The following is a 108698-nucleotide window of genomic DNA, read 5'->3' on the forward strand; positions in this document are numbered from 1 at the left end:
GATGGTTATAACTTCTTTGTTTTACATTCTTTCAATGAGGAAACATTAGAAGCAGAAGAGTTAGACATATTTGTTGGTCAAGACTATGTAGTGTCATTTCATTTCCATCCGATGCATGAAATGGAGCAAGCACGGGAGCGTATTAGACAAAATTCACAGGGCTGGGATAGAGGTGCTATCCATGCAACTTATAATATCATCGATAAAGTGGTGGATGCCTATTTTCCGATTGTCTATAAAATTGAAGGCTATTTAAATGCTGTAGAAGATAAGCTATCTTATGATATGCGCCATTTTTCTATGGATTCAGTGTTTGATCTTCGAGGAGATTTGTTACGTTTAAGACGTACAGTTATTCCTATGCGAGATTTACTTTATAGAATATTAAATTCAGAACGAATGAATTTACAGCAAACGGAACACACCTACTTTGCAGATATTTATGATCATTTAATACGACTGACGGAAATGATTGAATCTAATCGAGAGCTGACAGCTGATATACGTGATAGTCATATGTCGATAAACTCTAGTAGGATGAACCGTATCATGATGATCTTAACGATTGTATCAACTGTTTTTATACCCTTAACGTTCATTGTTGGAGTATACGGTATGAACTTTGCAAACATGCCTGAACTTGAGTGGAAATATAGTTATTTCGTAGTACTCGGTGCTATGGTCCTCATCGCTTTTTCTATGCTTAGTTGGTTCAAATACAAAGGGTGGTTTAATCTGTTTAAAGATTAATATAAGAGAATCCAGGTATAAAGGCGCCCGGTCCTTGAAGTGAAAACTGTTTCTTTCGTTTTCGAGGGACTTTGGACAAACGTCTTGCTATATGATTACCGATTGAATTTTTAGTGATATTGGTTGTGACTTGGTCACAACCAATATCACTTTTTTTCAGTAATCTTATGGCATTTATCTGCCCGTCGCCCTTCTACAACACTTAGAACTAGGTAAGTATGTTTAGAGAAAAGTATTACAGAGTAGTACCCCTAATTCAACAGACAATTTTATTACTATAATAGCTGCTTGTACTACTCATATCATCTAACCGAAAGGCTGCAATATCTTAAAGTTAAGTACTACACATTTGATTGCAGTCGAAGGTGGCAACGCCCGCGGAAAGCGGCCACCTGAAACGGAAATCAGCAGTATTATTCATTCTTTTAAGTCACCCTAACTCATTGTTCACGTTACATTTTTATATACTTCCTGGGCACATATTGAGTATAGAACATATATTTTCTTAAAAAAAAACGAGTAAATTCTAGATGAATTTGCTCGTTTTTATTGATTGGCTGTCCAATAGTAAAACAATGCAGTAAAAGTTAGTTTTTCTGTGTGCGTTAAATTATGCGCAAGGGAGACATGGACATTCATTGCTTGGACTTCAAATGCAGGATGCGTAGCATATGGAAAAATTCCAAACCGATATGCTGCTAATCTTTGACCACCTAAATCATCAACGTCAATGTCTCCATATACACTTTTCGCTTCCATTTGAAGTAGTTTTTCGTTATTTGCATCAAATATTATAGCTCTATTTTTTAAAGAAATTAGTGGCATAACAATAGTAGTTATGTGTAGACGACTATGATCTAGCACCTTTATTTTCATAAATCTAAGCTTATTGTAAATGGTAAACGTAGACACTACCTTCTCATCCATTGTTATCAATTGATAAGTAACTGGGAAGAACATTCCCATTTTGAAAATACTAAATGTGGATAGTTTCCTTCGAAAGGGCTGTTCTTCAGTAGGACTTATCTTATATAACCGTTCGCCTGTACCGGAGACTAAATAAGTCTGAGGAATTAACGAAACGTCTCGTTGGAAATTAAGTTCCTGAATCGGAAAACTAGCTGAGTAATAATTGCTATCCACTTTTTTCTCTTCAGGCAATTTTTCTGCAGCATGTTGAAACAAAAAAGAAGAGCTATATAAAACAAGTAATGTAAAGCCAACAGCAAGATGAGTTTCAAAGTCATGCCACATAACATCTTTGAAAACTATAAGCAAAACTATGTATATTCCTACTAAGCTTATAGATGCGAATTTTGTATATTGAGCAGATTTTTCATAAATATGTTTCAAGTTTCTCACCTCTAATAGTCTTTACGAAGAATTATCAAAATAGTTCCATCAAAATACTGAACAAAAAAACTGTAAACACACTGCTTTAAGCAATGCACTTACAGTTTTTCATTGTTTTTCCAACGCTCTTCCAAATAGCTTACCGATAAAATACCATAAAATATATATCCCAATTACTATACATACAAAGAACAGAGCACTCTCCATTTTTTCCGGAAGACCTATGGGCTCTAAGAATATTTGAATCGTTACTAACAGATAAATGATACTTGCAATACCTGCTAGTAATACGATACCGATAATAGATAGTTGCGAATAAGTTAGTTGTTTAATATGATGCCGATGCTTACTAAATTCCAAGAGGATTACGAGTATAATTGCCGTGAAAGTGATAGTAACTTCTTGAAGATAAATTGAATTGATCAAATATATGACAAGCAACATAACCATCAAATATTTGTAAAGGTCATCAATTTGTTTTAGCACTTGAGCCACTTCCTACTCTTTTAGTATTTCATTTCTAGGCGTTGCTTACGATGAGCGCGTCTAGCAGGTCCCGTTTCAAATAGACGTTTTTCCTCTTCTGTTTCTGGATGTATGCCCTTAACAGGTACAGGTTTCCCATTGTCGTCAACCGCAACCATTGTTACGTAAGATTCTGTTGTTAGTTTTTCTTCCCCTGTAAGTAGGTTCATGGACGTTACTTGAACATAAACTTCCATGGAAGAACGACCTGTAGAAGAAACAACTGCTTCTAGCTCTAATACATCCCCCACTTTAGCAGATGAAAGGAAGTCAACAGAATCTATAGAAGCTGTCACTACAGCTCCTTGTGCATGTTTCATAGAACATATCGCTGCAATTTCGTCGATAAAAGCAAGTACTCTTCCTCCAAAAATTGTTTCGTGGTGATTTGTATCTGGTGGCAATATTAAATGTGTTTGAATAGTTCTTGATTGACTCATTGGATTCGTGTTCATTATTTCTAACTCCTCTAATCTAAATAGTATATGTTTAGTATAGCATGTTCATCAATTTGAGCCAGAATCTGCTGCTGCAGCGCTTGTTGCTGCCATAGTCGAAATCATAATTGCTTGCTGTGCTTGTAAAATAAGCTCTAGAGAAGTTGCCATGGAAATTGCGGCACTTGCATAAGCTTCTTTAGAGCATCTTAAAGATAATCCGAAAGCAATGGGAAGAGCCGAGTCTTTGTACCATGAAAATAATTTCGTACTAGCAATGGATTCATAGGTTGTTACAACCTCGTTCAGTTGTTCTTCATCTAATTTTAAAGCTGCCATAAATCCAATAATCGGATATTGTGCTGCGGATGTTTTTATTTTGACGCTTTTCAAACCATTGCGGATAATAACTGCCCTATTCACCATATTTTCTTCATATTCAGGGTTAGAGTACGTGAGAACCTGTGACATCCATTGTAGTTCATTCCCTGTGTAGAATTTATGTTGCTTTAGTTCTTTATAATAGCGATTCATCGTTTCCGCTCGAACTGCAGTATCGCCTTCCATCTTCCCTAGAAACATTGCATAAGGGTAGTCATCTGTAGAGGTTAAAAAACGATGATACGTCTTCATATCATCCATTAACTTTTGTGCCATCTTCAATTCAAATGGCCACTGCTCTTTTTGATCTGACATCATAAGAGCAGCTAAATAAGTATAGCTATTCATTTTAATACCAAACTGTTTTAAAGCATCTGCTTTTTCCATATACAGATTTACTGCTTGTTCCGGATCTGCTCCTGATACATCTAGAGTTGCTACAAAAAGAGGATGTAAATGTGAGCGTAAAGCAGAAAAGATTCCAGCTCTTTTTTTCAAATGACTAGACACTTCTTTATATCTACTTTCATCAAATTCTTTTTCTAAAGTTACATAATACCCTGCAAGTGACAAAGTTATACGTTTATCTACAGTCCAACCTAATGTTTTTTTCAGTGCATTAAATGTTTGCTCTAATCTTTGTTCAACTGTCATACCAATCACTCCTTTTCTAATTTACGCTATTACTCTAATTTAGTTTCAACTTTTGTTATAATTAATGCATCAAGAAAAGTAGGTGTCTATAATGCGAATTAATAAATTTCTAAGTGAGGCAGGAATTACTTCTAGACGCGGTGCCGACAAGTGGATTACTGATGGAAGAGTAGTGATTAATGGAAAAACTGCAGAACTCGGTAGTAAGGTTGAAGCGGGCGATGATGTTCGAGTTGATGGCAAACAAATTGTTGTGGAGCAACCACTCGTTTATCTAGTATTAAATAAACCTGTAGGTATTACTAGCACTACAGAAACTCATATAAAAGGTAATATTGTCGACTTCGTTAATCATCCACTTCGTATTTTCCATATTGGGCGATTAGATAAAGATTCCGACGGTTTAATACTTCTTACAAATGATGGTGATATTGTAAATGAAATTCTACGTGCAGAAAACAGCCACGATAAAGAGTATATTGTGACAGTCAATGAAAAAATCACCGACACATTTATAGAAAAAATGGCTGCCGGTGTAAATATTCTAGGGACAACAACATTGCCATGTAAAGTAAAGAAAATTGGACCAAAAACCTTTAACATTATCTTGACCCAAGGCTTAAATCGTCAAATTCGTAGAATGTGTTCCGCATTAGGGTTTTCAGTGAAAAGATTACAACGAATACGAATCATGAACATATCTATTGAAGGTCTCCCTATCGGAGAATGGAGAGAACTTACACCTACTGAAAAAACAGAGCTCTTTCAGACGCTTAACTATTCACCAAAACGGTAATAGTGTGCAGCAGAGGGTTAACATGGCATATTGATTGGTAAATTTATACTCATGAAAAAAAGCAGCTCCAACAAAATGGAACTGCTTTTTTCATATTATGTGTTTCCCGCTACTCGTTTTTCGAGCGGTTGGAATAATTTCTTTTTATCGACATTCGGGCGAATAACTTCAAGTTGTTCAAGTGCAAGTTTTGCACCATAATCCATTCCTTGGCAACCTGCTAATAACAGTAAGTCCCCGTCCGTAACATCGTAAAGACCATGTTTAATAGCTTCAGGCAACTCTGCGTAAAGTTGAACTTTGATACCCGCTTCTTCCATAACTTCGAGGAATACTTCAAGCTCACTCTCCGAAACTACATCCTTTTGAGTCACATGGGAACGACTTAATGTCGCAATCACTTCATGTATACCTAGCTTTGGTGCCCATTTAGCAATGGTCTCTGCATTCTCTCTGTTCACTGTCACTCCACGATCTCCACGAATAGCATAAACAAGTTTGATACGTTCAAAGTCCATTTTTTCTAAAGTTCCCAGCGTGATGTCGATGTTTCCACTGTTTGCAAAGTGGTCATCAATAATTTTAAAATCATCTTCAAAAATAATTTCAAAACGACGCTCTACGCCTACAAATTCTGCCAAACTTTTTTGGATAGTAGCTACTGGCACTTCACATAATAGTGCGATCACAATACTGACCATTGAATTATATACAGAGTGAAAACCTGGAGTTGAAAGTTCAATAGTAAACTTTTGCTGAGGTATTACAAGATCCTGCGTTACTAGATCTTGTTGAATTTCCACCGTGAATTTGGCTCTTCCTGTTGATAGGTCTAAATTGGTACAGATGACATCTGCCGATTGATCTTCAACACCAATGGTAATAACTTTTGCTTTCGTTTTGTTCATAAGTGAAGCAGAATAAGAGTCATCCAAGTTTAAAATAGCTACTTTATCAGCACCAGCATTTCGAATAAGACCAGACTTATGATGAAAATAGTTTTCAAACGAAGAATGCAAGTCGATATGCTCACGACTAATATTATTCAATGTAACAATATCAAAGTCTACACAGCCTACACGATTTAATTCCAGTGCTGAGGAGGAAACTTCCATTGTTGCATGACTGACATTCTCCTCCACCATTTGTGCATAAAAACGTTGTAAATCAAGTGATTCTGGCGTTGTTAATTCAGAAGGCTCTGCATAATCCCCAATTTTCACTACGACTGTCCCCATAAGCCCCGTTTTAAAACCATGGTTTTCTAATATGGCATTTGTCATAAACGAAGTAGAAGTCTTCCCATTAGTCGCGGTAATCCCTATCGTCTTCAACTTCCGTGTAGGGTGATTATAGAAAGCATCTGCAAGTGTAGCTAGAGCCACACGTCCGTTTTCCACTTTATATTGCGGTAACTCAATTCCATCGATAAAGTCCTCTACTACTAGAGCAACGGCACCATTCTCAACAGCTTGTCCTGCAAATTGATGTCCATCTACTTTGAATCCTTTTATACATACAAATACTTGTCCTTTTTCCACTTTTCGTGAATTATAAGCAAGTCCTGTTACTTTTATTGGTCCAGCATTTTTAGTTTCTAAAACAGGTATATGCTTCAATAAATTTGTAATCTCCATCAAACAGCCACCTTTTATAGTAAATCTTCTCCATCAGTTTACCTCAATTTCGATAAGAATTAAACTCATACAACTATTATTAGTAGAATTCTATTTAAACAGGTGATTCAGAATAAGAATTAGTTACATCTCTGTTAACGTGTGGCAAAGGAATGAGAATATTTATTCCAGTTTATATAAAAGTAATACTATTTTTATTCACAAGTAACTGGAGACCAAAAGCCATCCTTCTCCACCACTACTAGTTCTACTTTATCAAAATTCTCAAAACACTTTTCTATAATCAGTTCATTTGCTTGATAATTTTTATGAATTTGATTAAACACTAAACCGCCAATCGTTAGTATAGCTAGACTTCCAACTATTGTGATCATGATTTGTAGTTGTTTTTCTTCAAGTGTACCTCCATTCACGATTGGTTTTTCCTACCAGTTTAAACAACAAACATTGAGAAAACAGGCTAAAAATAAAAACCAAGAAGCGATTTAATTCGCTTCTCGGTTTTTATTTACTGTTATAATGTTCTTTACAAAAAGCAAGAACGACTGCTTCTTCTTCGTCTTCTAAACCAAAGTCTAATACTTTACCGTTACTCCGATTTAAGAAATGGTATTGTACAATACGCGCTTCTGTTTCTTCTACGACTAGAATAACACGTAAGTCTAATGAATTATTTTCATCAAAAAGTTCATCGTCTTCAGGTACTTCTAATCCAAGTAAGAATTCATAACGATCGCCTGTTATAATTCCTGTTGGATCGTTTAACTTATCAACTTCGTAGGATGTTATTTTCAAAAAGTCCACCTCCGTACTTATAGTTTATCATTTTTTCTAGATAATAATCCATTTTCATTATTATTGATATAATAATGCTTAGTAACTACCAAGTTTAGGAGTGAAAAAATGCGTCTAAATCCAGAAAAATTTATTTATATTTTAGTTCCTTTATATCTTTTACTATTAATATTCGGTAGAAATATAAATGAAGTGCTGTATTCTATATTGTCTTTTGTCTTGGGAATTAGCATGCTTTACTTGGCTTATAAACTTTTAAAAAAACAACAAAATCGAAAAAAGAAATAAATCCAATATTATTTTAGAACGATTTTTCTAATTCTAGCATCATTGCATATGCTCCTTTAGATTTGTTGGAGCATATAGCTACAATAACGTTATTATGTGGGTAATAAGCCGAGTGAAAACTCACTCCTGGATCATATCCCATTACATGATACTTATGGATTTGATTTTCTTTTTTCTCTATCCAAATACCATACCCATAATAACTATTAGATTCCTCTTGAATATGTGGGGTCATTAATATTGCCTTATCATTCAATAATTTATCTTGTATTAGTGCTTCCCAAAATAACACCATATCATCAGCAGTGACAAATCCTCCACCATCTGATCCTCCTTGTATCGGAATAGAATACATATTCGTTTTCCATGTGCCGTCTTCGTGATCTATATAACCAATTGCTGTTTTAGTAGGTAATGCATCTAAGGCAAAATAACCGGAATTGCACATCCCTGCTTTGTCCATAATATTTCGTTGAACATAGTCTATGAAAAGCATTCCAGTCAATTTTTCTACTATTAAACCAAGTACTATATATCCCGCATTATTATAATAGAACTTTTCACCGGGTATAAATCTTTGCTTCTCGCTTTGAAAAAAGGGTAAAAAATCATGCAAACGGCGGATATGGTACATCGGAGTACTTATCCATAACTCTTCAAAGTCATCCATTATTTCCTCATCAAAATAGTCTGGAATACCTGAAGTATGCGTTAAAAGATGATGGACTGTTATGCCTTCATGAAAATGTGGAAAAGAAGTATCTAAGATTTCTTTTAATAGGCTATCAAATCTTAGTTTTCCAGCTTCTACAAGCTGAGCAATCGCAACTGCAGTAAATAATTTACAACCCGAAGCAATCCCAAAACGTGTATGCTTCTCATTTAGTACTGCATCTGTACGATTTGCATAGCCAAAACTTTCTTGAAGCTGTACCGAATCACCTTGTTTTACAACAATAGATCCTGAAAATTGGTTTTCTGTTTGCCTCTTTTTTAATTGGTCTGTTAAAATTTCCATAGTAAAACACCCCTATTTTGTATATTGATCAATCCAATTGGTTGTTGTACTTTCCATTAGAGCGTTTTGAACTTTATCTTTAAATATGCTCGGATCTATTAACCTCTCAAAATCATCTCCAAACCATTGCTCCACATTCTCTCTGGTCAACACATAGGATTGGTCTGAAAAACGCATATCTATTACTTCTAAATTTTTTATCAATACAAAAGCAGCTGTTGTATTATATATAACTGCTTTTTCGTCGCTACTCGTGTTGTAATTTATAGCGGCTGTGAATGTATCTGGCTCCAACTCTACCGTGTACTTATAATTAGAAAGTGGAAGTTTATTAAATAGGTTTGTAATGTTAGAGTTATTGCCCATATAATCATTTTCATATGCAAGTACTTTATTGAAATTATGAGTTTCTACAGACAGTTGTTTCACATCTTCCTTTTCGACTTGTTTCTGATTATTACTAAGTACATAAAATACTCCTATTAATAGTACTAAAGCGATTCCGACTACAAGCCCTATTGTCTTTTGCAATTATTTTCCCCCCTCTACTTTTTAAACAATTTAACCAACTCATTAATGATTAATGGCAGCAAGCTAAGTGCAATGACAATTAGCCAATCCATCGAACCCAATGATTGAACGCTAAACAATTTAGCTAATGGTCCAACCGAAACTATTAGGACTTGAATAATTACGCCAACTAGAATAGAAGCTAACAAGAACTTATTTTTGAATATACCTACTTTAAATACAGATTGGTTCATAGATCTAAAGTTCAGCGAATGGATTAACTGTGAAAAACTAAGTGTAATAAATGCCATTGTCTGTGCATGCATTAATACATTCTCGGGAACACCCGATGTTACGCCATTTAAACCAATTATAAAAGCTACAAGGGTAATTATACCGATTAACAATCCGTTCAATATTAAAAATGGTAGCATTCCATGAAAAAGTCCCTCTTTTTGTCTCCTCGGTTTTTCCTTCATGACTCCTGGTTCCTCTGGATCTACACCAAGTGCCAATGCTGGGAATGTGTCTGTCACTAAGTTCACCCAAAGAATATGAATGGAACGGAGTGGGGTTGGCCATCCAGCCACAATAGCAAAAAACAGTGCAATAATTTCACCTAAATTACAGGAGATTAAAAAGATAACCGACTTTTTTATATTTTTATATATATTTCTACCTTCCTCTACTGCTTTCACGATAGAGGCAAAGTTATCATCGGTCAATATCATATCTGACGCACCTTTTGCTACATCAGTTCCTGTTATTCCCATTGCAACTCCAATGTCTGCTTCTTTAAGGGACGGCGCATCATTCACACCATCTCCTGTCATTGAAACAGTATGACCGGCAGACTTTAATGCTTGCACAATTTTCACCTTATGTTCAGGTGATACTCTTGCAAAAACGTTTGTTTTATTACATGCAGTCTTTATTTCTTCCTCTGTTATATTATCCAGCTCAATACCTTCCATTACTTCTGATTCTTGCTTGGCAATACCTAACTCACGAGCAATGGCAAAAGCAGTATCTCTATGGTCTCCAGTTATCATCACTGTTCGAATACCAGCTTTTTTACACACTTCAATAGATTCCTTCACTTCTAATCTCGGTGGGTCCATCATTCCCACAAAACCTACAAATATTAAATCCTCTTCAGACCCTACTAGTCCTTTATGTCCCTCCACTTGGTAGGCCGCAGCTAATACACGAAGTGCAGACTGTGACATGGTATGTGAAGCAGAGATAATTTCTGCCTTTATTTTCTCGGTTAAGGGCATGACACCTTCTTCAGTCATTATTTGATTACAATGATTTAATAATCGATCTATTGCACCCTTTGTCATACGGTAATATTCATTTTCATGTATATGCACTGTAGTCATTAACTTCCGGTTCGAGTCGAATGGAATTTCATGAATACGTGGGTACTCTTTTTCTAGTAAATCTTTATCTAGATTATTTTGAGCTGCTGCTGCCACTAATGCTATTTCAGTGGGATCACCAGTTTCTGTATCTTTTGTATATGTAGCATCATTACATAATACAAAGATTTTCATCAATAGATTTTGTATATCGTTTTCTAACTGAAAATCTTTTAGGGCATGTATTTGACCGTCGGCATAGAATTTCGTTACTGTCATTTTGTTCTGGGTGAGTGTTCCGGTTTTGTCGGAGCAAATTACATTTACTGAACCCAATGCTTCGACAGCTGGTAATTTTCTAATAATGACATGTTGTTTAATCATCCTCTGTACACCGATTGCAAGAACAATAGATACAATGGCAGGCATCCCTTCAGGAATAGCAGCAACCGCCAAACTTACAGCAATCATGAACATTTCTAGAAAATCTCGCCCCTGTAAAATTCCTATTAAAAACATGACCAGTGAAATAATCAAAGCCCCTATACCTAGGTATTTCCCTACTTGTGCCAGGCTTTTTTGTAATGGTGTTTGCTCATCTACAGTAGTATTTAACATACCGGCTATTTTACCAATTTGAGTATCCATCCCTGTAGCTACAGCTATTCCTGTTCCTCGTCCGACTGTTACAAGCGTAGACATAAATAGCATGTTTAGCTGATCGCCAAGTGGAATATCCTGTTCGTCCTTTTCTAACAGAGCAAATGCATCTTTATCAACAGGAACTGACTCTCCCGTAAGTGTTGCTTCTTCTACCTTCAAATTAGCAGACTCTATTAGACGAATATCACATGGGATATAAGAACCTGCCCCTACCACCACAAAATCTCCAGGCACAACCTCTGCTGAGTCTATTTCTTTCATTTCTCCATCTCTTTGCACAATCGCTTTTGGGGTAGCCATATTTTTTAGTGCTTCCAGTGCATCTTCTGCTTTGGATTCTTGAATAACTCCCACAACAGCGTTAATTATTACGACCAGTCCTATAATAAGTGCATCTGCAATCTCGCCAACAAAAGCAGAAACGACAGCAGCAACTATCAAAACATAAATGAGAACATTGTTAATCTGTGAAAATATTCTCTCTACCCAAGTTTTCTTGCGATTAGTAGCTAATCGATTGTGGCCGTATTGCTGCAATCGTTTTTGTGCTTCTAGCTCCGTGATCCCTTTGTCGTTTTTAACATGAAGTTCCTGGAACACTTCTTCTTTAGATTTTTTATACCATATCATCTCGGTTTCATCTTTCCTTTCTAGTAATTGTTTAAATTACGATATTTTGTTCCACCTAAGTGGAATAATTTGTTCAGTACCCTTACAATAATATTAATATTAGAAAGATTGAAGGAGATAGATGAAATGAGTCATCTAAACAAAGAATTATTTGATTTTATCATGACCAATAAATCGGAAATAACAGATGCATGGTTAACTCAACAGTCAAAAGATAATCCAACCTACTCCCTACCACAAAACAATACATACTTGAGAGATGAAAATGGAGCTTTAATAGAAGCTATATCTTCTGTCTATATCCGTGATCAATATGAATATCTTGAATATATCAACACCCGTTCTGCAGTAGTCGCAGAAAAGAGAGCAAAAGAAAAATTCCCTTTGTATGAAAGCATCCGAAGTTTTCGTAATGTCCGGATTGCCTATTGGGCTTTCGTTCAAAAATTTATCCAACAGTCTACAACTCCTGTAACTGGAAAGCAGGTTGCGGAATGGTCTAATTTGATGAATACTGCATTTGACCACATCATTGAAAACTTTGCAAAGTATCATCATATATATACAGCAAATCTTCTCGCTACCCAACAAGCTCTGATTACAGAGTTAAGTAGTCCTGTTATTCCTATTAAAGAAGGGATAGGAGTTTTACCTTTAGTAGGAAATATCGATACCGAACGTGCATCCATTATTTTAGAAACCACCTTGGAACAGAGTTTTGCTAAAAAGCTTAGTACCCTTTTTATAGATTTATCGGCAGTACCAGTATTAGACACGATGGTTGCCCAACAATTGTATCAGCTGCATTCTGCACTAAAACTTATTGGTGTGCATGCTATTTTCTCTGGAATTCGACCTGAACTTGCTCAAACGGCAGTTTCACTAGGTATTAACTTTGCAGATATGCAGTCCTATTCCACATTAATGTACGCTTTGAAGGCTAATTCTTAAGTTATTCACAGTGTATCCACAGTACACAAATTTCCAGAGAGTTACCCACATGTTAATAACTTTCCAAAAGAAAAGCGACAATTATTCCACTGTGGATAATTAGTCGCTCTCTTTTATTGAATCGTTATTTTTCCTTCTCTATTTACTAGAATTTCTTTTCCAGTCTCCAGAACTATTTCTAATGGAGAAGTTTTACTCATATTTTTAGAAAAATACCATTTTCTCTGTGGGGGAACTAATAAAATAAACGTATCTTTTTTTCCTAGAAAGTTTAATTCATCCGGTTCAATTTGGACATGCCCGGAAATAGGAATACCAATACTTTGCAGCTTTTCTCCTGATTCCTCTACAAAGGGAGTAGTAATACTTACCTCACTTAGATTTAAAAATGACTCAATGCTGAAATCACTCCATTTGTCTACATTTCTCCTTGCTATTAACTCAATCACATTACCCGTTGGATCTTCAAAGTAGAAAGCATCTGCTTCAAACCGAGCATAATAGATTTCATCTACAGATGCTTCTCTATTTAGTAACACTCTCTCTTTTGCCCAATGTTTTGCAAGGGTGAATTGGTTACCTGGTATATTAATGGCAAAATGATAGGAAGTCTGTAAATCGGAATGTCGAAAAATGAGCGTCGAAGTTCCAATTGATAGTTGGAAATATTCGTCTGTAGATTGTTCTATAGGAAGCTCTAAAACATTCCCATAGAAGCCTCGTAATTGTTTTAATTGATTTGTATATAGCGTTACTGTCTTAAACATATTCTCTCCTCCATTACTTAACGTCTATAAGTTCAAAACGCTCGCAAACTAGTAACATCTCTTCTGAAAACTCCCTATCTAATTCTTTTAACTCGTTTGTGAAAAATTCGATATGTACCTTACGCCAATGTTCATAGCTAAGATCCCCTTCTCCTTCTGCATAAGCAAAATCCAAAGGTACCTCTTTCATCGGCATTATTTTCACGTCCGATGTCCGAATTATACAAACTGGTTCATCCTTACTATTAAGTACAATACTATAATCGTTTACCATAGGAAGTGGCTCATTCTCTAACTCATAATGTAAATGCAATGAGCAGGTAGCAGATTTTACTCCATCCTTTACTAGCTGAGCCAATTCATCTGGAATACCACCAAACTGCCATGCAGTGACTGAAAGCGGCTTTTCTTTTCCAACAAAATACGTATCCCAATACTTTTTAGCTAATGCATTCATCATGAAAACCTCATTCAATTTATTTTTTCTTTAAATTCAGTATATTAAACTACGTCTGTAATTACTATTGCAAAGGTAGATTTATTCTTACCTTACATACGTGTTAACATTAGCACTCCAACTTGTTTATAATTCTTGTATATTTGTTATAAGCATTTTGCTTTAAAAGCATGCTCAAAACTTTCCAATCCAAAGGAGCCATTTAAATGACTAATAAACTCTATTATGAAAATCCCAACATCCAATCCTTTCATGCAAAAGTAATTGAACAGCAGCAAGATTATGTTGTTCTTTCCAAGACTGCCTTTTACCCTACCGGTGGTGGTCAGCCGCATGATCTTGGGCTGTTAAACGACGTTGAAGTGACAAATGTAGAAATAGTTGATGGTGAAATTAGACATTTCATTAATAATCCTTTACCTGAAAATACTTTGGAGGTAAAGGGACAGCTTGACTGGAAGAGACGTTTTGATCATATGCAACAACATGCTGGTCAACATATCCTATCGGCAGCCTTTGAACAATTATTTGGATTCCAAACGGTTAGCTTCCATTTAGGAAAAGATACAGTGACGATTGACTTAAATGCAGCCGAAGTAACAGAAGCACAGTTAATAGAAGTAGAGCTACGTGCAAATCAAGTAATTCTAGAAAATCATCCTATTGAAACAAAGTGGATAACCGAAGAGGAATTATCAAACTTCCATTTACGAAAAGCGACATCAGTAAAAGAAAATATTCGACTCGTCATCATTCCTGACTACGATTACAATGCATGCGGGGGAACCCATCCATCCTCTACTGGGCAAGTAAGAGCTATTAAAATTCTTCAGACAGAAAAACAAAAGAAACTTGTACGAGTGGAGTTCATATGTGGGGAAAGAATTCTTACACATTTACATAGAAAACACCAGGTACTTGTAAATTTAGTTAGTACTTTAAGCACTCCCGAAGACAAAATTATTAATGCTGCCAAAAATCTTTTAGCACAAAATTCCGCATTAGAAAAGGAAATAAAAGATCTATCCAATTCTCTTTTAACATATAAAGCAAGAGAGTTAAGAGAAAACTCAGATGGAACTACGATTACTTGTATACTCGAAAATAGATCGATGCAAGAGCTTCAAAAACTAGCTAAATTAGTCATCCAAGACACCCCACAATCTATGTGTATTTTAGTCTCTCACAATGATGACATGCTACAAATTGTCGTTGCGAAAGGAAGTAATGTAGTTCAAAGTATGAAAGACCTCATTACACATATTTTGCCTTTTATCCATGGCAAAGGCGGGGGCAACGAGAACATGGCTCAAGGTGGTGGAGATAAAATAATAACAAGTGAACAATTAATCGAAATAGCTAAATCATATATCCATTAAGCACCGTTCCACAAATGTCCTCCTGACATATACTAAGTTGATTACTCTATGAAAGGAGGATTAAGCAATGAACAATCAATTTCCTTTTCCACAAGGTCCAGGCGGTCCCCAAGGATTTCCACCTATTGAAGGACAACAATTTAGAAATCCACAGTTTCCTGGAAGTATGATGCCACCATTTGGAAATCAACAATTTCCTGGGAACATCTTCCCTCCGTTTGGTCAACAACAAGGGCCATCATTCCCTCCTAGCTTTCCACCAGGGAGACCACCAGGGGGTCAACAAGGCGGTGGTCAACAAGGAGCTCCGACTAGCCCACCACCTTCTTTTGTTCCACAAAGACAAAGTGTCGGGGTATTTGCTGTAGATCCTGGTTCCATCCGAGGTTGTCTATTCCGCAATACGTATGTATGGCTGAATAACGGCAATTCTTTTTGGCTTTATCCTACGTTTGTCGGCAGAAGATCTGTATCAGGATTTAGATGGAACGGATTCATGTGGACTTACTACGGAACAGATTTGGAGAGAATTTCCTCTTTTCAATGTTTTTAACCTAGTAAATGTACCGAGCATATTGCTCGGTTTTTTTATTTCACTTAAATAGCATAACTATGTACTCTTTACAAATATTATTTTTCGCCGTAACATATATTTAGTTAGCTAAGTAATTTGGATTTACATAAAAGGAGAGTTTCACTCAATGAATCCACTTATTCACGAGCTTTTTCAAAAATATCGTTTTTTAAAACAGGAAGTTAATCATACTTTAAAAGAATTTAATTTATTCGCTTCGCAGTGGTCAGTTCTTTACTGTATCCAAAAGCATAATGAAATGACATTGACACAGATTTGGAAATACTTAAACGTAGAAGCACCCACTATTACAAGAACGGTTAATAGGTTAGCTGAGCTTGGTTGGATTGAAATCTCTTCTGGTAAAGATAGACGAGAAAAAATTGTAAAACTGTCTGAACATGCGCTACAACAGTTTCCAGTTATCAACGAAGCGATGAAGGAATTTGAGGAACGAGTTCTCAATGGCTTGTCCAAAGAAGAAGAACTTCTATTGTTTGAACTGCTACAAAAGGTAAAATAAAGAGATAAATTAAAGTTAGAAGGAAGCGATTGACCTAGACGAAGCCACATGTGGCATCTTCTAGGTTCTACTTCGTGCTTTGATGGGTTAGTATATCTCTGAACTCTTATGATGGTATGGACGCCAATGTAGGATTACTGGACTCCCTTTGGTCAGACCATAAATACGAGATATACAGGAGGATTATTATGTTAAAAACTAAAGAGCCTATATGGACGAAAGCATTTATAAGTTTGTTTACTACAAACTTTTCTATTTTTATAATTTTTTATGGACTTGTATCGGCACTTCCACTTTACGCTACAGATGTATTATCGCGCTCAGACGAGGATGCAGGTCTATTAATGACTATCTTTTTAGTTTCCGCAATTGTTACTCGTCCTTTTTCCGGGAAAATATTAGACCTAATTGGAAAGCGCAAGGTATTATGGCTTACTCTGTTCCTGTACTTAGTATGTACTGGCCTTTATTATTTTATTGAACCTTTTGAAGGCTTGTTAGTACTACGATTTGTACAAGGTATTTTCTTTAGTATTGCTACTACCGCTAGTGGTTCGATGGCTGCAGATAATATTCCTATTTCTAGACGTGGTGCTGGACTAGGCTATTTTACGATGTCTACGAATTTAGCAGTTGTAATCGGGCCGTTAATAGCTTTGACCCTTATGCAATCTTTCTCCTATGATGTCATGTTTTTATCTTTAACGATTTTGCTTCTAATTGGCTCCATCGCAGCATTACTAATACCTGAGGGTAAGAAAGTGGAAGTTACTTCCCCTAGATCGAAGTTAACGTGGAATGATCTTTTTGAGAAAAAGGCATTACCTGTTGCTTTAATAGCCAGTTTAGTTGCTTTTTCTTATGCTAGTGTACTTTCTTACCTATCTATTTACTCCCAAGAAAAAGGTGTACTTCACTTAACTAGTAGCTTTTTTGCTGTCTTTGCTATCGTGATGTTAGCGACACGACCATTTACAGGTCGAATCTTCGATGAAAAGGGACCAAAATATATTGTTATTCCAGGGCTTGTCTCGTTCATGATCGGACTTGCCTTACTTGCTTTTATGAACTCCCCATTCCTTTTCTTACTCTCTGGTGCATTTATCGGCCTAGGTTATGGTGCTGTAGTTCCGAGTTTTCAAACACTTGCAATTCAGTCCACGAAGCATGAACGTAGTGGATATGCTACGGCAACATTTTTTACGCTTTTTGATACTGGTCTAGCTATAGGTTCTTACATTTTAGGACTTATCGCCACTCGACTTGGTTATCAAAATTTATATCTCTTCTCTATTATTTCTCTCATTATTGCGCTGGTTCTGTTTATTGTAAGAGTAAAAAAAATACAACGTCCTGTATAGCATAGAGGGTGTACCCTTTATTAGTTAGTTTTTAATCCATGTATATAAAAGCCCTTATTTTGGTAATACTGGAACCATTAAAGTATTTCAAGGAGGACAATACATGAGAAAGCAAATCGTAATTCCATTACTAATAGCAGTCACGGCACTAGGAGGGTGTAATTTCCCTTCTGCAGACGCTGATCTAAAAGATGCAGTGCAGGTTTCATTATTGAATACAGAAGGTAAAGAAGTAGGGAAAGCCACTTTGTCCGAGCATTCCAAAGGAGTGCATATATTATTAAAAGCAGAGGGTCTTACTCCTGGCATTAAAGCAATTCATTTCCATGAAAAGGCAAGCTGCGAAAAACCTACTTTTGAATCCGCGGGTGCTCACTTTAATCCAACTGGAAAAGAGCACGGGTTTGAAAATGCAAAAGGCTATCATTTAGGTGACTTACCAAACATTGAAGTTGGAGAAGATGGTACAGTAGAGTTAGAAACTGTATCTCCGGCGGTTGTTTTGACTGCAGGAAAAAGTAACTCATTATTAGATGCGGATGGAAGTGCCCTTGTTATTCATGAAAATGCGGATGATTATAAAACGGATCCTTCCGGAAATTCTGGTGGAAGAATTGTATGCGGGGAAATTAGCAAGTAGTTTGGAGGTTTAACATGAGAAAAATAGGCTGGTTACTACTTTTTGTTATAGCGCTATTCTTTACTAGACCTTTATGGGAAGAGTACACAGTAGAATACGTTGATCTGGCATTCCTAAACCCCGTGGACGACTGGATTGATTCACTGGAAGTAGAACAATATTTGGATGAAGTAAAAGCATACTGGATGCAGGCAAAAGATGAACCAGCCTCTCATATTGCAGCATCAGATCAAAAAACTTTACCAGGTACTGGAATTGAGTTAGACGAAATAAAAATAGGGATGAAAAAAAGTGAGATTGAGAAAATTCATGGTAATGCTAAACGAGTTAGTCTAAATGAATATAGTTTAGTATGGCATACCTATCATGAAAACTATCAAAACTTTATGATGGTTTCCTATGATAGTAACAACCGGGTAAATGCCATGTTTACCAATCAGCCTTCTGAATCTTCTTTTTTAGGTCTACAAATGAATAGTACTAGGGAAGAAGTACTCTCACAATTGGATGAGCCTATTAAGAAACTAAAAAAAGGGAATATCATCTACCTCCTACCTGATGCAGGTGAATATGATTTGTTCTTAATTGATAATAACTATGTAACTTTTTTCTATGATCTCCATGAAGATAATACAATAACAGCCATTCAAGTAGTCGAAAAATCTGTAGAAAAAAATCATAAATCTACTTTTGGGGTACCATCGGACGAACTGAAAAAAGGATTTGAATTTCAGCTTTTTGATCTTACGAATGCTGCTCGAGTAGTTCATGGCCTTTCTGTTCTATCTTACGATGAGAGTGTGAGCAACACCGCTCGAAAACATAGTGAGGATATGGCAATTCATAACTATTTTAGTCATGAAAATCTAGAAGGGAAATCTCCATTTAATCGATTAGAGGAAGATGGACTGAGTTTCTCTTATGCTGGAGAAAATCTAGCATATGGACAAACTAGTAGTATTTTTGCTCATGAGGGATTGATGAATTCATTGGGACATCGGAAAAACATTTTAAGTGTTCATTATGAAAATCTTGGTGTCGGCACCGCTTTTGATAAAAAATCGACTCCTTACTACACAGAAAACTTTTTCACAAACTAAGAGGTTGTCTCTAAGTCAGTGTTCACTGATTTTTAGGGACAACCTCTTTTTGTTTACTCATTTAAAATGTTTTAACGCTTCTCTCTTACTTAAGGGAGCAAGTGTATGACTTCCAACAAATTCTTGCACTACTTGAGGACTTGTTTTAGCATATTCCCTCAATACCCAGCCAATGGATTTTTGAAGAAAGAATTCTTTTGATTCTGCATGACGTTGAATGGTCGCAAATAATAACTCTTCATTTGTTTTGTCCTTGTATTTTAACTGATGTAAAATAGATGCTCTATTCGTCCACCTATTCGAGGACTTGGCCCACTCGACCATCACGGCTTCTCCTTCCATTCTGTTTGTCAGGACAATATCCCCTACTATTTTAGGAGCGATAGAATCTACACTATCCCACCAAGACTTCATTTCAATGAGTTTTTGACAAAACAGTAGATCTTTTACAGCTAACTGTTTTTTATAATTGGATAATAATTCAATTGCTATGTAATGATATTCTCGTTCTTCTAACTGGAACAATCCCCATACTTCCTTTTCCATATCTTCATACGGTGGAAGTTCCATTTCATTAGTCATCGCTTTAAAAAGCAGTCGACGTTCTGGTGTTTTAATCCCAAGAAAGGGGAAATGATTTTTCATATACTTGGCCATGGGTAGTGCAATTTCATCATTTCGTTTAGGCTCCATATAACCTTTAACTTGCTCTATTGTCCACTCTTTTTTCACTTGAGAGTAAATCCTTTACTCGCCAAAAATTCTGCCATATGAGGTCTTCTAGGCGTCTCCAGGAATTCAGCCATCGACTTAGTCCAATTTGCTGTTTTCTGATTGGAGCCACGACTTTTATAATAGTCTTCCATTGTTTGATCATACTCAGGTAATAACACTTCATATTTGGCACTATTATATTTATTTTCATGTAATACTGCAGTCACTGGCAAACGAGGTTTGACCTCATTTTGCTGATCTGGAATACCAAGAGTTATAGCAAATAGAGGGAATACTCCCCTTGGCAATTCAAACAATTGACTAATTGCTGCTGGTTCGTTACGTACTCCTCCTATATAACAAATACCAAAACCTTTTGCTTCTGCTGCAATGACTAAATTTTGCGCAAAAAGAGCAACATCAACTGCTCCTACTAACACATTCTCAGTTGTATCTATAACAATATCTGTTTGCTGTAATTTACCTGCCACCTGTAAACGATGAAAATCAGCACATAATAATAATGCCGCTCCAGCAGTTTCAAATTGCGTGGGATTTTTAGATAATCTACCTAGTTCTGCTTTTTTCTGTTCATCACTTACCCAGATAACACTATATGCTTGCACGAAATGTGAACTAGCAGCATGCTGAGCAGTCTCCACAAGTTCGGATACTTCCTCTTTTGTTAATGTATAATCTTTGTACTTTCTGACAGACGAATGCTTTCTTAATAATTCTTGAACCAAAGTAAGAACCCTCTTTCATCATAAAATTACTTTTAGTATAACCGAAAATAGCGAAGTAGAGAGTTATACACTCTTTACTTCGCTTCATTCATACTTGTAATTGATTGTTTTCTTCTTGTGTAAATGCTCGAGATCTTGTTAAAAATCGTTTTCCCTCTACACCCTCCAAGGAGAACATTCCACCACGACCTACCACTACATCTATGATTAGCTGCGTATGCTTCCAATAGTCAAACTGACTTTTGTGCATATAAAATGGAACATCCCCTATTTTTCCAAGAAGTACATCTTGGTCACCTATGATTAGATCACCTTCCGGATAACACATAGGAGAAGAACCATCACAACAACCACCAGATTGATGAAACATCAAAGGTCCATGCTTAACTTTCAATAGATCAATGAGTTCTAGTGCAGCGTCAGTAGCAATTACGCGTTCAACCATCTACACTCACCCTTTCTACAGCATCAGAAGAAGCCTTGCTTGTTTTCACTATAACTTACAAGAAGGTTTTTCGTTTGTTGATAGTGATTAAGCATCATTAGATGATTTTCTCTACCAATACCCGACATTTTGTATCCACCAAATGCTGCATGTGCAGGATACTGATGATAACAATTTGTCCATACACGACCTGCTTGAATTTTACGTCCAAAACGATATGCAGTATTCATATCACGTGTCCAAATACCAGACCCTAAACCGTATAACGTATCATTAGCTATTTCTAGTGCCTCTTCTTTTGTTTTAAATGTCGTTACCGAAACAACAGGTCCAAAAATCTCTTCTTGGAAAATACGCATTTTATTATTTCCTTTAAAGACTGTCGGTTTTATATAGTAGCCTTCTGCTAGTTCTCCGTCTAATTTGTTTTGTTCTCCACCGATTAAACATTCTGCTCCTTCTTGCTTTCCAATATCTAAGTAAGAAAGGATTTTCTCCATTTGTTCAGTTGAAGCTTGTGCTCCCATCATGACAGATGGATCTAATGGATTTCCTATTTTGATAGCTTCCACGCGCGCTATGACGCGTTCAATGAATTTATCATAAATAGATTCTTGTATTAGAACACGCGAAGGACAAGTACATACCTCTCCTTGGTTCAAGGCGAACATAACAAACCCTTCTACCGCTTTATCCAAAAACGCATCATCTTCGTCCATAATATCTTCGAAGAATATGTTTGGTGATTTCCCACCAAGCTCTAACGTTACTGGTATTAAATTTTGCGATGCATATTGCATAATTAAACGTCCAGTCGTAGTTTCCCCAGTAAATGCAATCTTACTAATTCGTGGACTTGATGCTAAAGGCTTTCCAGCTTCTAATCCAAACCCATTGACAATATTTACTACTCCAGGCGGCAAAAGATCTCCAATTAGTTCCATCAACACTAGGATAGATGCTGGTGTTTGTTCTGCTGGTTTCAAGACCACACAGTTCCCGGCAGCAAGTGCCGGTGCTAGCTTCCATACAGCCATTAGAATAGGAAAATTCCAAGGAATAATTTGTCCTACCACTCCTAATGGTTCATGGAAATGATAAGCAACGGTATCATTATCAATTTGACTTAAACCACCCTCTTGTGCACGAATGGCACCAGCAAAATAGCGAAAATGGTCAATAGCTAGTGGGATATCCGCATTCAACGTTTCTCTAACTGCTTTCCCATTATCCCAAGTTTCAGCTACTGCTATCAATTCAAGGTTTTCTTCTATTCTATTTGCAATTTTATTTAAGATATTTGCTCTTTCCGCAACTGAAGTGGAGCCCCACGCTTCTTTAGCACCATGTGCTGCATCCAATGCTAGCTCAATATCTTCTGAAGTAGAACGGGCAACTTGTGTAAATACTTTACCTGTAATTGGTGTAACATTTTCAAAGTATTGTCCTTTAACAGGGGGTGTCCACTCGCCATTAATATAGTTTTCATACTTGTCCTTAAACGATACCTTCGAGCCTTCTGTATTCGGAAATGCATAAACCATTTTCTATTTCCTCCCCTTCATATCTATTTAGCACATTCCATATATTATGTAAGACGCAATCTATGTATGCGCTTTCAAAACTATTAAAATAAAAAAATAGTCTTACCGTCATTTTGACAGACTATATGGAATATTACAATAATAACGGTTTCATTAAATATTAAAATTGACTACAATGTCCCTTTTAGAAATAGAACTTTCAATATTACTATTCTCACTTCTTTTAGTAAGGTCAGTAATTCTTCCTTCCTATCTATAGATTTTTTCTATAAAATAAATATATGATTACTTTCAGGAAAGAGGAGATTAACGTTGAGTGATTTAACATGTGAAATCAAACCTATCAAAACTCCCCACCGAAGTACCCCTAAGAAAGTCGTATTTGTTCGCTTATTAATGATAGCAATAGGTGCTATCTTAATGTCTATTGGCTTAGAACTATTTTTAGTCCCTAACCAAATATTAGACGGTGGTGTTGTAGGGGTATCCATCATTATTTCCCACCTAACTGGAGTTCGTTTAGGTATTTTTATATTCATCCTGAACATCCCATTCTTTTTCCTCGGATATAAACAAATAGGAAAAACCTTTGCTTTATCCACATTATTTGGCATAACAATTCTATCGATATGTACTTCTTTCCTCCATAATATTGATGCTATTACACCTGATTTACTACTTGCTACTGTATTTGGAGGTATCGTTCTAGGAACAGGTGTTGGGCTAGTTATTCGTTATGGCGGCTCCCTTGATGGTTCCGAAATACTTGCTATTTTATTTAACAAGGCTACTCCATTTTCAGTTGGAGAAATCATCATGATTATAAATCTTGTCATCTTTGCAATTGCTGGTTTTGTTTTTACTTGGGAACAGGCTATGTATTCGTTTTTAGCATATTTTATTGCTTTTAAAACGATTGATATTGTAATTCAAGGATTAGATGAGTCAAAATCTGTCTATATCATTAGTGAAAATATAGAAGATATCGGTGATGCAATTATGGACCGGTTGGGTCGTGGATTAACTTATTTACACGGTGAAGGAGCATACACTGGGGATAATAAAAAAGTCATTTTCACCGTAATCACTCGATTAGAGGAAGCAAAACTAAAATCCATTGTGGAAGAAATAGACAGTCATGCCTTTTTAGCTGTTGGTAATATTGCTGAGGTTCGAGGAGGCCGCTTTAAAAAGAAAGATATTCATTAGACTGTAAGCTCCGACAAGCTTTATGCTGTAGCTGAAGAAAAAGCCGACTCAAATGAGTCGGCTTTTTTCTATATTAAAGCTTTTTCTTTACTGAGCATCGTTCCATTTTTCGCCAGATCTGTATGGAATGAAAATGCTTTTTCTAGGACATGCGGAGTTTGACCGCCTCTAGTTAATGCTTCTTCATAGTAATCTTGTAACTGCCTTTTGTACATCGGATGTACACAGTTATTAATGATTAACTCTGCACGTTCTCTTGGCGCTAAACCCCTAAGATCTGCATAGCCCTGCTCTGTTACGACTACATCTACATCATGTTCCGTGTGATCGACATGAGCCACGAAAGGTACAATACTGGATATGTTACCGCCTTTGGCAATAGATTTAGTTACAAAAATAGCTATTCTAGAGTTACGAGCGAAATCGCCTGAACCACCGATTCCGTTCATCATTTTGGTACCAGATACATGTGTAGAGTTAACATTTCCGTAAATATCGAACTCTAAAGCTGTATTAATAGAAATAAGCCCTAAACGACGAATGATTTCCGGATGGTTTGTAATTTCTTGTGGTCGTAACACTAATTTATCTCGATATTCCTCCAAGTTACCATACACTTTATCCATCATTTCTTGTGAAAGTGTTATTGAACATGCAGAAGCAAAATTAACTTTGCCAGCATCGATTAGCTCAAATACGGAGTCTTGAAGAACTTCCGAATATACTTGTAGATCTTCAAATTCCGAGTTAATCATGCCGCCAAGTACAGCATTGGCAACAGAACCTATACCCGCTTGAATTGGAGCTAACTTATTAGTTAATCTACCATTGCTCACTTCTTGACGCAAAAAACCGATTAAATGTTGGGCCATTTCCTCTGTTTCTTCATCGGGTGGGACAATAGGAGATGGTGAATCCAAATTGTTAGTAAACACGATTCCTCTTACTTTAGATGCATCAAAAGGAATTCCTATTTGACCAATACGATCCTCTACTTTTGATAAAGGAATTGGTAATCTACTTCCTGGATCTGCAGGTTCGTATATATCATGAAGGCCTTCTAACATTTCCGATTGTGCTACATTAATTTCTATAATTATATTTTTTGCTTGCGAGACAAAAGTTGTAGAGTTACCTACAGATGTGGTTGGAATAATCATTCCATCTGCAGTAATTGAAACCGCTTCCACAATTGCAAAGTCAATAATTGGCAATACACCCGAACGTATTAACTCCGCTGTGTGAGATAAGTGCTGATCCACAAACAAATGATCTCCTGTATTAATATGTTTGCGCATCGTTGCATCCGCTTGAAAAGGTAAGCGTTTATGCACAATTCCTGCTTCGGATAGTAATTTATCAATATCAGATCCTAAAGAAGCACCTGTAAATATATTCACTTTAAATGATTCATTGGCCGCTCTCTCTACTAGTGCAAATGGAACCGCTTTCGCATCTCCCGCACGTGTAAATCCACTTAACCCTAATGTCATCCCATGTTGAATCCATGAAGCAGCTTCTTCTGCTCCTACTACTAAATTATGTAAACTAATATCTTTAACACGATCCAAATTGTTAAACATAAAGTATCCCCCTCAAAAAGTGCATTTAAATTATTTTACCCCCTTTTGTCACAATTTTGTTGAAACTTGTCGAAGAAACATTTTATTTGTCCTAAACAGAATATATTCATACCAGAACAGAACAAATTTCCCTAGACAGTGATATTTAAGCGCTTTTTATAGAAATTAATAAAAAAAACGCTTGAATGTCAGAGTAATTACCCCTTATTCAAGCGCTTTGTATTAAAATCCCAACAATTTCCGGAAATAACTTGCATAAGATTGACTAACAGAAATTTTTTCTCCATTTGCCATAGCTAGTACAAAAGTTGAATGTGTATCCGGAAAAATCTCTTTAATTTGATGTACATTAACGATAAAAGAACGATGACAACGTATGAACATTTCTCTTGGCAATCTATACTCAAATTCTTGAAGTGAGTTAGTAAGATTTCCTTTGAAAGATGTAGTTACAATATGAGTTTTACGATCTTTTGCCTCTAAGTAAATTACATCGGAAAAAGGAGTTGGAATCCAACCGTCTTGTGTTTTGATAGTTATGACAGATTTCCCCTCTGTAAATGCCGGGTAAATAGCTAGCACACAACCTTCTAGTTCCCCTTTATGTAAGAAAGGAACGGCCATTCCATGATATGGGACACCAAAAACCTCACGATTGATAAATTCCGATACCTTTTGTCTACTTTGCAATGCTTTATAAGCTAAAGTTTCCTCCTTTAACAAATCTCCAGGAAGAATCTTTAAATCGATACGTTTACTAGGGCGATAATAAATATATTTTTCTGTATCAGTAACAGCAATAGACACTTCATCTGAAAATAGTTCACCAATTACATTTAATAAGGCAACTATGGATAAATCCTTCATCCTTCCATCCCCTTTTTTAGTTAATCTACTGACAAACGACTATTTCACGTGTAAATTGTTGTTTTTTCGTTATACACCGGTCTGTGATATGCAAACCTACAGTATTTAGTCGATCATCCATTGACTCAATCGTAACGATAACTACTTTTTTGGCAATTCTACGAGCGTGTTTTAAAATAGTAAACTGGTCTTCCCAAGAAGCATTTGTATATAAATTATACGGTAAATCTATTATTGCGACATCATACATCTCTTCGATGTCTTCAATTGCACTCTTTCGAACATCTCCAGTCAGTCCAAAGTATGCTATATTTTCCCTAGAACCTTCACATACAAGCGGGTTAATATCTCTTCCTACAATATCAATCCCCATAGATAATGCCTCTACTAGTACCGTACCAATACCGCAGCAAGGATCAATAGCTTGAATACCTTTCGGATGTGGAACTGCAATATTCGCTACTGCTCTGGCAACTCTTGTGCTTAGTGCAGTAGAATACTCTCGCGGTTTCTTCATATGATTAAACCAAATAGGTTCGCTTTTCGTGTATAACCCGAAATACCAACGACCTTCAAATGGCACTACAGCGAATAACTGATCCGGATTTTGTAGATCAAAGTTACCTTGCATATCACTTCCAATGGCTCTTTCTATACGAAGCCTCTCCGCATTCTCCACCTTATCTTTTCCTTGGCGGTCATTTATCTTTAAAAATATTACTTTATTCGTTTCTTTTTCTGAACCAAAATTGGGTGCTTGGGAGATAATTTCCTCCACTTTGTCCCCTTCAGCTAAAACCTCTAGTCTTCCTTTCATAAAAGGACTTCTACTAGGATCAATTTTTATGAAACTCTTTAAAATTTTTGTTTCGGTGTCTTTGTCAAAAAAAGAGCGCATCTCTAAATGACACAGAGAGCGTTCGGCCTCGTTATAAGCATATGTATATATAAATGCCGGTTGTCGGCTGTTGTTCATCAATATATTCCCTCCAATAGTGCCTCTATTATATCATGGGTCACCGTTCAAATCATTTTTACAACAGTGAATAGTAATTCATAATTTTATAGAATATAATAAAAATAAGTTTCAGAATTATTTGAAAATGAGGGATATGGATGGAATGGGATGTCATAGTAGTCGGTGCTGGACTAGCAGGACTTGTTGCTACCGCTGAACTTGCGGATGCAGGAAAGAAAGTTTTACTACTGGATCAAGAGCCTGAAGCATCATTTGGAGGTCAAGCCTGGTGGTCATTTGGAGGATTATTTTTAGTAGATTCCCCAGAACAAAAAAGATTAGGTATTCAGGACTCATATGAACTCGCATGGCAGGATTGGCTTGGAACAGCTGGGTTCGATCGGGAAGAGGATCAAGATTACTGGGCGTTGAAATGGGCGGAAGCTTATGTTCGGTTTGCAACCGAGGAAAAACGTAATTGGCTTCACTCACAGGGTGTTCGATTCTTCCCCGTAGTAGGTTGGGCGGAACGAGGAGGCTATCTTGCAGATGGACATGGAAACTCAGTACCAAGGTTTCATATCGTATGGGGTACCGGCCCTGGTATTGTGAAACCTTTTGAAACTCGTGTTCGAGCTGCCATGTCCAAAGGAAATGTAGAATATAAACCTCGACACCAGGTAGACGAACTGGTCATGGACAATGGAAAGGTCATTGGTGTGAGTGGTTCATTATTGACTCCTAGTTCTGCTGGTCGTGGAGAACCAAGCCCAAGAGATGTGGTTGGCCATTTTCAATATGTAGCTAAATACGTAATGGTAACGAGTGGTGGAATTGGCGCTAACCACGAACTGGTAAGAGAAAACTGGCCTTCACGGCTTGGGGAACCTCCTAAACGTATGATTTCTGGAGTGCCAGAACACGTGGATGGACGAATGCTTGCCATTACAGAGAAAGCTGGTGGTCGCTTAGTAAATAAGGATCGCATGTGGCATTATACAGAAGGTATTAAAAACTGGAATCCAATCTGGCCACTTCATGGAATACGTATATTGCCAGGCCCATCCTCGATCTGGTTAGATGCCACAGGACAACGATTCTCTGCTCCAAACTTCCCTGGTTTTGATACTTTAGGAACGTTAGAGGCTATCCAAAGAACTGGGTATGACTACTCTTGGTTTATACTTACCGAGAAAATTATTGAAAAAGAATTTGCCCTTTCAGGATCTGAGCAAAATCCAGATTTAACGGGGAAAAGTATCAAACAGGTTTTGAAGCGAATTTTACCAGGACCCACTGCTCCAGTGAAGGCCTTCATGGAAAATGGAGAAGATTTCATAGTATCTAACAATTTATCCGACCTAGTAGATGGGATGAATAAAATTACTGGCGATAATCTCTTAAACTTAGAACATATTGAGAACCAACTACTAGCCAGAGACCGTGAAATGGATAATAAATTTACAAAAGATCTTCAAGTAACGGCTCTTCGAGGAGCTCGAAACTATATAGGTGATAAATTAATACGTGTAGCATCTCCCCATAAATTATTAGATCCTAAAAATGGTCCTTTAATTGCTGTTCGGTTAAATATTGTGACTAGGAAAACACTTGGTGGATTGCAAACTGATCTCGACGGCCGGGTACTAAATAATAAAGGACTTGCCGTCCCTGGGCTTTATGCAGCCGGTGAAGTAACTGGCTTTGGTGGAGGAGGAGTTCATGGGTATCGCTCTTTAGAAGGGACATTTTTAGGTGGTTGTATCTTTACAGGAAGAGAAGCAGGAAGGGCCTTGGTTCGTAGCCTAAATCAAACTTAACTCGATTACTGAAGTTTCCTAATCTGAAATAGTTACGGACGACATGCGTTGTATATCCATGTCGTCTTTAACCAATTTACCGTAAGTATTTGTATATTTCTTCTCCAATTTGAGCAAGAATTCGTTTCGAAAGTAAATCATCTTCATCCTTTGATAAAACCGTTGCAATTAACTTTCGATTCCCTACATAAAAGATTCCAGCGTCGTGACGTGTTCCAGGAATCCATCCAGTCTTATTGGCTAACTCCCATGGCGTCATCCCATAATCAAAATTAGAGTATGGAGACGGTAACCTTTCAGGTAAACAATCACGTACCTGTTGTTTCTTCATCACTTCTACCATTTGACGGCTTGCTTTACCACTCACTAAATCTCCCATAGCCATCTTATGTAAAAGTATAGCTATATCCGCTGCTGCTATCCGATTAGCACCTTTGGGATTAGACTTACTCAACATGAGCTTGTTATAAAAAGTACTATATACCATTCCTGCTTCCTTCATAGAATTTTGGATATCGTCAACTCCTACAAGGTCGATTAGTAGATTAGTTGCCGTATTATCACTTTGAATAATCATCAGCATTATGATGTCTTGAAGGGGAAGAGATAATCCTGGAGTAAAATGTTGCAATACACCAGAACCTCCCACATACTCTTTTTCATTGAGGATGATTAAGTCCATTAAAGAAAAGTCTCCTCGATCCACTGCTCTATAAACTGAGGCCATGATTGGTACCTTAATGACACTTGCCGCATAAAAAAGCTCCTGTTCATTATGTTCCCATTTCTCCCCTGAATTTAAGTCCTCTAAGACGATTCCCCAAGTGCCTTTTGACTGTTCTACGAGTTTTTGTACCTCGCTCACAAGCTCTTCCAAAATTCTTCCCCCCTATAGAAAATCTATTTATTTTATTATAGACTAACACTTGTTTGAATATTACATTAATTATAAACTATAAAAAGCAAATAGATTTATAGATTTACAATAAAGCTCGGTTTTAACTTTCTATCAACTGAATATTAAATTTTTTATGTTATAGTAAAAGAACAATTGAATAATGTGTAGACTTAGGTGTTCGTTTACGAAAGTAAATGAACTTAAAAGGGAAGTCGGTGAAAAACCGACGCTGTCCCGCAACTGTAAATGGGAGCAATTCTACTATATCCACTGTATGTCATTATGGGAAGGATAGAAAAGCGATGACCATGAGCCAGGAGACCTGCCTATTTCAAGTACACACCAAAAACCTACGCGGATAGGGGGTGTTAAGTGCAGCTATGAACAAGCAAATGCTTGAAATTGCTGTCGTACGAAAAAGCGCAATGAAAACACTGGAGATATTGACTCTTTTCAGTGTGTATTTTGTTACGTTTCAAACGTCTCGACAACAACCAATCATATCCAACTAGCATCTTCTTTTAAAAGAGGATGCTTTTTTATGTTGAAGAAAGGAATGTTGAAATGACTATCGGCACGAAAGAAGATTATATAAATAGATTTAAAAATGTATTAATGACTAATAATATTGGAAGCTCATCCATTTCACTGGATTTGATATTTGAAGCCTTTGGAAAAGAAATTGATACTATCTCAGAAATACACGAACAAGACAAAACTAAATATGTACTCAATTTACAAAAAGCATATAAACAAATTAAAGGTGAGATTTCAGGAATGAAAGAAGATTAAATAAAAAAAGCGAACCGATTTTAATCGGTTCACTTTTTTATAGGTCTTGATAGTCTCTTTGAAATTTACCGCCGTCTTTTACTTCAGAATGATAAAGAGCTTTTAAAGCAAAGCTTTTCTCTAAATCATGCTCCTTCATAACCTCTTTTAAACGTTTGCTTAACTCTGGGCTATATTTCACTAGTTCTTCCATTTTCGATTTCGAATATTGCATGAATTGTACCTTCTTTCTACGTTGTTAGTCTATCTAGTATAGCACTGATACAGGTGTTTTCGCCCTAATTTGCTATAATTAAGTTCAGAGGTGAGTACATGCACAAAACTATTGGAATTCTTGCACATGTAGATGCTGGAAAAACTACTTTTTCAGAGCAACTGCTTTACCATACAAATACCATTAGACATAGAGGACGAGTGGACCATCAAGACTCGTTTCTTGATAGTCATACTATAGAGAAAAATAGAGGAATTACTATATTTGCCGATCAAGGAATCTTTACCTACAACAATTCTACCTACTATATTATCGATACTCCGGGACACGTCGATTTTTCTCCAGAAATGGAACGTGCTATCCAAGTGATGGACTATGCCATCATTATTATTAGTGCTGTAGACGGCATTGAAGGACATACGGAAACTGTTTGGCAATTACTGCGAAAACACCATGTCCCTACCTTTTTCTTTATCAATAAAACCGATTATGAAGGCACGGATCCAACAAGCGTTCTTGCTGAAATTCGCTCCACCTTATCAGAAAATGTGTGTGATATAACGACATCTTTTGACGAAGAACTAATTGAATTTCTTGCAGAGCGAGATGAAGTTCTCTTAGAAACTTATATGGACAGTGGATTCGATAAAGACTTATGGACACAAACGCTTAAACAAATGGTGAAAGAAAACAAAATCTTTCCTTGTGCTAGTGGTTCAGCATTGAAAGATATAGGTATTGTCGAATTTCTAGAAAAACTAGATTCGTTAACCACTACTTCCTATAAATCAGACGATGTATTTGCAGCACAGGTGTATAAGATAAGACATGATGAAAGTGGGAATCGTGTTACCTATTTGAAGTTAGTGAATGGGACATTGAAAGTACGCGACAGTGTAACTTACAATGAACAAACTGAAAAAATAACGCAAATCCGCCAATATAGCGGCAATAAATTTAAAACTACAGATCAGGCTATAGCAGGTGAACTAGTAGCTGTTACTGGCTTAACAAATGCCTCCATTGGGGATGGGCTCGGTGTATTCGCCCAGAAAACTGAATTTGATATGATTCCAACGTTAAAATCTAAAGTACTCTTTGATGCTTCTATACATGTAAAGGAAGTATTACGTTGCTTTAAATTATTAGATGCAGAAGACCCTTCTTTACGTATCTTTTGGGATGAGTACTTTCAAGAAATACACGTCCATGTAATGGGAGTTATTCAACTAGAAATACTCGAACAAATTGTTTTGGAGCGTTTTGGTTTCCACGTATCTTTTGGAGAGCCTAAAATTCTATACAAAGAAACTATTGGTAACTCCGTACATGGATATGGTCATTTTGAACCTTTAAGACACTATGCAGAAGTGCATTTACTAATCGAGTCTGCTGCAAGAAATAGCGGAATTACCTTTACAAATATATGTCATGCGAATGATCTATCGACAGGCAACCAAAACTTAGTGAAGCACCACCTTTTCGAAAGAGATCATCACGGTTTACTAACAGGCTCCACCTTAACTGATGTGAAAATTACTTTACTCACAGGACGCGGACATAATGAGCATACACACGGTGGAGACTTTCGAGAAGCAACCTACCGTGCACTTCGGCAAGGTCTGGAAAAAGCGGAAAATATACTTTTAGAGCCATTTTATGATTTTACGATTAAAGTAAATATGGACTTAATCGGTCGAATACTCTCTGATATCCAACAAGCAGCAGGAAGCTTTGAACCTCCAGAAAATAGTGGAGATAATGTTTTCATAAAAGGAAGAGTACCCGTAGCGACCTTTATGAATTACAGTACGACATTCGCATCTTTTACCCATGGCAAGGGATCTCTTAGCTTAGTTTATGGAGGTTACGATCGCTGTCATAATACTGAGGAGATAATCGATAGACTTGGTTATAACAAAGAAGCAGACCCTGAGTATACATCTACATCTATTTTCTGCGCTAAAGGAAAAGGATATCCTGTCTACTGGCATGAGGCGGAAGCAGCAATGCATTGCCTATAATCTTAAGAAGGAATAATTCATGATAGCAGAAAAAGAAAATAGGAACTATACCGCACAATACGAAAAACAGTTCGAACACCAGTAGAAACAGTATGGGACATACTAGCAGATAACGAGAAATTGCCAATGGTTTGAAGCTACAAAAACACTCCACTATAAGCGGAGTGTTTTATATTTAATCTAATCGGAAAACTAAAAACCGTTCATTATTATTTTCTTCATATAAACCAGGAAGGCGAATCTCCTTCCATAATTCAAATACTGTTTGAATTTCGAGAAAGTGACTATATTCTGAGGTTGGATAGTAGAGAATGACATCCACAGATCGAGGATGGTCTTCAACTGACCGTAGGATATTATCTATAACTTTTTGAAAAATTTGCAAAGAAAACGGATTAAAAAAGTAAAATCGATTATCTTCCTTTTCTATGTCATACCCTTCTGCAAATATATGTTCAAACTGAATCGAAGCTCTTGAACTTTTAGCACGCTCCATATATTTAGCTAAGTTCTCCATTGCCTCCTGATAGAGTTGGCCATTCATTTCTACCCCAACCACTGAAGCATGCAAATGGTGATAAACGTAAAATGGGAACCTCCCCTTGCCACATCCAAAATCTACAAAGCGATCTGTTGATTTCCACTCGTCATATTCGTCAAAAAGAATCTCCAATGCGGAATATGGGGTCGCTTCGTATCGATTATAATGAGACGATTGGTGCTGCCATTCTCTTACACCTTCTGTCTTAATACGTAGTAATCTGTCATGATCTTGTTCTTTCACACGTTCCCCCCTAACTCACTCTCCTCCAAACACATGCTGCTGCACCCATGCATTTGTTTTTCCTATTTCACTTTCAACATCTTTTAAAAAGTTAACCGTATAGGGCTCACCTTTTAAAACAGCCGTAGATATAAAGCTAGGATTTTCTAAAGTCATAATTTGTTTACCATTCACATTTTTCTTTAAAACTTCTATTTTAGCAATTCCACCAATATTAGTATACTCGTCTTTTTGACCAGAAAAAAAGTTTCCTAATGAATAAAACACATGTGTTTTATGACCATTTCCCGACAAAATTTGTTCATATGGTTGGATAACGTGGGGATGGTGACCGAATATAATATTTGCACCAGCGTCTGAAATAGACCTGGCTAGCCTTTTCTGTGTATCATTTGCATCTAAATTGTACTCCGCTCCCCAATGGATGCTAACTACAACAAAGTCTACCTTTGCTTTTAATTCCTTTATTTCTTTTATAATTCGAGTTTCCTCTATTCGGTTCACTAAATAGTCCTTACCAACTGGGGTTTCATGACTATTAGTTCCGTAGGTATAACCTAGAAGTCCAAATGATATATTTTCCACTTTGAATATCCGATCTGTCTGTTGGTCTACTTCTGATTTAAAAGCACCGATATATGGCATTTCAACCTTTTCCATCTGTTGAATTGCTTCTAAGAGTCCCTCTTCGCCTTGGTCAAGTGAATGATTATTAGCTATCGATAACACGTCTACACCAATATCTTTTAAATCACTTATAATATGAGGCGGACTAGAAAAGTTTGGGTATCCAGATACTCCAAATGTTCTTCCGGCCGGTAAGGATTCTTGATTTGCTATTAACAAATCTATGGATTCTAATTCCTGCTGTACAGGAGAAAAGGAAGGAGCAAAGTTTGTATAATTGTAAAGAGGTAAATGGAGTAATACATCTCCAATCATCCCGATTTCTATTTTTTCTTCCTCATATTCCATATAAAATGTCGAAAATTGTTTCCCGTGGAACTCTTCATTAAAATGAATAGGTTTCTCTATTTGTAGATTAAAATATAGCAAGATAGAAATAAGAATGACTAGAAAAGCTACTATGGTTTTAATATATACCACCTCCACCTTAATCATTCTCTACAATATCGTTACTTATACCGAAAAATCTTTATATATATTTATTAGGATATTAGCCGCTTTCTATTCTCAGCCCTTTCATAGTATACAAGACAGCCACTTTAATATATATATTTGTAGCTGAAAACTGTAAAGGAAGGTAGAAATGAACGCAGAAAATAGCAAATGGTACAAGTGGCTACCTAATAAAGATCGCCACTTAAGAGTACGAAAGAAAGGTTCAAATAGCTCAAAATCTAACGATAAAGTAGGCGTTGTGCTTCCTGTATACAACCAAGAAAGAGAGTACTTGTTTGAGTGTGTACAGGCTATCGAAAACCAAAAATACCGCAACTTTGAGTTAGTAATTGTTATCGATGGCGCAAACGCCCAAACGGTAAAAGCAGTATATGAAGCATCGAAGCTTCTAACGTGTAAATACACTATTATTCACCGCATCTTCAATAAAGGGATCGCACACTCCTTAAATGAGGGCTTTGAAAGACTATTAGATTGTGCCCTACTTACTTGGATATCTAGTGATAATATACAATGGCCAAACTTTCTTGAAAAGTTAGTAGCGACGATGAAGAATGCTACTCCCGATACAGTTTTAGTATACTCACTTTATCATCCTATCGATGAAAAACGAGTATCTCGAGATATAAATAACACTTGGTATCCTGCACTTACTGAAATGATGAAACGACCAAAAGAAGAAATAATGTTAACTTGTTTTATTGGTGCATCCTTTCTTTTCACTAGAGAAGCATATGAACAAGCCGATGGTTATGATCCTAAATATGGACTAGTTTCTGACTATGAGTTTTGGATAAGATTAATGCCTCTTGGTGAATTTCTATTTTTGCCAGAACCTCTTATGGATTATCGTTTAAACGGGAAATATTCATTAACAACAATAACAGCCTCTGAGGAGCTATTTCTCCAAAGTATGTCTGCAAGTATAGACCATAGAAGAAAAAACGGTGATATCCCGAAAGTTACTGTTATTATTACGGCCTGTAACCATGGGAATTATATAAAAAATTGTATACAAAGTGTACTAAATCAAACCTTTTCAAGCTTCCAGGTTGTTGCTATAGACGTTGGTTCTACCGATTCGACTCTAAGTGAAATATACTCTATTCACGATTCTCGAATCATCCCTATTCACATTAGTAAAAGAACCAAGGCGGAAGCTCTCAATATCGGATTACAATATGTTCTTGGTGAATATGTACTAGAGCTAGATGGCGATGATTGGCTTGATCCATCTTCGTTAGAGATTATGGTAGGTGAAATGCTCTCACTTCCACCGAATGTAGGTTTAGTCTATGCAAATAGACAAGTTTGGTTTGAAGAGAACGGTGGATTGCTTGAAGGGCCAATTTATAAAGGGATTTCTTATAAGGACAAATATGAAGTGTTGGAAAAATTTCAAACGCATTGTCCAAGATTGTATCGTTCTTCCACACTTAAAGAATTGAATGGGTGGATAACAACAATCCAAGGAGAGCCTCTGTTAGCAGATGATTTTGCAATGTTCCTTCGTATTGCTGAGGACTTCGAACTTCACTGGGTTGACAAAGACTTATATCATCAACGCAGACATAGTACCAATATAACTATAAAAGAAAAAGAAATATTAAATAACCAATTTCGTATGATTGCTCAAGAATCATTACTTCGCTGGGGGAATGTGTACGAGGCAAATTTTGAAGTAATTGACGGAACAATAACGAAAATCATGCTTGTTCCTACCGGAAAAGAGATGACTCAACGGTGAAGGTATTAATTATTTTTGGTACTCGACCAGAGGGGATAAAATTTGCTCCAATTATACAGGAACTGTTGAGCTCGAAAGAAATGGATTGCATCCTAGTAAATACAGGACAACATCGTGAAATACTCGATCAAGTATTATCATTATTCTCAATTAGACCGCATTACCAACTAAACCTTATGAAACCAAATCAAACACTGGAAGAAATAACAGCTGAAATGATCAAAAAAATTGGAGAAGTATATGAAAAGGAAAGCCCTGATTTAGTGTTGGTACTTGGTGATACTGTAACTACTTTTACAGGTGCCTATACAGCATTCTTACATCGCATTCCTGTTGGCCATGTTGAGGCAGGATTGCGTACATTTAATATGTATTCTCCTTTCCCAGAAGAAATGTACCGAAAACTTGTAACGAGTCTTAGTAGCTATCATTTTGCCCCTACGGAAAAGAGTAAAACAAACCTTTTACATGAGGGAATTCCAGAGAACAGCATTTTTGTAGTAGGTAACCCCGTAATAGACGCACTTTTAGATGTTTCAAGTAGACCATATATCTTCCCATCAAATATACAAAAAATAATAGATAACAAGAGACGTATTATTTTAGTTACGACCCATCGGCGCGAAAATTTCATAAAACTCGAGGGAATCTACCTCGCTTTCAAACAGTTATTAGTGGAATTTGAGGATATTGATATCATTTTCCCAGTTCACCCAAATCCGAATGTCAAAAAACAGGTCCAAGATCATTTGTTAACAAATAATATAAACTCCCGTATACACCTGATTGAGCCCTTAGACTATGAATGCTTTTCTCATCTTATGAAACTTTGCCACCTTGTAATTACAGATTCCGGAGGCATACAAGAAGAAGCACCTGCACTTAATGTTCCAGTGCTAGTCGTTAGAGAAAGTACAGAACGAATAGAGGGTATCGAAGCCGGAACCTTACAATTAGTTGGGACAGACAAGGAAAAAATTCTAGCCACAACAAGAAAGCTACTTGAATCTCCAAGTGAACACGCAAAAATAGCAAAAATCCCTAATCCTTATGGGGATGGTACCTCTGCAAAACAAATAATTGAATTACTAAAAAACATAGAAAAGAAGTTATGAGTATACCTACTCATACTTTTTTCTATTTACATATGGGATAACAGTGTAATCACAAAAACGAGGCTACATTTAAAAAAGTAGCCTCGTAATGATTAATGAATATTATTTAACTAATAACCCACCTTGTTGTTATATACAACAGTAGACAAGATGGAGGAACAGTCCAAAATTGGCCACCATTTGCAAAGAGCATTTGGTTTAACAACATTAATTCTTCTCTAATGTATTCAGTTATTTATATTCTCCTTTCAATAGCAATCTGATTCTAACTAACTAGTTTTTAAAAAAGGTTAATAATTTCTTGATACTTGTTTTATTAGTGACAATAAGTTTTCTTTTATTTACAATTTGATCTGAAAGAGTATAATGTGGGATGGTACAAAAGAACATTTACTGGGTATAATGGATTGCAGACAGGTGCTGCGAGTAGTATATAAACAAGCTTCACTTTATTTGAGAAAATGGGGTGGTATCAAAAATGAACCAAGAACAACAACTGACGCTTGTTGAACATTTAACAGAACTTAGAAAAAGACTTATCATTGTTACATCGACATTTATCCTCTCACTTGCCTTAGGGTTTTGGTTAGCTCCAAAAACGCTTACGTTTTTAAAACAGCAACCAACTGCTATGAATGTGGAGTGGAATGTTTTCGGTTATACAGATGGCTTAATGATCTACGTAAAATGCGCACTAATACTAGCCATCTTAATTACTCTACCAATTGCATTACATCAGATATGGTTATTCGTAAGACCAGGCTTAAATGAGAACGAGGCAAAAGGGACAGGCTATTTTATCCCTGTGTCATTCCTTCTTTTTTTACTCGGGATTAGTTTCAGTTATTACATTCTTTTCCCTTTAATGCTGAATTTCATGTCGAATATTAATGATTCCATTGGTGCTTTAGAGACATACGGGATGAAACAATACTTCACTTTTATGTTTAACTTAGTGATTCCCGTAGGCATAGTATTTGAATTACCGGTTATTATACTTTTTTTAACCAAATTGGGTATAATAACTCCAGATCGACTGAGAAAAATGAGAAAGATATCTTATTTTGTACTAGTTGTTGTAGGAGTTTCCATTACTCCACCAGACTTCATCTCAGATTTCATCATTGTTATTCCATTGCTGCTGCTATTTGAAGTTAGTATCCTTGTTTCCAGCTGGTCTTATAAAAAACAACTTGCGAGACAAGCGCTTGAGGATCAAATTTTAGACAAATAGTTTGAGACACAATAGCCATTGAAAATTTGTACATCACCATATTAGAGGAGGAACTTCCATGCCAAACATTGGAGTACCAGGATTAATCATCATTTTAATAATTGCTTTAATCGTCTTCGGACCATCAAAATTGCCTCAATTAGGTAAAGCAGTCGGTCAAACATTAAAAGAATTTAAAAATTCCACAAAAGACATCGTGGATGATGTAACACAAGAGTTTAAATTAGATGACAAAGATACGGACACTAAAAAGAAAGCATAAGTGTCTATAGAAAAAACCAACTATTCTTTCGAATAGTTGGTTTTTTTGATTTTATCAAGTTGTATTTAAATAGGAGCTGCAACGGGTTTTCCAAAATAATAACCTTGAAATAACTTATAGCCCGTTTCTTTCAGCCATTCAAAATCTTCTCTCTCCTCTATACCTTCTGCTAGAGGAATCGATCCCACTTCTACTGCCTTTTCTAAGAACTTTTGTGCAACTGCTTGTTTATTTAGATCATTGGAAATTCCTTGCACATATTTCATATCTAACTTCATATAATTTGGTTTTATATCTGCTAGCATTTCCATCGTACTATATCCTTCTCCTACATCATCTAGTGCATATTCAAAACCTTTTTCTTTATAAAATGCAAGAATTTTTTTTAAATGCTCTATGTCTTCTACTTTTTCCGTTTCTACCACTTCAAATACTAGTTGAACTGGATCTATACCTAATTCTTCTGCTAATGCAGTCGTAGATTTCAAACAAAATTCAGGTGAATAAATAGAGGTAGGTATAAAGTTAATAAATGCTTTCTTTCCTTTAAGACTTGTTGCATGTTTTACTGCGGTCATTCGACATGCTCGATCTAAAGAGTATAGCCTTCCTCTTGCCTTAGCAGCGGAAAATATTTCATTTGGATAAATCATAGAACCATCTTCCTTTGGAAATCTAGCTAGTAATTCATAAGCAAATACTTGCTCCTCTATATCTACGATTGGTTGATAATGACAAATCATAAGTTGTTTTTTGATAACTTCATCAATCCATTTAACGTCTAATACTTCATCTATTTTTTCCATAGGCTCCCATGGCTGTTTTGAAATTCTGTATGTAATTTGAGAGGCGTCCATATGATCGTGGCTGAAGTCTATAAAATCTCTCACATCTGATTCTTTAACAATAAACGTATTCCTTTTTGCATCTACTAAAATGTCCCGGCGTTTCAAATGCTCTAATACACCAGCTAGTAGGGGAATGTTTGTATCTCCTTCTACCTTGAACTCAATTTTCAACTCATTTACTTGGCAATTATTACACTCCAAATTTTACACTCCTTTTATGTTCTAATAGCTTAGAATTTTAAAAAATCCCCTGTTCAGCACTTTGCTTCACAAGGGATAAGCTACTTAGAAATTTTTGAAAAATACTCGTATAACATCTGCCCCACCTATAAATGTCCCAAGCGATCCAAATAAGTTAGTTAATACAACAACAAGTAATACCCTCGTAACTTTGTTTCTCCAAAACCCTTTGATCGTAAAGACATCTTCTGATAACTTTTCAAAATCAGCTATCGTTGGACGTTTGATATATGCTTGGGCAAGCCCAGAAAACCAACCTGACGCTAAGATAGGATGAAGCGCTGTAACTGGTGCTGTGACAAATGCAGCTAGAATTGCCAATGGGTGTCCTAACGCTACCGCTGCTCCTACTGCAGCCATAGAACCCGTCCATAGAATCCAACTGAGTGCTTGGTCAAAACCAGCAGAAGGATTTGTAAAGAATGTGATCACTATTAGCGCCACAATTAGAATTGGAATAGCCCAACCGATTATTTTAGGAACAATTGACTTAGGCGGAATAGCCGAAAGCTTTGCTAAATCTTGCTCCTTATGAATTTCCTTTGTAATACCAGGGACATGTGCAGCCCCTAAAACGGCTATAATTTTCTTACCTGGTGCTTCCTTAATTTTTTGAGCCAAGTACTGATCACGCTCATCGATTAAAGGTGTTTTTAACTTTGGAAAGGTTTCAGTAAACTCAGCTAGTACAGCATTTAACGTATCCTTTGATTTCATATTCTCCATTTCTTCTTCCGATATTGTATCCTTACTGAAAATACTAAAGAAAACCGAAGTAAGTAATTGAGATTTTCCAGTCCAGCCAAGATTATGCCATATACGTGAAAAAGTAGTTTGAATATTACGGTCCGCTAATACTATCTCAGCCCCGTTCTCATTTGCACTTGCAATACCTTGTATCATTTCTTGGCCAGGTTTAATATCAAACTGTTTAGCCATCCGATTTTGGAATGATGAAATCGCCAAGTTCATTAATAATAGAGTAGCTTTCTTATCCTTAATAACCTTAAAGATATCCGTCTGCCTCCACTTATTATTATCTATAATAGATTGGTATCTTTGCTCATCCAATTCAATACAAACAGAATCTGGTTGTTCTCTATCGATAACTTCCTTTACCTGTTCCGCACTCTGTCTTGATACATGTGCTGTACCGATTAATATAATTTCTTTATCGTTGACATATAAACGTGTAATATTATCCTCGGACATAAACTACTTCCTTCATCTAGTGTATTATCTCTTAGTCAGAACATTAGAGATTCTCTACCTTTCATAATGAAGTAGATTATCTTAAATTTCAACGATGATTCCATTTTATTTTAATATTTTTGAAAAAATCTTATTTGGTTAGGAAGATCTTCTTCTTGCTAAGCCCGTGAAAAACGTTTCTTCGCATAAACGTAAGTTGCTGCCAGCGCCAAAACTAATACTGTTCCTTTAATAATATCAAATGCATAGTAAGGCAAATTCAAAAGTGTTAGCCCGTTAAGTAGGATGCCAATTACCGCTGCTCCAAAAAAAGTGCCTAACGCATTAGGCTTCCCAATTCCTAATACCGAATAGCCCACGAAAACTGCAGCAACCGCCTCCATTAAAAGTGGGGTACCGGCATCAATTTGACCTGACCCGACCCTTGCAGTAAATAATACTCCAGCCAATGAAGCAAAAATACCAGAAATGATGTACGCAATGAACTTCACTTTGCGTGTGTTCACTCCTGACAATATTGCCGCTTCCTCATTGCCACCTGTCATATATAAAATACGACCCCACCGTGTATGATTGAGAACAATATAAGCTACTACAACGAGTATTAACATAATCCAAACAGGTACAGGTAAACCAAGTAATCTACCTTGACCAATCCAAAGAAATGCCTCTGAGAATTGCCCTGGAGCAGTTCCACCCGAAGTAAGGGGCATATTATTGTAAATAGAATAACCTTCTGTATAAGTTCGATGGAAGCCCGCAACGATATACATCGTACTTAATGTTGCTAGCAAATCAGGTATACCTATAATTACAATAAGGAAACTATTCAACAAACCCACTAATACTCCAACTACAATAGGTACAATCAATACAAGCCATAGAGGCATCTCGTACCAAACCATCAGAGAGGCTGTCACAACTGTAGATAGCGACATAGTTGAACCTACACTTAAATCAAAACCTCCTACTACAAGTGTGAAGGTAACTCCCAATGCTAATAGGGTAACGATTGAAATAGATCGCAGAATATCTGTGAAATTTGCATATGTAAAAAAGGCATCGCTTATTGAACTAAAATAAATAATAATACAAATAAGTAACGCAATAGCTCCAAACTTGAACAAAAAATTTGTACCTCGTTCTTGCAACTTATTCCTCTTTACCGCCGCTTGCATAAAGCAAAATCCTTTCCTGGGTCGCTTCTTTCCGTGATAGTTCCTTCACGATATGACCATCATACATAACTAAAATGCGATCAGAAATCCCTAGAACTTCATGAATTTCACTTGAAAAGTAAAGACAACCCTTCCCTTTTTCAGCAAACTCACGAATCATCCTATAAATATCAGTTTTTGCACCAATATCGACGCCTTTTGTTGGCTCGTCAAACAAATAAAGAGAGGAATCAAGCGAAGTCCATTTGCCGATAGCAACCTTTTGCTGATTTCCTCCGCTCAAATACACAAGTGGTGTCTCAGTACTACTTGTTTTAATTTGTAATCGTTTAATAATCTCTTTTGCAAAGGACTTTTCTTTCTTTTTATCCATAAATAAGAGACGAGAAAAATTTTGTAAATTAGGAAAAGACGCATTGGTTCGTAATGATTCTTGAACAAATAGCCCTTCTTTTCGTCTTTCTTCTGGAATAAGAACTAGACCGGCTTTTATCGCGTCTTTGGGATGCTTTATTTTTAAGGTGTTTCCTAGGATTTCCATACTTCCTTCTGTATATGGAGAATATCCGAATAACGTTTTAGCTAACTCTGTTTTCCCCGCCCCTACAAGACCGACAATCCCAACAATTTCTCCTTCAGACACTTGAAAAGAAATATCCCTTACCTTTTCTCCTCTTGATATATTTTTAACACGAAGTAATGTATTTCCTAATACATGTTTACGAGCAGGAAAATCTTTGCTATAAGAAGTTCCTAGCATAGCTTCAACAATCTCTTCTTGGTTAGTCTCAGAAGTATTATAGGTCCCAACTAACGTACCTTCTGCCATAACGGTCATCCGATCGCAAATCTCAAATACTTCTGGTAGTCGATGTGATATGAATATGCACCCTACTCCTGTCGCTTTTAGCTTTTTAATGACTGAAAATAACTTGGTAGATTCATTTAGGGATAGAGGTGCCGTCGGTTCATCGAAGATAATAACCTTTGCAGAACTTACAAGTGCTCGCGCTATCAATACCAACTGTTTTTCTGCTAGAGAGAGCATAAATGCAGGTATTTCTACTGAAATATTGACTACCTGTAACTGCTTCAGGGCATTCCGTGCTTCCCTATTCAGTTTCTTTTTGGAGATGAACATATTAGAACCAGCAACAATCTTATCCAGCAATATATTCTCTGCAACCGAGAGTTCCGCAACGATGGCAGTATCTACTTCTTGATATACACAATAAATTCCAAAATCCTTTGCGACTTTAGGCGAACGTATACGTATTCTTTCTCCTTCTAACAAAATTTCTCCCACATCTTGCTCATACACACCAGAGAGTACTTTCATAAGCGTGCTTTTCCCTGCGCCATTTACCCCAAGTAAAGCGTGAACCTCGCCTTTTTTAAGTTCAAATTCAGCATTTTTCAGAGCATTTACATTTCCAAATGATTTATCTATAGCTTTCATGGAAAGAAAAGGATTCAGCATCGATTGCTCCTTTCTGAAAAAAGCTGTCCCATTAAACAGGACAGCTTAAATTCTTTTAAGTTATCTGTTTTCCTCTAATCCTTTTAATTCATCTGTGTAACCTTGATCACTTGCTCCCCAACCTTCAATATGATCACTGAGTTCATTAGTTGTTACTGTTTCTTTCGGCAATTTAGATGCTTCTACAAAAACTGGTTCTAATACTACTTTTTCTTCTACATTGCCTCCGCTTATTTTTTGATATAAATAACGAACTTGAATACGGCCGATATCCTTAGGATCCACTGCTGCCGAGGCAACCCAGGGACTATTCTCATTTTGAATCATCTGTAAATCTTCATCACTCATATCGATACTATATACCTTAATATCTGTACGTCCCGCTTGCTCTATCGCCCGAACTGCACCTTTGGCAAACTCGTCCCAAGCAGCCCAAACAGCGGTGATTTCACCTTTGTTGGGATACTGCTTTAATACCGCTTCCATTTGTGACTGAGTATCTAAAGCTGTATTTTGCGTTGCTGCACCGAATGTGGCAATTTCTTTTATCCCTGGATTCTCTCCTAGAAAATTCTCATATGCTACTTGTCGTCTTTCCATTGGAGCAAAACCCGCTACCCATATTTTCACGATATTGGCTTTCCCATTTGAATCTTCCGCTAGTTTTTCTAGTGTCATTTGAGCCATTTTTTCATCGCCTTGTTCTAAAGAGGTTACTCCCTCAACTTCTACTCCCGCATCAAATGCGACAACCGGAATTCCCTTTGCAACCGCATTCTCAACTCCTTGGTTCAGTGATTCTTTTGTGCCATGATCTATTAAAATACCGTCAACTCCTTGATTCACAGCGGCATCCAAATTGGACGCCATTTTAGATAAATCTCCTTCAGAAGTAAACACCGTTACTGTTCCACCAAAATTCTCTACTTGCTCCTTTACCCCTTCAATATATTGAGCTGAAAATGTCCCTAAATTTTGTTGCATAACTAATGCAATTTTCTTGCCGGCTAACGGATTTTCTTTAGCCTTGGCATCACCGTTAGAGCTAGATGACTTAGTTGTTTCTCCTTCAGCTTTTGGCTGACATGCAGCGAGTAAAACCGCTATTACTAAAATCGTAAATATTAACCAGTACTTATTTGTTTTCATAATCCTTCTCCTTTTCAATTGAATCGACTATTTGAGTTGAAATATTTTCAAGATAGTTTGGATAAATAATACCTATTTCTGTAATTATGGCAGTGATATATTTAGCTGGTGTCACATCAAAAGCAGGGTTAAATACTTTTGTGTTTGATGGGGTAATAGCTTTGCCGTTAATATTAATAATTTCCTCTACTTTCCTTTCCTCTATTGGAATTTCTTCTCCATTATTTATGGACAAATCGAATGTAGAGGACGGTGCAGCCACATAAAATGGAATTCCAAATACAGATGCAAGAATTGCTAAGTTTAGGGTTCCTATTTTGTTTGCTGTGTCTCCATTTTTTGCTATCCGATCTGCTCCAACGATAATTGCTTCTATTCCCTTTGCGCCTATCGTATGTGCAGCCATACTATCTGTTATGAGCGTCACATCGACACCTGATTGTTGCAGTTCCCATGCTGTTAAACGGGCGCCCTGAAAGACAGGTCGAGTTTCACATGCAAACACTTCAAATTCTTTTCCACGTTCCTTCCCTAGATGAAAAGGAGCTAAAGCAGTACCATACTTAGCGGTGGCTATAGAACCAGCATTACAAATCGTCATTACCTTCGTTTTATCTTCAAGTAGAGAGAGTGCAAACTCGCCGATACTTTGACAGGACTCCTCATCTTCCTTGTGAATTATTTTTGCTTCTTCAATTAGAATCTGCTTTGCATCCGAAACACTATCTATTGGACTCGCTACTTTCAACAAACGGTTAAGTGCCCAAACCAAGTTGACAGCAGTAGGTCGAGATTCACCCAAGTATGCTGCATCTCTTTTTAAGTATTCTAGAAAATCTATCATTGAATTTGTTTGATAACTCTGCGCCTCAATAGCTAATCCATACGCTGCCGTAATTCCAATGGCTGGAGCTCCACGAACTTTCAGAGTAATAATTGCATCGTGAACTTCTTTCATATTTTCTAGTGTTATATAGATAATTTCATGGGGAAGTTTCTGTTGATCTAAAATTATTAACTGCTTACCTTCCCACTTAATCGATAATGGAACATTCATTATTGAATTTCTCCTAACAGCTCAATTACAGCATCTATTGAGTTTATTTCATGACGACTCAATATTAGTCTTTCTCCAGCTTTAAGCGTTTGTTTTTTAGTTAAAATTCGTTGCTCATGGTTTTCAATACTATCTAAGTCTTTCACATGTGCTAGTCCAATCGTTCTACGAATTAGCTCACAGCCTGCAAACCCTACGGAATCATGGAATATTTTTTCTAGCACAAATGCCTCATAGCCTTCTATACTTTTATATAAATCGGACTTTCCTTTTTTCCAACACTCTGAAAATTTAGCGCAAAATGTGTTCCACGTATTCTGTATATGGGTATGTATAGCATCCCGTTGGTCATCTTGACGCGTAAAGGATTGAACTATTAAGTTCCCCAAAAATAAGCCAATATCAAATCCAATTGGGCCGTAAAATGCAAATTCCGGGTCAATTACTTTCGTTTCCGCTTCACTCGCAAATATACTTCCGGTATGAAGATCCCCATGTAACAAAGCTTCGGCTTCCGTCAAAAAACTTCTTTTTAGCTTGGCTACTTCCAATTTCAACAAGTTGTTATTCCAAATAGCTTCCACTTCTGCTTGTAATGCTGGCTCAAAGTCATTTGTTTCATGATCAAAAAAAGGATCTGTAAAGATTAAGTCCTCTGTGATCTTACATAGCTCGGGGTTAGAAAATTCTACAACAAGTGACTTTTTTTCAAAGGGGTGGAGTGCAAAGTCAGAAGTATTGAAAAGTGTTAAGGCTAGATATTCGCCAATATCGGTTGATAATTTAGGATAGGACTTTCCTTTTATCAAGCCCTCACGAACTATTTCAAGATGAGACAGATCTTCCATGATTGTGATTGCTAAGCTTTCATCAGTTGCATAAACTTTTGGGACTAATCCAACTGCGTATTCTCCATGTTTTTGTAATGCACTAGCTTCGATCTTTGCCCTTTTCAAAGTAAGTGGCCAGCTCTCCCCGATGACCTTTGCATAGGGTAAGGCCTGTTTAATAATAATGCCTTTCTCACCGGATCCATCTGTTACACGGAATACATAATTTAGATTTCCATCACCAATCTCTTCGCAAACTAATGGAGCTTCGCTAGAAAATAATGATAACTCTATCGCCAGTGAAATTACCGTTTCTTTAGTTAATGATTCATATTCTTTCATTGCTACTACCGCCATTATGATCGTCCTCTCATTTACAAAATAAAAAACCTCTTTCCAAAAGAAAGAGGCTTAGAATAAGAGATTCTGAACCTCTTATCTCTCAGAAAGTAAACTTTCTGATGGAATTAGCACCGTGCCTTACGGAATTTTACATTCCGGCGCATAAAGCGCCCCGTCTCACAACGGTATTACGGTCGGTTGCTGGGCGTCATCGGGCCATTATCCCTCTGCCTGCTCTTGATAAGAGTGCGGTACAACTATGATGTTTGTTTAGAATCCTAGCATATTAGAAAAAGCTATGTCAATACAATTTTGAATAATGATAATTTTTCAATTTCTTGTTGACAGAATTTTTAATGCATGGAATAATCAATATAATTTATTAAATACAAACTGAATATTTTTTCTTATTTAGAGCAGGTGGAGGGACAAGCCCTATGATACCCGGCAACCGATTCAATTATGAACACGGTGCTAATTCTTGCAGTCAAATGGCTGAGAGATAAGAAGTTGTTAAGCTATTAACCTCTTCTTATTTGAAGAGGTTTTTTATATTATCTGTCTAGCTCTAGCGCCTAGGCACTTACGCTTTTCTAATATTAGGAGTGAAAAAATGAGTGGAATTACTGCGCACTATCAACTATACGGAAAGTCTGGTTCTTTTGAAAAAAAAGCGGATGATATTGCTCTTGGATTGACTATTGGTTCTTGGACCAATTTAGCCTTTTTAGAACAGGAACAGCTAAAAAAACATAAAGGAACTGTACGATCAGTTACTGAATTTGAAAATATTCTTCACCCTATTCATCCCGAAATAATTAAAGGAGAAATTAAAGTATTCTATCCTGCCGCAAATTTTTCAGCAGATATACCAGCAATTTTAACTACCGTTTTCGGCAAACTATCTCTGGATGGAGAAGTAAAATTATTGGATTTAGAATTTGACACAAATATATTATCCCATTTCCCTGGCCCTCGCTTCGGCATTCAAGGTATCCGAGAAAGATTGGGAGTTTATGAACGTCCACTCATCATGAGTATCTTCAAAGGTGTCATTGGAAGAGATATCGAGTACCTAGCGCAACAACTGAAGCAACAAGCACTTGGTGGAGTTGACCTTGTAAAAGATGACGAAATCCTATTTGACAATCCACTTACTTCTTTTGAAACACGTATCTCTACTGGTCGAGAGGTATTAAGACAAGTGTATGAAGAAACTGGTCATCGTACTCTATACGCAGTAAATTTGTCGGGACGTACATTCAAACTAAAGGACAAGGCCAAAAAAGCACGGGAACTTGGAGCAGATGCACTCTTATTTAATGTCCATGCATACGGTTTAGACGTTCTTCAGGAGTTAGCAGAGGACGAAGAGATTCAATTACCACTCATGGCTCATCCGGCTTATAGTGGAGCATTCACGTCCTCAGGATTTTATGGAGTTTCCACGGCACTTGTTCTTGGTAAGCTTACCCGCTATGCAGGAGCAGATTTTTCATTATTCCCTTCTCCTTATGGCAGTGTTGCACTTGAAAAATCTGTAGCTCTCTCTTTAGGGAAAGAACTAACAAAGCCTAGTGAAGTAAAACAAAGCTTTCCGGTGCCTTCTGCAGGCATTCACCCTGGTCTCGTACCACTGTTAATGAATGACTATGGAATCGACAGCATCATTAATGCCGGGGGTGGAGTACACGGTCATCCGGCCGGTGCAACCGGAGGAGGTTTGGCTTTTAGACAGGCAGTATCGGCTGTTTTGGAAGGTATTCCATTAGAAGAAGCAGCTAAAACCCAGAGTGAATTAAACACAGCACTTGAATTATGGAGGTGATAATATGAGTAATCTTGTAGTTTTTTGTGACTTCGATGGAACTATTACCAATCAGGATAACATTATGGCAATCATGAAAGAGTTTGCTCCACCAGAATGGACATCGATTAAAGATGATATTTTAGGACAACGAATTTCCATACAAGATGGTGTAGCAAAAATGTTCACACTCCTTCCTGTTGAGTCAAAAGATGACATTATCTCTTTTGTGCTTAAGCAGGCAGTCATCCGTGATGGGTTTAGTGAATTTGTCTCGTATGCAAAAAAACACAACATACCACTCTACATCGTAAGTGGCGGCATAGACTTTTTTGTCCACAAGCTACTAGAACCATTCGGGCCATTTACAGGAGTCTATTGTAATACATCCGAATTTTCCAAGGATACAATTCACATTAAGTTTCCGTATAGCTGTGATGATCAATGTACTAGCCAAGGCTGTGGTTGCTGTAAACCCTCTATTATTCGTACCCTTCTTGACCAAGATGCTGTGAGCGTTGTGATTGGGGATTCCATCACTGATCTTGAAGCAGCAAAATTAGGTAATGTCGTTATTGCGAGGGATTTCTTAATCGAAAAATGCGATGAATTGAATATTCCCTATGAACCTTTTGAGAACTTCCACGATGTGATAAAAATTATTGACGCAAAGTTAGGTGTGGAAATATGACTTTACAAGATAAATGGGAAGAACTTGCAGACATAAAAGATGAATTAGCCGTACGGGATTGGTTTATGGGGACGAGCGGTAATCTTGCTATTAAAGTACATGATAATCCTATGGAGTTCTTAGTGACAGCAAGCGGAAAAGATAAAAAAAAGAGAACAGCAGAGGATTTTTTACTTGTTGATGCAGATGGAAACCCAGTCGAAAATACACATTTAACTCCATCAGCCGAAACATTATTACACTGTGCAATATATCGCGAAACAAATGCAGGTTGTAGCTTACACATCCATACAGTTGCAAATAACGTTATTTCCGAATTATATGGTGACAAAGGTTCAGTGGATTTTCAAGGTATTGAACTTATTAAAGCTTTTGGAATGTGGGAAGAGGATGCCATACTATCGATACCCATTATCCCTAACTACGCCCATATACCAAAGCTTGCAGAAGAGTTTACACCGTATATTTCTGCAGACAAGGGAGTTATACTCATTCGAAATCACGGAATAACTGTTTGGGGAAAAGATGGATTTGAGGCAAAAAAATTACTTGAAGCTTGCGAATTTTTATTTCAGTATCAATTAGCACTACATCAAATACACTCAAAATAGAAAGGAAGATTGTTAATGGCTATTATTAAAATTCAAGGAACAAATGAAACAATTAAAGAGCAAAAAGAGGTAGCAGCATTTTTAGAGAACCAAGAAGTAATTTATGAGCATTGGGATATTAACAAACTACCAGAAAACCTTCGTGAAAAGTTTGACTTAAGCGACGGAGAAAAGCAAGAGATTCTCCAAGCCTTCCAAATTGAAATAGATGATATCTCTAGTCGCCGTGGCTATCAAGCGGCCGATATTATCTCTCTTTCAGATTCGAACCCAAACTTAGACGAACTGTTAAAAAATTTCGAACGCAAACACCTTCATACCGACGATGAAGTTCGTTATATTGTAAGTGGTCACGGTGTCTTCATCATACAAGGCAAGGATGAACGCTACTTTGAAGTTCATCTTTCACCTGGTGATTTGATATCTGTGCCTGAGAATATTACACATTACTTCACATTATCAGAGGACCGTAAAGTTGTTGCTGTACGCATATTTGTAACAACAGAGGGGTGGGTCCCAGTTTATCAAGAGGAAGCAGTAGAACAATAGAGGTAAATGCTCTTTGTAGGAATAAGAAAAAAGGAATGCTATACTAACTTTATCTAATAAGAAAGGAGAATGTACAATGATTATTGTAACGAATCGCATCAAAACCAAACCAGGATTTGCAGAAAAAATGGCTCCAAATTTCACAAAACCAAGCCCCCTTCAAGAAATGGAAGGCTTCATCAAAGTAGAGGTCGCTATTACTCAAGGACCAACTGAATATGATGAAATGAATGTAAATATGTACTGGGAGAAAGAAGAAAACTTCCAAGCATGGAAAGACAGTGATCTCTTCAAAGAATCGCATAAACGTCCCGAGTCTGGCTCTCCTGAAGCTTCTAAAGAATCTCCACTTTTAGGTAATGAATTAATCATTTCTAAAGTTGCCGCTTCAATAGAAGCAATTTCCAAAAACTAAAATAAAAGTGGAGGACTCATCTTCTGAGTTCATCCACTTTTTTCATGTCTATTCGGTAAATCCCCTTTATATCTCGTAATATACATCCATTTGTTTCAAAAATCCGTCTCATAGGGGCATTTCCTGTGTCTGTACTCCCTACATATATCTTGGCACCTAATTTTTTCAAAAGCTCTAAAGAAATAGCATGAAATATCTTTCCATATCCTTTTTGACGTTGCTCTGGAACTACCCCAAAGTAAAACATTCTACCTTCTTCTGTCGTGCCTTGTTCAATATGAGGAATACTAATACCGTAGTTCCTACCATTTTGAGAAAAGATAAAACATTGATCTCGCCAATTAGTACCTAATTCAAGTTCTAATGACTCCATTATTTGACTGATAGAAAACAGCTTATTCTTGTTCGCTGAGCCACTCCTACATGCATCATACAATCTAGCAAAATCAGAATCCGTAACTTGACTCTCAGAGAGAGCATCTACTTGAAAATCACTAGTATTTTTAAATGGTCCTTGTAGTGTCTTTGTGTACTCTACAATAGACGACACTTTTTTGAACCGACGCTTTAAAAGCCAATCCTCATTTTCTTCATCCATCAGAAGGGATAGATATGCTACATTTTGTTCTTTCCACTCTGTTAATAATTGATCGAACGCAACTAAATAATCTATATTTGGAATATGGGATACTTTATGTTGATCCACAAGCCAGTATTCTCGTTCTTTTTTTATCAGATTGAAAAGGTCCACCTTTCGATTCCTCCATACTGTTATTAACTTAATGTTCGTTTTAAAAATGTTTTAGTTCTTTCTTCCCTCGGGTTGTTGAAAATTTGTTCTGGAGGTCCCTCCTCAGCAATTACGCCTTTATCCATAAAAACAACCCGATCGGCTACTTCTTTAGCAAACTCCATTTCATGTGTCACTATTAACATTGTAAGTCCCGTACTTGCTAACTCTTTCATCACTTTTAATACCTCTCCAACCATTTCTGGATCCAGTGCGGAGGTAGGTTCATCAAATAACATGACATCCGGTTCCATGGAAAGTGCTCTTGCTATAGCGACACGTTGCTTTTGACCACCTGATAGTTGCTTAGGCTTGGCATTTACATAATGATCCATTCCCACTACTTTTAAGTATTTTAACGCAATCTTTTCGGCATCCTCTTTAGAACGTTTTAATACCTTTACTTGACCTACCATACAATTGTTTAACGCATTATGGTTATTAAATAAGTTGAACTGTTGAAAAACCATTCCTAACTTTTTTCGGTAGGCATGGATATCATGTTTTTCATCTAAAATATTCTCTCCACGATAAATAATTTGACCGCCACTAGGCTTTTCCAACAAATTTATACAACGAAGTAAAGTAGATTTTCCTGATCCAGAGGAACCGATGATGCAAATAACCTCTCCTTTGTTCACTGAAAAATCTATGTCTCTTAAGACCTCATGATTTCCGAAGGATTTACTTAAATGTTGAACTTCGATGACATTTCCCATAGATTTCTCCTCCTTCGTTTAATCGATATTCGCATTATTTTTAGGTAACATAAGTTGCGGTGGCGGCTGACCAATCATACTGTAGTTTTCCGGGCCGTCTAATCTTCTCTCTATATATCGTAATATTAATGTTACTGTAAACGTCATGACGAAATACAAAATACATGCTATAAAGAATGGTTCAAAGTATTTAAAGCTTATACCTGCAACTGTTTTCGCTTGAAAATATAGTTCCGTAACACCTATTACATTCAAGACAGACGTATCTTTAATATTAATGATAAATTGATTTCCTGTTGCTGGTAAAATATTTCGGATGACTTGAGGTAGAACAACACTCCACATTGTTTGAACATGATTCATACCAATTGCTTGTGCAGCTTCGAATTGCCCCTTATCAATGGAAATAACACCGCCCCGTACAATTTCTGCCATATATGCACCCGTGTTGATCGAAACGATGAATATTGCTGCTGTTGTACGGTCCATATCTATCCCAAAAGCAAGCGCAGATCCATAGAATATTACCATGGCCTGTACGATCATCGGAGTTCCTCTAAAAAACTCAATATATGCAGAAAGTATTAGATTTACTACTTTTAACAAAATACGTTTCATTTTTCTTTCAGGTTTAGGAATTGTACGAATAACCCCTGCTAGCAAGCCAATAACTGCACCAAAAATTGTACCAATAATTGATATTAATAATGTCATTCCTGCTCCACGAAGGAACATCGGCCAGTTATTAGTAATCATAGAAATAATATATTCAATGCTCATACATTTCCCTCCTTTCTTAGAAAAGTCGCAGACGCTGCTGGCGTCTGGAGCTAGATAGTTAATAATTAGAAAGCATATATTCCATATAAAAACCGACTGCAAAAAGATGCAGCCGGTATCACTTCACCCTTATTCTGCCGCTGGTTGGTTATTGATAGCAGCATCCATAATTTCTTGTCTTTCTTCTTCAGAAATTTCCGCTAAAATTTTATTAATATCTTCTGTTAATTTACTATCTTTTTTTAAGCCTACTGCTACTGCTGTATCCTCTTCTGCCGCTTTAAATCCATCCGTAAATTCAACCATTGCAAAGTTGGCATTAGCGGAAGAAGCACTAATTCCTTCTGGACGTTCAGACACATAACCATCAATAACTCCAGATTCTAATGCTACACGCATTGCAGAGAAATTATCAGATGCTGGTTGTTTTTGCACATCTTTGATTTGATCAATTACACCATAGTGAGAAGTATTTAACTGACCTGTAATTTTAGCACCACTAAAGTCTTGAATAGAAGTAGCCCCTTCAAAAGCTCCACCTTTTTTCACTACCATAACAAAGTTGGAAGTATAGTAGTTTTCCGAAAAGTCGATTGTTTCTTTACGCTCTTCTGTAGGTGACATTCCCGCTATAATTGCATCAATTTTGTCTGATTGCAATGATGGCACAAGCCCATCCCACTCTGTTTTAACGATAACTAGTTCCTTTCCTAATCCATCCGCAATACGTTTAGCAATTTCCACATCATATCCACCAGCATACTCTGCGTTTCCATCAATCTTCACTCCACCATTGGAATCGTCTAGTTGAGTCCAGTTAAAAGGTGCATAACCTGCTTCTAAGCCTACTGTAAATGTATCAGCCGTATCTTTAGCTGTTGAAGATCCCGAAGTCTCTTTATCAGCCGTTCCACATGCCGCTAATAACAATGTAATAGATACAAATATCGTTAAAAATGCTAATCTTTTTTTCATTCTAATTTCTCCCTTTTTATCAATATATGTTCTTGCCTATAAAAAAAGACAACTTGTACAAAAAAAGACCTGAGATGAACTCAGGTCGCAATATGTATAGTTGCCCAGGTCCTCTACTTTTCCCAAATGAGATAGCACACCATTATAAACCGGGATGTTTATAGTGGACAGTCCTGCAATTATTAACTACAGACCCAGCAAGTAATAACGAGTAATATTACAAACTTCGGCGACATTTCCTTCTCCCTAGCATCGTAGCTTCTCAAACTCCACTAAGGACTGTTAAATATCGCGCCTCTACCTCACTACACTAAGTGAGGTTATATTCAATTATGTTTCATAGTTTACAATACACATATATTTCTGTCAACTACCTCAGTATTAATACTTAGCTAGGTATATGTTATAATTAATGGTGGAAATATAAAAACAATGAGAATTTAGTTATTAATGTGTCTACTTACATTGGTAATTATTTTTAAAGGAGAATGATATTATGAGATCTGTCCAAACTACAGATCACAAAGTAACAGAACAAATGGACTCAGATTATTCATTAGAAAAGGTACCCCGTAGCCAAAGAAATATGGGTTGGTTAAGTATAACCAATATTACATTCGGCATAGCCACTGCCATTTTTTACTTTCAAATGGGTAGTGTAATGGCTCTGCAATTTGGGGCACTAAATGCTATTATCTCCTCGATTTACGCAATAGTAGTTGCCGGTATATTAGGAACCTTCATTGCTTACTTATCCGCGAAATCTGGTATGAATGTCAATTTATTATCTAGAGGCGGTGGTTTTGGCTATATAGGTGCTTCCCTAACATCGTTCCTCTACGCGACAAACTTTATTATGTATTGTGCATTTGAAGGACTCATTTTAGTATCCGCGGTTCACACCTTCTTCCCTAACCTACAAGAATGGGCATTAATCATTTTCTTCGGTTTTATCGTTATACCTTTAAACTGGTTTGGAATTAAACAACTAGATAAGTTACAAAAGTGGTCTCTACCTATATTTGTAGTTTTCTTAATAACAGCAGTTGTTATATCATTTTATAAACCTTCCGTATTTGAAGGACCTTTTTGGACTTATTTACCTGAGGGCGTTCAAGTTGGAGGACAAGCCTTACTCCTTTGCATAGGTGTTCAACATGGAATAATGGGTCTAACAGCCCTACTAGCATCTGATTATGCTCGTTTTCTAAAACCAAAAGATATTAAAATTGGTTCGGTGGCAATCGGTTTTATTCCACAGATTTTCTGCTTCGGTATTATGGGGGGTCTTGGTATTTGGTTTGGTGTTCGCTTAGGTGAACCAAATCCAGGAGTTTATATTGTAATGCTTCTAGGTATTGGTGGAGCATTATTCACGATGCTAACTCAACTACGTATAAATATTACTAACATATATAGTAGTTCCCTATCGCTATCAAACTTCTTTGAAAACATTTTTAAATTTACACCTGGACGCAGATTTTGGGTGGTTGTAAGTGCAATTACTGCAATAATTCTAATGCTCGGTGGTATTGTAGATCATTTAGATACAGCTATGACATTTCAAGGTGTATTTTTACTATCATGGGCAGCTATATTGGTGACCGATGCATTGGTCGTTAAAAAAGCTTTGAAAATTGGGAATGGTTATTATGAGGCTCGACAAGAATTTCTCTACAAATGGAATCCTGTTGGAGTTGTTTCTTTAATCGTTGCTAGTGGCATAGGTACATTTGCAGCATTAGGTTATATGGGTTCATTTTTACAAAGTACCGCTGCTTTCTTTGCAGCTATTTTAGCAGCAATTCTTACTGTTTTTATAGCAGTATTAACAAAAGGGAAATATTACAATAAAGGTGCTGCCGACGATATCCCCAAAGAGGATTATATTGCATAACAGTAGTTCCCCTTATTCACATTAAAAAAGTAATCCATTTTTGAGTTATTACTCAGGATGGATTACTTTTCACTTCTAGCATTTTCTTAGAAGAAAATTATAGTTAGTGAAAATAAGCTTAGCTTACCTTTAAAAGAATAATTTTAATCTATATTATCAACAGGAACTCAATCCTTCTTGTTACATGTTCACTTTCTTTTTTCTATACTATTGTTAACAACATTTGCTATATTGTGAATGGTATTTTCGAGAGAGTCTATTTTATTTTCAAAGCGATGTAATAAATAAATAGTGACTACAATAGGAAATCCAAAGTTTCCAATTAATTGTACGATGTTTTCCTCCCCAATCATGTGTACCCCCCTTTCCCTTTTATTTACCATTCCCAAACAATTGATATTCCCGTTGAGTAAAACCATTTAAAGTAGGACTGTTGTATTGCTAAAACTTACTTGTCCAAAAACAATTTTATCTCACGTTAGTCTTCTTCCTCCTTTTTATTAATATTTTATTTAATTATACTAAATTTTTGTTATATTTAGAATGATTAAAGGTTGGGAAACATTACCTGAGTTCTTCCCTTATTACTATATAACTCAACCTATTTTCCTATTTTAATGAAAATTTACTACTTCTAAATTAATTCGGATAATTATTGTATCAATATTCTACAATTCTCTACAATATAATAAGTCTTTCTACAATTTAGTAGTCGTTTTTGGTCGAACGATTGAAAAAGGATATTTAGATTATTTCAAGAATTAGTACATTACTAATTCATAAGGGGTGAAGAAAATGAGTAGTATAGGTCATATAATAAAATCAGAAAGAATAGACCAAAGTATGAAACAAACCACATTGGCCAAAGGAATCTGCTCTACATCCTATTTAAGTAAAATAGAAAATAGTTTAACTGTTCCAAGTGAAGAAGTAGTAAATTTATTACTCAAAAAACTAGATATAGAAATAGATCAAGTGTCCAGTGAAAAGGAAAATAAAGTGATTACATCCCTATCCGAATTATACAAAATAGGAGTTTTGAAGAGAGATAAAAACTTTATAAGGGGAGCTTTACAGAAATACACCGACGAAAAACTACACTTTTTACAACTAAATAATTATTACAGTTATCAACTTTACCTCTTCCGTCTACTGTTAATACTAGATGAGAAGAAGGAAAACCTGCAGTCAATCTATAAGGCAATTGTACAAATAAAAGACGAGATAGACGAGAAAACAAAGTTTATTCTTAATTTGAATTTGGGGATTTATAGTTATTTAGAGGGGAATTACCAAGCTGCATTAAACCGGTTAGAGCTTTCATTAGGACACTTAAATAAAGGGAGTATTGAAGAATGGGAATTAGCTGATTTCTATAATGTACTTAGTTTAACGTACTCAAAATGTAATGAATTTTTTAATGCAATTAATTACGCTTCCAAATCACTACTTTACTATAAAGATAATCTGTTATTCGAAAGAGCTATTGATAATTACATTGTTATAGGAATTGCCTATAAAAAAATGAGACAATTTCAAGAAGCGGAAAAGAACTATTATTTAGCGGCAAAGCTTGCGAAAGACTATAAATTGATTAACTATGAGGAGGTGATTTACCAAAACCTAGGGTCCTTATATGCCATTCAAGGGTGTCCTGAAAAAGCAATAGAGTTTTATAAGCTTAGTTTAAAAATTAAAGAAGAAGACTGTAATGCGGAAGGATACTTACTAACAACTTTATCTATTATAAAAGAGTATTCCAAGCAATCTGACCATCAACAGGTTCTGCAATGGTGTCAAAAAGGATTAATAAAAATTGCTCAAGAAAAATCATCTACAAAAAATTATTTTGCTTATTTTTACCACCTTGAAATTTATAGTCATTACCTTAACCAAACGGAAGAACTTGAAATGGTATTAACAGAAGCTATAAGTTATTTTGAAAACGAACAAGATGGACGACATGTTCAAAAGTATTCTATATTATTGGCAGACTATCTTTTTAAACATCACAAGTTTAAAGCAGCAAGTATATATTATCAAAAAGCAAATCAGGTTTTATTTAAACAAAAATTTATTAATAATTGGGAGGATTTATAAAATGAAAAAGAAGATTGTATTGCTAACCTTATCAAGTATTGTCGTCCTGGCTCTAAGCTTTACAACGAACATAAAACATATTAGCGAGGACGAAACTCCAAGACCAACATCTATAGACAATTCGTTTATTTAAAAAACTCAACATTTGAAGCACAGTTTCAAGTCAGGTCTTTAACGAAGCACACCATTCATTACTAAATTTATCGTAGAGCTTTTCTGAGACTACAAAAAACCGGTCATCCAATTGGATAACCGGTTTTTTTGTTGTTATGACTCTAGAATATAGTGACCTTTTTCTATAAAAGATGTTACACCGTTTTCTTTAAAGAAAGATAATACGCTTCTTCTTTTTCTTGATCGAATCGGCCTTCCCACTTAGCCATAACGATCGTAGCTAGTGCATTTCCTACAACATTAACAACTGTACGAGCCATGTCTAGAAGACGGTCAATTCCAGCGATGAAGGCTAGACCTTCAAGTGGGATACCAACTGTTCCTAAAGTTGCCAGTAACACAACAAACGAAACCCCTGGAACTCCTGCAATACCTTTAGAAGTGACCATTAGAACTAGTACTAAAGTAATTTGTTGAGAAATACTTAAGTCAATATTATACATCTGAGCTATAAAGATTGCCGCGATTGCTTGATACAACGTAGAACCATCCAAGTTAAACGAATATCCTGTTGGCACTACAAACGATACGATATCTTTTGGTGCTCCGAATTTCTCCATCTTCTCCATTACTTTTGGTAAAACTGTTTCTGAACTTGACGTTGAATACGCTAAAAGAAGTTCGTCCTTTAGTACTTTTAGTAGATGGAATATATTGATTCCAACAAATTTTGCTATACCTCCAAGTACAATGATTATAAAGAATATCATTGTAGCGTACACAAGAATCATTAGCTTGCCCAGCGGCAACAAGGATTCGAGACCAAATTTAGAAACTGTTACTCCGATTAAAGCAAAAACGCCAAAAGGAGCAAATTTCATAATAAGATTTGTGACCCAGAACATCGCATCTGCTGTACCCTGGAAGAAAGCTAAAACAGGCTTTCCTTTTTCACCGATTGCCGCAATACCTAGCCCAAATAATACCGAAAAGAAAATAATTGGAAGCATTTCTCCTGCCGCCATCGCTTGCACGATATTATCAGGAACTATTCCTACAATTATATCTAATATCCCATGATCCTCTTTTTGGACTTGCTCTGTTGTTTGAACATATTGATCGATATCACCTTTAGCAAGGCTTGACATATCTATCCCTTCACCAGGTTGGAAAATGTTTGCTGCAAATAATCCAATGATAATAGCAAAGGTTGTTACAAGCTCAAAGTAAATTAGTGTTTTCCCACCCAATTTACCTAATTGTTTGATATCACCAGTTCCCGCAACACCTAAGATTAAAGTTGAAACAATGATAGGAACAACTATCATTTTAATCATATTGATAAACATGGTTCCTATTGGCTGCAAGTACTTTTCTACTGAAGGATTTCCAAAGAAAACTGCACCCACAATAATCCCTAGGATTAGACCTACTAATATTTGATATGCTAATGTAAACTTGAATTTCTTTTTCATATTATGCTATCCCTCCTAGTTGTAAGCGCTTTCCATATATAAATAGCTTAAAACTATTTTAAAGATAACCTATCAAATCCTACAAAATCCTACATTTTACTTCCCCGGACGAAGAGTCTTCTAAATTTGCTTATAACTTTCCAATACTTCGACGTATAACATTTGAAGAAACTTTTTAATATTAATCTTTATTTTGGAAGAGTTAAAGCGGTTCTCTCCTACCTCAATCATCAACCTTCGAACTTCTTGGAATTCAAAGTATCGGGGTGCATAATGCTCAAATTCTCTACTTGTATAATCGATTGAACCAATTGTAGCCATATGCTGTATTGCTGCTAATATAGTTCTTCGGAGCCGCTGCTCAATTGCTTTCATTTCCTTTTTTATATCTTCTGCATTCCGTCTTCTCGCAAGAGACTCATAAATATCGATTAATGCTGGAAAAACGTTCGACTCATTGTTTCCGTGCACTAACATTTCTATAATCTCTTTCAGGTCATTGCTGCCTACCTCACTCATTATCCCCATATCACCAAGCTTGATACTGACCAATTCTCCCACGTTTACCTTTTTTAGAGGGGGCATAATTGTATTGAAGCTTGCTAATGATTCTTTTATCGTTAAAAGCGAATTCCTTAACCGTTTTTGTTCTGCATTTTTCTGCAATATACTTTGAACCTCTACCCTATTAATTGGTTTATGTATAAAAAATTCAATTCCTTTTTTATAAGCTTCTCCTACCATTTCTTTATTAACAATTTGAGAAATCATGATAAATTGACCTTCAAATCCTCTATTTTTCAATTTTTCAATTGTTTCGATGCCATCTAAATCTGGCATGAGAAAGTCAACCAGCACTACATCTGGAAGTGTAGCAAGTATTGGAACTAAGCTTTTTTCACCATTTTCTGCTTCTCCAATTACTAATCCTAACTCGTCATCTGTTATGATTTTTCTTAGCATCATTCTACTTGCTGGATCATCATCTACAATATAGTAACGCAATATTTTACCCACCTTTTCTTATGTTTTCTGTTGGGATATTTACCTTAAAGGTAGTACCTTTATCAAAAGATTCAATTTGTACTTGGCCTTCCAAGGTTGTAATAATTTCTTTGACGTGGGATAGACCAATACCTGTTGCAGCTACTCCTGAATCATTAAATTTGGTAGTATAGCCTGGTTCAAATACAATGCCATGATCTTCTTTGGAGATACCTCCTCCAGTATCTTTGATAATAAACCACGTTAATTCTGACTCTTCACAAACCTCTATGCTAACTTTGCCTGTAGTTGATATAGCTTCTACTGCATTAGCACATATATTATTCAATAGTGCCAACAATGGAATTTGTTGCTCTGTCTCATAATCGACTAAAATAGTAGAGTGAATGACAATTTCTTTATTAAGTAATTCACTGTATTTTTCGTTCCCTTGGATAACAAGCTGTACAACTTCTGAGAGCGTGTAATGTTTGTTCTTTTCAACTGTTGTGATCTTTTGCAATCCTGCTAAAATCCGTTGAGAGTCCTTTTTTACCTCATGTATTTCTTGAGCAATTTTCAACGCTTGGGTACTTAAAGCAAGATGATCCTGGCTCTTTAATTTGCGGTATAAATCATGGCTAGAAGCAGTAATTTTCTCTATATGATTCATCGATTTTTGTAGATAAAGTGTTTCTGCATATAAGTTTGAACCAACCTTTAACATTTCTTGTATCCGCTTATTTTGCTCCATTATAATAATTGAGCTATATAAGCCTACTACAAAATAACTTCGAAAAATGGCTACCAATGCTAATAGTACCCATTCTTGAACCTCCAGATGCATATTGCTCCATAATAAATATCGAACAATATGCTCCACACTATTAGCTGTAAACTCCAAAACTGTGGCAAACGCTCCTAGAAGCAGAGGCGCCTTTTTAAACCGCTCTATGCGTATAACACTAAACCCAGTTGCAAAAAGCAAATAAAATAAAAAAGCGGGTATATGATCTACTAATATTAGCCCAAAAGCCTCATCAGTAAATATCATATCCTCCCCAATTCGCACAAGAACAACCGTAACTCCTGTTAAAAAACCCGTGAATATTAAAGACGTCGGTTGAAATATTAACAGAAGAAAGAAAAAAGCAGCACTTCCTAATCCAAAACGGAAATCCTCCCCATTAAAAGGAATCACTTTAAATTCGCTAGCTATTACAGTTATTAATATCGTTAAAATTAGTACACTCCATTTATTAGCGACTAATTGGTGTCGTTTAAAAACCATAAAACTCTCCTATATGGATATATTTATTAGATATAAGTATAGCATTTCCAACGAAACTTTAGACAAAAGTACAATCATCCCATTGTATTATATATACATTTAAAACCCGCTATTATATAGTGAATTTAGGTGATGACATGAAAATGAAAATGTACGTTAATAATGACAAGATAGTTGCAGGAATGACCTTGAAAAATACTACAGAACTAGAACAAGGAAACATGGCTCTACATATTTGTGAAAATACGGAGTACATCCTTGAAAACCGAAAAAAACTAGCGACTTCTCTTTCTAGTGAAATGGACAATTTCGTTTGCGCCAATCAAACGCATAGTGCCAACTTTCATCGAGTAACAATTGAAGATAAAGGTCTTGGAGCTAGAACAAAGGATACCGCCATACCTGACACGGATGCTTTGTATACTTTTGAGTCGAATATTATTTTAACCAGTTTCTCCGCTGATTGTGTTCCCGTCATCTTTTACAACAAAGTGAATGGTCTTATTGGTGTTATTCATTCGGGCTGGCAAGGGACGATTAAGGAAGTGACCCTAAAGCTGTTTAGACACTTAAAAAGTGTTGAAAACTGTAACCCAAGTGACTTCCATGTACAAATAGGTGCTGCCCTGAGCCAAGAAAAGTTCGAAGTAGATCTAGATGTCTATAAAAAGTTTAATAACTTAGGCTATGCTAAAGACTTTATATATTTTAAGAGTTCAACTAACAAGTATCATATCGACAATCAGTTAACGGTGAAAAAACAGTGCGAGCTCGCCGGAATTCCTACAGACCATATTACAATTGATCCAACCTGTACGTTTATAAGTCCAGATGGATTCTCTTATCGAGAGGATCGACAATCAGGTCGGCATTTAAGTTTTATTATGAAAAAAGATTAACCTCCCAAAAGCACATCGACTTCGATGTGCTTTTTACTTATTGCACTCCTCACTAATTTTGAGTTATTTTCATATACTTTTATGATTGGTTTTTTTAAAAAGGAGGAACGACATGGACGTATACGTTAGATCCGGGGACTCGCTTTGGTATTATAGTCAATTATTCAAGGTTCCTTTTCGGCTTATTATTGACTCTAATCGGAATATCGACCCACAAACACTATCAATAGGTGCGCGTATTCAAATCCCAGGATATGTTACTACTTCTTACCAAATTAAATCGGGGGATTCACTGTGGTCTATTGCTAGTAGCAGAAATCTTCCACTGGATACACTTTTTCTTGTTAATCCTACACTTAATCCAGCGTTTTTAAGAATCGGACAGACAATTAACATTCCCATTAGAGTGACATGGAGAATAGTGAATGGAAAACAGAATTATGATTATAGCACATTGATGAATGATATGAGACAACTACAAACTGTTTACCCGTTTTTAAGGATATCTTCTATCGGTAATTCAGTGGAGGGGCGGGAAATACCTGAAGTATTAATAGGAGATGGAGAAAAAAGAGTTCATTATAATGCTTCCTTCCATGCAAATGAATGGATTACAACTCCCATCATATTAACCTTTTTAAACGATTACGCATTGTCTCTTACTAACCAAACTCCTATTCGAGGGCTCAATACGCTTCCACTATACTCACAAGCCTCTCTGTCTATAGTTCCCATGGTTAATCCGGATGGTGTGGATCTTGTACTAAATGGTCTACCAGAGGAAAGTCCATGGAGAGATAGAGTAATTGAGTGGAATAATGGCAGCTCTGATTTTTCAGGATGGAAAGCAAATATTCGAGGAGTCGATCTGAATGATCAATTTCCTGCTGAATGGGAATTAGAACGTGCCCGTAATCCTCAGGTACCAGGTCCCAGAGATTACGGAGGGGAAAGCCCCTTGTCTGAACCCGAAGCAATTGCAATGGCAGATTTGACTAGGAATAGTGATTTTGCAAGAGTACTTGCATTTCATACACAAGGAGAAGTTATCTATTGGGGATTTGAAAACCTCGAGCCACCCGAGTCTGAAGCAATGGTCACAGAATTTAGTAGAGTCAGTGGCTACGAGGCTGTGCAAACGATTGATAGCTATGCAGGCTATAAAGACTGGTTTATCCAGGATTGGCGCAGACCAGGATTTACGGTTGAGCTTGGCACAGGTATAAATCCACTACCCCTCTCCCAATTTGATGAAATCTATGAAGAGGCATTAGGTATTTTCTTAGCAGGTCTGTATGTATAAAATTTTAAATAGAATTGCATATATATTATCAGTCAGTCATCGTGATTATCATATCTCGACGACTGACTATATAGACTCTAATAGCTGAACACTAAAGATATTAACCAAATAAAGAAAACTATTCCCACAAAACCGAGTTCGAGAAAATGTATTCTTAATACCTTTTCATAACTCTGTGTTGCTTGTCGAACACCTAAAAATCTACGTGGTGGATAATATAGACAAACCCACATAAAAAAATAAGGCCAGCTAAGCTATATACTCCACCCTCTAAAGTCATTACATTCATACCACTTATTTCGGCAAATGTATAACCTAGATCCTTAGCGAATAAATAAGAGAAGATTATTATTATAAATAGGAGCAAGGACAAGCTAAAGAGGTGATTTCTATAATCAAGTAAACTCATAAGCTTTCGGATTTTAGCAGTTTTGGGTTTTAGTTGTTCATCATCTTCCACTTGCATTTCTTCATGATACATTGCATAGAGGAAAGCTACTACAACCATTCCACAGAATAAGATTGGTGATAATAATTGAACGGCTAGCCCAAAATCGAAAACAGCTATAATTACTAAAATAATCAAGAGAACTACCATTGCCCTTTCGCCAAGTTCCTCTCTTTTTTCCCATACTTTGCGAATATACACTCTATTATCTATCTTAGCTTCGCGATCCTTCGGTATTTCTATGCTTAGAGGCTTTTTAAATTTGAAAAAGAAATAGGAAATAACGATCAAACATATCCCTATTAACAAATAAACAAATACCTCTCTTGGATAAGAAATAGACGAATCATATGACTCTACAATCCAAAGTCCATCCAATACTATACAGAATAGACCAACTACCAAAATATATGGAGCAATTTTACGAGCCATCTCTCCACCCCCTATATACAAGTTTGGATGATTAAATTGTATCATGTCCTATAACAATACTAATACGACATATGTATAAAAAATAAACGTTAAAGGATATTTGCCTTTGAACGTTTTTTTGTTCGAGATTTAAATCCACTAGTTATATTGAATTTTGCTCTTAAGTTTTCTGTTTCCTTACAAACTGACCACTACAGTTTTCTTTATATTGGTACTTTTAAAAACATCAATTCATTGCTAATGTAAATTAAATCTAAAAAATAATTTGAAAAAGGAAGGATTCAACTATGCAAAAAACAACAAGCTATTCTCATGTACGTACTTTCGATTTAATTATTACATCTATGTTAATTGCACTTGTCTTCGTTGCTACTATTTTGTTAAACATTAAATTACCTATCACAGCTAATGGAGGGTTAGTTCATCTTGGAACGGCAGTACTCTTTATCTCTTCTATTTTATTTGGCCCTAAAAAAGGTGCTATTGCTGGTGCTATTGGTATGGGCTTATTCGATTTAGTAGGTCCTTGGGTTTTATGGGCACCAATTACGTTTTTAGCACGTGGCTTGCAGGGTTATATCGTGGGAAAAGTTGCTTGGTCGAAGGGACGCAACGGAAGTAGTTTAGCACTCAATCTAATTGCAACAATTGTGTCGATTCCTTTTATGCTAGCTGTCTATTATCTTGGAGAAGCAATCATCTTTAAAAGTTGGATCATACCAGCAGCCTCTATTCCTGGAAACATCGTACAAAATGTTGTAGGACTCTGTGTTGCCATTCCAGTTTGTGTAGTACTAAAAAAAATTCCGTATTTCAAATAGCTATATAAAGAGGGACTAAAGATAATATTCTTTAGTCCCTCCATCTCAATGATCAGGTTATTTTCGCCAATATAATCTAAAAACAGGGCTGCTTTTAGCATTAGTATGATTTACTAATACTATTCGCAAGCTACATCTTTAGATTTGAACGTTTTACAGCAAGTATCTGCAGAATGACTAGCTTCTTCAGAAATAGAGCGGTAATCAAATTCAGAAGCGAACTCTGTATTATTGTGGTTTGCATGGTAATCCATATCTATTTCAATTTTTTCGGCACCACAAACATTCCCTTTTGCGTGAAAAATACAATTTGATACAGCGCATTTCACTTCTACATTTGGCATAAATGTCCTCCTCATTGAAATTTATTAAGAAATACAAAATGTATTCCTTATAAAGTATCTTGTCCCATTCTACGATATTAATTTATAAGAATTTTTCTTCTGAAAGTCCTAGAAATCAAAAAAGAATCTTTAATCCATCAATAGACAGATCAAAGATTCTTTGGAAGACTTAATTATGAGCTTTCTCTTTCTTGCTTGGTAGAAGTGTTTCTGCAGTTGAAGCATGAACTTCCTGTAAAAGCTCAGGATTCTCCATTAACGATACGCCATATGATGGAATCATTTCTTTAATTTTTGGTTCCCACTCATCTACATGTTGTGGGAAGCATCTATAAAGTATCTCGATCATGGCATGTACAGCGGTTGAGGCACCTGGAGAGGCACCTAGCAATGCTGCGATAGAGCCATCCTCTGCGGTAACAATCTCTGTACCAAATTGAAGTGTGCCTTTACCGCCAGTCTCTGTGTCTTTTATAACTTGTACACGTTGACCTGCAACTACTGTATCCCAATCTTCAAGTTTAGCATTAGGGATAAACTCACGTAATTCTTCAATACGTTTTTCTTTTGACAACATAACTTGTTGGATTAAGTATTTTGTTAATGATAACTCTTTTGCGCCTGCTGCCAACATAGTTGTTAAGTTATCTGGTTTCACAGAAGTTACTAAATCCATCATGGAGCCAGTCTTTAAAAACTTCGGTGAGAAACCTGCAAATGGTCCGAATAGTAACGATTTTTTATTGTCAATAAATCGAGTATCAAGATGCGGAACAGACATTGGTGGAGCACCAACTTTAGCTTTCCCGTATACTTTTGCATGGTGTTGTTCTACAACCTCTGGTTTGTTACATACTAAGAATAGTCCACTTACTGGGAATCCACCAATATGCTTCCCTTCAGGAATACCGGATTTTTGTAATAAATGAAGACTTCCACCTCCGCCTCCAACGAAGACAAATTTTGCGGTATGGTATTCAATTTTACCTTCAGCGTCATTCTTTACTTTTACTTCCCATTTACCATCACTCGTGCGTTTAAGATTTTCCACACTATGATTATAATTTATATCAACGTTTTGGTTTTTTAGATGGTCAAGCAACATACGTGTTAAAGCTCCAAAGTTAACATCTGTTCCAGAGTCAATTTTTGTAGCTGCAATTGCTTCTGTTGCTGGACGGTCTTGCATAATCAGCGGAATCCATTCTTTCAGTTTTTCTGGATTATCGGAAAATTCCATTCCTTGGAATAAAGGGTTATTTGACATTGCTTCAAAACGTTTCTTTAAAAATGCGACGTTCTCTTCTCCTTGTACCATGCTCATGTGAGGTAACGGCATGATAAAATCTTCCGGATTATTTAGTAGCTTACTGTTTACCAGAAAAGACCAAAACTGCATGGAAAGTTGGAACTGTTCATTAATATTAATAGCTTTAGTAATATTCATAGAGCCATCAGGATTTTCTGAAGTATAGTTTAGCTCGCACAGTGCTGCATGCCCTGTTCCAGCATTATTCCATTCGTTAGAGCTTTCTTCCCCTGCTTTATCGAGTTTCTCAAATACTTTAACTTTCCACTCTGGTTTTAATTGCTTCAATAATGTTCCTAAAGTAGCACTCATAATTCCGGCACCTATTAAGATAACTTCTGTTTCTATTTCAGTTTCTCTCTTGTTCATATAAACCTTCCTTACTCCGTATTTGTTTAAAGGATGTACACTACTTAGGCATAACTTTATGTCAAGTTAAATTACAGAAATACATCTTTTCTATTCTAATATAACCATATCATAAATTACAATTATAAATATTCTATCTTCTACTACGAGTCCATTATAAGCTATTTGTAAGCGATTTTAAAGTCAGCAAAAAATGTGACTACTTCCAGTCAGGTAATGACATACAAAATCGCTGGCTATATCTGCATTCATATAAGAATTAGTATGTTGGCTACTGTCACCAGAGCTAAATGCCCTTCTATAATTTTCTCCTCACAAAAAAAGCTATTCAGAGTGTAAGTCCACTCGAATAGCCCTTTTTAAGTTATATTAGAATGCTGGAATTGCCGTTTCATCATAGTTTTTCTCTAAAAACTCACGTACTTCAGTACTTGTCATAGCTTCCGCTAGTTTTTTAATTGCTTCTGAATCCTTATTATCTTCGCGCGCAACTAAAGTAATAGCAAAGTCGTTGTCGTCTCCTTCTGTAAGAAGTGCATCACTTTTTGGAGTCAAATTCAATGGTGCAGCATATGCTGGTGTCATTACTACTGCATCTGCATCATCGTACATTCTTGCTAGCATCAACAAATCTACTTCCTCAAACTTATAGTTTTTCGGATTTTCCAGGATGTCAGCTTTCGTATAGTAGGAACCTGTTTTTTCTTTTAAAGTGATGACATTATGCTGGGCTAACAATGCTAGTGAACGATCTATATTTGAAACGTCATTTGCTATTGCAATTACAGCTTCTTCCGGTAATTCATCCATCGAATTATACTCTTTAGAATATGTACCATAATTCGCAAAGTATATAGGAATAATTGGCACTAGATTTGCATCGTTATTTCTATTGAATTCCTCCATATAGGGAACGTGTTGGAAGAAGTTCGCATCTACTTCTTCTGCTGCTAGTGCAGTGTTAGGTTGAACATTATCTCCTAAAACAACTATTTCAAGATTAATTGATTGCTCTGCTAACTTCGGTTTAATAAGTTCAAGAATTTCTGTCATTGGAGGGATTAATGACGCTACTTTTAATGTTACTTCTTCATCATTTCCCTGCACTTTTTCTTTATCATTCTTCTCTTTCTCTTGGCTACAACCAGCTAAAATTACCACTAACAATGTTATTAATAAAAGAATTTTTCTCATATGTTCCTCCTGTTATCCCTGTTATCTAACGCTTATCTATTATTCTGGCGATAGTAGTACCAGTAAACTGAATGAGCTGTACTAGTATAATCATAATAATAATCATATAAATCATTAAATCCGTCTTAAATTGTTGATATCCATACCGTATAGCAAAGTCACCAATACCACCGCCTCCTACTACTCCCATAATGGTCGAGTAAGAAATAAAACTAATTATTGATGTAGTTAGTCCAAGAACAAGACCAGATCTAGTCTCTACATAAAGAAATTTAAATACTATTTCTTTAACAGAAGCACCCATTGAAATTGCTGCTTCCATTACACCTTTAGGTACGTCCAATAAAGATTGCTCGACTAGTCTTGAATAATGTGCAATAGCAATGATTGCCAAGGGAACAATTGCAGCTGTTGTGCCGATAGCTGTCCCTATGATTAATCTTGTAAAAGGAATTAAAAAAACAACTAGTAGTAAGAATGGAAAAGATCGAATTATATTTACCAATAAATTTAAAACAGTAAAAACCAATCGATTTTCAATTACTTCTCCCTTGCGACAAAGGAAAAGTAAAGTCCCAACTGGGAGACCTAATAGTATCGCTGCTCCTATAGATGCCCCAACCATTATAAATGTTTCACCAATGGATAACCAAATTTCAGCTTCATATTGAACCAATATATCAGGCATCATCCATCTCACCAGCCTTTGCTAACTGCTCTACAAAATAGCTAGGGCTCTTATCTATATGGTGGATCCCAATTGGTTCAGTTGATACGGTATCATAAATTTCTCCATTTGCCATAACCGTTACTCGATTACATATACTTTTAATTACTTCCATCTCATGGCTGACAATAACAATTGTAACACCTAGAACTTTATTAATGTTTTCTAATACTCCTAGTATTTCAGCACTTATATTTGGATCCAGTGAAGAGGTTGGTTCATCACATAACAAAACTTGTGGATTGTTCGCTAATGCTCTTGCAATTGCAACACGCTGTTTTTGACCACCGCTTAATTGTGCTGGATATTGCTTTATTAAATCTTCTAATCCAACAAATTGAAGACACTCTATTATCCGATCCCTACGTTCCTTCTTTGGATAGTTAGCCAACTCTAACGATACTGCTACATTCTCGTAAACAGTTTTATTTGCCACTAGGTTAAAGTGTTGAAAAATCATTCCGATTGACTTGCGGGCTCGTCGAAGTTCTTTGCTGCTAAGATTTGTTAGCTTTTGACCATTCACTTCTACTTCCCCTTGATCCGGGAGTTCTAACAAATTCACAAGCCTCAACAAGGTGGATTTCCCTGCTCCACTAGCTCCGATAATCCCATGGACCTCGCCCTTATCTATCGTTAGAGATACAGATTTAATGACTTTAAACTGCGAAAAGCTTTTACTGACATTAACTAATTTAATCATAAAAAAAACCCCTTTCTTTTAGTTGAAGGGTGATTACAATGTGGTTAATTATAACGCATTATGGGTGTACTGTCATTAAGCTAATACTATGTGACTAATGGTAGTAAAATACTCCACAATTTTGTCCATAGCCATAATATGCGCAACTCAAACAGAGCAAATCGCAAGGTCCCATTGGGAATCGCAAGTCTGCTCTGTTTCAAGAAGTAATTAGCTTTGCTGGTACTCCAACGAATATAAATCATTCAATGTCAACTTACCAAAGCTAAAATCAGTTAGTCTTTGTGCTATTAAATACTGGGTAATGGCACCTAAAGTTATTGTGTCTTGCTCCTTTACATCAATAAGCGTTTTACCGTTTGGTAATGTCTGCACTGCTAGTTCTGGAAACTGCTCTTTAAAAACTATAAGGAGCTCCTGCGAGAAATTTGATACACGAACCGTTGTTACCTTGTTGTCACTAAAACCAGGTGACACATCGTCTACTAACTTTAGTTCACCATTTTTCATAAAGAATATACGGTCTGCGTATTGCTCTAGGTTCTCCAATAAATGAGAGGCAATAATAATTGTTTTACCTTCTGCTTTTTTTTGTAAAAGTATTTGAGATATTAGCTCTACGTGCGTTGGATCCAATCCATTCATCACTTCATCCATCAGCATCACTTGTGTATTGGAAACAATTTGCATAGCAAAGCATAGACGCTGACGCATTCCTAAAGAATAAGTGCCTGTTTTTTTCTTTACATAAGATTCCATACCAAGTTTTACAATTGTGTCATCTATTAATTTCGGATCGCTATTCCACATTTCCTGATAGATTTTCAGATGATTCTTACCAGAAACGTGATTATATAAATCACTTTGGTCCGGCATCATAGATACATCCTGATGTATCTTCACCTCATTTGCTTTACTTGAATATTGTAGTTCATGATTTAAAATCACCTTTCCTTGATTGGGAGGTAAATAATTCATGATCACATTCATCAATGTCGATTTCCCTGTGCCATTTGGTGCTACTAAACCAATGATTTCCCCTGGTTGAAATTTAATCGATATATCCTTTAATACCTGTTTGTCTCCAAACTGTACACCTATTTTTTTTAGTTCCAACAAGTCTATCACCCTTTCCTAGGCTATTAACTTAAACCTTTTAAATTTACTCACAATCAGCGTCAATATCATCAAAAAGAGTGTACAACCTCCTACTATTGTTAACCCGTATTGATAGGTTAAATCAGGCGACTCATAAACAAAGTTTCTATATCCTGAAATGACTTGTCCTACTTGTACATATGATGTTGGATAACGTTCAATATCTGAATATGCCCCCATTACTCGTTCAAAATATATCCACTCAGCAGCAATTAGGAGAAAGCTGACAAATAAATTAGCAAACTCCGCTTTCACAATTATACTTAGGAACAAACTGATCACTATAAAGAATAAGAACCAAATAGCCATAAACAAGACATTTTTTAATATAAATATAATCATTGGCATATTAGTAAAGGTTTCTTCTATGTAAGAATAGATAGGCACCGGCAGTGAAAAATCACCAAATCCATTTTGTAATCCAATAACTATAAAACCTACGCATAGAGGAATAAATGTTAGAACACTTCCTATAAAAGCAACTATTCCTTTCATCAATAGCTTTTTCCAATCAGCTATGGGAAATCCTTTTAATAAACTAGGGTTACGACGATCTTTCAACACAATATCTACAGATAAAAAGATACAGCTTATAAATAATACGATTGGCAAATAATCATTTAGCATCCGTTGTAAAGTTTGCAGAGCAGTTCTTTCTTCAAACAACTGCATAGACAGCTCCGAGCTTCCCTCTACGTAACCAGTAAACCTGCTAGCTGTATAACCATAACCATAATGTCCATCAGCATGAGCATAATTATTACCATAGGTGTAATAGAGAGGGTTGTAGAAGAAGTCACCACTGTTGACAATTAGTTGGTCTGAATACAGATACCATCCCGCTGTTGCTTCTGCATATTTTAAGTAATCCTTATCACCAATTGCATCAATTCTTGCCTTATCATATTCATTCCACCCCGGGAATATGGCCAGTGCAAATGCAACGGAAGGATGTATATTGTCTTTCCCTTCGACACTTTTGATAAAATCATCTCTCGTCGTGTAACGTGCTTCCATCTCTGCTACATCGACTTTTTCAATAGGTTCGTATGAAGGTGCAATTTTTAATACAAAGTATATAGCTAAAAATAGTAAAATCACGTATACAGCTATGTTTTTCTTATTCGTAAAAAATTGACTCAACTCCCATTTAAAATAGGCCCACATTTTATCCACCTCCTATATTTTCTGTAGCTTACCTGTCGATAAAACCCATTTTATAATTGCCATTAGCAATCCAATGCTAATACACAAATAAAGCAATCCTGCATTGCTATTTAAGGCGACTGGCGTAGCTAAATTCAAAGACTCTCCATTTAAGACACTCGGAAAGTTAACATAGTTAAATGGATTAAACGGTATCAGCTCGATTAGCCCCGGAAACAAAATGGGTAAAACAACAAGGATAACTTGTACAAAAATAGTTAAATAAACATTTTTTAATAGTACATTTAAAATTACAGACAATAAAATCGCAAAAATCGCCAGAACAATCATATAAATAATCGAAACTGCTATGTATTTATAAATAGGATAAATCATTACGTCCCCATTAAAAACGGCTACAGGATAGGATGCCTGACCTAATCCTTTAAAATAGATTAGAGGTAAACTACATATGATGAGCTCAATTATGAAAATAACTACTATACTCATCGAAGTCATACATTTCGCTAACACATACTTACTAAAAGCAATAGGATAACCTTTTATAATAGAAATATGGCGGAAATCTTCTATCATAATATTAGACGAGTAAATACAAATTAGAACAAACCATACTGAGCCTACTACACTAAATAAAAACGCTAAAAATGGATAGAAACTTAGGGAGCCAAAAGACACTTCTAAACTATGTTGTTTTAAATATTTATAATAGGAAGAGTCCATTTCATTCTCTATCTTTGAGGGCAAATTTCCAGCTACCAGATTATAATTTTCCATTTCAAATGCTTGTTTTCGTAATTCTGTAAGCTCTATTGCGGTATCTATAAATAATTCTGGTTGTTCTGTTTTTAAGGCCATCCCTTGTTTCGGATATGTATAATATTGTTTAACGATATTTTTGTATATATCACTACCATCTCCGTACTCACTGGCATCTACAATTTGAAATTTATTCATAGCTACCTTAACTGGTAATGATTCACTTGATTTTTCTTTAATAGGATTACCTAACTCTGTTGAATTCGCATAAACAACCATCCCAATAATACAAAGCGCCACAATCAGACAAGCAAAAATATTTTTCTTATTTGTTTTCTCTATAATAAATAGCGTTTTTAACATACTTCTCACATAATCCACCCCTTTTAACAAAAACAAACAAATAATTTGAATATTAAGTTAATTTTTATTACATATCTCCTATATTAACCATTCTCTATGCACTAGGAAAATACCTTTTTCAGAAAAAATAATCTGTAAAATGACTGTAAGTTTTCTATAATTTGTTCCTCATTTTAGGTATTTATAGAAAATCTCTTTTTTCATGATATGATGATGTATTGGCGCGAAGGAGGTCATATCGTGAAATTAAATAAAGGTGTTATTTATATATTATTAGGTGCATCCTTTTTCGGCTTTACACCTATATTTGCTAAACTTGGATTTAGCTTTGGCTACTCGCTTGGGCAAATCAATATTGTACAAATGGTCATTTCCTTCTTTTTATTATGGTCCCTAACTCTAATCAAACGCGCCAGCTTCAAAGGCCTGAATAAGAAGAATATTGTTCAAATAATGATTACCGGTTGCTTAATCGGTTTAACTAGTATTTTTTATTATGGTTCGATGGAATATTTGCCGGCGTCACTGGCTATTATTTTAATGTTCCAGTTTGTTTGGATAGGCATTATTTTAGAATGGATTTTCAGCAAAATAAAACCTGCACCTATAACTATATTGTCCATCATACTAATCTTAATAGGGGTCTTTTTTGCTTCCAATTTTGTAAATGGCGATATAGGTGGTCTACCATATAAAGGGTTAATCTTTGGAATCCTATCAGCATTCACTTATGCAGGGTTTATATTTTGCAGTGGTAAAGTTGCTGTAAATGTGGACCCATGGACGCGAAGCTCTTTAATGGTGACTGGTTCAACCATTTTAGTGTTCATTGTATTCATGCATGACATTCCTACGGTACTGCCATTGGAGAGTGACTTGTTGTCGATTGCTGTTGGTGTTTCTTTATTCGGAGCAGTGCTACCACCATTATTTTTCGCCGCTGGTGCTCCGTTAGTTTCAGGTGGAGTCGCCAATATATTAACGTCTATTGAATTGCCTATTGCCATTCTCTCAGCGAGTCTTATTTTGTCAGAAGTAGTAACGCCTTTGCAGTGGGTAGGCATCGCTATCATACTAGTAGCTATCGCATTTAATGAACTTGGTAATAACTTTTTCCGAGTTAGGAAGCATCATTAACAAACCAAAATGCTATAATCAATCTCAAAATTTCAGATTGATTATAGCTCTTTTATATTACTCCCCTCAAACAATCTTTTGGACTATTTTCAATTATTCTTATATACTAATATCCTACAAAGGGGAGTTATAAAATGAGCATTTATAATTATAAAGTGAAGAAGCCTAACGGGGATATTCTTTCTATGGAAACTTACAAAGATAAAGTGATGCTAATTTGCAACACTGCTAGTCAATGTGAATTCACCTATCAGTACGAAGATTTACAGAAGTTATATGAAAGACAGTTAAAGGATGGTTTTACAGTACTTTCTTTTCCTTGTGACCAATTTGGCAATCAAAATCCCGAGGATGGCGTGCAAACTGCCGCACAATGTAAGCTACAATTTGGTGTAAGCTATCCAGTTTTTGATAAAATCAATGTCAACGGCGACAACACGCACCCTTTATTTAATTATTTAAAGCATGAAATTGATGCACCGGAAATCGAAAAAAATACGTTTCAACAAAAGATGTTATTTGAAAATATCGAAAAGTATTATCCAGAATTTTTAATTGGTAATAATATTCGTTGGAACTTTACAAAGTTCTTAGTAGATCGTAAAGGAAAAGTTGTTGCTCGTTTTGAGCCAGATGCTTCTATGATTGATATCCAAGATGCTATTCAAGCCTTACTTTAATCAAGCATTATATAAAAAGTCCTTTTACAAGGGGTACCCTTTGTAAAAGGACTTTTTAAAATGCAATACATATTGGGCTTTCTTTAACATAATTAAATACCTAATCTAAATCTAGCCTATTTATGATACGGTTCATTTTTCATAATTCTAAAAGCACGATAAATCTGCTCCACCAACACCAACTTCATCAATTGGTGAGGCAAGGTCATTTTACTAAAGGAAAGTTTTTCATCAGAGCGTTTCATGACATCTTCATGTAATCCTAAAGATCCTCCTATAACAAACGCAATTTTGCTTCTTCCATATGTCATGAGAGATTCTATATCGCCAGCCAACTGCTCCGACGTTTTCATCTTCCCTTCAATTGCAAGAGCAATAACATATGTATCTACTCCTATTTTTGCTAGAATTCGGTCACCTTCTTTTTTCTTTACAATTTCCATATCAGCTTCACTTAGATTTTCAGGCGCTTTTTCATCAGCCACCTCTACTAAATCTATTTTGGCGTATGCCCCTAGTCTCTTCGTATATTCTTCAATTCCCATTTTTAAGTACTTTTCTTTTAATTTACCTACTGATACAATTTGTATATTCACAGGTTATCCACCTTTACATTTCGTTTACAAACAAGTTGTACACAGCACTTATGCACATATCCACAACAGTTATCTACATCTTGTGTTTCAATTTTCATTAGCCACAATATATAATGCAGAGTTTTCACAGTACGAACAAACTGTGGATAACTTTTCCTCTTCTTTTAATTCCTCTAACATAGGAAAAGTTTTTTGTTCTGCCACAAACATGTCTAAAGCGTGGTTTATATGGGTTTCACAACTGAATATTCTCACTTCCATCACTCCTTTTATTGTCCGAATACTTTTAATAGTTATACACAAATCACTCATTGTTATCCACAACCTATTTTACCAAAGAAAAAACGAGTAGGAAAGTCACACTTTTTTTTCCTACTCGTTGTGTACATCTTTTATTTACACTAATAAGTTATCCACATGTTTATAGTTCTGTTGTTTCCTTTAAAAGTAATGTTAACTCTACTAGTTTTCCCTGTCTATAGACTTTTACTTTTAGTTCTTCTCCTGTTTCTTTTTCGTTGTACAGATGTTTGCGGAGTTCAATAGTATTTTCTATTTTTTCACCATCCATTTCTACAATGACATCGTATGATTTCATCCCTGCTGCTGCCGCTGGAGTTCCTTCCACTACTTCATCAACTACAACACCAGTTGTAACTTCAGCTGGTAATTTTAATGTTTCCTTTTGGTGAACCGCCGGTACATTCGTTAAATCAATAAGTGTTATTCCCATAGAAGGGCGATTAACTTTTCCGTTTTGCTCTAAATCTTCTATAATTGGAATGGCTGTATTAACTGGTATTGCAAGACCTATACCTTCTACCGTGGATTCAGAAATCTTCATTGAATTTATTCCGATAAGCTGCCCTGCTAAGTTAATCAGAGCACCACCGCTGTTTCCAGGGTTAATCGCAGCATCCGTTTGTAAAACCTCTGACTGCCAATCCTCTAAACCATCGCCATTTAAATCTACTGGTATTGCACGGTCTTTACCAGATACCACTCCTGTTGTAACCGAGCCATAAAAATCAAGTCCTAGGGGATTACCTATAGCAATAACTGTTTCACCTTGTTTTAATATATCTGAGTCACCAAATTCTATAACTGCTTCTACACCAGTGTCATCTATTGCGAGTACTGCTAAGTCAGACCAAATATCTCCTCCTACAATACTTGCTTCTGCTTTAGATCCATCAGCTAATGTTACTTCTACTGATTTTGCATCTTCAATAACATGATAATTTGTAATAACATAAGCTTTACCATTTTCTTTCTTATAAATTACGCCGGAGCCTGTTCCCGCATCCTGAGTTGCTTCTGATTGGTTCCAGAAATTTGTTACGGACTGAATATTAGTTATCCCAACAACTGCACTTGAAGCTTTTTCTACAGCATCAGTGACATCTGTAGTAACATCTACTGAAAGCTGTTGTGTTTGTTGTGTTGTATCTTTTGACTTTGTTTCACTGTCTGATGGTAGGTTTGTTACTACAGAAGGTATTAAGAACCATACGAGTAAGGCACCAACAAGTACGCCTGCAAGTCCACTAAAGAAATAGCCAGCCATGCCTCGTTTTTTTCCATTCCTTTTCTTGGGTTCTATCGTTGGTTGTTCATTTGGCAATTGTGGTCCATAGGGATTATTTATATCCATCTTTCTCTTCCTCTCTATTTCTAATATGTCTGATACTAACAATGTACCCATTACACATTAAAATAAGATGAAAATTTCTTAAAAAATAAATAAAAGTTCCAAATACTACATCCATAGTATTCGGAACTTCAATTTTTATACAAATACTAGCTCTGTAGGTTTATTGGCATCTGTGTCATGTAGATGCACATACTCTCCTGCAATCACACCACAGGATTGAAGTGTTTGCGTAACACTCATACGAGCTAAGTCTTTCATATTATTATCTTTACTTAAATGTGATAAATAGATATTCGTATTCTTCACATCAATTACTTCACTCATAGCAACTGCAGCATCCTCATTAGAGACATGTCCAACATCACTTAATATTCTTCGTTTAACGGACCAAGGATAACGACCCATCTGCAACATGCTAACATCATGATTACTCTCAAAGACAAAGGAGTCTGCTCCTTTAATAAGCCCTTTCATACGATCGCTCACATATCCTGTATCCGTGATTAAAACAAGTTTTCGATCATTTTCATGAAAAATATAAAACATAGGGTCGGCTGCATCATGAGATACTGCAAAAGATTGTATATCAATAGAGCCAAACTGTTTTACAGTTTCCATATCAAATTGAAATCTTTGGTCTAATGGTACGTTACCGATTAGTGGATCCATAGCAGACCATGTTTTTTCATTTGCAAAAATAGGAATACCATACTTTCTAGCTAAGACCCCTAACCCTTTAATATGATCGCTATGCTCATGGGTGATAAAAATTCCAGAGAGTTTTTTAATATCCCGATCAATTTCTTGAAATAACTGATCCATCTTTTTCCCACTTAGTCCTACGTCTACTAAAAATGAATGTTCCTCATTTTCCACATAAACAGCATTACCACTACTACCACTTGCTAACACACTAAACTTCATCTTTAAAACTCCTTATTCTACTGCTGATTGTTCCGTCTCTTTTTGCATCTCAATTACTCTTCCTTCTACTGCATTTACAAAGTATTCTTCCATTGTGCCATCTATTAGTTCCACGAGAATATGCCAAGTTGGTGCAAAAACTTGTGTCTCTGTTACCTGTGCTAACGTCGAATATCCAAGTTCAATTTCTTTAATCATGGAGTCTGGTTTTAAAAGAATATTATCATACAGTATTTTTATCACCTGTAAATGTGGCAACAGTTTTTGTGACTCTTTATAATTTTCTAAGTCATCCAGTATAGTCTGTTCATAACCAATAAGCTCATTTTCATCATTCCAATGAACAACTAACTTCGCATTCGTATTATAGTACACCAGCCGTTTATTTACTTGCTGAAATAATATAGCTGTTTTGCTTTCTTCATCTATTTTCCATAGACCATAAGCTGAACCTCTTATCACTTGCTCTTGTACTATTTTTTCAATGGTATTTTCATCGGTTATTTTTATAGGTTCTTTAAAGGTGCTCACTAGTTTATCTGTATTAAGGTTTTCTATTTCTTGATTCTCTAATTCTTCTATTTCCTCTAGAGTAAATTTATGGACAGTTCCTGACACATACGAAGCCTCTTGTATGGCATGATCAGTCTCTAAAATTTTTATATTATCTATAGCAAGTTTCTCTGAGATAGGTGTATCATTTGGTTTGTCCATTTGTTGAGATTCATTATACCGACCTAAATATAAAGAAAGTAAGAATACGTTTAAAATAGAAAAGACAATTATAAAGATAGTTTTTGTTTTATTCCAATCCATATTTCATCCCTCCTAATAATTCAGGAGATATGGGAATCCAGCTTCCACTCTCTAAGTAGTACCAGGAAGGTTCTAAATTGAAGTGAGGTTGAGTTTCATCTCGAGATAAGTAATATCCTATTATGATATCGTCTATAGTGTCCGTATTAATATCAGTTGCATTAGATAAAAAGTCATAAACAGACTGTCCTGAAGCTAGCTCTACTTCCCGTGTTTTAAAAGGGACAGCAGCAGCAAGTGTATAAAGAGGATGATAATATTGATACACTCGCTCAACTCCCCACTTCTGAGAGATTTCAGTTAATATCTCTCTACCAAAAACCGGTAAGTCTGCAAAATACAACTGATAGTTAATTTGACTATTGTCGGTGTTCATTCGGTAATAACGATAGTCATCTGTCCATCCGTTATGCTCATTGACAAAGTTTAAGCTATTTTGAATGAGATCTACTGGAACCCCTGGATTATCGTTCTCCGAAGCAGGATGCACATAGTTTAAACTTCTAGTATTATAATTCACTTTCATTAATGCGCTATCATCGGTGAATTGCAGCTCGTTCGTACCAACTGAATTACTTCTCACTAAGCTTGGGTTATTGAACAGAGCATCTTTGAATTTTTCTGATTCAATCTCTTTAATAGAATAGGTATAACTCAAGATTTTTTCTGGTGACGATGAAACGTATAATGATAATTTATTGTCTGTAATTATTTCATTATATACTTGCATTTTTTCTGTGTACTTTAAAATACGATCCGTAAATCCTAATTTATTCACCTGTTTAGCAGTCGCTGTATACATCTTCTGTTGTGATGTACTTATAAAATACAAGTTCATGTGCTCCGGGGTTTCCTCACTCCAATCGATTATTAATCGATTAAAATAAGCATCTGGAAAAGCGGGATCTGCAAATTTTAAGGTCGTGCCTAAAACCTCTACAGGAACATCCGCCGCAAAAAACAAACTTGCACGATTAGGCTTTTTGATAAATTCATTTATTTGATCGGTATTTAGTTTATTACTAGCTAATTCGACCGTTTGAATTTCCCAATTTTTCATATTGTCGAGTATAAAATCAATAGGCTTACTGTTATAAGACCCTTTTAACTCACCTTCTTGACTTATAATCATACGATAAGGTTTAATAACGTCTTCCATTTTCTTTTTTTGAGCAATGGATATATCTACAGTGGTTCCTTCGCTTGTTTGAATAACAGGAGAATATGTCCAGATAGCAAAAGTTAATGTAAAGCTAAGGAAAATAAGTAAGACCAGAACAACTGATTTTAATTGCTCAATATATTTCAATCCCACTCACCTTCCTCTTCAGTTAAAATATCTAGTGTGAAGAAAATAGTCGTTCCTTTCCCTTCATCGCTTTCTGCCCAAATTTTACCGCCATGGGCCTCAATCATTTCCCGGGCAATTGCTAAGCCTAGGCCTGTACCACCCATTGATCTTGCTCTCGCACGATCCACTCTGTAGAAACGATCAAAGACTCGATCTACATTTTCAGATGGAATCCCCATACCATCATCAGAAATCATAACTTTTAAGATAGAGTCTGAAACTACTACACCAAACCGTATGTTGCCCCCATCTGGAGAATACTTAATAGCATTTGAGATAATATTATCGATTACTTGTGTTAACTTATCTGTATCAATATCCACGTAATAAGCATTGTCAGAAAGTATTCGTACGAAGCTTACATGATCTGACTTAGAAAGTTCAAATCTATCGATAATTCTATTGAAAAACTGATTGAAGTTAACAATTTCTCTATTCAAATCATAATCTCTACTATCCATTTTAGATAATTGAAGTAGGTCATTTACTAGTCGAATCATTCTTTGTGTTTCTGTCTGAGTTACCTGTAAAAATGATGGTGCAATTTCTTCATCTTGCCAAGCACCATCAGCCAACGCTTCTAAATAACTACTCATTGTTGTAAGAGGTGTACGGAGTTCATGAGACACGTTTGCTACGAACTCTCTTCTTTCCATATCAACTTTTTCATGTTCTGTATTGTCATGTAATACTGCTATTAATCCGTTGACAAAACCAGTTTCTTTTTGAATGACCGAAAAGTTGGCACGTAAAATAAAAGGTCTTTCTTTTGAGCTTAAATCCAAATTAATTGCTTCTTTTAAATGGATTAAATCTTCAAATGAATAGACTGGATCTATTCCAAGTACTGAAATGATCGGACGATTTAAAACCATTTCTCTTGGTATACGTAATAATCTTAGAGCCGGATCGTTTATAAGGATAACCCTACCTTTACGATCTGTCGCTATTACCCCGTCAGTCATGTTGGTTAAAACAGATGCTAGCTTTCTACGCTCTGCTTCCGTTGTTGATTGAGCTTCCTGTAATCTATTCGTTAAATGGTTAAAGGCAATTGCCAGCTGTCCGATTTCATCATTACCATAAACTCGTACTTTTCTAGAAAAGTTCCCTTTTGCCATTGCTTGTGCTTGTCTTCTCATATCGGAGATAGGACGTGTAATAGTCTGGGCAATTAGTATCCCTAATATTACTGTAATAACTAATGCTACTGCGGTACCTCCAGCAAGTATTCGATTAATTTCATTCATCTGACCAAAAACGTTTTCAATATTAGACTCTACATATAATGTTCCAATTACTTCACCCTTATAAATAATCGGTGTAGCTAAATTCCAAATTCTATTTGTTGTTTCTCTATCTACCGATATATTATTAAAGGTGGCTTCTGCCGTAATGGATTTTCGAACTAAATCATCCATTGATCGTTGGCCAACAATCGATTGGTTGTTTGAATCTGAGGTTGCTAAAATCTGATACCTAGCATCTATAACACGTACTTCTTTAATATCAATTGAATTGAGACCAGACAAAATAGAATATAAACTTTGTTCTTTTGTTTGGTCTTCTTCGCTTCGTACTTTGATCATTTCTTCCCGGGCACTATATTCTATTAAGCTAACACGATCGGATATAGAGTCTTGAAAGTTATCTCTCAGTGTTATTTCTAGTTCACGAACAAAATATAACCCTATAATTTGCATCGCAATAACAATAAGTAATACATAAATCAGCACAATCTTAACGTGAATCGATTTAAAGTAGCCAACTTTTTGCATTCCTTCTACTCCTGTTCAGGACTTCTTAAATAATATCCTACACCTCTTCTAGTTACGATATAGGTAGGATGACTTGGGCTATCTTCAATTTTCTCACGTAGACGTCGAATTGTTACATCCACTGTACGCACATCCCCAAAATAATCATACCCCCAGACCGTTTGTAGTAAATGTTCGCGAGTCATCACTTGTCCTATATGTTTCGCCAAATAATGCAATAACTCGAATTCTCGATGTGTAAGCTCAATTGTCTCTTCTCTTTTTAACACTTGATAAGCATCTGGCTGTATCGTTAGTGGACCAATAACAATGTCATTTGTCACTACTTCTGCATCTTCTTGAATAGTTTGGTGTCTGCGCATATTCGCTTTAACTCTAGCAATTAATTCTCTTGTACTAAATGGTTTTGTTACATAATCATCAGCACCAAGTTCTAAACCAAGTACTTTATCTATCTCTGAATCTTTTGCTGTTAGCATGATTATAGGGAAATCATATTTTTTTCGGATTTCTCTACAAACTTCCATTCCATCTTTGTTAGGAAGCATAATATCCAATAACATTAAGTCAGGTTGATCTTCCTCCACCTTTTTTAATGCCTCATCACCATTGTAGGCACAAACTACTTGATACCCTTCTTTTTTCAAGTTAAATTGCAGTATGTCTGCAATTGGTTTTTCATCATCTACAACTAATATTTTTTTACTCATTTTAAATTCCCCTTTTTCTATTATCTATATTTATTTTAAGTAAATTTTTTTAATAATAATCATATCTACTTTAACATTGTTTTAAACTTCCTGCATCCCTGACAGGTCATGGCCCCATAATTCGACTCACTTTGTCGAATTATTTCCCAGGAAATTTAATAAAGTGCAAATTCCGCCAGTGGGGATTTGCACTCTATTTTACTTGGATAAAAAAGAGACAGTCCATATTACGACTGTCTCCTATATATTATTGATTTAATACAGTTAATGGGTTAATCGTCACACCATTTTTCTCCACTTCGAAATGGAGATGAGTTCCTGTAGAACGTCCAGTGCTTCCCATTACACCAATTTTAGTGCCGGTTGGTACTACTTGACCTACTTTTGCAGAAATAGAAGACAGATGAGCATAAGTTGTTTTGTATCCATTTTGATGGTCAATGATTACACGGTTGCCATATGTCCCATCCGAACCAGCAGCAACTACTATTCCATTATCTGCAGCTTTTATCGTAAACCCACTTGGTCGTGCAATATCAATGCCTTCATGTTGGCGCCCCCAACGATGTCCCATTTTACTAGAAATATATCCACCTTCAGCTGGCCAAGCGAACACACCCGAGCCACGTGAGGGAATTACTTTCGTTCCTTTTAAAACGATATAATCTTTTGGCTCCACAAGAATTGTCTCTTCAATAACAGATTGCCCAACTTGTACCCCATTCACTTTACTAATTAAGTATGTCGCCTCTTTTTGACCATCCGAGCCTTCTTGTTTTACCTTCGTATCGCCTTTATACATATCTTCTGTTTCTTCTACTTTTTTTGTATGTAACATAGTTTCTACAGCCTTTTTCTCATACTGTACTTCTATATTAATAAGTGATTTTAAGACTGTAACGTTTAACTCTTGGCCTATTTGTAATACGGTAGAATCTGTTATCCCAGGATTAAGTGCCATTAGTCCAGCAGATGTTAAACTATGCTTGTCAGCAATAGTTCCTAATACGTCACCTGTAGCAACTGTATATAACTCTTTTTCTAAAGTTCCTTCTAAAAGAAGTTTCACGGCATCGTCTGGTGAAACAATCTGACTAGGGTTTGTTTCTACTGTCACCCCTGATACCTTTTCTTTTATTATTAAATTAGAAATACGAGTTTCGTTTTCTTTTAAGTCGGGTAAAGTGTCACTAGTATTATTTCTAGCTTCCAGTATATTTAATTCTGCTTCTGAAACAAAGTGTAATTTTAGTTTTCTTAGAGCTTCGTTGTAAGCATCTAAGTCTTTGACGTAGACTGCCATCTCGTCATTGATCGATAATGCAAATGCTTTTGCTTCTACTTCTACTAAGCTCTCAAGCTTTTGAAGAGTAGCTTTATCATCAGTATTAGGAGTAAAAACTTGTTCCGGTACTACCGATAACTTAGATCCAGCCGTTAAAGACAAATCCTTAAACTGGGAGCTAGATTCTTCAACCTTTTTGTTAAGCATTGACTGTACTTTTGTTTGATCCGAAACGGCCCCGACATATTGACCATTCGTATATATATGGTATATTTCTTTTAATGTGCTGCTCTCACTTTCTTTTGCAAAAGCCATATTAAATGAAATACTTGAGATAAGTAAAACTGATACGGCTGCTTTTTTCACCATATTTGACTTTCCGTTTGATAGAACATTCAGTTTTGATAACTTTTGTTCCTCATTCTTACTTTTCAAAAACATGATAAAGCCCCTTCCAAACTATATATAAACTTTTACTTCATTTCACGCTACTCTAATTTAACATATTTGAAATGAAGATGTGTAGGATAACAGGACGTTGTAAAGAAACTGTAGTATTACTTCCATATACTAGTTATTTTTTACATTTTTTATAATAAATTAATCCTTTTAACCTATTGCCTCTATTTATATAAATTAGTAATCTCCAAAATATTCATATATTATACATATACCGCCAAATATCTTTGTTATATTTGTCATAATAGAAGACTTATATAATAGCGAATTCCCGAATTTCTTCATTAACAGACAAAAAACCGTCATAAAGCATGCTTTATGACGGTTTTTTTGCTTATTATTTCCAAACACTTGTAATGATGTTTGTTTGAGTGCGATCTGGACCTACTGAGAAAATCGAGATTTGCACACCTGTAAGTTGTGAAATTCGTTCCAAGTAATGACGAGCTGTTTCAGGAAGTTCATCAAGTGATTTACACTTAGTAATGTCTTCACTCCAACCTGGCATCTCTTCATAAATTGGTTCACATTCACCTAAAATACGAAGGTTAGCTGGATACTCTGTGATTAATTCATCTTTATATTTATAAGCAGTACATATTTTAACGGTATCTAATCCAGTCAAAACATCAATAGAGTTAACAGTTAAATCAGTTAACCCGCTTACACGACGTGCATGTCTGATAACTACTGTATCAAACCAACCAATTCGACGTGGTCTGCCAGTAGTTGTCCCATACTCTTTACCAACTTCACGGATTTGATTTCCAACTTCATCAAATAGCTCCGTAGGGAAAGGACCATCACCTACACGTGATGTATAAGCTTTACAAACTCCTACTACATGACTGATCTTGGTTGGACCTACTCCTGCACCAATTGTTACTCCGCCAGCTACTGGATTGGAAGAAGTTACAAACGGGTAAGTACCTTGGTCTATATCCAACATAACTCCTTGTGCACCTTCAAATAATACACGACGACCATCATCTAATGCGTCATTTAATACCTTTGAAGTATCTGTAACGTACTTAGCAATCTCTTGTCCATAACCATAAAACTCTTCTAAAATTTCTTCTAATGTAAAGCCGTCTGTTTCATAAAACTTCTCAAACATTCTATTCTTTTCTTGTAAGTTAAGTTCTAACTTTTCTTTAAATACTTCGTAATCCAGTAGATCTGCAATACGGATTCCTACACGAGCAGCTTTGTCCATATAAGCCGGTCCAATACCTTTACCTGTAGTACCGATTTTATTTGCTCCTCTACGAGCTTCTTCAACTTCATCTTGTTTTAAATGATATGGCAGAATAACATGCGCACGATTTGAAATGCGTAAGTTTTCAGTTGTAACACCACGATCATGTAATCCCTTTAGCTCTTTTACAAGCGCTCTCGGATCCACTACCATTCCGTTTCCTATAACAGAAATTTTATCTTTATAGAAAATACCTGAAGGAATTAAGTGAAGCTTGTAAGTTTCTCCTCCAAAAATAATCGTATGACCTGCATTATTACCGCCTTGGTAACGTGCGATTACTTCTGAGTGTTCGGATAGAAAGTCTGTGATTTTCCCTTTACCTTCGTCTCCCCATTGTGTTCCAACTACTACTACTGATGGCATTTGCCAGCACCTCCGTCAGACATTTTGTATGTCCTGATTCAAACATTGTTATTGTACCAATCTAAGTGTCCTTAGTCAACTGATTTAATGCAAAAACACGAACAGAAAATGTGTAAGCGCATTTATCGTTCGTGTTTTAGATATAAAGTTCTATTTTCATTATAAATTATTAATGAAATTTTAAGTTCTTGCTCTTTTCTAATTATGCAGGTGGTGCTTGGTGTTGACTCCAATCAATATTAACGAATTTGTTGAACTCTTTAACGAAGGCAAGTGTAACTGTTCCAGTCGGACCATTACGTTGTTTTGCAATAATGATTTCGATCATGTTCTGATTTTCGGTTTCTTTGTCATAATAATCTTCACGGTATAGGAAGGATACAATATCCGCATCCTGCTCAATAGAACCAGATTCACGTAAGTCAGACATCATCGGTCGCTTGTCTTGACGCTGCTCCACTCCACGAGATAGCTGAGACAGTGCAATAACAGGAACCTGCAGTTCACGCGCTAAGCCTTTTAATGATCGAGAAATTTCTGATACCTCTTGTTGACGGTTAGCTTGGCTTCCACCACTACCTTGGATTAACTGTAAATAATCAATTAGAATCATTCCAAGTCCGTGCTCTTGCTTCAAGCGACGACATTTAGCTCGAATTTCATTAACTCGAATACCAGGAGTATCATCAATGAAAATTCCTGCATTTGAAAGACTTCCCATTGCCATTGTTAACTTGCGCCAATCTTCGGTTGTCAATGCCCCGGTACGGAGTACTTGAGCATCTATATTCCCCTCCGCGCAAAGCATACGCATGACTAACTGTTCTGCACCCATCTCTAAACTAAAGATTGCTACATTTTCATCTGTTTTGGTCGCTACATTTTGTGCTACATTTAGTGCAAATGCAGTTTTCCCTACAGATGGACGGGCAGCTACAATGATTAAATCATTTCGTTGGAAACCAGCTGTAATTCGATCCAAATCACGGAACCCTGTTGCTATACCAGTAACATCACCTTTTCTTGTATGAAGTTTTTCTATATTATCGTATGTTTCCACTAAAACGTCTTTAATATGCTCGAAATCACCAGCATTTTTGCGGCTGGCAACTTCCATCATTTTACGTTCTGCTTCTGCTAACAATGCTTCTACTTCGTCTTCCCGAGTAAAACCATCTTCTACTATGGTAGTTGCTACTCGGATTAAACGACGTAAAATAGATTTCTCTTCTACAATCTTGGCGTAATATGCTATATTTGCTGCGGTTGGAACGGCGTTAGCAATCTCACTAATATACGAAATGCCACCTACATCTTCTAATTCCTTCTTAGCAGAAAGTTCTTCCGTCACGGTTACAACATCGATTGCCTTCCCTTTGTCGCTTAAATGAAGCATCGTCTGGAAGATTTTTTGATGTGCTACACGATAAAAATCTTCAGCTAGTAAGATCTCGCCTGCAGTAATTAATGCCTGTGGTTCTAAAAATATTGCTCCTATAACAGATTGTTCGGCTTCTTGGTTATGTGGCGGTACACGGTCCAACATTGGATCGCTCATTTACCTCTCTCCTTACGCTTCTTCTGCAACAAGAACTTTTAATGTTGCTACAACTTCATGATGAAGTTTCACAGGAACATTAGTATATCCTAATGCTCGAATTGCATCATCTAATTCCATTTTGCGTTTGTCTAATTTTATACCATGTGACTTTTCTAATTGAGAAGCAATTTGTTTTGTTGTAATTGAGCCAAATAGTCGACCATCATTTCCAGACTTTGCTTTTAACTCTACTGTTAATTGCTCTATTGTTTCTTTTAATTGTTGTGCATCTGCTAGCTCTTGAGCTGCTTCTTTTTCTGATTTTTTCTTTTGCCCTTCAAGAGCACTTAATGCAGCTGCATTTACTTCTACCGCTAATTTGTTTTTTAGTAAGAAGTTGTGTGCATAACCATCTGCAACATTTTTAACCTCGCCTTTTTTCCCTTTACCTTTTACGTCTTTTAAGAATACTACTTTCATTCTTCATTTCCTCCTTCGATTGTATCTATAATTGCATTTTTTAGAAGTATTATTGCTTCGTCTATCGTGGTATCTTCTAACTGACAGGCGGCATTAGTTAAGTGCCCTCCACCATTTAGCTTTTCCATTATAACTTGAACATTTACATCACCCAATGATCGGGCACTGATTCCTATAGTAGATTCACTTCTCCGGCCTATTACAAAAGAGGCACCAATATTATTCATCGTCAATAAGATATCAGCGGTTTGAGCAAGCAATACTTGACTATAAGAGATGTCTTCCATACCATGTGCAATAGCAATGCCTTCTCTAAAGAATTCTACCGTCTGAACAATTTTTGAGCGTTCAATATAGGTATCAATGTCTTCCTTCAACATACGTTGAACAAGAATTGTATCTGCACCATGCGTACGCAAATAGGATGCTGCTTCAAATGTTCTTGCTCCCGTACGTAGCGTAAAGCTTTTCGTATCAACAATAATACCAGCTAACATGGATGTTGCTTCCAACATAGATAACTTTTCATTTTTCGGTTGATACTCAATTAGTTCAGTTACCAACTCTGAAGTAGAGGATGCATAAGGTTCCATGTAAACAAGCATCGTGTTGGAGATGAATTCTTCTCCACGTCGATGATGATCGATCACAACTACCTTCTCTGCTTTTTGAAGCAGCTTTTCATCAATAACTAGGCTAGGCTTATGTGTATCTACTACTACTAATAATGTTTTGTCTGTAATTTTGCTTATTGCCTCTTCTGGGCTTATAAAACGGTTATATAACTCTGGTTGTTCTTTGATCTCATCCATTAAACGAACAACACTATTATCCAACTCATTAGTATCCAATACAACATAACCTTCTACTTTGTTCATACCAACCATTTTTCTTACTCCAACAGCAGAGCCAATTGCATCCATATCGGGCATTCTATGCCCCATAACAAATACTTGGTCACTATCCTGGATAAGATCACGTAGCGCATGGGAAATAACTCTTGCTCTTACTCGCGTACGTTTTTCTACTGGATTTGTTTTCCCACCATAAAACTTCACTTTTCCACTTGAAAGCTTTATCGCTACCTGATCTCCACCACGTCCTAATACTAAATCTAAGCTGGACTGAGCAAGTTCTCCAAGTTCTACTAGGGAAGTGGACCCAGCACCAACACCTACGCTTAAAGTAAGGGAAAATCCGAATTTAGCAGTAGTTTCTCTTATATCATCTAATATGGAGAATTTACTTTTTTCTACTTCTACTAATATGGATTCATTAAAAACGGCTAAAAAACGATCCGAGGAAATTCGTTTTACATAAATTCCGTATTTGGCTCCCCAGTCGTTCACAGAGGAAGTTACCAGACTGTTAAGCCTTCCTCGAGTTTGATCATCTATCCCTTGTGATATTTCATCATAGTTATCTATAAACAGAACACCAATAACTGTTCGATCTCCATAATAGAGCGATTCCATTTCTATCTGTTCGGTTATATCAAAGAAGTATAGAAGCTTTTCTTCCGCTTTATAAAACACTTTATAATTTTTTTCATCTAAGGAAATAACCATTTCTTTAGATTCTTCCTGTTTTTTAAGCTGTTGAAAATCCTTTGATATCGAAAGGAGCTCCTCACCAATAATCGTATCGAATGGAAGTTGTTGGGTCATGTACGGATTGGCCCATTCAATGATGTACTGATCATTTATGAGTAATATTCCGATTGGCATTTCTAATAAGGCTTCTTCTCCTACCCTTTTCATCCGGTAAGAAAGAGTTTCTATATGTTTTTCTGTCTCTTCATACACACGTTGTTCAATCATCCATGCATAGATGAATACACCAATTACCATTAGAGCGAACAATAGTCCAATCAATGTGTTGGTAGACAGTAATAAATAAGTTGCAACCCCACTAAGTAGTAAAAACAATATGAGTGGATATCGAATTGGCCGTTTTCTAAAAAAAGATGCCACTAGATCAGCTCCTTATTTTTTGTATCTGTCTTTTATAAAACCTCTGATATTAAATCCTAAATCTAATACCCCTACTATAATAGTAAATGTATATAGTGGAACTGCAAAGATTGTCGCAAGAATCATTGACCATTTTGGCCATCCCTCTATATAAAAATAGTAGTGTATTAGAGAAACACCTTGTAAAAACAAAAGAGCTCGTAATATTAATGCTGCATTCACCAAAGCTAAATAGCCAAACGTTCCTACGTCAAATGATACAAACAATGAGAAAATCGATACGATTAAATAATACCATAACACTGCTTTAGGTAGTCTAAAATCCATGAATTTAGGGAACTTAGGTACACTTAACTTCAACTTTTTTAATAGCGATAAATTAATGATTAAATATAACCAAGCACTAATAAACACCCCGCCTATAAAATAGCTGGGCATAATTGATTCGATAAGCATTATGCTTTGTTCAACTAACTCGTCATAACCCTCAGGCAATTGACCAAAGGAAGACATAATATTTCCCAGTTGTTCGTAGTATACTTCAATGGTCGTGATTAATTGCTTCAAAACATTCATATTTAAAAACAAAATGGATATTATGTATTGTACAGCAGTCATTAAAAGTAAAAACAGCCCTGTCGACATGAGCATATACAATTTGGACTTTTTAGCCTGGATTGCATGTCCAATGAGAAAACCTAACGGACCAACTAGTAATCCAAAGATAAATCCAAAAACTCCGCCAATAACAAAAGAAATAATAATCGCAATCACCGTGACAAATACAGCTTGTTTTCTTTCAAACTTTGCACTGTACCATGCAAGGGGTAACGGTACAATAAATGACGTGAAAAATCCTAGTACTGGAACATAAACTGACATTGCCAACAAAATAGCAAATAGCGCAATCATCATAGATCCATAAGTTAAATAATTTGTTTGATTTCTTTGCATTTAGGAACCTTCCTTTAATGTAATCATCTATTCATTGTAACAGATTGTTTACAACAACTAAAATTCCACATACTGTATAGAAAAGTGCAAGCGTCTATGTTTGCCTTGAAATGCGGTGAAGTATGAAGGTAAAGGCACCCTTTTCCTTTATCTGTCACTAAAAGTGAAGGACTTGAAGTATTTTAAAAGTTCACAAAAAAAAGACCGGTTTCCCGGTCTTTCTAATTTATACTTATCTCTCTTCAGAAGAGAATGGAAGTAAAGCCATGATACGAGATACTTTAATAGCTCGTGTTAATTTACGTTGATACTTCGCACTAGTTCCTGTCACACGACGTGGAAGAATTTTCCCACGTTCTGACACGAATTTTTTCAACAAATCTACATCTTTATAATCAATGTGTACGATATTGTTTGATGTGAAGTAACAAACTTTACGGCGTCTTTTGCCTCCGCGACGAATTGCCATATCGAGTTGCCTCCTTTTCGATTAAAGTAAACATGCTAAGTAATGCTTTTTAGAACGGTAAGTCGTCATCCGATACTTCGATTGGTCCACTACTATTAGAAAAAGGATCCTCATCTACACGTGTATAATTTTGCTGATTCGATGGTTGGTTTTGCTGATATGAAGGTGCTGAATATTGCTGCTGGCCATTCCCCGAAGATGATTGTCCACCTTGGTTGCCTCCAGAGCTATTACGTGGTTCTAAGAACTGGACGCTGTCTGCAACAACGTCTGTAGTATAAACACGTTTTCCATCTTGTCCTTCATAACTACCCGTTTGAATGCGCCCTTCAACCCCAGCTAAACTTCCTTTTTTCAAGTAGTTTGCTGTGTTTTCAGCTTGCTTTCTCCAAACGACACAGTTGATAAAATCAGCTTCTCTTTCACCTTGTTGGTTGGAGAATGTACGATTTACAGCTAGTGTAAATCTAGCCATTGCAACACCACTTGGTGTATAGCGAAGTTCCGGATCTTTTGTTAGTCTTCCAACTAATACGACACGGTTAATCATCAGTAAACAACCTCCCTCGATCAGCTTTTTTAGTCAGTTTTATTTTTTTGCTTTAACTTTAATATCATCGATACGAACAGCAATGTGACGGATAATGTCTTCATTGATGTTAGCTAAACGTGTGTATTCATCGATTGCTTTTGAATCAGCAGTTACTTTAAGGATTTGGTAGAATCCTTCACGTAAGTCATTGATTTCGTAAGCTAAACGGCGTTTACCCCACTCTTTTGCTTCGATGATTTCTGCACCATTTGAAGTTAAGATATCTTGGAAACGCTCTACTAAAGCTTTCTTCGCATCTTCTTCGATTGCTGGTTGAATAATGTACATTAATTCGTACTTTCTCATCTATTTACACCTCCCTATGGTCTTTGGCCGACTATTGAAAGCCGACAAGGAGCAAGTAATTCTATTACTCACATCAATGAATTGTAACATAGTTTATCTAACGTATCAAGGATGATTGTCATTATTTTACTCATTGAGGTATATTTATTTTAAATAGGAGGCACATATATGGAAAACAATGAAGAAACTTTAGCCGTAATTGATATCAATTTAAAAAAGGTCGCATGGGAAAGCATTGGACTAACTGTGGGTTTATCTATAACAGGGCTAATTCTATTTCCTTGGTTAACTAGTATTACCGAAATAACTTTCTCTTTTTGGAACTTCCTCTGGTTCTTTATCGGTTATGTAGTATTAATCATATTGCATGAGTGCCTTCATCTCGTTGGATTCTGGCTTTTTGGGAAAGCACCTTGGAATAGTATGGACTATGGGGTCAATCTTAAAATGGGGGTAGCATATGCTACTACAACTATGCCTATCCCAAACAGTGCCATGAAAAAAGCATTGTTACTTCCTTTTTGGGCTACTGGATTTTTACCAATGATTTTTGGTTTTTGGATTGGTTCTCTTTCACTTGTCCTGTTGGGTGCCTGGTTAATCGCTGGAGCAGCTGGAGACTTTGCCATGTATAAGGAGCTCAGAAAATATCCAAATGATTTATTGATAAAAGATGATCCAGTGAAGCCTAGGTTATATGTATTAAGAAAAAGCGCGCAAAATTAAAAGGGTGATATGCCATTGATTTGCGCTCCAATCAATTAGATCTCTACTTTATATAATTGGATATAAAACCAATTTTGCTACTGTTAACATCTAAGCAGAAGCTATGCTCTATCTAATAGATGAGAGTACTACTCAATTAATTGATTGTGTACATTTTATATACTTATTATTCAATAGAAAAAAGGATTAGTGATTTCTCACTAATCCTTTTTCTATTATACGTTGAAGCGGAATAACATTACGTCTCCATCTTGTACGATATACTCTTTTCCTTCTAAACGAACTTTACCAGCTTCTTTTGCAGCTGCCATAGATCCAGTTTCAACCAAATCATCATAAGCTACTGTTTCCGCACGGATAAAACCTTTTTCAAAGTCAGAGTGAATTACACCTGCACATTGAGGTGCTTTCATACCCTTAAGGTATGTCCAAGCTCGAACTTCTTGTACTCCAGCTGTGAAGTAAGTAGCTAAACCTATTAATGAGTAAGAAGCTTTAATTAACTGATCTAAACCAGATTCTTTAATTCCTAATTCTTCTAGGAACATTGCTTTCTCCTCATCTTCTAGTGCTGCCATTTCTTCTTCAATTTTCGCACATATAAGTATTACCTCTGCGCCTTCTTCTGCTGCAAATGCACGCACTTTTTGTACATATTCATTTTCGCCATCAGCCATAATATCATCTTCTGATACGTTCGCAACATAAAGCATTGGTTTTGTTGTCAGCAAATGAAATCCTTTAACTACGCGTTGTTCTTCTTCCGTAAATTCAACCGAACGACCCGATTTTCCAGCTTCGAAAGCTTCTTTTAAGCGAGTAAGAACTGGTTCTTCTGCTAGTGCTTCTTTATCTCTTTGTTTTACCATTTTAGTTACACGAGCTAGGCGTTTATCTACGCTCTCTAAATCCGCTAATATTAACTCTAGGTTAATCACTTCAATATCTGAGATTGGATCTACTTTTCCAGATACATGTGTAATATTTTCATCTTCGAAGCAACGAACAACCTGACAAATTGCATCTACTTCACGTATATGAGCAAGGAATTTGTTTCCAAGTCCTTCCCCTTTACTAGCACCTTCTACAATTCCCGCGATGTCCGTAAATTCAAATGCTGTAGGAACTGTTTTCTTTGGTACTACTAGCTCTGTTAATTTATCTAAACGCTTATCAGGTACTTCTACTACCCCTACGTTAGGATCAATCGTTGCAAATGGGTAGTTTGCTGCCAATGCTCCAGCTTTTGTTATTGCATTAAACAATGTAGATTTCCCTACGTTTGGTAGTCCTACGATTCCTGCAGTTAAAGCCATATATGTCACAACCCTTCATTATTTTAAACCATAAACTTTATATACAACTTGTTCATTATATTGATTTTAGTTATAAAAGTCTATCATTACTCAGCATCCGCTTGCACAAGGAGCTTTTTCATCTTCTTTTCAAATTCTTTTCTAGGGATCATTACACTATGTTGGCATCCTTCACACTTTATACGTATATCCGCACCCATTCGAATGATTTTCCAAGCGTTTGTTCCACAAGGGTGTTGTTTTTTCATTTCTACAATATCATTTAGTTGAAATTGCTTCTTTTCCATTTCGTCACCTACTCATTTTAAATAGTTATCGGGTCATGAAATCTTAATACCTTTCAATTCGAAAAATTCTATTAAATCTCTCCTAATTTTTCTAGCAATACTATTTTGTTTAGTTGGTAAAGTCTCAGCGGTGAAACGCACTACTATTTCAGATGCATCAAAACTTTGTACCCCTAGATAACTAGGTGTTTTCACAAGTTCTTCATACCTGTTTGGTAGCCCTTCAAGAAATTCTTCAATATTCTTTTCCATAGATGGAATATCATTTTCAGGTGCTATACTAATGTCTATTAAAGCTAGTGAGTTATAAATGGAATAGTTTATAACGACTAAAATGCTACCATTAGGAATTATATGAAGTTCTCCGGTATAACTCTTCACTTTTGTCGTTCGTAAACCTATTTCTTGTACAATTCCATTCGCTGTTCCTATTTGTACTTGATCTCCAACTGCAAATTGATCTTCAAACACTATAAAAAAACCAGTAATAACGTCTTTTACTAAGCTTTGGGCACCAAAACCAACTGCTAGACCGACAATTCCCGCCCCAGCCAACAATCCGGCTACTTTTATACCAAATGTAGTTAAAATAGCTATAATAGCACTGAAATAAATAACATAAGTTAAAACATTTTGAAGCAGTTTTAGTAATGTATTTTGTCTACGCTCTGAATAGCCTAAAGGGCTTCTTTGTCTGACCGCAAATACCTTTTGGATGATGTGTTTTCCAAACTTCACCGCAATAGCAGTTAATAATAAGATTAGTATTACTTTAAAAAAGGTAAGTCCTAGTTGAATCCAAGTCTCTTCTGTAAATAAATAATCCTTCAAACTTTGTAGCCTTTCTTCCATAAACTTGTTACCACCTCATTTGAATAAATAATTTCCTAGATGCATATACTGACTTAAAAAGAAAGTGAGTAAAATTATATGAACTCTTCTGCTATTAATACTATTTCCGAATCTTCTACAATTTATTATAAAGAAACAGGTGCAGTTTGGCGATTAAGTAACTACTTTATAGAACAAATACCATTTGATCATCCAAATCTAGTGTTTTGTTGTATAGGTACTGATCGCTCAACTGGGGATGCACTTGGACCAATGACTGGCTCTTTTTTATCGCAACTCAAGTCATTCCCTTTTGAAATTGTAGGTACATTGGACAATCCTTTACATGCATTAAATATTGAAGAAATTACAGATACACTCCTTAGCTCTTCCATAGCCCCATACATTATTGCTATAGACGCATGCTTAGGAAATGTGAATAATATTGGACAAATCATTGTTCAACGTGGTCCCTTGTTTCCAGGCAAAGCAGTAAAAAAAGATTTACCACCAATAGGTGATGTATCTATTAAAGCTATTGTTAATATCGGAGGATTTATGGAATATAATGTTTTACAAAGTACCCGTCTCAGCCTTACTTACGATATGGGTAAAATCATATCTCGTTCTCTACTTTTAGCATGGCATCGTTATAATTTAAAAGTTATAAATAATAGTAACAGCAATGCCGACGACAACTAAACTTGGTAGTAGATTTGCCACTCTCACTTTCGTTACTCCTAAAAGATTAAGACCAATAGCAATAATCATAATACCACCAGTTGCTGTCATTTCTTGAAGAAATAATTCAAGTGCAGCCTCTGGTATTATTTTTGTTATTTGAGTAGCAAACAAAGCTATTACTCCTTGATAGATGGCTACAGGAATTGCAGAAAAAAGAACACCTATTCCTAAAGTTGCAGCAAGAACAATAGAGGTAAATCCATCAATTATTCCTTTACTTATTAATAATTCATGGTCGTTTTGTAAACCTCCGTTGAGAGCTCCAAGTACTCCCATTGCTCCTATTACAAATATCAACGTTCCTGCAACAAATCCCTGGGCAATTCCAGCCCCCTGCTTTGGAGATCCCATTTTAGTTTCCAAAAATTGTGCGAATCGGTTTAACCATTTATCCAGATCTATCCATTCCCCGATGACTCCACCAAAAACAATACATATAATGACTAAAACAAAATTATCACTTTCTAAGCCCATTTGAATACCTAACAAAGCTACCGCTATACCAATTGCATTCATAACAGTTTGTTTCATATTTTCCGGGATTCCTTTTAATAATCTACCTATAATAGCCCCCACTACTATTAATAGAGCATTTATCAATGTTCCAAATAGTGCCATTACCACGCCTCATTCCACCGCTAAAAATATAACCTATTCCTAGGCATTGCCTAAGAATAGGTTTTTAATCTTCTAACAATTGCAATATTCTTTCCAAATCATCATCTGAGTAGAACTCAATTTCAATTTTACCTTTATCTTTGTTTTTCACAATAGAAACAGGAGTTCCAAATAATTCTCTTAACTCAGATTCCTTTTCTTTAGTAAAAATATCCTTCTGAACTTTTTTTGTTTCACGTGGAACATTTTCATTTAGGCGCTGAACTAAAGCCTCTAGCTGTCTAACATTTAAGTTTTCTTTTATGGACTTTTGCATAATTAGTGGAATGTTTTTCTTCTTCTTTAATCCAAGAAGTGCTTTACCATGTCCCATTGAAAAAATCCCATCCGAGATAGCATCTCTAACAACCTGAGGTAATGAGAGTAAACGAATATGATTGGCTATATGAGGTCTACTTTTCCCTAATCTAAAAGCAAGTTGTTCTTGAGTCAAGTTTAAATGCTCCAGTAGATTTTGATACGCCTCTGCCTCTTCAATCGCAGTTAAATCTTCTCGCTGAAGATTTTCAAGAATTGCAAGTTCCATCATTTGCTGATCATTTAGTTCTCTTATAACTGCAGGAATAGCTTCTAAATTTGCTAACTGAGATGCTCTATATCTTCTTTCCCCTACTACTATTTCAAACTTCGATCCTTTTTTTCTTAATATAATAGGTTGCAGAACACCATGTTCTTTAATAGATTCAGAAAGTTCTTTCAGAGCTTCTTCGTCAAATATTTTACGAGGTTGAAAAGGATTTGGTTTAATATCGATGATTAGAATCTGTTCAACCTGTTCTAATTGATCTAAATCTAAATCTTCTCCAGGGAATAATGCATTAATACCCTTTCCTAATCCTTTAGCCATTACGAATCACTTCCTTCGCTAATTCTAAATATACCTCTGCGCCTCTAGATTTTGGATCATATATAATGATTGGTTCTCCATGACTTGGTGCTTCACTTAAGCGAACATTTCTAGGAATTATTGTTTTGTATACTTTATCTTGGAAGTATTTTTTTACTTCTTCAATTACTTGAATACCAAGGTTTGTACGAGCATCAAACATTGTTAGTAATACACCATCAATAGCGAGATTTTTATTTAAATGCTTTTGAACCAAGCGAATTGTACTTAATAATTGGCTTAAACCTTCCAACGCATAAAATTCACATTGTACTGGAATAATAATTGCATCTGCAGCAGTTAATGAATTAATCGTTAATAATCCCAAAGATGGCGGGCAATCTATAACAATATAATCATATAAACTTTGTACTTCCTGTAAGGCTCTTTTTAAACGAACTTCTCTAGAAATTGTAGAGACTAATTCTATTTCAGCACCGGCCAAAGAAATAGTAGCAGGAACAATATGTAAATTTTCAACTTTTGTTTCTAAGATTGTATCTTTCACACTAACATCATCAATGAGGACATCATAAATACATTGCTGAACCTCACCTTTATTAACCCCTACTCCACTAGAAGCATTCCCCTGTGGATCTATATCAACTAGTAATACTTTTTTCCCCAAGTATGCAAGGCAGGCACTTAAATTCACGGATGTAGTTGTCTTTCCTACCCCACCTTTTTGATTGGCGATTGCTATAATTCTTCCCACACTTGCACCAACTTCCTTACTATATAATAGCCACTTCTTTATTCTATCAAATTTTGAATAGAAATGGATGTTATTCTTGTTACAAAAGAAAAAACTCTCGCAAAATTATGCGAGAGTTAAAGTAAAATAGTATATTATGATTTCTTTTTAGGGATTCTTACAGTAATTTGATAGAATTCTTCTGTATCTTCTTCTTCAGTTTTTATATTAATACCACTTTTAGTGACCATAGATAAAGATTGTTTAATCGTATTTAATGCTATTCGAACATCTTTACTTACTACTTTTCTTCTTGATTTTACTTTCTTATCTTCTTTAACTGGTGGGTTATTAATTTCATTAACCCTTTCTTCTAGTTGTTTCACATTCCAATGTTTCTCAATGGAAGTACTCATCAATTCTAGTTGTACTTCTTTTTCTTTAATAGCCATTAACGCACGAGCATGTCTTTCCGAAAGTTCTTTTTTCATAATAGCTTCTTGAACTTCTTGAGGTAACTTTAGTAATCTCAGTTTGTTTGCAACTGTAGACTGCCCCTTACCTAGACGTTGGGCCAGTGCTTCTTGAGTTAGATCATGAAGTTTTAATAACTTCTGATATGCTACCGCTTCCTCAATTGCCGTTAACTCTTCACGTTGTAAGTTTTCTATTAATGCAATAGAAGCAGTTTCTTTATCACTTAAGTTGCGGATTATTGCTGGAACTTCTGCCCACTTAAGCTTTGTCATCGCTCTAAAGCGACGTTCTCCAGCAATAATCTCGTACTTTTCATCTTCCATTTTTCGAATAATGATTGGTTGAATCACACCGTGAGTATGAATAGTTCTAGCTAGTTCTTCAATTTTATCATCATCAAAAACAGTTCTAGGTTGATATCTATTAGGTACTATTTTCTCAATTGCTATATTTAAAACTTCTTCTAAGTGATTTTGCCTTGGCTCAATCAGCTCTTCTTGCCCTTGTTTTTCAGAACTTCCAAAAAAACGTGAAAACGGACTTTTCATCTTACTCGCACCACCTTTTCGAAACTCTATACACAAAATATTCACGATTAAATTTATACCTTAAATGTTTCACGTGGAACGTTCCTCATTAAATAATTGGTGTTTTATTTGGAATACCTGGTTTTCGAGGGTATCTTTTCGGTGTGCTTTTAGTTTTAGAAAAGACATACAACGTTCTTTCACTATTTTCTAATGGTAATAAAAAAGAATAATCTGATGTTTTTTCTGCACCTAAAACGGATAATGCTTTAGAAGCATCTTTTAGTTCTTCAGAAGCACTTGCTGCTTTCATCGCTATAAACTTCCCTCCAACTTTAACGAGAGGAAGACAGAGTTCAGATAACACAGAAAGTCTCGCAACAGCTCTAGCAGTTACTATATCAAAATTTTCTCTATATTCCTTATTTTGTCCAAAATCTTCTGCTCGAGAATGAACAAAGTGAACATTTTTTAACCCAAGTTCTTTACTAAGATGTGTTAAGAATTGAATTCGCTTATTTAAAGAGTCTACTATTGTAACACTTAAATTAGGAAAACAAATTTTCAAAGGAATACTAGGAAAACCTGCACCTGCTCCAACGTCACAAATTGAGTATTTTCCTGTGAAATCTTCATAAAAAGAAGCACTAATGGAATCGAAGAAATGCTTTAAATAAACAGAAGGCTCGTCCGTTATGGCAGTTAAGTTCATCTTCTCGTTCCATTCCACTAGTAACTTAAAATAAATTTGGAATTGTTCTACTTGAGTACTACTCAAATCTATTCCTTTTTCTTGAAGGGCTTTTACAAATTGTTCTTCGTTCATGTAGTTCTCCTTATCATTTTAGACTACCCAGAAATTTTCGCTATTTTTCCTTGTTCTATATATATAAGTAAAATAGATATATCTGCTGGATTTACTCCTGAAATTCGAGATGCTTGAGCAATCGACAATGGTCGGACTTGCATCAGTTTCTGTTTTGCCTCTGTAGCAATACCGTTAATAGCATTATAATCGATATTCTCAGGAATTTTTTTGTCTTCCATTTTTTTAAGTTTTTCTACTTGCTGAAGAGATTTATCGATATACCCTTCATACTTAACTTGTATCTCTACTTGTTCTTTTTCTTCTATAGATAATTCTACCTCAGAAGGTGACAATTGAGCTACTAAATCATAGTTCATTTCTGTTCGTTTTAAAAGATCTGCTGCACGAATTCCATCTTTCAATTCGCTACCAGCTACGCTTTTTATCAAATCTTGAGTTACTTCATTTGGTTTTATCATTGTTGATCGTAAACGAACTAACTCATCTTCTACTCTTTTCTTTTTCTCTAAGAATTTACTATATCGTGATTCCGGAACTAATCCAATTTCATATCCAATTTCCAACAGTCTTAAATCAGCATTGTCATGACGAAGTAATAAACGATATTCTGCACGGGAAGTAAGTAAACGATATGGTTCATTAGTTCCTTTCGTTACTAAGTCATCAATTAATACACCGATATATGCATCTGATCTACTCAATACTTTTTCTTCTTTTTTAAGTGCACGTAAACCAGCATTTATTCCTGCCATTAAACCTTGACCTGCTGCTTCTTCATAACCAGAAGTACCGTTTATTTGACCCGCTGTATATAGATTTTTTACTTTTTTAGTTTCTAATGTTGGCCATAATTGAGTTGGTACCATTGCATCATACTCAATTGCGTATCCAGCTCGCATCATTTCTGCATTTTCAAGTCCTGGAACAGAGGCTAACAGCTGACGTTGTACATGTTCTGGAAGACTAGTAGATAACCCTTGAACATACACCTCTCGTGTATTTCTACCTTCTGGCTCTAAGAAAATTTGATGACGAGGCTTGTCGTTAAAGCGTACAACCTTATCTTCAATTGAAGGGCAATACCTTGGACCAGTTCCTTTAATCATACCAGAATACATCGGTGATAAATGTAAATTATCATTAATAATTTGATGCGTTACTTCACTTGTATAAGTTAACCAGCAAGGTAATTGATCCATGATAAATTCTGTCGTCTCAAAACTAAAAGCTCTTGGAACATCATCCCCGGGTTGGATTTCTGTTTTACTATAATCTATAGTTTTACTATTTACACGCGGTGGAGTACCTGTTTTGAAACGAACTAGATCAAAACCTAAGTCACGGATACTATCCGCTAATTTTATAGAAGGTTGCTGATTATTAGGTCCACTTGAGTACTTCAAGTCGCCTATAATAATTTCACCACGTAAGAAAGTCCCCGTCGTAATTACGACTGTTTCTGCACGGTAAACTGCTCCTACTTGTGTCACTAGACCAGCAATTTTGTCGTCTTCCACTAGTAATTCCTCTACTACAGCTTGATGAATTGTTAAGTTCTCTTGCTCTTCTAAAAGACGCTTCATCTCATTTTGGTAAAGTACTTTATCAGCTTGTGCACGTAATGCTCGAACAGCAGGTCCTTTCCCTGTATTAAGCATTCTCATTTGAATATGTGTTTTGTCTATAACTTTTCCCATGGCCCCGCCAAGTGCATCTATTTCACGCACAACAATTCCTTTTGCAGGTCCTCCGATCGATGGATTACAAGGCATAAATGCAATCATATCAAGATTTATTGTTAGAACTAAGGTTTTTGCACCCATTTTAGCAGCTGCTAAAGCCGCTTCCACACCTGCATGTCCTGCTCCAACAACAATCACATCGAACTTGCCCGCTTCAAACTTCGGCATGTTCGTAACTTCCTCTCGTCTCTTATTTTCCTAAACAGAATTGTGAGAACAGTTGATCAATCAAACTTTCTTCGACTGTATCCCCTGTTATTTCACCTAGTATTTCCCATGTTCTAGTAACATCTATTTGAATCATATCTACAGGCACATCATTCTGTGCCGCTTCTAACGCATCTGTAATAGTTGATTTTGCCAAAGTCAATAATGATATATGTCGAGCATTCGATACATATGTCAGATCAGTGGCTTCAATTGTACCCTCAAAGAACAAAGAGGCAATCGCTTCTTCTAATTCATTTACCCCTTGTTCCTCTAGTAAAGAAGTAGTAACAATACGTTTATGACCTGATAATTTTCTTACTTCATCTATCTCTATTTCGGTTGGTAAATCAGTTTTGTTTATAATAACGATATAGTCCATTCCTTCAATTGCTTCAAACAATCTTCTGTCTTCTATCGTTAACTTCTCAGCACTATTTAAAACAAGTAATATAAGATCTGCTTCTTTTAGTACCTGTCTAGACTTTTCTACGCCGATTCTTTCTACAATATCTTCTGTTTCTCGAATACCTGCAGTATCGACCAGTTTTAATGGGACGCCTCGTACATTAACGTACTCTTCTATAATATCCCTAGTTGTTCCTGCTATATCCGTCACAATTGCTTTATTTTCTTGTATTAAACTATTTAAAAGAGAAGACTTCCCTACATTCGGTCTACCTATAATCGCAGTAGATAATCCTTCTCGTAGTATTTTCCCTTGAGATGATGTCAAAAGTAGTTTGTCGATTTCTTCACTAACCCACGTACATTTATCTATCATTAATGGAAGTGTCATTTCCTCTACATCATCGTATTCTGGATAGTCGATATTTACTTCTACTTGCGCCAATGTTTCTAAGAGTGCTTGCCTCAATGTAGCAATAAGTCTAGATAATCGACCTTCCATTTGCCCTAATGCAACATTCATGGCTTTGTCTGTTTTTGCTCTTATTAAGTCCATTACAGCTTCAGCTTGTGAAAGATCAATTCTCCCATTTAAAAAAGCACGTTTGGTAAACTCACCCGGTTCTGCTAGTCGGGCACCATTTATTAAGGCTAGCTGAAGTACTCGATTAACAGAAACTAGTCCTCCATGGCAGTTTATCTCAATGACATCTTCTCTTGTAAATGTTTTGGGCCCTTTCATAAGGGACAGCATAACTTCCTCTACAACCTCACCATTTTTAGGATCAATTAGATGACCATAATGAATGGTATGAGAACTTTGTTCAAATAAACTTTTTCCGCTTGGTGAACGAAATATTTTATCTGCTATAGCTATTGCACTAGATCCGCTTAATCTCACTATAGCAATGGCACCTTCTCCCATTGGAGTTGAGATAGCAGTTATTGTATCAAATTCCACAAGTGTCCACCTCCTTACAAATCCTTACTTATCCACATGTGTATAAGTAAACCGAACAAGACTATCTAACATATAACAATACCATAAAACGACTAAAATCAGAAGTATAGATACTTTTTCATATGTGAACAAAAATACCTAAAGTTCGCTAATAGATAGCAAGACTCGAGATAAAATTATTTAATGCAATAAAAACGGATTTCAGTGTTTAACATAGCTGAAATCCGTTGGAATATTATTTAATTGGTTCGATAACTAAATAACGATTTGGATCCGTTCCCACTGAATAGGTTTCAATATCCACTCGTACAGACAATGCATTATGAATTATTTTCCGTTCAAATGAGGACATTGGTTCAAATTCTACCTTACTACCAGTTCGAATAGCTTTGTCTGCCATTCTTTCTGCCAGTTGCTCCAATGATTCTTGTCTTCGTTCTCTGTAATCACCAACGTCTAACTTTATAATGATAAAAGAATTAGAAAATTTATTTGCAACTAATTGTGATAAGTTTTCTAATGCATTTAACGTTTGTCCACGCTTTCCAATTAATATAGCAGCTTTCTCACTATTTAAATGAAGATAGATAAACTTCCCGTCTCTTTTCTCATTAATAACTAGATCATTTATATTCATTTCTTTTGCAATCTCTTTTATATAACTTTTTGTTTCTTCCACTGCTTGTTCATTTGTAATTGTTGGTACATCTTCCATAACCGATTCTTTTTTGACTGTCTCTTCTAATTCGGTTACTTCTTCAACCTTTTCTACTTCTTGTACTTTTACTTCTTTTATTTCTTGTTCTTTTTTCAAAACAGTTACTTCAACAACTGCAGGCTTTTTTCCAAATCCAAGAAAACCTTTTTTACCTGCTTCCACTAATATAATTGACACGTCATCTCTGGAAACGCCAAGCTTTTCCAGTGCAACCGTTATAGCTTCTTCTTTTGTAGGTGCAGTTTGTGTAATCTGATTCATTTTTTTGGTCCTCCCGTTTTAACAGGTTCTGTTTTTGGTCTGTTCCAAGGTTTGTAAATGAATAAATTTTGAATGATGGAAATAATATTTCCGATAACCCAATACAACGTCAAGGCAGCTGGTAAAACGACACCAAATCCCATAATCATAAATGGCATAATGTACATCATTAACTTCATTTGAGGATTATCCATTGCTGGACCTGTGCGTAAAACAATTAATTGCATAAGACCTGCCAAGATAGCTAGGAAAATACTTGGTTCCGCTAAAGCAAAGCCAATAAAATCTCCAAGATTAATTTCTGGTGTATTATTCATACGGCTAATGGCATGATAGAAACCGATCAATATCGGCATTTGAATGAATACCGGTAAACATCCAGCAGCAGGATTAACTCCTCTTTCTTTAAAGAGGGCCATCATCTCTTGCTGATACTTTTGCTGCGTTACAGCATCTTTCGAGCTATATTTTTCTTTTAGCTTTGTTAACTCGGGTTGGACTTCTTGCATATTTTTAGAGCTTTTCGTTTGTTTTATCATTAATGGTAGTAACACTAAACGAATAATTATTGTTACGGCAATAATACCCAAACCATATGTCCCTAATAATTCTTTAAAAAACGTTATAGATGATACTAATGGCCATACGATGTATTCATTCCAAAACCCTTCTGATTTATCATAGATTGGCTCATTGAACTCTGTACATCCTGCAAGCAAAGCAGTAGTTACTACTAATAATAGTACAAGTGATAAACGTTTATTCAACCTTCTTCCCCCTAATAAGTCTTATATATCTCTTCATTGTATTTTAACATTTCCTTGGAAAGTTACTACTTACTTTTCTTATTTAAAGCTTTAGCAACTTTTAAAACATGCTCTATACTTTTTTTAGTTTCATGAAAGTCTAATTTGGCCGCCGGATTTCTGGCGATAATAATATAGTCCATGTTTGGAAATACTTGATCATGTATTTCTAGGAAGGTTTGTCTAATATATCGTTTAATGCGGTTACGAACTACTGCATTCCCAACCTTTTTGCTGACTGATAATCCAACTCGGTAGTAGTCTTCTTCTTTATTTAAACAGTAAACAACAAATTGTCTATTCGCAAAAGACTTACCCTTTTTAAAAATGGTTTGGAATTCTGCATTCTTTTTAATACGTTGTTTCTTATTCATGTTCTCACCAGCTCCAACTAATTCGTTTTAAAAGAAAAAAAAGACCACTGAAATGGTCAGTGGACTTATGCTGATAATACTTTTCTTCCTTTAGCACGACGGGCTGCAATAACGCGTCGACCGTTTTTAGTACTCATACGTGCGCGGAAACCGTGATTTTTGGCACGTTTACGTGTATTTGGTTGGAATGTACGTTTCATCTTATATGACACCTCCTGAGTGATCATCTTCAATCTTCGTAAGACAGTCTCCGATATTATATATAACTTCTAGTCGTTTTGTCAATGCCTTTCAATAATTAGCTAATGAACAAACTACAATTAGTTATCCACAATTCGCAAGGTATTAAATTATAGCACTGTGTGTAACAAATTTCCCTAAAAAATTATCCACAACACTTATGAACATATTCTGCACATATCATTGTGTTGTGGACAACTTATATTGTTAATAATTAAATAATTGTGGATAACCCTTAAATTTCTTGTAATCTCAATGATTTTTTGTTACGATATTTGTGTTTTACTTTTTCAAAAATTTTTCGTTCCTTTTTCTTATCCACAGTTGTTAGTAATCTGTGGATAAGTTTATTCCCATAACTTTATAACGTTTATCCACAGGCAGTGGATTTGTGTATATGTCGAATTTTGTAATACATATATTATTTTTTGAAAAAAAGTTTAACTAACAAATCCGCAGTAAAGGAGACTAGATAA

General features: G+C 35.9%; 110 protein-coding genes and 4 riboswitches (1 of these 114 cut by a window edge). Of the genes, 32 read left to right on the forward strand and 78 right to left on the reverse strand.

Features of this window, described 5'->3' with window-relative positions; translation table 11 throughout:
- Window positions 1–750, forward strand: the 3' portion of a protein-coding gene (corA, locus tag MHI40_RS18830; protein WP_340764138.1) for a magnesium/cobalt transporter CorA. 213 nt of this gene lie to the left of the window's left edge; only the last 750 of its 963 coding nucleotides appear in the window; its start codon lies off the left edge, out of view; the stop codon is at window positions 748–750.
- Window positions 751–1296: 546 nt separating this feature from the next.
- On the opposite strand, the gene MHI40_RS18835 is transcribed toward corA, so the two are convergent.
- The 4 genes from MHI40_RS18835 to MHI40_RS18850 all read right to left on the reverse strand — a co-directional run bounded on the left by MHI40_RS18835 (window position 1297) and on the right by MHI40_RS18850 (window position 4100).
- The gene (locus MHI40_RS18835; protein WP_340764140.1) at window positions 1297–2103 is read right to left on the reverse strand and encodes a hypothetical protein; all 807 of its coding nucleotides are present in this window, start codon (window positions 2101–2103) and stop codon (window positions 1297–1299) included.
- A 108-nt stretch (window positions 2104–2211) separates the two neighbouring features.
- Window positions 2212–2589: a hypothetical protein gene (locus MHI40_RS18840; protein WP_093537916.1), complete on the reverse strand. Its 378-nt coding sequence runs from the start codon at window positions 2587–2589 to the stop codon at window positions 2212–2214.
- 20 nt (window positions 2590–2609) lie between these two features.
- A complete protein-coding gene (locus MHI40_RS18845) occupies window positions 2610–3083 on the reverse strand; it encodes an acyl-CoA thioesterase (RefSeq protein ID WP_093537917.1) in 474 nt (157 codons plus the stop codon).
- A gap of 51 nt (window positions 3084–3134) precedes the next feature.
- Window positions 3135–4100, reverse strand: coding sequence for a DUF4003 family protein (locus tag MHI40_RS18850; RefSeq protein WP_340764144.1), 966 nt, complete (start codon window positions 4098–4100; stop codon window positions 3135–3137).
- Between the two features lie 91 nt (window positions 4101–4191).
- Between MHI40_RS18850 and rluF the strand changes: the two genes are divergently transcribed.
- Entirely contained in the window at window positions 4192–4896 is a 705-nt protein-coding gene (gene rluF, locus MHI40_RS18855) for a 23S rRNA pseudouridine(2604) synthase RluF (protein ID WP_093537919.1), read from the forward strand.
- A gap of 95 nt (window positions 4897–4991) precedes the next feature.
- Here rluF and MHI40_RS18860 read toward each other — a convergent pair whose 3' ends face one another.
- The 6 genes from MHI40_RS18860 to MHI40_RS18885 form a co-directional block, all read right to left on the reverse strand.
- A complete protein-coding gene (locus tag MHI40_RS18860; protein WP_340764147.1) occupies window positions 4992–6533 on the reverse strand; it encodes a Mur ligase family protein in 1542 nt (513 codons plus the stop codon).
- Window positions 6534–6727: 194 nt separating this feature from the next.
- Window positions 6728–6946 carry a hypothetical protein gene (locus MHI40_RS18865; protein ID WP_340764149.1) on the reverse strand — a complete coding sequence of 73 codons (219 nt, stop codon included), beginning with the start codon at window positions 6944–6946 and terminating at the stop codon, window positions 6728–6730.
- Between the two features lie 91 nt (window positions 6947–7037).
- Complete coding sequence (locus MHI40_RS18870; protein ID WP_322788095.1) at window positions 7038–7337, reverse strand: DUF6509 family protein; 300 nt, start codon at window positions 7335–7337, stop codon at window positions 7038–7040.
- Between the two features lie 292 nt (window positions 7338–7629).
- Window positions 7630–8634: a serine hydrolase domain-containing protein gene (locus tag MHI40_RS18875; RefSeq protein WP_340764152.1), complete on the reverse strand. Its 1005-nt coding sequence runs from the start codon at window positions 8632–8634 to the stop codon at window positions 7630–7632.
- 12 nt (window positions 8635–8646) lie between these two features.
- Entirely contained in the window at window positions 8647–9165 is a 519-nt protein-coding gene (locus MHI40_RS18880; protein WP_340764153.1) for a DUF4825 domain-containing protein, read from the reverse strand.
- Between the two features lie 14 nt (window positions 9166–9179).
- A complete protein-coding gene (locus MHI40_RS18885; protein ID WP_340764156.1) occupies window positions 9180–11801 on the reverse strand; it encodes a cation-translocating P-type ATPase in 2622 nt (873 codons plus the stop codon).
- A gap of 126 nt (window positions 11802–11927) precedes the next feature.
- Between MHI40_RS18885 and MHI40_RS18890 the strand changes: the two genes are divergently transcribed.
- On the forward strand, window positions 11928–12752 hold the full coding sequence (locus tag MHI40_RS18890) for an STAS domain-containing protein (RefSeq protein ID WP_340764158.1): 825 nt from the start codon (window positions 11928–11930) through the stop codon (window positions 12750–12752).
- A 113-nt stretch (window positions 12753–12865) separates the two neighbouring features.
- On the opposite strand, the gene MHI40_RS18895 is transcribed toward MHI40_RS18890, so the two are convergent.
- Together MHI40_RS18895 and MHI40_RS18900 are read right to left on the reverse strand one after the other, a co-directional pair.
- Window positions 12866–13519: a hypothetical protein gene (locus MHI40_RS18895; RefSeq protein WP_340764159.1), complete on the reverse strand. Its 654-nt coding sequence runs from the start codon at window positions 13517–13519 to the stop codon at window positions 12866–12868.
- Window positions 13520–13532: 13 nt separating this feature from the next.
- Window positions 13533–13976 (reverse strand): ASCH domain-containing protein, encoded by a 444-nt coding sequence (locus tag MHI40_RS18900; protein ID WP_340764602.1) that lies wholly within the window; start codon window positions 13974–13976, stop codon window positions 13533–13535.
- A gap of 206 nt (window positions 13977–14182) precedes the next feature.
- On the opposite strand from MHI40_RS18900, the gene MHI40_RS18905 reads away from it, so the two are divergent.
- From MHI40_RS18905 to MHI40_RS18930, 6 genes are all read left to right on the forward strand, one after another.
- Window positions 14183–15355, forward strand: coding sequence for an alanyl-tRNA editing protein (locus tag MHI40_RS18905; RefSeq protein ID WP_340764161.1), 1173 nt, complete (start codon window positions 14183–14185; stop codon window positions 15353–15355).
- A 67-nt stretch (window positions 15356–15422) separates the two neighbouring features.
- Window positions 15423–15908 (forward strand): hypothetical protein, encoded by a 486-nt coding sequence (locus tag MHI40_RS18910; protein WP_340764162.1) that lies wholly within the window; start codon window positions 15423–15425, stop codon window positions 15906–15908.
- Between the two features lie 148 nt (window positions 15909–16056).
- Window positions 16057–16452 (forward strand): MarR family winged helix-turn-helix transcriptional regulator, encoded by a 396-nt coding sequence (locus MHI40_RS18915; protein ID WP_093537931.1) that lies wholly within the window; start codon window positions 16057–16059, stop codon window positions 16450–16452.
- A gap of 188 nt (window positions 16453–16640) precedes the next feature.
- A complete protein-coding gene (locus MHI40_RS18920; protein WP_340764163.1) occupies window positions 16641–17813 on the forward strand; it encodes an MFS transporter in 1173 nt (390 codons plus the stop codon).
- Between the two features lie 103 nt (window positions 17814–17916).
- Window positions 17917–18453 (forward strand): superoxide dismutase family protein, encoded by a 537-nt coding sequence (locus MHI40_RS18925; protein WP_340764165.1) that lies wholly within the window; start codon window positions 17917–17919, stop codon window positions 18451–18453.
- A gap of 14 nt (window positions 18454–18467) precedes the next feature.
- Window positions 18468–19553, forward strand: coding sequence for a CAP domain-containing protein (locus tag MHI40_RS18930; RefSeq protein WP_093537934.1), 1086 nt, complete (start codon window positions 18468–18470; stop codon window positions 19551–19553).
- Between the two features lie 57 nt (window positions 19554–19610).
- On the opposite strand, the gene MHI40_RS18935 is transcribed toward MHI40_RS18930, so the two are convergent.
- The 4 genes from MHI40_RS18935 to adh all read right to left on the reverse strand — a co-directional run bounded on the left by MHI40_RS18935 (window position 19611) and on the right by adh (window position 23002).
- Window positions 19611–20246: a DNA alkylation repair protein gene (locus MHI40_RS18935; RefSeq protein WP_340764603.1), complete on the reverse strand. Its 636-nt coding sequence runs from the start codon at window positions 20244–20246 to the stop codon at window positions 19611–19613.
- 35 nt (window positions 20247–20281) lie between these two features.
- Entirely contained in the window at window positions 20282–21013 is a 732-nt protein-coding gene (gene nfsA / locus MHI40_RS18940; protein WP_340764168.1) for an oxygen-insensitive NADPH nitroreductase, read from the reverse strand.
- An 88-nt stretch (window positions 21014–21101) separates the two neighbouring features.
- Window positions 21102–21458, reverse strand: a complete 357-nt coding sequence (locus MHI40_RS18945; protein ID WP_340764170.1) for a DUF779 domain-containing protein — start codon at window positions 21456–21458, stop codon at window positions 21102–21104.
- A 23-nt stretch (window positions 21459–21481) separates the two neighbouring features.
- On the reverse strand, window positions 21482–23002 hold the full coding sequence (adh, locus tag MHI40_RS18950) for an aldehyde dehydrogenase (protein ID WP_340764172.1): 1521 nt from the start codon (window positions 23000–23002) through the stop codon (window positions 21482–21484).
- 396 nt (window positions 23003–23398) lie between these two features.
- On the opposite strand from adh, the gene MHI40_RS18955 reads away from it, so the two are divergent.
- The gene (locus MHI40_RS18955; protein WP_093538028.1) at window positions 23399–24211 is read left to right on the forward strand and encodes a YitT family protein; all 813 of its coding nucleotides are present in this window, start codon (window positions 23399–23401) and stop codon (window positions 24209–24211) included.
- 68 nt (window positions 24212–24279) lie between these two features.
- Here MHI40_RS18955 and MHI40_RS18960 read toward each other — a convergent pair whose 3' ends face one another.
- From MHI40_RS18960 to MHI40_RS18970, 3 genes are all read right to left on the reverse strand, one after another.
- The gene (locus tag MHI40_RS18960) at window positions 24280–25794 is read right to left on the reverse strand and encodes an acetyl-CoA hydrolase/transferase family protein (RefSeq protein ID WP_340764174.1); all 1515 of its coding nucleotides are present in this window, start codon (window positions 25792–25794) and stop codon (window positions 24280–24282) included.
- Between the two features lie 222 nt (window positions 25795–26016).
- Window positions 26017–26661, reverse strand: a complete 645-nt coding sequence (locus MHI40_RS18965; RefSeq protein WP_340764176.1) for a LytTR family DNA-binding domain-containing protein — start codon at window positions 26659–26661, stop codon at window positions 26017–26019.
- Window positions 26662–26686: 25 nt separating this feature from the next.
- Complete coding sequence (locus tag MHI40_RS18970; RefSeq protein WP_093537940.1) at window positions 26687–27637, reverse strand: TRM11 family SAM-dependent methyltransferase; 951 nt, start codon at window positions 27635–27637, stop codon at window positions 26687–26689.
- Between the two features lie 140 nt (window positions 27638–27777).
- Between MHI40_RS18970 and MHI40_RS18975 the strand changes: the two genes are divergently transcribed.
- Entirely contained in the window at window positions 27778–29439 is a 1662-nt protein-coding gene (locus MHI40_RS18975; RefSeq protein WP_340764178.1) for an FAD-binding dehydrogenase, read from the forward strand.
- 76 nt (window positions 29440–29515) lie between these two features.
- On the opposite strand, the gene MHI40_RS18980 is transcribed toward MHI40_RS18975, so the two are convergent.
- Complete coding sequence (locus tag MHI40_RS18980; protein WP_340764180.1) at window positions 29516–30316, reverse strand: serine hydrolase; 801 nt, start codon at window positions 30314–30316, stop codon at window positions 29516–29518.
- A gap of 176 nt (window positions 30317–30492) precedes the next feature.
- A riboswitch (cobalamin riboswitch) is annotated at window positions 30493–30681 on the forward strand.
- 220 nt (window positions 30682–30901) lie between these two features.
- Here MHI40_RS18980 and MHI40_RS18985 point away from each other — a divergent pair.
- Complete coding sequence (locus MHI40_RS18985) at window positions 30902–31129, forward strand: hypothetical protein (protein WP_340764182.1); 228 nt, start codon at window positions 30902–30904, stop codon at window positions 31127–31129.
- Between the two features lie 37 nt (window positions 31130–31166).
- On the opposite strand, the gene MHI40_RS18990 is transcribed toward MHI40_RS18985, so the two are convergent.
- The gene (locus MHI40_RS18990) at window positions 31167–31343 is read right to left on the reverse strand and encodes a hypothetical protein (protein ID WP_093537944.1); all 177 of its coding nucleotides are present in this window, start codon (window positions 31341–31343) and stop codon (window positions 31167–31169) included.
- Between the two features lie 98 nt (window positions 31344–31441).
- On the opposite strand from MHI40_RS18990, the gene MHI40_RS18995 reads away from it, so the two are divergent.
- Complete coding sequence (locus tag MHI40_RS18995; RefSeq protein ID WP_340764186.1) at window positions 31442–33367, forward strand: translation factor GTPase family protein; 1926 nt, start codon at window positions 31442–31444, stop codon at window positions 33365–33367.
- Between the two features lie 175 nt (window positions 33368–33542).
- On the opposite strand, the gene MHI40_RS19000 is transcribed toward MHI40_RS18995, so the two are convergent.
- Together MHI40_RS19000 and MHI40_RS19005 are read right to left on the reverse strand one after the other, a co-directional pair.
- A complete protein-coding gene (locus tag MHI40_RS19000; RefSeq protein ID WP_340764188.1) occupies window positions 33543–34151 on the reverse strand; it encodes a class I SAM-dependent methyltransferase in 609 nt (202 codons plus the stop codon).
- 15 nt (window positions 34152–34166) lie between these two features.
- Window positions 34167–35273 (reverse strand): CapA family protein, encoded by a 1107-nt coding sequence (locus MHI40_RS19005; protein WP_340764190.1) that lies wholly within the window; start codon window positions 35271–35273, stop codon window positions 34167–34169.
- Window positions 35274–35421: 148 nt separating this feature from the next.
- On the opposite strand from MHI40_RS19005, the gene MHI40_RS19010 reads away from it, so the two are divergent.
- The 4 genes from MHI40_RS19010 (at window position 35422) to tatA (ending at window position 39652) form a co-directional block, all read left to right on the forward strand.
- Window positions 35422–37041: a glycosyltransferase family 2 protein gene (locus tag MHI40_RS19010; RefSeq protein WP_340764191.1), complete on the forward strand. Its 1620-nt coding sequence runs from the start codon at window positions 35422–35424 to the stop codon at window positions 37039–37041.
- On the forward strand, window positions 37038–38156 hold the full coding sequence (wecB, locus tag MHI40_RS19015; RefSeq protein WP_340764193.1) for a non-hydrolyzing UDP-N-acetylglucosamine 2-epimerase: 1119 nt from the start codon (window positions 37038–37040) through the stop codon (window positions 38154–38156). The genes MHI40_RS19010 and wecB overlap by 4 nt, the downstream gene beginning before the upstream one ends.
- 478 nt (window positions 38157–38634) lie before the next feature.
- Window positions 38635–39390: a twin-arginine translocase subunit TatC gene (gene tatC, locus MHI40_RS19020; protein ID WP_340764195.1), complete on the forward strand. Its 756-nt coding sequence runs from the start codon at window positions 38635–38637 to the stop codon at window positions 39388–39390.
- 58 nt (window positions 39391–39448) lie between these two features.
- Complete coding sequence (tatA, locus tag MHI40_RS19025; protein ID WP_093537949.1) at window positions 39449–39652, forward strand: twin-arginine translocase TatA/TatE family subunit; 204 nt, start codon at window positions 39449–39451, stop codon at window positions 39650–39652.
- Window positions 39653–39717: 65 nt separating this feature from the next.
- Here tatA and MHI40_RS19030 read toward each other — a convergent pair whose 3' ends face one another.
- The 7 genes from MHI40_RS19030 to mtnK all read right to left on the reverse strand — a co-directional run bounded on the left by MHI40_RS19030 (window position 39718) and on the right by mtnK (window position 48003).
- The gene (locus MHI40_RS19030) at window positions 39718–40701 is read right to left on the reverse strand and encodes an EAL domain-containing protein (protein WP_340764198.1); all 984 of its coding nucleotides are present in this window, start codon (window positions 40699–40701) and stop codon (window positions 39718–39720) included.
- 84 nt (window positions 40702–40785) lie between these two features.
- The gene (locus MHI40_RS19035; protein WP_340764199.1) at window positions 40786–41952 is read right to left on the reverse strand and encodes a TraB/GumN family protein; all 1167 of its coding nucleotides are present in this window, start codon (window positions 41950–41952) and stop codon (window positions 40786–40788) included.
- 158 nt (window positions 41953–42110) lie between these two features.
- Window positions 42111–43130, reverse strand: coding sequence for an ABC transporter permease (locus MHI40_RS19040; RefSeq protein WP_340764201.1), 1020 nt, complete (start codon window positions 43128–43130; stop codon window positions 42111–42113).
- Window positions 43105–44610: a sugar ABC transporter ATP-binding protein gene (locus tag MHI40_RS19045; protein ID WP_340764203.1), complete on the reverse strand. Its 1506-nt coding sequence runs from the start codon at window positions 44608–44610 to the stop codon at window positions 43105–43107. Before MHI40_RS19045 ends, MHI40_RS19040 begins: the two co-directional genes overlap by 26 nt.
- 60 nt (window positions 44611–44670) lie before the next feature.
- Window positions 44671–45759: a sugar ABC transporter substrate-binding protein gene (locus MHI40_RS19050; protein WP_340764204.1), complete on the reverse strand. Its 1089-nt coding sequence runs from the start codon at window positions 45757–45759 to the stop codon at window positions 44671–44673.
- Complete coding sequence (gene mtnA, locus MHI40_RS19055; RefSeq protein WP_340764206.1) at window positions 45746–46816, reverse strand: S-methyl-5-thioribose-1-phosphate isomerase; 1071 nt, start codon at window positions 46814–46816, stop codon at window positions 45746–45748. The genes MHI40_RS19050 and mtnA overlap by 14 nt, the downstream gene beginning before the upstream one ends.
- Window positions 46816–48003, reverse strand: a complete 1188-nt coding sequence (mtnK, locus tag MHI40_RS19060; protein WP_340764208.1) for an S-methyl-5-thioribose kinase — start codon at window positions 48001–48003, stop codon at window positions 46816–46818. The genes mtnA and mtnK overlap by 1 nt, the downstream gene beginning before the upstream one ends.
- 75 nt (window positions 48004–48078) lie before the next feature.
- A riboswitch (SAM riboswitch) is annotated at window positions 48079–48235 on the reverse strand.
- A 157-nt stretch (window positions 48236–48392) separates the two neighbouring features.
- A riboswitch (SAM riboswitch) is annotated at window positions 48393–48497 on the forward strand.
- 104 nt (window positions 48498–48601) lie between these two features.
- Here mtnK and mtnW point away from each other — a divergent pair.
- From mtnW to MHI40_RS19085, 5 genes are all read left to right on the forward strand, one after another.
- On the forward strand, window positions 48602–49816 hold the full coding sequence (gene mtnW, locus MHI40_RS19065) for a 2,3-diketo-5-methylthiopentyl-1-phosphate enolase (RefSeq protein WP_340764210.1): 1215 nt from the start codon (window positions 48602–48604) through the stop codon (window positions 49814–49816).
- A 4-nt stretch (window positions 49817–49820) separates the two neighbouring features.
- Complete coding sequence (locus tag MHI40_RS19070) at window positions 49821–50486, forward strand: 2-hydroxy-3-keto-5-methylthiopentenyl-1-phosphate phosphatase (protein WP_340764212.1); 666 nt, start codon at window positions 49821–49823, stop codon at window positions 50484–50486.
- Window positions 50483–51097: a methylthioribulose 1-phosphate dehydratase gene (locus tag MHI40_RS19075; protein ID WP_340764214.1), complete on the forward strand. Its 615-nt coding sequence runs from the start codon at window positions 50483–50485 to the stop codon at window positions 51095–51097. The genes MHI40_RS19070 and MHI40_RS19075 overlap by 4 nt, the downstream gene beginning before the upstream one ends.
- A 15-nt stretch (window positions 51098–51112) precedes the next feature.
- Window positions 51113–51646, forward strand: coding sequence for a 1,2-dihydroxy-3-keto-5-methylthiopentene dioxygenase (locus MHI40_RS19080; protein WP_340764216.1), 534 nt, complete (start codon window positions 51113–51115; stop codon window positions 51644–51646).
- A 76-nt stretch (window positions 51647–51722) separates the two neighbouring features.
- Window positions 51723–52061, forward strand: a complete 339-nt coding sequence (locus tag MHI40_RS19085) for a heme oxygenase (protein WP_093537961.1) — start codon at window positions 51723–51725, stop codon at window positions 52059–52061.
- Between the two features lie 16 nt (window positions 52062–52077).
- Here the strand turns inward: MHI40_RS19085 and MHI40_RS19090 are convergent, their stop codons facing one another.
- The 4 genes from MHI40_RS19090 to MHI40_RS19105 form a co-directional block, all read right to left on the reverse strand.
- On the reverse strand, window positions 52078–52812 hold the full coding sequence (locus MHI40_RS19090; RefSeq protein WP_340764220.1) for a hypothetical protein: 735 nt from the start codon (window positions 52810–52812) through the stop codon (window positions 52078–52080).
- 23 nt (window positions 52813–52835) lie between these two features.
- Window positions 52836–53570 carry an amino acid ABC transporter ATP-binding protein gene (locus MHI40_RS19095; protein WP_340764222.1) on the reverse strand — a complete coding sequence of 245 codons (735 nt, stop codon included), beginning with the start codon at window positions 53568–53570 and terminating at the stop codon, window positions 52836–52838.
- 18 nt (window positions 53571–53588) lie between these two features.
- On the reverse strand, window positions 53589–54350 hold the full coding sequence (locus MHI40_RS19100; protein WP_340764224.1) for an amino acid ABC transporter permease: 762 nt from the start codon (window positions 54348–54350) through the stop codon (window positions 53589–53591).
- Between the two features lie 129 nt (window positions 54351–54479).
- Window positions 54480–55325, reverse strand: coding sequence for a transporter substrate-binding domain-containing protein (locus MHI40_RS19105; protein WP_340764226.1), 846 nt, complete (start codon window positions 55323–55325; stop codon window positions 54480–54482).
- Window positions 55326–55449: 124 nt separating this feature from the next.
- Window positions 55450–55633: riboswitch (Lysine riboswitch) on the reverse strand.
- A 188-nt stretch (window positions 55634–55821) separates the two neighbouring features.
- On the opposite strand from MHI40_RS19105, the gene MHI40_RS19110 reads away from it, so the two are divergent.
- Window positions 55822–57222, forward strand: a complete 1401-nt coding sequence (locus MHI40_RS19110; protein WP_093537966.1) for a purine-cytosine permease family protein — start codon at window positions 55822–55824, stop codon at window positions 57220–57222.
- A gap of 188 nt (window positions 57223–57410) precedes the next feature.
- Here MHI40_RS19110 and MHI40_RS19115 read toward each other — a convergent pair whose 3' ends face one another.
- The gene (locus MHI40_RS19115; RefSeq protein WP_093062371.1) at window positions 57411–57575 is read right to left on the reverse strand and encodes a YvrJ family protein; all 165 of its coding nucleotides are present in this window, start codon (window positions 57573–57575) and stop codon (window positions 57411–57413) included.
- 442 nt (window positions 57576–58017) lie between these two features.
- Between MHI40_RS19115 and MHI40_RS19120 the strand changes: the two genes are divergently transcribed.
- Complete coding sequence (locus MHI40_RS19120) at window positions 58018–59322, forward strand: helix-turn-helix domain-containing protein (RefSeq protein ID WP_340764237.1); 1305 nt, start codon at window positions 58018–58020, stop codon at window positions 59320–59322.
- 1 nt (window position 59323) lies between these two features.
- The gene (locus MHI40_RS19125) at window positions 59324–59455 is read left to right on the forward strand and encodes a hypothetical protein (protein ID WP_281249759.1); all 132 of its coding nucleotides are present in this window, start codon (window positions 59324–59326) and stop codon (window positions 59453–59455) included.
- Between the two features lie 175 nt (window positions 59456–59630).
- Here MHI40_RS19125 and gltP read toward each other — a convergent pair whose 3' ends face one another.
- From gltP to MHI40_RS19140, 3 genes are all read right to left on the reverse strand, one after another.
- Complete coding sequence (gltP, locus tag MHI40_RS19130) at window positions 59631–60911, reverse strand: glutamate/aspartate:proton symporter GltP (protein ID WP_093537968.1); 1281 nt, start codon at window positions 60909–60911, stop codon at window positions 59631–59633.
- A 120-nt stretch (window positions 60912–61031) separates the two neighbouring features.
- The gene (locus MHI40_RS19135) at window positions 61032–61916 is read right to left on the reverse strand and encodes a response regulator (protein ID WP_340764240.1); all 885 of its coding nucleotides are present in this window, start codon (window positions 61914–61916) and stop codon (window positions 61032–61034) included.
- Between the two features lie 4 nt (window positions 61917–61920).
- Entirely contained in the window at window positions 61921–63186 is a 1266-nt protein-coding gene (locus MHI40_RS19140; protein WP_340764242.1) for a sensor histidine kinase, read from the reverse strand.
- A gap of 137 nt (window positions 63187–63323) precedes the next feature.
- Between MHI40_RS19140 and pgeF the strand changes: the two genes are divergently transcribed.
- Window positions 63324–64085 carry a peptidoglycan editing factor PgeF gene (gene pgeF / locus MHI40_RS19145; RefSeq protein WP_340764245.1) on the forward strand — a complete coding sequence of 254 codons (762 nt, stop codon included), beginning with the start codon at window positions 63324–63326 and terminating at the stop codon, window positions 64083–64085.
- A gap of 112 nt (window positions 64086–64197) precedes the next feature.
- On the forward strand, window positions 64198–65388 hold the full coding sequence (locus MHI40_RS19150; protein ID WP_340764246.1) for a M14 family metallopeptidase: 1191 nt from the start codon (window positions 64198–64200) through the stop codon (window positions 65386–65388).
- Window positions 65389–65581: 193 nt separating this feature from the next.
- Here the strand turns inward: MHI40_RS19150 and MHI40_RS19155 are convergent, their stop codons facing one another.
- The gene (locus MHI40_RS19155) at window positions 65582–66268 is read right to left on the reverse strand and encodes a hypothetical protein (RefSeq protein ID WP_340764248.1); all 687 of its coding nucleotides are present in this window, start codon (window positions 66266–66268) and stop codon (window positions 65582–65584) included.
- A gap of 287 nt (window positions 66269–66555) precedes the next feature.
- Between MHI40_RS19155 and MHI40_RS19160 the strand changes: the two genes are divergently transcribed.
- Window positions 66556–67089 (forward strand): ECF transporter S component, encoded by a 534-nt coding sequence (locus tag MHI40_RS19160; protein WP_093537974.1) that lies wholly within the window; start codon window positions 66556–66558, stop codon window positions 67087–67089.
- A 119-nt stretch (window positions 67090–67208) separates the two neighbouring features.
- Here MHI40_RS19160 and MHI40_RS19165 read toward each other — a convergent pair whose 3' ends face one another.
- From MHI40_RS19165 to MHI40_RS19200, 8 genes are all read right to left on the reverse strand, one after another.
- Complete coding sequence (locus tag MHI40_RS19165; RefSeq protein ID WP_093537975.1) at window positions 67209–67433, reverse strand: DUF1540 domain-containing protein; 225 nt, start codon at window positions 67431–67433, stop codon at window positions 67209–67211.
- A gap of 169 nt (window positions 67434–67602) precedes the next feature.
- Entirely contained in the window at window positions 67603–69111 is a 1509-nt protein-coding gene (locus tag MHI40_RS19170) for a malate:quinone oxidoreductase (protein ID WP_093537976.1), read from the reverse strand.
- 369 nt (window positions 69112–69480) lie between these two features.
- On the reverse strand, window positions 69481–70305 hold the full coding sequence (locus tag MHI40_RS19175) for a MetQ/NlpA family ABC transporter substrate-binding protein (RefSeq protein WP_340764251.1): 825 nt from the start codon (window positions 70303–70305) through the stop codon (window positions 69481–69483).
- A 25-nt stretch (window positions 70306–70330) separates the two neighbouring features.
- A complete protein-coding gene (locus MHI40_RS19180) occupies window positions 70331–70993 on the reverse strand; it encodes a methionine ABC transporter permease (protein ID WP_340764605.1) in 663 nt (220 codons plus the stop codon).
- On the reverse strand, window positions 70986–71735 hold the full coding sequence (locus tag MHI40_RS19185; protein ID WP_340764253.1) for a methionine ABC transporter ATP-binding protein: 750 nt from the start codon (window positions 71733–71735) through the stop codon (window positions 70986–70988). Before MHI40_RS19185 ends, MHI40_RS19180 begins: the two co-directional genes overlap by 8 nt.
- Window positions 71736–71945: 210 nt before the next feature.
- Window positions 71946–72851: an ABC transporter ATP-binding protein gene (locus MHI40_RS19190; protein WP_245762733.1), complete on the reverse strand. Its 906-nt coding sequence runs from the start codon at window positions 72849–72851 to the stop codon at window positions 71946–71948.
- 18 nt (window positions 72852–72869) lie between these two features.
- Window positions 72870–74060 (reverse strand): ABC transporter permease, encoded by a 1191-nt coding sequence (locus MHI40_RS19195; RefSeq protein WP_340764257.1) that lies wholly within the window; start codon window positions 74058–74060, stop codon window positions 72870–72872.
- A 12-nt stretch (window positions 74061–74072) separates the two neighbouring features.
- Complete coding sequence (locus tag MHI40_RS19200) at window positions 74073–75182, reverse strand: ABC transporter (RefSeq protein WP_340764258.1); 1110 nt, start codon at window positions 75180–75182, stop codon at window positions 74073–74075.
- Between the two features lie 240 nt (window positions 75183–75422).
- On the opposite strand from MHI40_RS19200, the gene MHI40_RS19205 reads away from it, so the two are divergent.
- Window positions 75423–76319, forward strand: coding sequence for an EamA family transporter (locus tag MHI40_RS19205; RefSeq protein ID WP_340764260.1), 897 nt, complete (start codon window positions 75423–75425; stop codon window positions 76317–76319).
- 134 nt (window positions 76320–76453) lie between these two features.
- The gene (locus MHI40_RS19210; RefSeq protein WP_340764262.1) at window positions 76454–76999 is read left to right on the forward strand and encodes a glutathione peroxidase; all 546 of its coding nucleotides are present in this window, start codon (window positions 76454–76456) and stop codon (window positions 76997–76999) included.
- A gap of 116 nt (window positions 77000–77115) precedes the next feature.
- On the opposite strand, the gene rlmH is transcribed toward MHI40_RS19210, so the two are convergent.
- The 17 genes from rlmH to rpsF form a co-directional block, all read right to left on the reverse strand.
- Window positions 77116–77595, reverse strand: a complete 480-nt coding sequence (rlmH, locus tag MHI40_RS19215; RefSeq protein ID WP_340764264.1) for a 23S rRNA (pseudouridine(1915)-N(3))-methyltransferase RlmH — start codon at window positions 77593–77595, stop codon at window positions 77116–77118.
- 87 nt (window positions 77596–77682) lie between these two features.
- Complete coding sequence (locus MHI40_RS19220) at window positions 77683–77850, reverse strand: CxxH/CxxC protein (RefSeq protein ID WP_340764266.1); 168 nt, start codon at window positions 77848–77850, stop codon at window positions 77683–77685.
- Window positions 77851–78016: 166 nt separating this feature from the next.
- Complete coding sequence (locus MHI40_RS19225) at window positions 78017–79249, reverse strand: S1C family serine protease (protein ID WP_419957692.1); 1233 nt, start codon at window positions 79247–79249, stop codon at window positions 78017–78019.
- Between the two features lie 135 nt (window positions 79250–79384).
- Window positions 79385–80173, reverse strand: coding sequence for an MBL fold metallo-hydrolase (locus MHI40_RS19230; RefSeq protein ID WP_093537989.1), 789 nt, complete (start codon window positions 80171–80173; stop codon window positions 79385–79387).
- Window positions 80174–80185: 12 nt separating this feature from the next.
- Complete coding sequence (locus MHI40_RS19235; RefSeq protein WP_340764268.1) at window positions 80186–80989, reverse strand: two-component system regulatory protein YycI; 804 nt, start codon at window positions 80987–80989, stop codon at window positions 80186–80188.
- Entirely contained in the window at window positions 80976–82304 is a 1329-nt protein-coding gene (locus tag MHI40_RS19240) for a YycH family regulatory protein (RefSeq protein WP_340764270.1), read from the reverse strand. Before MHI40_RS19240 ends, MHI40_RS19235 begins: the two co-directional genes overlap by 14 nt.
- The gene (walK, locus tag MHI40_RS19245) at window positions 82295–84118 is read right to left on the reverse strand and encodes a cell wall metabolism sensor histidine kinase WalK (RefSeq protein ID WP_340764272.1); all 1824 of its coding nucleotides are present in this window, start codon (window positions 84116–84118) and stop codon (window positions 82295–82297) included. The genes MHI40_RS19240 and walK overlap by 10 nt, the downstream gene beginning before the upstream one ends.
- A 5-nt stretch (window positions 84119–84123) precedes the next feature.
- Window positions 84124–84828, reverse strand: a complete 705-nt coding sequence (gene yycF, locus MHI40_RS19250; RefSeq protein ID WP_093537993.1) for a response regulator YycF — start codon at window positions 84826–84828, stop codon at window positions 84124–84126.
- A 247-nt stretch (window positions 84829–85075) separates the two neighbouring features.
- Window positions 85076–86554 carry a peptidoglycan DD-metalloendopeptidase family protein gene (locus MHI40_RS19255; RefSeq protein ID WP_340764275.1) on the reverse strand — a complete coding sequence of 493 codons (1479 nt, stop codon included), beginning with the start codon at window positions 86552–86554 and terminating at the stop codon, window positions 85076–85078.
- Window positions 86555–86909: 355 nt separating this feature from the next.
- Window positions 86910–88196 carry an adenylosuccinate synthase gene (locus MHI40_RS19260; protein ID WP_093537995.1) on the reverse strand — a complete coding sequence of 429 codons (1287 nt, stop codon included), beginning with the start codon at window positions 88194–88196 and terminating at the stop codon, window positions 86910–86912.
- A gap of 202 nt (window positions 88197–88398) precedes the next feature.
- A complete protein-coding gene (gene dnaB, locus MHI40_RS19265) occupies window positions 88399–89754 on the reverse strand; it encodes a replicative DNA helicase (RefSeq protein WP_093537996.1) in 1356 nt (451 codons plus the stop codon).
- A 12-nt stretch (window positions 89755–89766) separates the two neighbouring features.
- Window positions 89767–90216 (reverse strand): 50S ribosomal protein L9, encoded by a 450-nt coding sequence (gene rplI / locus MHI40_RS19270; protein ID WP_093537997.1) that lies wholly within the window; start codon window positions 90214–90216, stop codon window positions 89767–89769.
- Window positions 90213–92189 (reverse strand): DHH family phosphoesterase, encoded by a 1977-nt coding sequence (locus MHI40_RS19275; RefSeq protein ID WP_340764279.1) that lies wholly within the window; start codon window positions 92187–92189, stop codon window positions 90213–90215. The genes rplI and MHI40_RS19275 overlap by 4 nt, the downstream gene beginning before the upstream one ends.
- 12 nt (window positions 92190–92201) lie before the next feature.
- A complete protein-coding gene (locus tag MHI40_RS19280) occupies window positions 92202–93143 on the reverse strand; it encodes a YybS family protein (protein WP_340764281.1) in 942 nt (313 codons plus the stop codon).
- Window positions 93144–93375: 232 nt separating this feature from the next.
- Window positions 93376–93612: a 30S ribosomal protein S18 gene (gene rpsR / locus MHI40_RS19285; protein WP_093538000.1), complete on the reverse strand. Its 237-nt coding sequence runs from the start codon at window positions 93610–93612 to the stop codon at window positions 93376–93378.
- Between the two features lie 49 nt (window positions 93613–93661).
- Window positions 93662–94162 carry a single-stranded DNA-binding protein gene (gene ssb / locus MHI40_RS19290; RefSeq protein WP_093538001.1) on the reverse strand — a complete coding sequence of 167 codons (501 nt, stop codon included), beginning with the start codon at window positions 94160–94162 and terminating at the stop codon, window positions 93662–93664.
- Window positions 94163–94201: 39 nt separating this feature from the next.
- Entirely contained in the window at window positions 94202–94510 is a 309-nt protein-coding gene (gene rpsF, locus MHI40_RS19295; protein WP_093538002.1) for a 30S ribosomal protein S6, read from the reverse strand.
- A 168-nt stretch (window positions 94511–94678) separates the two neighbouring features.
- On the opposite strand from rpsF, the gene MHI40_RS19300 reads away from it, so the two are divergent.
- Window positions 94679–95236, forward strand: coding sequence for a DUF3267 domain-containing protein (locus tag MHI40_RS19300; RefSeq protein ID WP_340764284.1), 558 nt, complete (start codon window positions 94679–94681; stop codon window positions 95234–95236).
- A gap of 215 nt (window positions 95237–95451) precedes the next feature.
- Here the strand turns inward: MHI40_RS19300 and ychF are convergent, their stop codons facing one another.
- The 3 genes from ychF to MHI40_RS19315 form a co-directional block, all read right to left on the reverse strand.
- A complete protein-coding gene (ychF, locus tag MHI40_RS19305) occupies window positions 95452–96552 on the reverse strand; it encodes a redox-regulated ATPase YchF (protein ID WP_093538004.1) in 1101 nt (366 codons plus the stop codon).
- An 86-nt stretch (window positions 96553–96638) separates the two neighbouring features.
- A complete protein-coding gene (locus MHI40_RS19310) occupies window positions 96639–96839 on the reverse strand; it encodes a DUF951 domain-containing protein (RefSeq protein WP_093538005.1) in 201 nt (66 codons plus the stop codon).
- Between the two features lie 33 nt (window positions 96840–96872).
- Window positions 96873–97691 carry a mechanosensitive ion channel family protein gene (locus tag MHI40_RS19315; RefSeq protein ID WP_340764287.1) on the reverse strand — a complete coding sequence of 273 codons (819 nt, stop codon included), beginning with the start codon at window positions 97689–97691 and terminating at the stop codon, window positions 96873–96875.
- Window positions 97692–97769: 78 nt separating this feature from the next.
- On the opposite strand from MHI40_RS19315, the gene yyaC reads away from it, so the two are divergent.
- Window positions 97770–98372 carry a spore protease YyaC gene (gene yyaC, locus MHI40_RS19320; protein WP_093538007.1) on the forward strand — a complete coding sequence of 201 codons (603 nt, stop codon included), beginning with the start codon at window positions 97770–97772 and terminating at the stop codon, window positions 98370–98372.
- Here yyaC and MHI40_RS19325 read toward each other — a convergent pair.
- The 11 genes from MHI40_RS19325 to rpmH form a co-directional block, all read right to left on the reverse strand.
- On the reverse strand, window positions 98328–99032 hold the full coding sequence (locus MHI40_RS19325; protein WP_093538029.1) for a DUF554 domain-containing protein: 705 nt from the start codon (window positions 99030–99032) through the stop codon (window positions 98328–98330). The two genes, yyaC and MHI40_RS19325, sit on opposite strands and share 45 nt — an antisense overlap.
- Before the next feature lie 64 nt (window positions 99033–99096).
- Window positions 99097–99939, reverse strand: coding sequence for a ParB/RepB/Spo0J family partition protein (locus MHI40_RS19330; protein ID WP_093538008.1), 843 nt, complete (start codon window positions 99937–99939; stop codon window positions 99097–99099).
- Window positions 99932–100693: a ParA family protein gene (locus MHI40_RS19335; protein ID WP_093538009.1), complete on the reverse strand. Its 762-nt coding sequence runs from the start codon at window positions 100691–100693 to the stop codon at window positions 99932–99934. Before MHI40_RS19335 ends, MHI40_RS19330 begins: the two co-directional genes overlap by 8 nt.
- A 134-nt stretch (window positions 100694–100827) precedes the next feature.
- Window positions 100828–101697 (reverse strand): nucleoid occlusion protein, encoded by an 870-nt coding sequence (gene noc, locus MHI40_RS19340; protein ID WP_340764290.1) that lies wholly within the window; start codon window positions 101695–101697, stop codon window positions 100828–100830.
- An 88-nt stretch (window positions 101698–101785) separates the two neighbouring features.
- Complete coding sequence (gene rsmG / locus MHI40_RS19345; protein ID WP_340764292.1) at window positions 101786–102502, reverse strand: 16S rRNA (guanine(527)-N(7))-methyltransferase RsmG; 717 nt, start codon at window positions 102500–102502, stop codon at window positions 101786–101788.
- A gap of 23 nt (window positions 102503–102525) precedes the next feature.
- Window positions 102526–104415: a tRNA uridine-5-carboxymethylaminomethyl(34) synthesis enzyme MnmG gene (mnmG, locus tag MHI40_RS19350; protein ID WP_093538012.1), complete on the reverse strand. Its 1890-nt coding sequence runs from the start codon at window positions 104413–104415 to the stop codon at window positions 102526–102528.
- Window positions 104416–104437: 22 nt separating this feature from the next.
- Window positions 104438–105823 carry a tRNA uridine-5-carboxymethylaminomethyl(34) synthesis GTPase MnmE gene (gene mnmE / locus MHI40_RS19355; protein WP_340764295.1) on the reverse strand — a complete coding sequence of 462 codons (1386 nt, stop codon included), beginning with the start codon at window positions 105821–105823 and terminating at the stop codon, window positions 104438–104440.
- A 235-nt stretch (window positions 105824–106058) separates the two neighbouring features.
- Window positions 106059–106802, reverse strand: coding sequence for an RNA-binding cell elongation regulator Jag/EloR (gene jag, locus MHI40_RS19360; protein WP_093538014.1), 744 nt, complete (start codon window positions 106800–106802; stop codon window positions 106059–106061).
- Window positions 106799–107569 carry a membrane protein insertase YidC gene (yidC, locus tag MHI40_RS19365; protein ID WP_340764299.1) on the reverse strand — a complete coding sequence of 257 codons (771 nt, stop codon included), beginning with the start codon at window positions 107567–107569 and terminating at the stop codon, window positions 106799–106801. Before yidC ends, jag begins: the two co-directional genes overlap by 4 nt.
- Before the next feature lie 65 nt (window positions 107570–107634).
- Window positions 107635–107982, reverse strand: a complete 348-nt coding sequence (rnpA, locus tag MHI40_RS19370; protein ID WP_093538016.1) for a ribonuclease P protein component — start codon at window positions 107980–107982, stop codon at window positions 107635–107637.
- 65 nt (window positions 107983–108047) lie between these two features.
- Window positions 108048–108182 carry a 50S ribosomal protein L34 gene (rpmH, locus tag MHI40_RS19375; protein WP_090567297.1) on the reverse strand — a complete coding sequence of 45 codons (135 nt, stop codon included), beginning with the start codon at window positions 108180–108182 and terminating at the stop codon, window positions 108048–108050.
- Between the last annotated feature and the right edge of the window lie 516 nt (window positions 108183–108698).

The organism is Psychrobacillus sp. FSL H8-0510 (assembly GCF_038008345.1).
Taxonomy (GTDB): Bacteria; Bacillota; Bacilli; order Bacillales_A; family Planococcaceae; genus Psychrobacillus; species Psychrobacillus psychrotolerans.

Excerpts from the sequence above, each read along its gene's own strand:
- MHI40_RS18845 (WP_093537917.1), bottom strand. The coding sequence starts at position 3,083 with ATGAACACGAATCCAATGAGTCAATCAAGAACTATTCAAACACATTTA.
- MHI40_RS18850 (WP_340764144.1), bottom strand. The coding sequence starts at position 4,100 with ATGACAGTTGAACAAAGATTAGAGCAAACATTTAATGCACTGAAAAAA.
- rluF (WP_093537919.1), top strand. The coding sequence starts at position 4,192 with ATGCGAATTAATAAATTTCTAAGTGAGGCAGGAATTACTTCTAGACGC.
- MHI40_RS18860 (WP_340764147.1), bottom strand. The coding sequence starts at position 6,533 with ATGGAGATTACAAATTTATTGAAGCATATACCTGTTTTAGAAACTAAA.
- MHI40_RS18875 (WP_340764152.1), bottom strand. The coding sequence starts at position 8,634 with ATGGAAATTTTAACAGACCAATTAAAAAAGAGGCAAACAGAAAACCAA.
- MHI40_RS18885 (WP_340764156.1), bottom strand. The coding sequence starts at position 11,801 with ATGATATGGTATAAAAAATCTAAAGAAGAAGTGTTCCAGGAACTTCAT.
- MHI40_RS18890 (WP_340764158.1), top strand. The coding sequence starts at position 11,928 with ATGAGTCATCTAAACAAAGAATTATTTGATTTTATCATGACCAATAAA.
- MHI40_RS18895 (WP_340764159.1), bottom strand. The coding sequence starts at position 13,519 with ATGTTTAAGACAGTAACGCTATATACAAATCAATTAAAACAATTACGA.
- MHI40_RS18900 (WP_340764602.1), bottom strand. The coding sequence starts at position 13,976 with ATGAATGCATTAGCTAAAAAGTATTGGGATACGTATTTTGTTGGAAAA.
- MHI40_RS18905 (WP_340764161.1), top strand. The coding sequence starts at position 14,183 with ATGACTAATAAACTCTATTATGAAAATCCCAACATCCAATCCTTTCAT.
- MHI40_RS18910 (WP_340764162.1), top strand. The coding sequence starts at position 15,423 with ATGAACAATCAATTTCCTTTTCCACAAGGTCCAGGCGGTCCCCAAGGA.
- MHI40_RS18915 (WP_093537931.1), top strand. The coding sequence starts at position 16,057 with ATGAATCCACTTATTCACGAGCTTTTTCAAAAATATCGTTTTTTAAAA.
- MHI40_RS18920 (WP_340764163.1), top strand. The coding sequence starts at position 16,641 with ATGTTAAAAACTAAAGAGCCTATATGGACGAAAGCATTTATAAGTTTG.
- MHI40_RS18925 (WP_340764165.1), top strand. The coding sequence starts at position 17,917 with ATGAGAAAGCAAATCGTAATTCCATTACTAATAGCAGTCACGGCACTA.
- MHI40_RS18930 (WP_093537934.1), top strand. The coding sequence starts at position 18,468 with ATGAGAAAAATAGGCTGGTTACTACTTTTTGTTATAGCGCTATTCTTT.
- MHI40_RS18935 (WP_340764603.1), bottom strand. The coding sequence starts at position 20,246 with ATGGAGCCTAAACGAAATGATGAAATTGCACTACCCATGGCCAAGTAT.
- MHI40_RS18945 (WP_340764170.1), bottom strand. The coding sequence starts at position 21,458 with ATGGTTGAACGCGTAATTGCTACTGACGCTGCACTAGAACTCATTGAT.
- adh (WP_340764172.1), bottom strand. The coding sequence starts at position 23,002 with ATGGTTTATGCATTTCCGAATACAGAAGGCTCGAAGGTATCGTTTAAG.
- MHI40_RS18955 (WP_093538028.1), top strand. The coding sequence starts at position 23,399 with ATGATAGCAATAGGTGCTATCTTAATGTCTATTGGCTTAGAACTATTT.
- MHI40_RS18960 (WP_340764174.1), bottom strand. The coding sequence starts at position 25,794 with ATGTTTAACAATTTGGATCGTGTTAAAGATATTAGTTTACATAATTTA.
- MHI40_RS18965 (WP_340764176.1), bottom strand. The coding sequence starts at position 26,661 with ATGAAGGATTTATCCATAGTTGCCTTATTAAATGTAATTGGTGAACTA.
- MHI40_RS18970 (WP_093537940.1), bottom strand. The coding sequence starts at position 27,637 with ATGAACAACAGCCGACAACCGGCATTTATATATACATATGCTTATAAC.
- MHI40_RS18975 (WP_340764178.1), top strand. The coding sequence starts at position 27,778 with ATGGAATGGGATGTCATAGTAGTCGGTGCTGGACTAGCAGGACTTGTT.
- MHI40_RS18985 (WP_340764182.1), top strand. The coding sequence starts at position 30,902 with ATGACTATCGGCACGAAAGAAGATTATATAAATAGATTTAAAAATGTA.
- MHI40_RS18990 (WP_093537944.1), bottom strand. The coding sequence starts at position 31,343 with ATGCAATATTCGAAATCGAAAATGGAAGAACTAGTGAAATATAGCCCA.
- MHI40_RS18995 (WP_340764186.1), top strand. The coding sequence starts at position 31,442 with ATGCACAAAACTATTGGAATTCTTGCACATGTAGATGCTGGAAAAACT.
- MHI40_RS19005 (WP_340764190.1), bottom strand. The coding sequence starts at position 35,273 with ATGATTAAGGTGGAGGTGGTATATATTAAAACCATAGTAGCTTTTCTA.
- MHI40_RS19010 (WP_340764191.1), top strand. The coding sequence starts at position 35,422 with ATGAACGCAGAAAATAGCAAATGGTACAAGTGGCTACCTAATAAAGAT.
- tatC (WP_340764195.1), top strand. The coding sequence starts at position 38,635 with ATGAACCAAGAACAACAACTGACGCTTGTTGAACATTTAACAGAACTT.
- tatA (WP_093537949.1), top strand. The coding sequence starts at position 39,449 with ATGCCAAACATTGGAGTACCAGGATTAATCATCATTTTAATAATTGCT.
- MHI40_RS19035 (WP_340764199.1), bottom strand. The coding sequence starts at position 41,952 with ATGTCCGAGGATAATATTACACGTTTATATGTCAACGATAAAGAAATT.
- MHI40_RS19040 (WP_340764201.1), bottom strand. The coding sequence starts at position 43,130 with ATGCAAGCGGCGGTAAAGAGGAATAAGTTGCAAGAACGAGGTACAAAT.
- MHI40_RS19045 (WP_340764203.1), bottom strand. The coding sequence starts at position 44,610 with ATGCTGAATCCTTTTCTTTCCATGAAAGCTATAGATAAATCATTTGGA.
- MHI40_RS19050 (WP_340764204.1), bottom strand. The coding sequence starts at position 45,759 with ATGAAAACAAATAAGTACTGGTTAATATTTACGATTTTAGTAATAGCG.
- mtnA (WP_340764206.1), bottom strand. The coding sequence starts at position 46,816 with ATGAATGTTCCATTATCGATTAAGTGGGAAGGTAAGCAGTTAATAATT.
- mtnK (WP_340764208.1), bottom strand. The coding sequence starts at position 48,003 with ATGGCGGTAGTAGCAATGAAAGAATATGAATCATTAACTAAAGAAACG.
- mtnW (WP_340764210.1), top strand. The coding sequence starts at position 48,602 with ATGAGTGGAATTACTGCGCACTATCAACTATACGGAAAGTCTGGTTCT.
- MHI40_RS19070 (WP_340764212.1), top strand. The coding sequence starts at position 49,821 with ATGAGTAATCTTGTAGTTTTTTGTGACTTCGATGGAACTATTACCAAT.
- MHI40_RS19075 (WP_340764214.1), top strand. The coding sequence starts at position 50,483 with ATGACTTTACAAGATAAATGGGAAGAACTTGCAGACATAAAAGATGAA.
- MHI40_RS19080 (WP_340764216.1), top strand. The coding sequence starts at position 51,113 with ATGGCTATTATTAAAATTCAAGGAACAAATGAAACAATTAAAGAGCAA.
- MHI40_RS19085 (WP_093537961.1), top strand. The coding sequence starts at position 51,723 with ATGATTATTGTAACGAATCGCATCAAAACCAAACCAGGATTTGCAGAA.
- MHI40_RS19095 (WP_340764222.1), bottom strand. The coding sequence starts at position 53,570 with ATGGGAAATGTCATCGAAGTTCAACATTTAAGTAAATCCTTCGGAAAT.
- MHI40_RS19100 (WP_340764224.1), bottom strand. The coding sequence starts at position 54,350 with ATGAGCATTGAATATATTATTTCTATGATTACTAATAACTGGCCGATG.
- MHI40_RS19105 (WP_340764226.1), bottom strand. The coding sequence starts at position 55,325 with ATGAAAAAAAGATTAGCATTTTTAACGATATTTGTATCTATTACATTG.
- MHI40_RS19110 (WP_093537966.1), top strand. The coding sequence starts at position 55,822 with ATGAGATCTGTCCAAACTACAGATCACAAAGTAACAGAACAAATGGAC.
- MHI40_RS19115 (WP_093062371.1), bottom strand. The coding sequence starts at position 57,575 with ATGATTGGGGAGGAAAACATCGTACAATTAATTGGAAACTTTGGATTT.
- MHI40_RS19120 (WP_340764237.1), top strand. The coding sequence starts at position 58,018 with ATGAGTAGTATAGGTCATATAATAAAATCAGAAAGAATAGACCAAAGT.
- MHI40_RS19125 (WP_281249759.1), top strand. The coding sequence starts at position 59,324 with ATGAAAAAGAAGATTGTATTGCTAACCTTATCAAGTATTGTCGTCCTG.
- gltP (WP_093537968.1), bottom strand. The coding sequence starts at position 60,911 with ATGAAAAAGAAATTCAAGTTTACATTAGCATATCAAATATTAGTAGGT.
- MHI40_RS19140 (WP_340764242.1), bottom strand. The coding sequence starts at position 63,186 with ATGGTTTTTAAACGACACCAATTAGTCGCTAATAAATGGAGTGTACTA.
- pgeF (WP_340764245.1), top strand. The coding sequence starts at position 63,324 with ATGAAAATGAAAATGTACGTTAATAATGACAAGATAGTTGCAGGAATG.
- MHI40_RS19150 (WP_340764246.1), top strand. The coding sequence starts at position 64,198 with ATGGACGTATACGTTAGATCCGGGGACTCGCTTTGGTATTATAGTCAA.
- MHI40_RS19155 (WP_340764248.1), bottom strand. The coding sequence starts at position 66,268 with ATGGCTCGTAAAATTGCTCCATATATTTTGGTAGTTGGTCTATTCTGT.
- MHI40_RS19160 (WP_093537974.1), top strand. The coding sequence starts at position 66,556 with ATGCAAAAAACAACAAGCTATTCTCATGTACGTACTTTCGATTTAATT.
- MHI40_RS19165 (WP_093537975.1), bottom strand. The coding sequence starts at position 67,433 with ATGCCAAATGTAGAAGTGAAATGCGCTGTATCAAATTGTATTTTTCAC.
- MHI40_RS19170 (WP_093537976.1), bottom strand. The coding sequence starts at position 69,111 with ATGAACAAGAGAGAAACTGAAATAGAAACAGAAGTTATCTTAATAGGT.
- MHI40_RS19175 (WP_340764251.1), bottom strand. The coding sequence starts at position 70,305 with ATGAGAAAAATTCTTTTATTAATAACATTGTTAGTGGTAATTTTAGCT.
- MHI40_RS19180 (WP_340764605.1), bottom strand. The coding sequence starts at position 70,993 with ATGCCTGATATATTGGTTCAATATGAAGCTGAAATTTGGTTATCCATT.
- MHI40_RS19185 (WP_340764253.1), bottom strand. The coding sequence starts at position 71,735 with ATGATTAAATTAGTTAATGTCAGTAAAAGCTTTTCGCAGTTTAAAGTC.
- MHI40_RS19195 (WP_340764257.1), bottom strand. The coding sequence starts at position 74,060 with ATGTGGGCCTATTTTAAATGGGAGTTGAGTCAATTTTTTACGAATAAG.
- MHI40_RS19200 (WP_340764258.1), bottom strand. The coding sequence starts at position 75,182 with ATGTTAAAAACGCTATTTATTATAGAGAAAACAAATAAGAAAAATATT.
- MHI40_RS19210 (WP_340764262.1), top strand. The coding sequence starts at position 76,454 with ATGAGCATTTATAATTATAAAGTGAAGAAGCCTAACGGGGATATTCTT.
- MHI40_RS19225 (WP_419957692.1), bottom strand. The coding sequence starts at position 79,249 with ATGGATATAAATAATCCCTATGGACCACAATTGCCAAATGAACAACCA.
- MHI40_RS19230 (WP_093537989.1), bottom strand. The coding sequence starts at position 80,173 with ATGAAGTTTAGTGTGTTAGCAAGTGGTAGTAGTGGTAATGCTGTTTAT.
- MHI40_RS19235 (WP_340764268.1), bottom strand. The coding sequence starts at position 80,989 with ATGGATTGGAATAAAACAAAAACTATCTTTATAATTGTCTTTTCTATT.
- walK (WP_340764272.1), bottom strand. The coding sequence starts at position 84,118 with ATGCAAAAAGTTGGCTACTTTAAATCGATTCACGTTAAGATTGTGCTG.
- yycF (WP_093537993.1), bottom strand. The coding sequence starts at position 84,828 with ATGAGTAAAAAAATATTAGTTGTAGATGATGAAAAACCAATTGCAGAC.
- MHI40_RS19255 (WP_340764275.1), bottom strand. The coding sequence starts at position 86,554 with ATGTTTTTGAAAAGTAAGAATGAGGAACAAAAGTTATCAAAACTGAAT.
- MHI40_RS19260 (WP_093537995.1), bottom strand. The coding sequence starts at position 88,196 with ATGCCATCAGTAGTAGTAGTTGGAACACAATGGGGAGACGAAGGTAAA.
- dnaB (WP_093537996.1), bottom strand. The coding sequence starts at position 89,754 with ATGAGCGATCCAATGTTGGACCGTGTACCGCCACATAACCAAGAAGCC.
- rplI (WP_093537997.1), bottom strand. The coding sequence starts at position 90,216 with ATGAAAGTAGTATTCTTAAAAGACGTAAAAGGTAAAGGGAAAAAAGGC.
- MHI40_RS19280 (WP_340764281.1), bottom strand. The coding sequence starts at position 93,143 with ATGCAAAGAAATCAAACAAATTATTTAACTTATGGATCTATGATGATT.
- rpsR (WP_093538000.1), bottom strand. The coding sequence starts at position 93,612 with ATGGCAATTCGTCGCGGAGGCAAAAGACGCCGTAAAGTTTGTTACTTC.
- ssb (WP_093538001.1), bottom strand. The coding sequence starts at position 94,162 with ATGATTAACCGTGTCGTATTAGTTGGAAGACTAACAAAAGATCCGGAA.
- rpsF (WP_093538002.1), bottom strand. The coding sequence starts at position 94,510 with ATGAGAAAGTACGAATTAATGTACATTATTCAACCAGCAATCGAAGAA.
- MHI40_RS19300 (WP_340764284.1), top strand. The coding sequence starts at position 94,679 with ATGGAAAACAATGAAGAAACTTTAGCCGTAATTGATATCAATTTAAAA.
- ychF (WP_093538004.1), bottom strand. The coding sequence starts at position 96,552 with ATGGCTTTAACTGCAGGAATCGTAGGACTACCAAACGTAGGGAAATCT.
- MHI40_RS19310 (WP_093538005.1), bottom strand. The coding sequence starts at position 96,839 with ATGGAAAAGAAGCAATTTCAACTAAATGATATTGTAGAAATGAAAAAA.
- MHI40_RS19315 (WP_340764287.1), bottom strand. The coding sequence starts at position 97,691 with ATGGAAGAAAGGCTACAAAGTTTGAAGGATTATTTATTTACAGAAGAG.
- yyaC (WP_093538007.1), top strand. The coding sequence starts at position 97,770 with ATGAACTCTTCTGCTATTAATACTATTTCCGAATCTTCTACAATTTAT.
- MHI40_RS19325 (WP_093538029.1), bottom strand. The coding sequence starts at position 99,032 with ATGGCACTATTTGGAACATTGATAAATGCTCTATTAATAGTAGTGGGG.
- MHI40_RS19330 (WP_093538008.1), bottom strand. The coding sequence starts at position 99,939 with ATGGCTAAAGGATTAGGAAAGGGTATTAATGCATTATTCCCTGGAGAA.
- noc (WP_340764290.1), bottom strand. The coding sequence starts at position 101,697 with ATGAAAAGTCCGTTTTCACGTTTTTTTGGAAGTTCTGAAAAACAAGGG.
- rsmG (WP_340764292.1), bottom strand. The coding sequence starts at position 102,502 with ATGAACGAAGAACAATTTGTAAAAGCCCTTCAAGAAAAAGGAATAGAT.
- mnmG (WP_093538012.1), bottom strand. The coding sequence starts at position 104,415 with ATGCCGAAGTTTGAAGCGGGCAAGTTCGATGTGATTGTTGTTGGAGCA.
- jag (WP_093538014.1), bottom strand. The coding sequence starts at position 106,802 with ATGAATCAGATTACACAAACTGCACCTACAAAAGAAGAAGCTATAACG.
- rnpA (WP_093538016.1), bottom strand. The coding sequence starts at position 107,982 with ATGAATAAGAAACAACGTATTAAAAAGAATGCAGAATTCCAAACCATT.
- rpmH (WP_090567297.1), bottom strand. The coding sequence starts at position 108,182 with ATGAAACGTACATTCCAACCAAATACACGTAAACGTGCCAAAAATCAC.